This is a genomic window from Brevibacillus parabrevis, assembly GCF_022701015.1.
GTDB lineage: Bacteria > Bacillota > Bacilli > Brevibacillales > Brevibacillaceae > Brevibacillus > Brevibacillus parabrevis.
This window is the reverse complement of the sequence record NZ_CP064090.1, coordinates 732,501-845,708: the sequence shown is the minus strand read 5'-3', so window position 1 is coordinate 845,708 and position 113,208 is coordinate 732,501. Positions and strand designations below refer to the sequence as shown.

Sequence of the window (113,208 nt, the reverse complement as noted above, 5' to 3'; positions counted from 1 at the left end):
TTTGAATTGATGAAAAGCATGATTGAAGCGGGGGCAGCAGGTGTGCATTTTGAAGATCAGCTGGCTTCCGAGAAAAAATGCGGACATATGGGCGGAAAAGTTTTGATCCCGACGCAGGCTGCTGTCCGCAATCTGATTTCGGCCCGTTTGGCAGCAGATGTCATGGGAGTGCCGACTATCATTGTAGCTCGTACAGACGCTAACGGCGCATTCCTGATCACGAGCGACGTTGACCAGCAAGACCAGCCGTTTTTGACAGGCGAACGGACGCCAGAAGGATTTTTCCGTCTGCGTGGCGGGTTGGATGCAGCGATTGCCCGTGGACTCGCCTACGCACCTTATGCCGATCTGATCTGGTGCGAAACGTCCGAACCAAATCTGGACGAAGCACGCCGATTTGCCGAAGCGATTCATGCCCAGTACCCAGGCAAGCTGCTCGCTTACAACTGCTCGCCTTCGTTCAACTGGAAGAAAAAACTCGACGAGGAATCGATTGCACGCTTCCAGGAAGAGCTGGGCGAGATGGGCTACAAGTTCCAATTCGTGACGCTTGCGGGCTTCCATGCGTTGAACTACGGCATGTTCGAGCTGGCACGCGGCTACCGTGATCGTGGAATGGCTGCTTACTCCGAATTGCAGCAAGCTGAATTTGCCACAGAGGTGAACGGTTATACAGCTACTCGTCATCAGCGTGAAGTGGGTACCGGCTATTTCGATGAGATTGCACAAGTGATTGCCGGCGGAACTTCCTCGACCACAGCACTGACTGGTTCGACAGAAGAAGAGCAGTTTGCGCACCAGTAATCAATGAAACAAAAACGGACTAGGGGGCATGCCTCCTAGTCCTTCATTTTTTGCCGATAGGTTTGTGTGCCTCCCCATTTTATTTTAGGGTAAGCTCGATTTGCTGGCTGTCTTGGCCGCTACGCGACGAACTGCTTTGCCGCACGGACATTCCCCCTCCAGAGGATGGATTGGAGACTTCCAGTGCGATCCGGCTAGTTGTTTCGTTGAGGTCGATTTGCAGTGCTTCTACGCTACCTGCTGGAATGAGCACTGTCTGATCGATGGGAGTGCCGTTTGTGTATGCGATGAGTGGTTCTTTTGTATCTGCGTCTTCCACCCTCAGGTTAAGGCTGCGATCGTTAGCGCCCCGGTTGTTAATCATGATGGTCAAAGAGGAATCGGTCCCTCTTCGCGACAGAACGAAGCGCGTTGTCGAGTAGTTGGAGGAATGGTTCGTCGATGCCATGTTTTGTCCCTCTCCTTCCTTAAACGACTTCAATTGTTGGAATGGTTGTTTTGCTGCAAAAGATTGAGGATGGTTTCGCGATTTTGCGTTTCTTTCTCCAGCAATTTCTGAAGCAAAGATTCGAATGAGCTGCCCCCTTCGATACAACCACAAGGAGAAGCGCTGCTTCCGCCTCCCTGGTTGGGTGGGCAAAAGCATTTGACTAACTGTAGCAATAACAGGAGCAGAACGGTGTTGTCGCTGAAGTTAATCAAAGTGCTGTTTCCTACCGTGAAGGAATTTCCGTTCGATATCGTATTGGCGGAGTTGTTGGCAGAGCTGGCGATCCCGTTTGCTGTGCTGGTCAGAGCGCTGTCGTGATTAAAAGTATTATTGGAAGTGCTCAGGTTGGCCGAGTCATTGCGGGCGCAGCTGGTAGAATCAAGGGTACTGTTGGCGTTGCTGTTGTTGTCATTTGTGGAAGAGTTATCTGCCGAACTGGTATTGGTCGTTGTGTTGTCGCCTGTAGTGGCTGTGGCATCGGTATCCGATGTATTGTCCGAGTCGCTGGTGCTTGTAGATGAATTGTCGCCCGTAGTGGAAGTGCTTGGCCCGGCAGAAGAGGTTGCATCGGTATCGGAAGAGTTGGTGGCATCGCTGTTGCTGGTGGACGAATTGTCGCCCGTAGTGGAGGTGCTTGGCCCGGCAGAAGAAGTCGCATCGGTATCGGAAGAGTTGGTAGCGTCGCTGTTGCTGGTGGACGAATTGTCACCCGTAGTGGAGGTGCTTGGCCCGGCAGAAGAAGTCGCATCGGTATCGGAAGAGTTGGTAGCGTCGCTGTTGCTGGTGGACGAATTGTCACCCGTAGTGGAGGTGCTTGGCCCGGAGGATGAGGTCGCATCTGTATCCGAGTTGTTGGCGGAATTGCTGTTGCTGGTCGAAGTCTCGGTAGCAGTAGAGCCGCTGTCGGTGTCGGAATTGTTGGTAGAATTGCTGTTGCTGGTGGAGGTTTCGGTAGCAGTAGAGCCGCTGTCAGTGTCGGAATTGTTGGTAGAGTTGCTGTTGCTGGTGGAGGTTTCGGTAGCAGTAGAGCCGCTGTCAGTGTCGGAGTTGTTGGTGGAGTTGCTGTTGCTGGTTGAAGTTTCGTTGGCAGTAGAGCCGCTGTCGGTATCGGAGTTGTTGGTAGAGTTGCTGTTGCTGGTTGAAGTTTCGTTGGCAGTAGAGCCACTGTCGGTGTCGGAGTTGTTGGTAGAGTTGCTGTTGCTGGTGGAGGTTTCGGTAGCAGTAGAGCCGCTGTCGGTATCGGAGTTGTTGGTAGAGTTGCTGTTGCTGGTTGAAGTCTCATTTGCTGTGGCTTCGCTGTCCGTATCAGAGTTGACAGTGGCATCACTGGAGCTGACCGATTTGTCGATGGATTTGGCAATGATACAGCGGAAACGCCGCCTCCTGGAACGACATTTACGCCGCCGTCGCCTTTTGCAGCGATATCGCGATTTCAAACATTTAACCCTTCTTTTATGACACTTGCACTTCCTGCGACATCGTCTTCTTCGTTTGATTCGGCACCGTTTGGAAAGCTTTCTTTTCGCCAATGGTTGTCTCACCTCACATGGCAAAAGTATGGTTATACGAGTAGTATAGGTTGGCAAGGCAAAATGGGAACGGCGTTTGTCCTACTAGAAACGCACACATTTGATGGACATCAAAAATGTGGGTACGGATTGTAGCGCGTTGCCGAGAACACAAAGCAAAACGCATGGCACTGATCAAGCTGAAAAAAGTCAGCGACTGTTTTGCGAAAGAGTACGACCTAATTACAACTCTTGTTTTTATGCGGTTCTCTAGCAGTCAGAGAGCCGCTTTTTGTGTTCCCTTCGCTTTTTCACACAGTCTTAATAGCTTCTTAACAACCCATTTATATCAGTTTCATTTTGGTTGTTTACGATTAAAAGCGAAAAAACCAAAAGATCAAACACAAATAAAAACGAAAAGGGGCCTTAAAGATGAGAGGGAACCAGTTGAGCTGGAAACGAACCGTTGTTGTCATGACATCCTTTTTTCTGCTTGCCGGATGCGCCACCGAGACGAAATCAGACACTGCTCTGGATGCGTCGCAATTGACCCTGGATCAAATCGTAGAAAAAGCGAAGAAGGAGGGCGAAGTCAACTCTGTAGGGATGCCGGACACGTGGGCGAACTGGGGGGAGACTTGGGGTAATCTCCAGAAGGAATACGGCTTGAAGCATATGGATACCGACATGTCGAGCGCAGAAGAATTGGCCAAGTTTGAAGCAGAAAAAGATAATGCCACAGCAGATATCGGCGATGTGGGCATCGCTTTTGGACCGTTAGCCAAGCAAAAAGGGCTGACGCTGCCTTACAAAACCTCTTACTGGAACGACATTCCCGCCTGGGCAAAAGATGACGAAGGGCATTGGGTGCTAGGCTATACCGGAACGCTGGCTTTTCTCACCGACAAGACAAAAGTGCAAAATCCTCCGAAGTCCTGGGCTGATTTGAAAAGTGGAAACTACAAGATCGCGATCGGCGATGTCATGAAGGCAAATCAAGCGCAGTTTGCCGTGCTGGCTGCTGCTTATGCCAACGGGGGAGACGAGAAAAATATTCAGCCTGGCGTCGACTTTTTCGCTGAACTTGCCAAAAACAAGCGACTCAGCACGAGCGACCCTAGCCTGGCCAACCTGGAGAAGGGCGAAGTCGAAGTCGCTATCTTGTGGGACTTCAACGCACTCGGGTATCGGGACAAAATCGACAAAAACCGTTTTGATGTCCTCATTCCGGAAGAAGCATCGGTCAGCAGCGGGTACGCTACTTTGATCAATAAATACTCCAAGCATCCGCACGCTGCCATGCTTGCTCGTGAATACATCCTCTCCGACGCAGGCCAGTCCAATTTGGCTCGTGGCTACGCTCGACCTATCCGCGCGAACGCCAAGCTCGATGAATCTGCCAAAGCGAAACTGCTCCCGGAAGATATGTACAAAAATGCCCGTCCTGTAGGTGATCTGGCTGCGTGGGAAGCGACGGCCAAAAAACTGCCGCAGCTTTGGCAAGAGCAGGTGTTGATCCATGTCCGCTAACAACAAGCTGGCCATGATTGTGCTGGACGGACTGAGATTCGACACAGCTGTCTCGCACATGGGGTATATGCATCATCTGGTCGAGTACGGCATCGCGGCCCGCTTTCAGGTACGCTCGGAATTGCCGAGTCTCTCTCGTCCTTTGTACGAAGTTCTGTTGACGGGAACTCCTGCGTGGAAAAACGGAATTTCCAGCAATCAGGCGGCGCGGCTTTCGCACCAGGAGAGCCTTTTTCACCTGACGCGAAAAAACGGGATGTCCAACGCTGCTGCCGCTTATGGCTGGGTAAGCGAGCTGTACAACAAAGCGCCGTTCAGTCCGTTTCACGACCGAATCCAGCTGAACACGGAAAGTCCGATCCAAAACGGGATGTTTTACTGGGAAGATCATTACCCGGATACACACTTGTTTGCTGACGCCAACTTTTTGCTGAATGGATACCGTCCGGATTTTCTCTACGTCCACTCCATGAATATCGATGATGACGGTCACAAGTATACGGCTGATTCTGCGCAATATCGTAACCGCGTTCTGGCGGCAGATTCCATCCTGGCAAATGTGCTTCCTGCGTGGATGGATGCGGGTTATCAAATCATCGTGACAGCCGATCACGGGATGACAGCGGATGGGAATCACGGCGGCACCTCCAGCGCTGACCGGGACGTCCCTCTGTTTGTCATCAGCAACCAAGTATCTCCCGGCATTCGCGAGGAGGTTATCCCGCAATTGCAGGTGGCTCCGCTTGCCTGCCAGTTGCTAGGCATCTCCCCTTCGGAAGCGATGCAGCCATTGACCGTATGCGGGCAGAGTAGCAAGACGTCTCCCTGAGGGGGCGTCTTTTCCTCTCAGAAAGGAGCTTTTGCGATGAAACGATTTGCCAGCATGCTTTTGGTCACGACAATTCCGTTCTTTGCGATGATCGCTCTGTTTCTGCTCGTCCCGTTGCTTTCCATGATCGAGGGGAGCTTTCAGGCCGAGGGGGGCGGCGGTTTTACGATCAGTCACTATCAGGAGATTTTTTCCAATCCATATTACTTGCAGGCTTTTGAAAACAGTGTGCTCATCTCGTTCCTGTCGTCTCTTATCGGAATCATCGCTGCTGTTTTCGCTGCCTATGCGATTACCCGTTTCCCGCAGTCTCTGCAACAGCGAGTGCTTGTCATTACCAATCTAACCTCGAACTTTGCGGGGATTCCGCTCGCTTTTGCCTTCATTGTTCTGTTGGGGAATAGTGGTCTGTTTGTATTGCTTGCGAAGCAGCTGGGGATTGATTTTGGCCAGTCCTTTACTCTGTATTCGTGGAGCGGTTTGACGCTTGTTTATGTTTATTTTCAACTGCCTTTGGCAGTGATGCTTTTGTATCCCTTGTATCACGCCATTCAGAAGCAGTGGATGGAAGCGGCCGAGCTGCTCGGGGCAAGTCCTTGGCATTTTTGGCTGCGAATCGGTTTCCCGGTACTGTTTCCGGGCATCGTCGGCACATTCAGCATTTTGTTTGCCAACGCAATGGGTGCCTATGCTTCGGCCTACGCGCTCACGGGCAGCAACTACAACCTTGTGCCGATTCGGATTGGCGCGCTTGTCTCCGGCGACATTTTTGCCAGACCGGAGCTGGGTAGCGCTCTCGCCGTACTGCTCGGCCTAACGCTTGCCGCCGCCCTGGTCGTGAACGAGTGGCTGACGCGGAAGATTCGGAGGGATTTGTCTTGAAGCGAATTGGTTTGCCATCCTTGTCGTTTGCGTTGGTCATGCTGTATTTGTTTTTGCCTGTAGCGGCTACCGTACTTTATTCGCTGGCAACCGAGTGGAACAGCACGGTTTTGCCGGAAGGGCTCACGCTAAAATGGTTCGCGGAGCTGTATGGCGATCCCCGATTTTTGCAGGCATTCGGGCGCTCTTTTGTGCTGAGCTTTTTGACGACAGTTGTTGCTGTCGTGATTATCGTCCCGGCTGTTTTCTCCATTGTCGTTTACGCTCCCCGGATGGAGAAACTGGTTCAGCTTTTTGTGATGCTGACCTACGCTGTACCTGGCGTCATTATGGCGGTCGGCTTGATTCGTACTTATTCAGGCAACGGGATTCCGATGATCGTTATTACAGCCGGGGCGTATCTGGTCGGTCTGCTTCCGTATCTTTATCAAGGAACGCGAAACAGCCTGCTTGCCCTGCACGCCCGTTCATTGATGGAGGCGGCCGAGCTGCTGGGTGCGAGTCGCTGGCAGGCGTTCGTCCGGATTATCGTGCCGAATATCATGTCCGGAATTTTCGTGTCGGCGCTCCTGTCGTTCTCCATCCTGTTCGGTGAATTTGTCCTGATCAACATTCTCGTGGGAGGAAGATACGAGACCCTGCAACTGTATTTGTACAACAAGCTATCGGCAAGCGGGCATGTCGCCAGCGCGATTACTGTCACTTATTTTGTCCTGATGGCGATCATCACCAGCCTGATTGTCAGATTCACACGCCGAAGCTTCGCACGCAAGGAGGTCTCCTGATGAGCTACGTCCAAATCGAACACATGTCCAAAACTTTTCACGGCCAGCACGTGTTGAAGCAACTCGACCTTGCGATTGAAAAAGGCGAGCTGGTTGCGTTGCTTGGCCCTAGCGGGTGCGGCAAAAGTACGCTGTTGCGCATCCTCAGCGGTCTGACTGCCCCTGACACGGGCAAGATTTACATTGACGGCAAAGATGTGACTGACGTGTCGCCAAAAAACAGGGAGATCGGCATGGTGTTCCAATCGTATGCGCTTTTTCCCAATCTTACGGTCAGTCAAAACATTGCCTTTGGCCTGGAAATGAACAAAGTCCCGAAAGCGGATATTCGGCTGCGTGTCCAGGAAATGATCGAGCTGGTCGGGCTTGCGGGAAAAGAGCAAAACTATCCGCGCGAACTGTCTGGCGGCCAGCAGCAGCGTGTAGCCCTCGCCCGTTCGCTGGTTACCCGGCCAAAAGTGCTTTTGCTCGATGAGCCGCTCAGTGCCCTGGATGCCCAGATTCGCAAAAACTTGCAAAAACAGCTGCGCACCATCCAACGCGAGCTGAACATGACGACTGTGCTGGTTACGCACGATCAGGAAGAGGCCATGGCTGTCAGTGACCGCATCTACATCATGAACGGCGGCCGTATCGTGCAGCACGGCAGTCCTCATGAGATTTACACCCAGCCACACTCTGAATTTGTCGCTCGCTTCATTGGAAATTACAACGTGCTGAGCGCCGAGCAGCTGAACCAAATCGCGCCCGATCTGTCCATTCGGGAGGCAGCCGAGCGGTTCGCCATCCGCCCCGAGACATTTCGCGAACAGCCTGTAACTGCGGAAGACATCCGCTTGAGCGGGAAGATTGCTCATGTATCCATGCTCGGCAATGTTACCCGTTACGAACTGAACATTGGCGATGTTTCTGTACTGGTGGACACGCTGCACATGTCCTTCGAGTCCGAGCAGACAGGCACAACCAAAACATTGTATTTATGTCCCAAGGATGTGATTCCGCTCTATGACACTATTGCCTGAAGAACGACAGCAAGTGATTCTGGACGAACTGAACCGACACGGTAAAATTCAGGTGATGAATCTGGCAAAAAGCCTGGCAGTAACACCAGAGACCATTCGACGCGATCTGGACCAGTTGGAACAGCAACGCATGCTAAAACGGGTGTACGGCGGAGCGATCCCTTATCATTTGCCGAAACGGGAGCCGCATTTTGAAAAGAAACAAGCGATCCAACAGGCGGCAAAAACGAAAATCGGCCAAATCGCGGCAGAGCTTTTGTCTGACGGAGACACGATCGCGCTCGATGTCGGGACGACAACACTGGAGCTGGCACGTGCCATCAAGGGCCTCAACCAACTGACGATCGTCACCAATTCGCTCCCTGCTGCCGCTTTGTTGAACGAGTTGTTGGAAGCAAATCAATTCAACGGCCAGGTGATTATGCTGGGGGGTCTGACCCATCCGGCTCAACAATCGGTTGCCGGGGCGTTTACTTGCGAGCTGCTCTCGCGCTTTCATTTTGACAAAGCTTTTATTTCCTGCGGAGGAATCACCGCTGATGGCTTCACCGACTACGACATGGAAGAGACTTTGTGTTCGACCATGATGGTGCAGCGCTCAGAGCAAGTTTATGTTTTGGCAGACACATCGAAAATCGGCCAAACGCAATTTTCCCGTATATGCGGCTGGCCGGATGTCAGCGCGGTCGTTTGTGACCAGCCGATGCCGGATGAATGGCTTTCGTCAGGCATTCAAACTACCTGGATAAGCGAACATCCGCTAAGGAGAGACTTCACATGCTGATTGACTATCATCTTCATCTGGAAGAAGGGCCCTATTCACTGCGCTGGCTCGACCGCACCAATGCGGCCCTCGATCACTTTCATCCATTAACCCAACCTCGACATACCCGCGCCTGGCTGCTGGACAGCATGGCGCGATTAAATAACCGCTTGTCTCGCGGGGCATACGACCCGGCCTGGATCGATCTGTATTTGCGTGAGGCATTGAACAAAGGCTTGAAAGAAGTGGGGATTGTCGATCATTTATACCGTTTCCGCGAAGCGCGTCCTTACTTTGAACGGTACATGGAGCTGGGCGATACCGATTTGGGTCGCTTGCAGCGCACTTGGCTTGATCAGGTATGCACGGAGAGCCTCAGCGACTTTTGCGCGGCGATTGAGGCAGCAAAGCCGCATTGGTCGGCAAGCGGCGTGGAGTTGCGGCTGGGGATCGAAGCGGATTATTTTATCGGCGGGGAAAAAGAGTTGGAAAGCTTGCTGGCAGGCGCCTCGTGGGATTATGTGATCGGCTCTGTCCACTTTTTGCACGGGTGGGGCTTTGACAATCCCGAGACTCGCCAGTTGTTTGAGCAGCATGACTTGAAACAGCTGTACGCGGACTTTTTCCACACGGTTGAATGTATGATCAGGAGTGAGTTGTTTGATTTTGTCGCCCATCTGGACAATTTGAAAGTGTTCTCCTATCGGCCTGTGGAAGCGGAGCTTGTGCCCCATTACAACAGGATCGCGACTGCTTTGAAAGAAACGAATACAGCGACCGAAATCAATGCGGGCTTGTACTACCGCTATCCCGTTCAGGAGATGTGCCCCAGCCCGGCTTTTTTGGACGTTCTGGTGGCGCACGGCGTGCCGCTGACGCTCTCGTCCGATGCGCATTTTCCCGACGATATTGGAAAGTATGTGGCAGCGAATTTGGATACGATTCGTTCGCTGGGGGTGGCGGAGGTTGCTACTTTTTCTGGGCGTCGACGGCTTATGAAGGCGATTAGGTAAGTGGCAGGTATTGCAGGCTGCAGGTGAGAGTTGCTTGTAGGAGTTGGAATGGGACAGATGGGATAGGTTGGTGTTTTGGGTTTGGGGTGGTCGCTGGTCGTATATATTGTCTGGATATGACTGGCGGCATGTTTTGATCAGGATCATTTTCGGGATGCGAAAAAACCTTGGAAAGCCAAGGTTTTTTTGCGTGGAATTTGCCAAAAGATGTGTACCTGCATATAATAAGAGGGTAGGTGAGGTGTCAGAAGAAGGCTCTTTGCCGCTTTTTGAAACAGTCCATACTTGTCCCCGTAGCTCAGCAGGATAGAGCAACGGTTTCCTAAACTGTAGGTCGGAGGTTCGAATCCTCTCGGGGACGCCATGCAGATGAAAAGCCTTGATTTCTCAAGGCTTTTTCTTATTGAACATGCTATGCCGGTTAAATGCTCACCTCAACTCCTGTAAAACCTACCGCCTAACCTGCCTTCCCCGCCCCCAAACAACCAACACAAGAAGCCCAACCGTCACCATCAAAAAAACATAAGGCACCCCCGCCTCAATCGTCCCGTCAACAACGCCCATGAAATCCATCCACTTCTCCTTGTTCAACGTACCAGTAAACATAATCAGCAAATAAAACGCCTCAAATGCCTTATTACTGCGGGTCCAGACACCCATTGCAAGAGCAAGCGAGGGAATAAACAACGCACCAATTCCCCAGGCCAACAACCCGCTCGCATCGCCTTCCACCATATATCGCACGGCAAGACCGCTGCCTGTCAAAACAGCAACGATCAACCCCGCCAGCCACGAAACAGGGATTTGCCTTTGCAGAGGGGCTGGGCTGGAAAAAATGATATCCCTCGTGTTGTAGCGTATCTCTCTAACCCCCATGTTCGACCAAAGCAACACGGGCCAAAGCCAAGCGAGGGGAGCGATGATTCCTTTTGCCAATGGAAGCGGTGCAAACAGCGTAAGAACAATGAACAAAAAGGCAATGGCATACCACCAGAGCGGTTGGCCTTTGAGCATGAGCTTTAATTCTACCTTCAACATATCCCATGCATGAAACCGCATCGTTACCTTGCTTAAAGCAGCCATACGCCGATTTGAAGATTCAATCCATTTATTTTTGTCATTTTCCGTATCGCTGCTGACTTCCTTGCGAGAGAAAAAGCCAAGCTGCCATTTGCCCGATTTTCTTATTGGTTTATCGAAGCCACGAAATGCCACAGAAGCCAGCAGGAGCAACGGAATGGCGATGATGATCCAAAAAATCCGGCTGATAAAAATATCCCAACTCCAGTTCACGCCGCTCCAGAGGAATGTTTGTAGCGGTTCCTCTACTAAAACCACGCCGTCTGACAGAACTCCTGGCGTTTGGGGAAACAAGTGCTTATAAGATTCACTGATGCTGTCTTTAAAAATTTCTCTTCCGGTAAAGCTGCTGACAGGGAGGCCGAAAATATCAAAGGTGGGGATGCTGATCAGCACAGTAGGAGCCCAGATGCAGAAGAAAAACAAGATGTTCCCAAAGCCGGTTCGAAGCACGGGGAGTGTTTCGAAAAGTACGGCAAGTGCGGATAAAGCAAACATGCCAGGCAAAATGATAATGACCATCGGCAAAACAAACGAACCAAGGTCGATAGTCAGGACCTCCTGACGCAGCAGCTGCATGACGATGGCCATCGTAAACGTCAAAATGACAATGATCGTCAGTATCGCAAAGTTGCTTAGAAACTTGCCAGCCATATAGTCAAGCTTGCGGAGCGTTGTCGTTGAAATGATTTGGCCGACTCTAGTTTGCCGATCGCGCTCGATCGTATTTTTTATCAAAAAGAAGCCAAACATCGTCAAAAAGCTCATGACGGAAATGGAAACGGCTGCTCCGATCCAGGCAGAATTAAGGACACCGCGATATTGGTCTATTAACAACACGGCGTATGTCGCCTGACTGTTGGGAACGAACAGAAAGGCGCCGATGATGGAAAGAAACAAGGTAACCAAAAATCCATAGCTGCGGGTGCGCTCCAACAGGTCGGCTCGTGCGATATGATAAACTTTGCGAATCCTGCTCATTGCCGCACCTTCCCGTGGCTGGAAATGCAGTGCAGATAGGCGTCCTCCATACCGGGCGAAACTAACTGGGCGTCATTCGACGGCGATTCGTCCGAGACAATGCGGAGCAAAACACCGCCACCAGAGCGAACCGTACTGCTGATCATCCATTTTTTGCGCAGCTCCTGAACTTCGGACGAGCTAACGTTCCATTCCCATACCTTGCCTTGCACAGTCTCCAGCAGCTCATCCGGCGAGGAATGATGCAGGAGGTGCCCTTTTGACAAAATCGCTATGGATTCGGCAGTAGCCTCCACATCGGACACAATATGCGTGGAGAAAATGACGATGCGATCACCGGAGAGGTCCGACAACAAGTTTCTGAAACGTACCCTTTCTACGGGATCAAGCCCGACAGTCGGCTCGTCTACGATTAAAATTTTCGGATCATTGAGCAGCGCCTGAGCAATTCCGATACGCTGCCGCATTCCTCCCGAATAGCCCCCGATTGCCCGTTTGCGCACATCGTACAAGTTAACGACGTGCAGCAATTCTTCAATCCTAGTCTTGGCTTCTTTCCTGTGGACCCCTTTGATCGCTGCCATGTATTCGAGAAATTCCACGGCATTGAGGTGAGGATACACGCCGAAATCTTGCGGTAAATACCCGAGATTTTCACGAATTGCATCAGGATTTTGAAAAATATCGACGCCGTTCCATAAAATCGTGCCGGTCGTTGCGCTCGTAATCGTCGAGATGATGCGCATCAAAGTGGACTTCCCCGCACCGTTTTCACCAAGCAGCCCGAGCACGCCTGGTTTCAACTGCAAACTGAAATCTTTAAGTGCCCAAAAATCTTGGGAATACTGCTTGCCGACACAATTCAATTCCAGTTTCAAGCTCCGATCCCTTCTCTCTGTATACTCTCCACTCCAAAAGACATTTGATCGATAAAAAACAAAGTATTCAGGGGTGTTTTTAATGATATAGCAAAGCTGTTTTGCAAGCAATTGAAAGCTGAAAGGGCGTTGTTTTTGTTTGTCATGGTAGAGGAAAACACAATTATGCAAGTTTTGTAAAAATATGTAGTATTACGTCGGAGGGGGATGGTAATATCTTCTTGTTCTAATATGAATGACAAGTTTTGGTCTGGAAAGGCAGGCATTACATGCGAAAACAGATGATAGTAATGTTGGCGGGAGCACTTGTGGGTCAATTAGTCATCGCCGACGGGTACGCGGCAGCAGGGGCGTCTTCTTCTAGCAGAGGTTCCAGCTCCGCGGGCAGCAGTTCTTCAAGCAAAAGTTCCAGCTCCTCGGGCAGCAGCAGTTCTTCAAGCAAAAGCTCCAGCTCCGCGAGCAGCAGCACCTCCAGCAAAAGTTCCGGCTCTTCAAGCGTCAAATCATCGAGCAACAGCAAAAGCTCGTCCTCGAAAAGCACAAAAAGCTCAAAAAGCACCTCTAAATCGAGCAAAGTAAAATCCAAAACATCGAAGAGCGCAACTCCTTACTACGTGGATCACGACGACGATAATTACTACGAATACAACGCGGAGGAAGATACAGGGGAAGAAGAATGGAGCAGCGAAGAGGAGAGCGAAGCCGATGCTAATGCCGACGCCAATGCTGCTTCCGAAGAAAGCAGCTCCGCCTCCAATAGCCAACCAGCACCTCCTGAGGAAGCGGTCAGGAAGGATCTGATCCAGTTACTGCCTGCGAATCCCCCTTTTTCTATAGACATGCAGGCAAATATTTTGGCTGACATGAAAAAGCATCAGTTGCTGCCGAACCAGATTTACCGTATCTGGATTGACGGGCAACACCGTTACTTTTTGCTGCAAAAGAACGGGAAGGTCGAAGAAGTGAGTGGAAACCAACTGCAAAAGCGCCAGCTTCCGGTATACGATTTGGCACTTTTGTCTGCGTCATTGCTCGATTATTACAGGGACAAGTTCACCAGCCACAACCTCCCGACCAACCAAATTTACACAGTGGAAGAGGATGGCGGGCTAAAAGCCCATCTGTTCCTGCAATCGAACGGAGCGCTGGCATTCTTTCCTGCGTATGAAGCTGTCAAAAAGAAAGTTCCGATCGTGGAGGCGTCTTCGCTGCTCGTTTCCGATGAAATCCTTTATTCGTACATCAAGGAGATGAGGGAAAATCAATTCCCGCTCAACATGGCTTACCGCAAAAAGATCGGCTCCATCGAAAGATACATCTACCTCGACGAAAATGAAAACGCCAAGCTGATCAGCACCACAGAAGCGAAAAAGCACCAGGTGGCAGACTACGAGCAGATGCTGATTCCCCAGGCAGCCATAGAGAGCAGCAAGCTTGCCATCATGCAGTCAGGAGTCCCGGTGCAAAAAGTTTATGCCATGCAAGTGAACGGCTTGCCCAAGCTGTTTCATTATAAGGACAACCAGACGGTAGAGTTGATCACCAGAAGTAACGCAAGCAAGTATGAAACTATACCATTCGATCAGGCCGTCCAGACGGTTCAGGAAGAAGAAGAGAAACAACTCTTCTTCGAGAGCGTAAAAAAATGGTCGATGTTTGGTCTTTTTGTCCTTCTTCTTGCACTTATCGGGCTTGTGCTTTTCTTGAACAAAAAGGGAATCGTTGCACGCAAGAAATAAACGCGGTGAAGCAGCGCTTCCCAGTAAAAAAATGGGACTCCGTTCATCTCTATGCTGGTAACGGAACAAGCATTTACAGCGTCTTACTTTACATAGGATCATCGCGATTTCTTGGGTCGTAGCCCTCGTCGATCGAGTGATTTTTGTCCTTGTCGATGAGCAAGGTTTGTTTCTTCCTTTTTGCACGCCAGTCAATCAACACTCCAACCAGCAAGATAGCCACACAAATGATTGTGAACAGCAGCCAGAAACGCATTAGTATCACCTCAATTTTTTATGTGAAGGAATACAGGAGGAATGGCAGTTGAAACGATTTATTTATGTGGCGATTGCAGCGAGTATGTTGGTAATCGGCTGTTCGCCCGGGGCAAGCGAGCCTGTCGCATCGAAAGACACACCGCCAGCAGGGAAGCAAGAGCAACAGCCGAATCCGGCCCCTCAAGATGAAGGGACAAAAACGGAGCAGGGATCAGAAGAAGCAAAAGAAGGAAATGAAACAACAACAGATGACGCACCGAATGGCTCCAAAATCATTATCGATGGCAACTTTTTGAAGCAGCTCGCCAGTAACGAAATCAACGGTTTCGACATAGCGATCGGGATGACCAAGCAAGAGGTCATCGAGCTTTACGGGCGTGTAATCAAAGAGGATTATTACGATGGCGGACGTTATCAAGCTTTTGAAAATCTTTCCGGCGGCATTGTTTATTTTGATGGGAAAAACCGCGTCTATGCGATCGATCTGGCCGGGGAACACTTGAATCAGACTAACCTCAATGTGATTCGCCAGCAGCTGGGAACGCCCGTTGCCCAAGGACAAAGCATGGTAGACGAAAAATTTGACCTGTACTATGAAGCGGGGGAAAACTCCGTATTTATCAGTGCGAAGGACGAACACTCGCCTGTAGAGAAAATCAGGATCATCAACAAAAAAATGCTCGATGAGTCTCCACAGGATTAGGATAGCAAAAAAAAGCAAAGCCAGCAGGAAGCAGTTCTTCCGCTGGCTTTTTCATTATTCTACAGATCGTTTTCCAAACAGAATGTGATCGAGCCCAAACTTCGAGCTGCCGCTAATGCTAAGCGCAATCAAAATCGCAAAGAGAGCCAGCTCCAGCTCATAGCCAGCGCCACTTTCTCCGCCCATGAAGCCGGCCGCCAGCTTGGCTTTGGCAATGGCACCGATCATGACAACAGCCAAGGCGGCAGAGAAGATACGTGTGCCAAGTCCCGCGATCAGGGCAATCCCGCCGACAACTTCAAGGAACGCGACCAGGTAAGCGATAAAGGCAGGCAGACCGAGGCTGCCAAAGAATCCGGCGACATTGTCCAAGCCCATTTGGAACTTGGCAATCCCGTGGATAGCAAAAGTAAGACCTACCACAATTCGTAAAATCAAAGCGCTCCACTCAAAACGATTTTCCATGTATAATGACCTCCGATTTAGTTTATATCAGTAACGTAGTTACTTTTCGTTAGTAAGTATACATTAATTATTATTTATGTCAATACGATCTGGAAAATTTACAAACGTTGGAAAGTGCAGATTGTTAGGTACAAAGTAATCATTCATTTTGATGGAATGCAGAAAGAGCGGTATACTGAAAGGAGAATGAGGTGATACCAATGAAACAGTCTTCCCTCTGTCCTAAGTTTGAAAAAGGGATGCAGCTGCTGGGGAAACGGTGGACAGGGCTAATCTTATACCAGCTGCTTTCTGGACCACAGCGCTTCTGTGCGTTGGAAGGGGCCTTGCCCGTAAGCGGAAGGCTACTTTCTGAACGGCTGAAGGACTTGGAGAAGGAAGGTCTTGTACATCGGCAAGTGTTTACGGACTCAGCTCCGGTACGGGTAGAATATTCGTTGACGGAGATGGGGAAGGCTCTGGAGCCAGTGATCAAAGGGATCGAATCGTGGGCCCAGAGCTGGATCGAGCTTGATGCCGCAGATATGGCAGATCACAGCGTAGAGTAGAGCAGAATATACACAGTTGCAAAGCAAGACCTTGTCCAAGCTGTTGACGGGGTTCAGGTTGCACTTACCGAGATACATGCAAAAAACCCCTGAATCCAGGGGTTTTCTTCTTATGTGCGTCTAGTTGTCTTCTTGTGTCTCACTTTGTCTTGACTTCCACTTTATAAATTCGATGTGCCGTTTGATCTCAACAAGCTCCTCTTCCGTTAGCCCGTCAATATCCAGAAAAGGGACGGGCGTCTCCCGAACGGATGCTTGCCGCCAGAATGGCGTCGGGTTATCTGTTCTTCCATGAAGGTAATCGGTCGAGACATCAAACAGGTCAGCGACTTTGGAAATCAAGTGAAAATCTACGCCTTTCTTTTCGCCCGATTCAATTCGCGACAAAACTGTGTTATGGATGCCGAGCTTTTCAGCCAATTGAATTTGTGACCATTGCCTTTGCTCGCGCAGCCACTTTATGCGTTGACCGACTATGGACATCGTGAAACCACCTTTTTGTTTTTGGCAATTTCATTCTAACAATTTTCCATAACGGAAAAAACAATATTGCTAAAATGACAAATAATGTGTTGACTTTGCTGAAATTGAAACGATATCATGTAACTATAAATATTTGCCATTTCTGCAAAGAAGGAGGGAAGCTGGGTATGGAGCGTCTGAACCTCCCCTTTATCGCAAAACGACGAAGTGAGTGTAAGCTTACGCTACAAGAAATGGCGGAATCACTTGGTTTTCGCAATGCTTCCACGTATTTGAAATACGAAAAAGGCGAATACGACTTCAAGGCGAACCATCTGCCTATTTTGGCAAAGAAACTCAAGTGTGGCTTGCACGAGTTGTTCATGATTATCTTTTTGTTGTTTTAGCAAAGATACATTAGATAAGGGGTGGGTAGATTGGAAGCGCGGGAGGCGAACAAGAGGCAGCTGGAAGTATGGAAAAAAACGCTGGAGTACGAAATAGAGATGATGGCACCTTACAGCAAGTCGGCGTGCACGGCGTTTATGGATCGGTTGGTACGATTTGAGTTGGAGCTGGAGCAACAAGCGATGTTCCCCCCAGAGAAAGTGCTCGTTAGCTCCAATGTCCCACATTATTAAAAAAGATGTGCCTCTTGTGTCGGGTTCATAAGGCAGGACTTATCAGACTTCATCATTCATACGAGGAGGCTTCATGCCCATAATAAAAAGCCCGGTACGGCAGATGCCAGCCCCGGGCCTATTTTATTGGTTCGACGTTACAGTTTCTTGATTTCGTCCTTCAACAGCTCGGACTGTGTTCCGAATACGACTTGCACGCTGCCTTGACCCAGCTTCATTACGCCTGCTGCGCCAATATCTCTCAGCCCTTTTTCATTGACGATTTTGTCGTCCTTCAGCACGAGACGCAGGCGGGTAATGCACGCGTCAACACTGATGACGTTTTCTTTTCCGCCGATCAGAGCGAGTACCCTTTGCGCCTTGTCTTGCGTCGAATTGCTGCTGGCAGTTGTAGTTTCAACGGCGTCATCGTCTTCTCGTCCCGGCGTTTTGATGTTGAACTTGACGATCAGGATGCGGAACAGGAAGTAGTAGACGACGGCGAACGCCAAGCCGATCGGGATGATCGACCAAGCATTGGTGGAAAGCGGGAAGTTCAACCCGTAGTCAATCAGACCAGCGGAGAAGCCAAATCCGTGCTTGATTCCCATTGCCGTTACGATATACCCGGAAACCCCGGTCAAAATCGCGTGAAGCACGTACAGCGCTGGAGCAGCGAACATAAATGCAAATTCAAGCGGCTCGGTAATCCCTGTCAGGAACGAAGCGAGCGCGGTACCGATGAAGACAGAAGCGATTGCTTGGCGCTTTTCCGGCTTGGCAGAATGAATGATGGCAAGCGCGGCTGCTGGCAATGCGAACATCATGATCGGGAAGAAGCCTGTCATGAACATGCCGGCAGATTTGTCTCCGGCGAAGAAGCGATGCAAGTCGCCATGTACGACTTTGCCAGTTGCATCGGTAAAATCACCGATTTGGAACCAGGCAATGGCGTTGAGTACGTGGTGCAGACCGAATGGAATAAGCAAACGGTTAAAGAAGCCGAACAGACCTGCTCCAAGAGCGCCAAGGCTCACAATCCAGTTACCCATACTGTTGAGCGCGTCCTGAATCGGCCCCCAGATGATCCCGAAAACAAGACCGATGACGACCATGCTAAGCGAAGTGACAATTGGTACAAAGCGTTTGCCGCCAAAGAATCCGAGCCATTCCGGCAGCTTGATGTTATGGTAGCGGTTGTAACAATAGGAAGCGACTCCGCCCGCCAAAATACCGCCAATGACACCCATGTTCAGCTTGACGTCGTCTGCGATGAACGGCATGGCTGCAGGAACTTTGGAAAGTACGGTGGTCAACACCATGTAGGCGATCACAGCAGCCAGGGCGGCTACGGCATCCCCAGCGAGTCCGATCGCAACACCGACAGCGAAGATCAGCGGCAAGTTGTCAAAAATCGCAGATCCGCCTGCAAACAAAAATGGCGCGATATACTGGTTCAAAAATCCACCAACCGATTCTCCGAGATGAAACTCGGTCACGTAGTTGATGGCGCCGAAGCGGAGCAAAAGCGCCGCAGCAGGCAGTGTGGCGACTGGAAGCATGAGTGCTTTCCCAATCCGTTGCAAAAAGGCGAGCATAGGAAAAACCTCCTTAGAATGAGATGTCTATCAAAAAGCTGCTCTCCGGATGAATGCAAGAGATGAGGGCACGAGAATTGGCCGGAGAGAAGCTGTTCTGATCAAGAAAATGAATTTGAAATCGCTTTCAAATAGGCAGGGACAAAACCGTTTATTCGGTTTTGTCTTGCAAAAGCGCCACAACCTCTTCCACAGTCGCAAGAGCAAGAACTTGCTCCGCCAGCTGCTGCGCTTTTTCCATACTGGTGTTGCGAATGCGCTCTTTGACCTTCGGCATAACCGAAGCGGCACCACTGAACTCGTCGAGGCCCATGCCAAGCAACAGCTCGGTAGCGAGCGGGTCGCCAGCCATCTCTCCACATAGCCCCGTCCAGATTCCTGCCCGGTGGGAAGCGGCGATGACGTTGGAGATAAGCCGCAGTACCGCAGGGTGGTAGTAGCTGTAGAGATCGGCAACGTTCGCGTTCATTCTGTCGACCGCAAGCGTGTATTGCACGAGATCGTTGGTGCCAATGCTGAAGAAATCGACTTCTTTGGCAAAAGCGTCAGCTTGCAGGCAGGCACCGGGAATTTCCATCATCATGCCGACTGAGATTTGCTCGTCAAAGGCGACGCCTTTTTCCCGCAGCTCGGCTTTTGCCTGTTCAAGCAAACGTTTGGCTTCCCGCAGTTGCCCCAGGTGGGAAATCATCGGGAACATGATCAGCAGCCGTCCAAAAGCACTGGCGCGCAATAGCGCTCGTAGTTGAACCAGGAACAGTTCCGGGCGGGCCAAGGAAATGCGCATCGCTCTGAAACCGAGAAACGGATTGTCTTCCTGGGGAAGCTCAAGCGCTGGCAAATGCTTGTCGCCGCCAACATCGAGGGTACGAATAATGACCGGCTTGTCGCCAAAGGCTACAGCAACTTGCTTGTAGGCGGCAAACTGCTCTTCCTCGTCGGGCAAAGTGCTGCGATCCATGAACAAAAACTCGGAGCGGAACAGGCCGATGCCTTCTACGCCAGATGCGGCAAGCGCGTCTGCTTCTTCGGGAACCGCCATGTTGGCCATCAAGTGAACGCGGTGTCCGTCAGTCGTTTCCGCAGGCAAATCCTTCAATGCCGCGTAGGCAGCGCGTTCAGCTGCTTCCTTGGCGGCCTTTTCCTCGTAGCGCGCCAACGTTTCCGTGTCGGGCGAAACAATCAGGTCGCCTGTGGCACCATCGAGGATCAGCAAGCTTCCGGCAGAGACTTTTTCCATCAACTGTTCTCCGGCTCCCATGACCGCCGGAATCCCCAAAGAACGAGCCAGGATAGCCGCGTGCGAGGTCGCGCCCCCTTTTACCGTGACGATGCCTCGTACAGATGCGAGCGGGAGTTGAAGCGTCTCCGAAGGGGTGACATCCCACGCCGCCAAAATAAACGGTTCCTCCGGGAAAACTGCCTCCTCGTCTGTGCCTGAGAGGTTGCGGATCAAGCGGCGGCTTACATCGCGGATATCGTCTGCCCGTTCTTTCATATAGGCGTCATCCATGCTTTCGAACAGGCCGACGAACTGGTCAGATACTTGCTGCACAGCAGCGGTGGCAGCCAACTGTTTGTTTTCGATCAGCGAGGACATTTCCCCGACAAAAGCCGGGTCTTCCAGAAAAGCCATATGCGCGGAAAGAATCGCTGCTTTTTCTGCACCTAGTTGCTCTTCTGTTTGTTCTCTCAGCTTTTCCAGCTGCTCGCGCGCTTGCTCGACGCTTCTGGCGAGCAGCTCCAGCTCTTTGCTCGTGTCTGCTGGCGCAGTTTGCGCGGGAGCGGACGGGGCAGCGTGTGCCAAAATGACGACTGGGGCGATCGAGATGCCGGAAGAAACCGGGATTCCTTTTAACATGTTTGCTTCACCTTCTTTCGCTGCGAATTAGCTCTGAAAAGATTGCTCAAACAATTGCTGAATGGAAGCTGCCACCGTTTCCTCGTCAGCGCCGTCCACGGATACGAGCAGCTTGTCGCCCTGGGTTGCGCCCAAGGTCATGATCCCCAAAATGCTGCGGCCATCCACTTGTTTCTCCCCTTTGTTCAGGGTGATTTTTGACTGGGTTTGCGCCGAGCGATTGACCAAAAGAGCGGCGGGACGAGCGTGAAGCCCGCCCTCTACCGTGACTGTTACTTCAAACTGAATCATGTGTACCTCCCCCAAACAGATGCTTCTTTGTCCAATCCGGTTATTTCAGGACGACTGTCATCAGCGGCTGCTGGCCAGCTGCGACATTTCCTTGCGCCACGACGTTCTTTTCCGCAACGACATCGCCGTTGGTAATGACAATCGGGGTAACGATCGGGCATCCGGACTCTTGCAATACGGCGATATCAAATTGAATCAGCTTGTCGCCCGCTTTTACCTGGTCGCCGACAGAGACGAAGGGGGTAAAGCCTTTGCCCTGCAATTTCACGGTATCGATCCCGATATGCATAAGCAGCTCCAGACCGCTGTCGGTCGACAAGCCAATCGCATGATGGGTAGGGAAGAGATGGGTGACTTTTGCGTCAACCGGAGCGTACAAGACGCCCTCAGTAGGCAAAATCGCTGCGCCATCGCCTACGACTCTCCCGGCAAATACGGGATCGGGTACTTCCGACAAAGGGACAACACTTCCGGTCAAAGGAGCCAGAAAGGTGATTTCTTGTTGTTGTTTTTTACGGGAAAACAGATTGCGTAGCATAAGTTCCTCCTTTTGCGTCTGAACGAAAATAGGCATGAGACGGTCTGAGCATACGACGACATACTTACTATGTCCGTATGATCTCACCGCTCATGCCTAGTCGAGCTAGTAACACGCAGGATTATCATCGATTTTGAGTTGTTGATTCAAGGCTGTTGCTGCAACAACCGATAAACATGCAAGGCCATGTAGCCGACTTCGTCTTCCGGGACTATGACTTCCAGCCGGTTCGAGATATAGGCAGCCAACTCGGACGCCAGTTCGTATGCTTCCGGAATCGTGGTTTGGACCCGGTCCAGCAAGGGGTTGTGAATGGTCTTTTGCTGGCGAATGCGCTCTACAGCAAAACGCAGATGAGTAATGAGACGGACGTAATCGACCGTGCTTCGCTCGATGGTTCTGTCTGTCCGCTGCTCGATCATGCTGACCAGTTCGCTGATCACATTCGTGAACTGAACGGCCTTTTTCACTGGCAGGTAGCTGATCGCCGAATGAATGTGCAAGGCGAGAAAACCGATTTCGCTATCTGGAATATCCAGGTCGAATGCCTTCTTGATCATGTCCGCAGCCCGTTTTGCCAGCGTGTACTCTTTGGTGTAGAGCGTCTGGATTTCAAACAGGAACGGGTTCACGATCTCCATGCCATTCCGCAGGCGGTAAATGGCGAACTGGATGTGGTCGGGCAGGGCGACGTGGACGTGTTCGTTAAGTTGCGGGGTAATTTCACTGGCGATAAGCGCGATAATCTCTTCGGCTATTCCTACCACGGCAGGATCGACCTGACTGAGTATCGTTTGGTACTGTTTCTGATGGTTTTCATTTTCCAGCCTGAAGCGCTTCTCCACACGCGGGTCATGGGCGGGGATGGTGTTCCCAGGCTTTGCGCCAAATCCGATTCCTTTTCCGAACAGCACAATTTCCAGCTTGGTGCCGGGTTCTTCCACAAGTACGACATTATGGTTCAACACACGCGTAATCGCATATGTTTTTTCCTGTTCACGGGACAAGCCATTCCACCACCTTTAAACAAAAAAGAGCCGAAAAAACCTTTTTAACAATTAAAAAGATCTTCTCGGCTCATGCCTGCATTACCAGTAACACGCCTTGTGAAAACGCTTCAATTAATGCTTATAATAGCTCAGCTTCACAAGCGTTGTCAATCACCCTGTTTGCATCGGAAAGTTATGGTTGAGTATAGAAGAGAGTATATGTATTTTCGCTGATTCTGGCAGCAGGATTTCCCCCTGCTTGTCCAGAAGTACGTGAACCGCCTATGGAAAAGAACTCAAACAAAGCGGGCGGATGCGTCAGAAGCAGTCCGCCTGCACGCTTTGTTCAAGGAAGAATCAAGATCTTCACTACTTGGTAAACTTGTCGGCAATCGTGGAAGCACAGAAAGAATTTGGCTTGATTTCCGCCCGGAAGTGATTGGTTTCAGCCAAACTCAGCAACGCCTGGATAAACTTGCGGGTAGGCCCGTTGGCACCGATGTCAAAGTGCAGACGTATCGGAGTATCGAGTTGATGATCGCGCAAATATTGGCGGACTTCAGTTGCCAAGCCTACCGCGTACATGGCTTCCTGGAAAATGCGCTGCTGCAAGGATGAATAACGGCGTTCCTGAAACTTGTGATAAAAGAAGGTCCCACCGTGTCCGGGTCGAATAACCGTGATGACCAGGGCGAAAAAGGTTCCGCGACTTTTCAGCTGGGAATCGGCACCCACAATAATCTCGAATGGACCTGCCATCGACGAGATGGTTTGTTCAATGTGGGAAAATACGTCTTCTTTTGCCAGCTGTCCTCTCGTCGGACTGTGAAAACGATCAAACAACGTGCTTGCAGAGGTTAAGCCCACTCGCATCCCTCCAGATAGAGGCTATCTGTGAATTACAAACATCTTCCGTACATCATTAATGTATGTAATCTGGCAGAGAGTATGTGAACAGGTATGGACAAAAACTTCGCGAATCAACATTTTGATCGGCACGCGTCTGTTTTTATGCGGCGAATGTCTGGCGAATGGAATCGCGCTTGTGGCGCCTTGCCTGCGAGCAAGCTGAGAATTGACCGGGAAAAAGAAAGCGGCTATTATGTGTGACTGCAATCGGAAAACGTCTGTAAAGGAGTTTTTACAATCGTGATGGAATCAGGTAAACACGAAGAATATATGAAAGCGGCGATGGAAGAAGCACAAAAAGCAGCGGCGATCGGAGAAGTGCCAATCGGGGCAGTCATCGTCCGCAACGGGGAAATCGTCGGCCGCGGCTACAATTTGCGGGAAACGCAAAAAGACCCGACTTTGCACGCGGAAATGATCGCGATCCGCGAAGCGAGCGAGCGACTGGGGGGCTGGCGGCTGATCGGCTGCACACTGTACGTCACGCTGGAGCCTTGCCCCATGTGTGCGGGTGCCATCGTGCAGAGCCGCATCGAGCAGGTCGTGTACGGCGCAGGCGATCCCAAGGCAGGATGTGCCGGGACATTGATGAACTTGCTTGCTGAGCCGCGCTTCAATCATCAGGTTCCGGTGGTGGAAGGAGTCCTGGCAGACGAGTGCGCCCAGATGCTCAAAGATTTTTTCCGCGGCTTGCGCAAAAAAAGACAGTCAGATCAAAAGTGATCCAACTGTCTTTCGGGCATCGCCCGGTACTGTTTCTTCCGTAACATGCCGGGCAGACGTATTATTTGTTTACATTTTGCAGCAGGCTCAGTTCTTCTTCGGTCAGCTCGCGGTATTCGCCGGGAGCGAGTGCCGGGTCGAGATGGAGCGGGCCCATGCGAATGCGTTGCAGATAGGCGACATGCAGACCGAAGGCGGCAAACATCCGTTTGACCTGATGAAATTTTCCTTCCATAATGGTGACGCGAATCTCGGAGACTTCCCCGGACGAGAGAATTTCCAGCTTGGCAGGCAAGGTAGTGAAATCCTCCAGCTCAACGCCTTTGGCAAATTCCCGGACGTGTTGCTCGGTAACGATGCCATCAATGCGGGCAAAATACTCCTTGTCCACTTTTTTCTTCGGGGAGAGCAGGCTGTGGGAGAGCTGTCCGTCATTGGTCAAAAGCAAAAGGCCCTCTGTGTCGATGTCCAGTCTGCCTACCGGGTGAACCTTGACCGCCCACTCGTAGGGAAGCAGGTCGACTACAGTTTGATGCACGTTATCTTCAGTAGCGGAAACTACCCCAGGGGGTTTGTTCAGCAGGACGTACACCCAGCGCTTGAAATTGATCGGCTCTCCGTCCACGGTAATTTCCTGTTCTTCGGCTACGACGTGCATGCCAGGATCGGTTGCGACTACGCCGTCCACAACAACCAGCCCTTGCTTCACCAGCGCTTTCACTTCCTTGCGCGTGCCAAACGCCATATTCGCCAGCACCTTGTCCAAACGTTCTCGTTTCATGTATGTTCCTCACTTTTCCTCTGGTCAAAAAAACCTGACTCGTGTTGTTAATAGTTTGGCCTAATGCGGCGAGCAAATCAAGGGGAAGCGTACAAGTTGAGTCTTGCACTTTTCGCGCAGATTTGCTATAGTTAATAATGTTTCTGACAAACCATTCATGGAGAGATACCCAAGTGGTCATAAGGGGACGCACTCGAAATGCGTTAGGCGTCGTGAGGCGTGCGTGGGTTCGAATCCCACTCTCTCCGCTTACAAGTGGCTCAACGGATAATTCCGTTGGGTCATTTTTTGTTGTCAAAAAAGGCAGTGGAGAACAGGGATAATTGCGCAAAGCCTTGACTATATTGAGAAAAGAAGGTTGCAGTTGTGTTGCAGTTTTTCTTGTAGTTTACTTGCAGTTTGATTAGAATAGGGGGTGAGTGAGGTGACGTATATGGCTATAAGTGAAGCAGAAAGAAAAACATTTGAACGTGTTATTGCAGAGGTAGGCAGCGATCCGGAAAAAGCTGAAGCTACTCTCAAAGTGCTGTTTAATGTCATAAAAAAAACGACACCAATATCGGTTGAGCTCCAGAGCGAGGTAAAGAAAATTCTCGACCAATATCCGAATCAGACAATTCATGCTGAAATACAAAAAGATTTGCAAAAGCTTGGGGCAATATTGATGCATGTTGCTCAAGAAGAGGAATTTGGGAGAACGTATTCAACAGGCCAGTTGGCGAAAATTTTCGGAGTCAGCATTACGACAATTAATAACTGGATTTACGCAGGGCGTTTTATCGGCGTAGAACGCTCTCAGAGAAACAAGCAAGCTCGCATATCTGAAAACACATTGTGGGTCTCACCTTCAGAAGAAAGAATACCTGTACGGGAATTTGCAGAGATTTATGAGCAAAAAGAGCAAATAGAAAAGACGTTGACATCCATCCAAGATGGAAATTTGCATCGCATCCGTTTTATCGTAGAGACGATAGATTTTTATGAAAAACGTTACGGAAAGCCGTATCACGAAGTAGTTGTCGAAAAAGGAAATCCAGATGATTCCGAGGATTGGATTTGGGCGAGGGAAGGGAAAGAATGGAAGTCTCTGCTTAAAGAGATTGGGGATTTATGATCGGCAACCCTGCTACAAATTTGGAGGTGCTAAAAAAGACTTTCGGTCATGCGATACAATTCATACGGAATACCGACAGTACAGGCATGCCAAGTTCGATATACGCCCAACGAGCAACCATTGTCTTCTCTGACAGCTCCAAATTATATGTAACGGAAAAGCTGAATAAACAACAGTGCATCGAAGAATATTGGTACGATTGGATTGCCGCGGACGATAAAACAGTATTGGGTAAGTATCATGGCGAGCCACACGAAGATGAGTCGTATCAGACAGCAACGGAACCGTATCATGTCCACCCGCCAGAGTATGCCAAATTGACCAATCAAACACGTTTCCCCAATTATTATTACAACGATTTGTTCTCCATCGTTGAGGGAATTTTTTTATTTTATTTATTGCCCAATCGATCTCAAATCTAATGCTTTTTAAAGGACAGAAAGACAGTGAGTTCAACACTGTCTTTTTTGCATCATCATCTCCTGCAAAAATAAGGCCCGCACCATTCCTTTTCATGAGTCCTCACATACGTCCACGTAAACTGCTTGTCGACGACATACACATCGCACTCCTCTGCCAAATCCTCTACAGATAGACGCGATGGGCTTTCCATGATCCACACCTTGTTGGAAAGCTGATAGAACACATAACAAGACTCGCCGGACACCTGGCGAAAAGCTTGATCCGCTTCTTCCCGCTGAAGACAGTCCCGCATCCGATAGCTGAACAAGTGCCACAGATAGCCTTGGAAGCCGCCACGACGGTTCAGGTTAATCCTTTGCTTTTCTTCCTCAGACAAATGCGAGGCAAACTGATTCTCCCATTCTTTGCGCAAATAAGGCCCCCATATTTCCAATTCCGTTGCTTTTAGCTTCTTTTCCTTAATGCAGTCCGTCAGTTTCATCGTGTGCCTCCGTGGAAGTAACTTAAACATTTTTGCCGCTCTAAAAAGGGGACGACTAGACCACCTGCTTTGTCACACAAAGAGATTCACGTATAGCCAGCCGATAATCCGCCGCATGCCAACCGCCAAACAACCTGGAAAGCAAAGCATCGACGAAGAAGAAGAAGTTCAATTTCCTGTTGACAAAGAGAAGCTCGCTACATACTATAATACCTATAGGGGTATACGTATAAAACAAAACACCGACCATCCCATTGCAATACATCGCAAATCTTTAGGAGGGAACACAACATGTCTGCGACACAACCGAGCTTTTCCGTTGATAAAATGTTGGACTGCAAAGGCTTGGCTTGCCCGATGCCTGTCGTTCGCACCAAAAAGGCGATGGAGCAACTCGCTCCCGGCCAGGTTCTGGAGGTGCAAGCGACTGACAAAGGCTCGCTGGCTGACATGAAAGGCTGGGCAAACAGCACAGGGCATCAGTATTTGGGCACCGTTCAGGAGGGAGAAGTCTTGAAGCATTTCCTTAGAAAAGCAAGCCAGCAGGAGACGAAGGCCGAGACGAAATATCCGCATACGATCACGAACGAAGAACTTCAAGCGAAGCTACAATCCGGCGAGCCGTTTACGCTTATCGATGTGCGGGAGCCTGCCGAATATGCCTTCGAGCGTATTTCTGTGGCCAAATCGATACCTATGGGGGTATTGGAGCAGCGATTGGCTGAGTTGCCGACCGATCGGGACATTTTTGTCATCTGCCGTTCCGGCAATCGCAGCGATCTCGCTTGCCGGCTGCTTGCCGACAAAGGCTTTTCACGAGTAAAAAACGTCGTGCCGGGTATGGCCCGCTGGGTTGGCCCGGTAGAAAAACAGTGAGGAGGAGATAAGCAATGAGCAACCAACAAGGAAAGGCACAAAAAATGTCGGCGCATGATTTGACTGAATTGCTGTTTGCCCAGGAGGAGCTGTTTATTCTTGATGTGCGCAACCAGGAGGATTACCAAGACTGGCGCATCGAAGGCCATCGGGTAGACTCCATCAATGTGCCGTACTTCGAGCTGATCGATGGAGTCGAGGCTGTCGTCGGGAAGCTTCCTGCCAGCCAAAAAATACTGGTCGTTTGCGCCAAGGAAGGCTCCTCGATTTTTGTAGCGGAGCAACTGGCGGATGCCGGACTTCATGACGTGTACTACCTCGAAGGCGGGATGAAGCAGTGGAGCGAGCATCTCGCGCCTGTCAAAGTGGGGGATTTGCGCGACGGCGGGGAAATTTATCAATTCGTCCGGATAGGCAAAGGCTGCTTGTCCTACATGATCGTCTCCGGTCAGGAAGCAGCTGTCGTTGACTCGGTGCGCATGACAGACGTGTACGAAGCTTTTGCCAAAGAGCATGGCTTGTCCATCAAACATACGATCGACACCCATTTGCATGCCGACCATATTTCCGGTGGCAGAAAGCTCGCCGAAAGCACAGGAGCTACTTACTGGCTGCCGGAAAAGGACGCGGAAGAAGTCGTTTTTGCCTACGAAAAGCTGGAGGAAGGAAAAAGCATTCAAGTCGGCAGCACGAGCATCTCCATTTTGCCGATCTATTCCCCGGGACATACGATTGGGAGTACGTCGTTGATTGTAGATGACACCTACTTTTTGACAGGCGACATTTTGTTTGTGGCATCGATCGGGCGGCCGGATTTGGCTGGCAAAGCGCAAGATTGGGTGGGAGACCTGCGTGACACCCTGTATAATCGTTATCAGGAGCTGTCAAAAGATCTCCTGGTACTGCCCGCGCATTTTGGCAGCTATGTGGAGCTGGGAACAAACGGCGTTGTCTCAGCACGTTTGGGCGATCTGTACCGCAACAATCCGGGGTTGAACATCGCCGATGAAGGCGACTTCAGACGCACGGTTACCGAGGAGCTGCCGCCGCAGCCAAACGCCTATCAGGAAATTCGTCAAGTAAACATGGGCAGATTGAAGCCTGATGAAGAAGAACAGCGCGAGATGGAAACGGGACCGAACCGTTGCGCGGTTCACGATAAATAAAATCAACAAGGGGGAAAACGACATGGCAGATGTTGTTGTGGATACAAAAGGTCTTGCTTGCCCGATGCCGATTGTCAAAGCGAAGAAAGCGCTGGATACGTTGCAGCCAGGACAGACCATGGAAGTGCTCTCTACCGATAAAGGGTCGCTCCATGATTTTACGGCATGGGTGAAGCAGTCGAAAAACGAACTGGTGTCTCATGAGTTGGAGAACGGCGTATACAAGTTCCTGGTGAAAAAGCTGTAAGAAAAAGACTAAGCGGGCACGATGCAGAAGTGTTCGCTTAGTCCTTATTTTCATATACAATGCGAACGCCGAGGTCGGGGTAGGTTTCTTCGCGAAAATGGCCGTTCGGGCAAATCTTTTCACAAAGCAAGTGGCTTCGCACAGAACGCAGAGGTTCTTTGCAGACAGGGCAGCGATGTTGAAAAATGGCTTTTAAATAACGAACCATTTAAATCACCTTAATCATAGTTATTTACTTGGTTTTTATTGTACCTGAAAAATGCGCATTTGAAAAGTGGCTACGGCATTCTTGTGCGATTTGGGCGGAGAATGCGGGGAGGGCATATGGACGTCTTGCTGTATTTACTCATGATTTCTCTAGGATTTGTCGGTTCCTTTTTCTCCGGGATGCTGGGGATTGGCGGAGCGATTATCAATTATCCATTGCTGCTGTTTGTTCCGGCAGGCCTTGGATTGGCTCATTTCTCCGCTCAGGAGGTGTCGTCGATCTCGATGTTCCAGGTCTTTTTTGCTTCGCTGTCAGGGGTAATCGCTTTTCGCAAGCGAAATGGCAAAGGGTCGCCCCTGGTGCATAAAGGACTGGTCAGAGATATGGGAATCGGCATCCTGGCAGGAAGTTTGTTGGGTGGCCTGGCTTCCAAATACATGTCTGGTGACAGCATCAACCTCGTTTACGGTATATTGGCTGTCGTAGCGGTCATTTTGATGCTGAAGAAAAACAAAGGGACTCAGGAGCAGGCAGCAGAGATCGTCTACAATCGGTTCGTCGCCATCCCGATCGCTTTTGTGGTAGGCGTTGTCTCCGGAATTGTCGGAGCGGGAGGCGCCTTCATCCTGATCCCGATCATGCTGACGATCCTCAAGATTCCTACGCGCGTCACGATTGCCTCGTCACTCGCTATCGTATTCATTTCCGCCATCGGTGGTGTCGCAGGCAAATTGTACGCGGGACATATTCCGCTGGTTCCGGTCCTGTTTACGGTCATTGGCAGTGTCCTGGGTGCGCCTTTGGGCAGTGTGGTCAGCGCCAAGATCGATGTCAAATATTTGCGGTACGGTCTGATTGTGCTGATCTGCGCTACGGCGATCAAAGTGTGGAGCGATATTTTGTAAGTGAGAAAAGAAGCATGGAGAGTCGAGAGCGGCTTCTTTTCGCTCATTTTTATACCTATAGGAGTAACAGTATTTAACGGGAGGGCTTAACGATGGAAAACCAGAAAGAGAAAACGACGATTGTTCTTTTCAGCGGCGATTTGGATAAAGCGATCGCGGCTTTTATCATAGCGAACGGGGCTGCTGCCTACGATCACGACGTCACGATCTTTTTTACCTTTTGGGGCTTGAACACGATGCGCAAGGACGAGATCGTCAAAGTCAAAAAAGGCTGGCTGGAGAAAATGTTTGGCTGGATGATGCCGAGAGGGGCGCAGAAGCTGGGGTTGTCCAAAATGAATATGCTGGGGATGGGCCCGGAAATGATCAAACATGTCATGAAAAAGCACAATGCCCTGACGCTGCCCCAACTGATCGAGCTGGCGCAGGAGCAAGGAGTCAAGTTGGTTGCCTGCACGATGACGATGGATTTGCTGGGCTTGCAGCAGGAAGAATTGCTGGACGGAATGGAGTACGCGGGCGTGGCAGCCTACTTGGGCGATGCGACACAGGCGAAGGTGAACCTCTTTATTTAAGAGGTGAAAAGCAGACAGGCTTGCTTGACAAAGCCTGTCTTTTGCATAATATACCTGTATACGTATCCGCGATCCTAAAAACGGGAGGACTTCACATGGATTACAACTACGGTGACGATATTAAAAGACGTTTGCGAAAAATTGAAGGACAAATCCGTGGCGTGTTGAGAATGATGGACGAGCAAAAAAGCTGCAAAGAAGTAGTCGCCCAGCTATCTGCTGTCCGCAACGCGTCTGACAAGGCAATCGCGCAGATCGTAGCGGAGAATTTGCAGCGCTGTCTGTTGGAGGAGCAGGCACTCGGAGGCGACACAAGCAAGATGGTAAAAGAAGCGGTAGAGCTGTTGGTGAAAAGTCGCTAATTCACTAGGAAGGATGTTCAAATGGACTTCACGACGATTTTGCTTATTATTGTGTATGCATTGACAACTTGGTATTTGATTTCCCGCTTCATGCCTGTAAAAGGGCTGGAAAACCTGCGAGCCGAGCAATTCAAGGAGCGGGTGAATCAAAAAAGCAGAGTGATGCTGATTGACGTGCGCGAGCCACACGAGTTCAAGAAGGGTCACATTCCTACAGCCGTCAACATCCCTCTGTCCCAGTTGAACAGCCGGGTGAAGGAAGTTTCCCCGAAAAACGATATTTTGTTGTACTGCCGCAGCGGGATGCGCAGCAAGCAAGCGGCGAAAATCCTGAAAAAACACGGCTTTACGCAAATGGCGCACCTTCAGGGTGGACTGGTCACCTGGCAAGGACCGACCAAACAAAAGTAACGAAAAAAGAAACGAGCATCTGCGAAAGCGGGTGCTTTTTCATTTGCACAAAAAATACATGCTTGACAGATGATTTGGTTGTAACTAAAATGATTACAACAAGATAAGCAAGCCCAGGCCATTATTTTTTGCAACTGATGTAACTTGTTTAGTTACAACTAAAATGGCGGCCTATCATTCATAACCCGAGTTTTGGTGACTCAATCTAAACACATGGAGGGAATAGAACAATGAAAATCGCAATCGTAGGCGCAAGCGGCAAAGCAGGAAAATGGATCATGAAGGAAGCGTTGGATCGCGGCCATCAGGTGACAGCGGTTGTTCGTGACGCATCCAAAATCGACGAACCGAAAGCAGCTGTTCTGGAAAAAGACGTGTTCGCTCTGACAGCAGCCGATTTGAAAGACTTTGATGCAGTAGTCAATGCATTTGGCGCTCCTGCCGGAAAAGAACACCTGCACGTCGAGGCTGGCAACGTATTGATCGAAGCGATGAAGGGAGCACCTTCGACTCGTCTGCTTGTGGTAGGGGGAGCAGGGAGCTTGTTCGTAGACGAAGCGAAGACGACTCGTGTCATGGAAACTCCTGATTTTCCGGGAATCTACCTGGCAACAGCGCAAAACCAGGGAGAAAACTTGCGCATTTTGCAAGAAACGACGGGGATTCAATGGACCTTTATCAGTCCATCCGCTTTCTTTGATCCAGAAGGAGCCAGAACAGGCACTTATCAGCTTGGCAAAGATCATTTGCTCGTCAATGCAAGCGGACAAAGCTATGTCAGCTACGCGGACTACGCCATTGCCGTTCTTGATGAAATCGAAAATCCGCAACACCTCAACCAACGATTCACCGTTGGGTCCAACTAACAAAATAGAGTCAGGCATGCAGAAAAGACCAGCCATCCCGGATCGGGCGCGCTGGTCTTTTTTTGTGTGCGAAACGGCTGCCTCGCTGTCCTTATCTGACAATAGAGCCGATAATTGGGTAATGGAACGGTCGTCCTTGCAAGGAGTAGATGATCCCTTTGATCGGGTAGTAAAGCGCCATCAGGCCAAATACGATCAGGAACGGGATTCCGATCAGCACGAAAACGAAAAACCAGGAGATGCTGATGAGAATACTCATAAACAGATGGAACAGCAAGGCTTGGAGAGCCATATTTTTCGCCTCACGATCTTGCATCAGCAGCCAGACTACGATTGGCACTAAAAACGGTGCGAAGAATGCACTGGCGTGGGTAATTGCTTTTACACCTCTATAATCCATAGAATAGTCCTCCTCGTCGTGTATGACGAATGATGTTGTTGAAGCTATTGTAACGCACAAGCAGAGCTGTTCGTAACCATCAAAAGCGTGATCTCTTGCTCCGACTATAGACGGAGGTGTTTTGATTTCCAATCGTTTACTGTTATAGTATTAAGAAAATCTTTCGTTTTTGGAAAGATAATTCTAAATGTTTTTTGGATATGATGAATGATAAGCATACAACGAAGGGAGCGTTTGAAACATGATGATCGATTGTCATCATCCGGTTAGCATCAAGGATCGGTTGATGTTCTTCTACAACTTTTTACAGTCACCTGGGCAAGTAGGCAGCATCACACCTAGCTCCCGAGCGTTGGCAAAGCAAATGATGAATCCGATTGATTGGAGTCAGGCCAATACGATTGTGGAGCTGGGCGCGGGCACAGGTATTTTTACGACCTGGATTGAGCAGATGAAGCGACCGGAGGCCACACTGGTTTCCTTTGAAAAAGAGAGCAAGATGCGCCAAAGGCTGGAGACGCTTTTCCCTAACGCCCTTTTCCATGAGGATGCCGTCGATTTGACGCGTGTACTCGCCGATGCCGGCTTGGGCAAAGCGGACTGTATCGTGTCGGGGTTGCCTTTTGCCAACTTCCCGCAGGAGCTGCGCGATCAAATCATGGCAGAGGTTTACGCTGCGCTGAAGCCGGGCGGGGTATTTGTCGCCTTTCAATACTCTCTCCAAATGAAGAAGCAGCTGTCCACCGTCTTTGAAAACGTGACAGTAAAGCTGGTGCCTCTCAACCTTCCGCCGGCATTTGTGTATGTATGCCGCAAAGAGCGCGGGTAGCCTGCCCGTATAGGAGGATAACGTGATGATCGTGGATATGCTGACTGAATCAGTTGGTCAGTTTGGGTATTTTGCTCTTTTTTTCATGCTCTGGCTAGGAATTGTCGGTATGCCGATTCCTGACGAAGTGATTGTCCTGTCTGCGGGAGTATTGACCTCGCTCGGGATTTTGCATGTTTTTCCGGCTTTTGTCGCGACTTATCTGGGGGTTGTTTCCGGGCTGTCGCTAGGATATGTGCTGGGGAGATGGCTCGGTGCTCCGGCATTGAACTGGATTGGCAAGAAAAAAGGAATGAACAAGTACGTGGACCGGGCGCAGGCGCTGCTCGACCGTTATGGCAGCTACGCCTTGTGCATCAGCTACTTTTTGCCGGTCGTCCGACATGTGGTTCCGTATTTGGTCGGCATTGGCAAGATGACGTTTCGCCGCTACGCGCTGTTTTCCTACACGACCGGGCTTGTCTGGACACTGGTTCTGTTTTTTGCCGGGAATTTGATGGGCAACAATGTGGAGAATCTCAATGCATTTGTCGGGATGTTCAACCAGACGATGGTCGTCACCGCAGTGGGACTGGTCATACTGGCTGCCATCAGCTATTACGGATATACGCTTTGGAAAAGGCAAAAGAGCGAGGCTTCAAGCGCGCGCTCGCTGACGGTCGAACGCGAAGGAAACGAATGAGAAAACCCATCCACTTGCAGAAAAAGGCTGCAAAGGATGGGTTTTTTGGCATGCTCAGCTGAGCGAAGACTTCAGGCGCTTGTGACGTTGGCGCAACCATTCCGGGAGGATCATGCCCAGCAGGATGACGACCACACCTGTCACTTGCAGCGCCGACACGGTTTCACCGAGAATGATGAACGACGAGAATACAGCCATCGGCAACTCGGCAGCTCCCAAAATCGCGGCCATTCCCGGCCCTGTATGCGGAACGCCGAAGTTGAAGAAAACAGTCGGAATGAAGATCCCGAAGAAAGCGAGCAGGAAGACGTAAGGGAACAATCCGTCCAAGAGTGCGCCGTTCCAGAGGAACACGGGCGTGTAAACCAGTCCTGCCAGCAAAAAGGAGCCGGTAGACATGCTCGCGCTGCGCACCCAAGGATTGACGCCGATCGCCGCCTTGCCGCTAAACAGCAAAAACATGGTGTAAGAGACGGCAGACAGCAGGCCAAGCACGACACCCGCGATATGAAACTGGGCGATTCCGTCTGTTTCAAAAATTCCGCCGGCAAGCAATGTGCCGAACAGGAGCAGCACGAGCGAGAGCAGCGTAGGTTTGTCGGGCATCCGTTTCGTCATGACCGCCTCGGCCAAGACCCCCATCCAGGTGAACTGGAACAACAAGACGATGGCGATGGACGCCGGAATGAACCGGAGAGCATTGTAGTACAAAATCCCCGTCGAACCGATAGCCAGACCGACGCTGACTAAAAGCAGCAGTTGTTTTTTCCCCGGTTTTGTCCGCAAGAAAAAGAGAGCAGGTATCCAGGTGAGCACAAGCCCGAAGAACATTTGTCCGCCGATGACCTCTGCTGGCGAGTACCCCTGCCCGTAGGCAAGCTTGACAATCGTCGACAAAATCCCGTAGCTGCACGCTCCTAAAAATACGAGAAGGATATATTTCATTCATGTATCTCCTTACATATAAGTAAATGACCCTTAGCTAGGATAATATGTGCAGGACGACTTTGTCCATTTGTCCAGTGTAAAGAAAAGCGGCAAAAACCCCAAAATAAGGTTTACCATTGGTCCTAGCGCGGTAATAGGGAAAAGGACACGAAATAAGCATACCCAACAGCAGAAGGTATAGCTTTGACGAGCGCGATCAACCAGAGGAAAAGGGGGGAGGCTTGTGTTGTTGAAGTTGAAAGACCGATTGTTTGCGACCTTTTTATTGCTGAGTCTGTTCCCCATCCTGCTCATCTGCTTCCTGTTTTATCAGGAGGCGCAAAAGGCCGTTCTAGAGCAGTATGAGACGAGCATTGGGGGGCATCTTGATTCCGTTGACAGGCGGCTGAATACTTTGTTTCAAACGATCCAACACGATACGAATCAGTTGGCAAACGACCCGGTCTTGCGAATGACAATGCCCAAGTCTCTGGAGAATCGGTTGGACCCTCTCGCCAAAAGCGAGTGGACAGCTCATCAAAGCAAGATACGCGATGCTTTTGATCATTTTACTTACTTCCGCGACCTGATCGGCAACGTTCATTTTTTGCGCGATGATTCGCAAGTGATATCGTTGCGAAAAGAAGCGGGTTGGGACGAAAAGGAACGGCCGATATCGCTGCAAAAAGAGCCGTGGGGAAAAGGCGAGGGCCAAATCTGGCTGCTTAACCGTTCCGATGAAAAAGGCAATCCGAAAGCGTTATATTTTTCGCAGCGAGTTGAGGATGAAACCAAGCAATCGTCAGGTCTTTTGCTGGTGGAGCTAAAGCTGGACGCACTGGCTAACTGGTTGAACAAAAGCTCGCTCCCCAAGTACAACAATCTGATGGTGGTCATGCCTTCCGGAAAAATCCTGATTCACCCGGATGCGGATCGGATCGGGATGAACGTATCCGCTACTCCTGACCAGGAGATTCTGAACAAGCACTTACTCGGTTTCGAGGAGGAAACGGTGTTTGCCGCCACAATCAACAGCGAGAGTGTCTATGCGTACCATCAGACTTCTGCGGCGAGCGGGATCACCTATCTGGAATGGTTGCCGGGCCAGGATATCGCCAATCGGCTGGACCGGATGAAGTTTATTTTATGGTGCACGATTTGTCTCGTCGTCATCTTCTCCGGCTATGTGGCTCACCGCATTTCCCGGTGGATTGCCAAGCCGATCTACACGTTGGTTGATGCCACTGACGCTTTGGTAAAAGGGGATTTTTCCATACGCGTACCGATTGAGGGCATGCAGGAAATCACGTTCCTGGAGAAAAAGTTCAACATGATGGCAGAACAAATGCAGTCTTTGATCGAAAGGGAGCGGGAATATTCCCAAAAGGGACTGGATCAGATTGTGCGCAGCTTTTATCTGGCGGTCGAAATGAAGGACCCGTACACAGCCGGCCACACGGAGCGAGTGACCCATTACGCCCTAATCATGTATGATCACATGACGGAAAAAGAACAACTGGAATTTACCCGTGATGACCTGCGCTATGCGGGCCTGATGCACGACATTGGCAAAGTGGCGATTCCTGATCATGTGTTGCTGAAAAATGGAAAGCTGACTTTCGATGAATACGAGTTTATGAAAAGGCACCCTTCGATCGGGGCCGACATCGTGGAGCAGATTGAAAGCCTGTCCCATGTCAGTCCGGGCGTGCGGCATCATCATGAGCGGTGGGACGGGAAGGGCTATCCGCACCAGCTCCAGGGTGAAGAGATCCCGTTGATCGGACGGATACTGGCCGTTGCAGATACGTTTGATGCCATGACCTCTACGCGCTCTTACCGAAATGCCATGTCCGGCAAAGAGGCGTACGAGGAAATCATACGCTGCAAAGGTACGCAGTTTGACCCGGCAATCGTTGCTATTTTTCAAGAAGCGTATTTGAGTGGAGCGATTCAAGTGACACAATCAAAGGACAGTTGTGTCATTCTTGTCAAAGAAAAGACAGCTACCAGTATTGGATAGGTTTGCAGCTTGCTATCAGCCATTATCTTTGGTATTCTTATCGTACCGTGCTAGACGGGGAGGTTGCGGTGCCCTGTAACCTGCAATCCGCAATAGCAGGGTTGAATTCCTATCCTAGGTTTTCTTATGTGAGGCTGCCTTATGGCGGCGGTGTTGAGGAGCGGGTCCTGTGCAACGCGAACCCATGAACCTGGTCAGGTCCGGAAGGAAGCAGCCATAAGTGGATCATCGCGTGTGCCGCAGGGTAGCCTGCTCTGAGCTGCTACCATAAGTAACGCTTGGATGAGAATTATCGAAGATAGGTGCACGGTATCTATTTGAACGATCAATAGCATGTTTCCTTCGGGAAGCATGCTATTTTTAGTTTGTCCGCGATTTCTAATTTGCCGATCGATATATTTTTTGTTGTAATTTGACGATAACTAGCGAAACATTTCTCTGCTCATAAGTGCCTAAAAGGGCAGGTTTTGAGCACTTTTTCACGAAGTTTCATAATAGTTGAGAAATGCCATGGGTTTCTTTGCTCATGAAGTACGTCATAGGCCAGGAGGGACAAGCTGTGAGTGCACCTTTTTCGTTACATCTCGTTGGCTCGTCCGGACGATTGCAGCGGTTCATGCATCAACTGCCTACTGCCGTTTTATTGGTGAATCAATCGGGTAGTATCGTGGAAGTAAACGAACAACTGCTTCGTGTAACCGGATATTCACGCGATCAACTGATCAAGCAACCCATCTCCACTATTCTCCCTTATCAAGGCTCGATGGAACAACTGTACGAAGAGCTTTTGCAAAGAGAAGAAGAGTCGGGAGCAAATGTCGAAGTAGAGTGGCGTGATCAACAGGGGAAAAGCAGGAAGACGCCTGTGATGATACTGGTACAGCAAGCAGAGAATCCCTTGTATTTGGTTCATTTTTACCAATTGGCTAAAGAAACCGACCAGGTCTTGTCTCAGCGCCTTTTGACCAAGCTGACCTACGATACCAGTTTGGGTCTGTTTATTCTGGATGAACATTCGCGCATTATCGAGGCCAGCCAGACTGCCTGCAAGCTTTTGGGAATGGAGCGGCTCAATGTCATCAACAAACACGTCGATCACGTATTCAGCGGGATTCCCGAGCCGCATCGGCTGATCAAAAAAGAGCTGTTGGAAGGCGTGAAGCTGCAAAATGTCGCGACTTCCTGGACGAATGACAATCAGCGCTTCGAGTTGATCGTCGATGCCAATACGCTGCAGGACGAGTCGGGAAAAACAGTCGGCGCATTCATTTTGTTCAAGGATATTACCAATCTGCGCTCGTTTGAGCAAAAAATCGAACGGAATGAGCGATTGGCGATGATCGGTCAAATTGCGGCGGGCACTGCTCACGAAATCCGCAATCCGTTGACCTCGATCAAAGGATTTTTGCAGATGTTCCTCAAATCATTCACCGACAGCGGGATGGATCGGGAAAAGACGTATACCGAAATCATGCTGACGGAAATCAATCGCATCAATTCCTTGGTCAGCGAGTTTTTGCTCCTGAGCAAGCCGCGCGATATACAGTACGCGATGGTTGACCTCAATACGGTTTTTGAAGAAATCATGCCAATCGTGGAGTCACAGGCGATTTTGTACGGGATTGACGTACGCTTCCCTTCGCGCGGAAAGCTGCCGATGGTTGTAGGCGATACGGAGCTGCTCAAGCAAGTGTTTATCAACATTTGCAAAAATGGCATTGAGGCGATGGGAGAGCAGGGAACGCTGCAAATTTCCCATCATCTTGACCAGGATGGAGACAAGATGAGCATCGATATCCACGACACAGGCCCCGGTGTTCCACTCTACATCATCGACAAAATTTTCGATCCGTTTTTTACGACGAAGGAAGAAGGGACAGGGCTTGGCTTGTCCGTCTGTCAAAAGATCATTCACGACATCGGCGGTCAAATTCGCGTATCGTCGAAAGGGTACGGAACGACCTTTCATATCATGCTGCCGTACCTGTAGCTGTCCCGGTTTGGATGAAGCGTCCCGCGCACTTGTGAACGGGGCGTTTTCTTTGTACGAACGGTGTCAATCGTGTATAATGAATAGGATATGGAAGAGGACTGTGCAGATGGGGAGTGTCACACGAACATGGCTTATACCGCGCTATACCGCGTATACCGGCCGCAGACGTTTCAGGATGTAGTCGGACAAGAACATGTGACGATAACCTTGCGTAATGCGTTACGCGAAAATAGGCTTTCTCATGCTTATTTGTTCAACGGTCCCCGAGGTACGGGAAAGACAAGTGCAGCCAAGATTATGGCCAAGGCAGTGAACTGCGAGCAGCCAATCGACGGCGAACCATGCAATCAATGCGATACATGCAAAGCGATATCCAATGGTTCTGTAACTGATGTACTGGAGATCGACGCCGCTTCCAACCGCGGGGTTGAGGAAATCCGGGACATTCGAGATAAGGTGAAGTTTGCTCCGAGCGATGTCAGGTACAAGGTGTACATCATTGACGAGGTGCATATGCTGACGACAGAGGCATTCAATGCCCTGTTGAAAACGCTTGAGGAGCCGCCTTCCCACGTCATCTTTATTTTGGCGACGACAGAGCCGCACAAGCTGCCCGCGACGATTATATCGCGTTGCCAACGCTTCGATTTTCACCGGATTCCGTTAAAAGTGATGGTCGATCTGCTTCAGCGGATTTGCCAGTCGCAGGGAGTCCAGGTCGAGGAGCAGGCGCTTCAACTGGTTGCCAAAATGGCGGAGGGCGGGGCGCGCGATGCGCTGAGCTTGCTGGATCAGGCAATCAGCTACAGCAAGGATGAGGTTCGTGCCAGCGATATTATGCAGATCACGGGTACGGTCGCCCAATCGTATTTTTCCGTCCTGGCAAGACATATCGCCGAAAACGATGTGGCACAAGTGATGGAGCAATTTGATCGGGTAATGGTTCAGGGAAAAGACCCTGAGCAGTTCCTGCACGATTTTCTCTACTACTACCGCGACATGCTGCTGTTGAAGACAGCCCCTCAACTGGAGGAAATCGTGGAACGCACCATGATTGACGACCAGTTCCAGGAGGTTGCCAAGCTTTACTCCTTGCCGGCTTTGTATGCCGCGATCGAGACGTGCAACCAGTCGCTTTCCCAGTTGAAATGGTCGACGTATGCGAGAGTGCTGGTGGAGCTGACACTGGTGAAAATGTGCCAGTCAAGCGCTGCAAGCTCTCCAAACACCCAGACTACAGCAGGCGGTGGTGGAGCAGCGGCAGCAAGCAGTGAGGAATGGACAGCTATGGCTGCCCGTCTGAACGCTCTGGAGGAGAGGCTGAGCCAGGTACTGCAAGGGCAAATCAGTCTGCCAGGCCAGCAAAAGACCGAAGAGCCGCGCAAAAGCGAGCCGAGACGCGTGGTTGCGGCAGCCGCAGGCGGTGGTTCACGGACGTCGATGAATCGCGTCAGGGAAGTAGCCAAGTCGCTTGATGAAAACTTGACCAGACAGGTTCGGGGACAGTGGAGCCAGATTTTAAATGAATTGAAAAAGGTCAAAATACAGTATCAGGCGTGGCTGGTGAACGGTCAGCCTGTAGCCGCCGGAAACGATGCTGTTATCGTCACTTTTACAAGCGCCATCCATTGTGATAAAACGATGGAGCCGGAGTTGAAAGGTGTAGTGGAGCGGGTCATGTCTACTGTGCTGGGAAGACCTTTGCAACTGTTGTCTGTCATGGAAGAAGAGTGGCAGAGCGTCGATCAGCAGACGGCACAAAAGGACGATCCGGGCGGGGAGCAGGAAGACCCGTTTCTGGCAGAGGCGATCAAGCTTGTAGGTGAAGGACTTATAGAAGTAAAAGACTAGCAGTCAAAACCAAAACAGGGAGGACACCTCAATGAAAAACATGCAGCAAATGCAACAAATGATGAAGCAAGTGAAGAAAATGCAGGAAGAAATGCAAAAAACGCAAGAAGCTTTGAAAGATAGAATCGTGGAAGGCTCTGCTGGCGGCGGCGCGGTTGTCGTCAAGGCTGACGGACACAAGCAAGTACGAGACATCGTAATCAAGCCAGAAGTGGTTGATCCGGAAGACGTGGAAATGCTGCAAGACCTGGTGCTGACAGCGGTAAACGACGCGCTGCGCAAGGCAGACGAAATGATGGGCAAAGAAATGGGCAAATTCACCGGAGGCATGAACATCCCGGGCCTGTTCTAAAATCGGGCAGGAAAAGAGGAATTACGCGATGTTCTATCCAGAACCGGTTTCCAAGCTGATCGAAGGTTTTATGAAACTGCCCGGCATTGGTCCGAAGACCGCTGGGCGGCTTGCCTTTTTTGTACTGAACATGAAAGAGGACGACGTGCTTGATCTGGCAAAAGCGTTGGTCAACGCAAAGCGCCAGCTTCATTACTGCTCCGTCTGCAACAATATTACCGACCTTGATCCGTGCCATATTTGCCGGGACAAGCGTCGGGATGGCTCGATCATTTGCGTGGTGCAGGAACCGCGCGATGTCGTCGCGATGGAAAAGACGAAAGAGTTCGAAGGCTACTATCACGTGTTGCACGGTGCTATCTCGCCAATGGACGGGATCGGGCCGGAAGATATCCGCATTCCTGACCTGCTCAAGCGCCTTGGCGATGAACAGGTGAAGGAAGTCATCCTGGCGACCAACCCGAACATCGAAGGGGAAGCGACCGCCATGTACATATCTCGTTTGATCAAACCGTTTGGCATTCGCGTGACGCGCATTGCTCACGGCTTGCCAGTGGGCGGAGATTTGGAGTATGCGGACGAAGTGACCTTGAGCAAAGCGTTGGAAGGCAGACGCGATCTATAGAGCGAAAAAGAAGACGGGGGAAATGCCTGTCTTTTTTTTCGTTTAAGAGACAAGAGGGGGAGCAAGGATGCCCGTCATTCGCATGGAGTTTACGATTCAGGCACCGCAACAGATTTGTTTTGATGCGGCGAGAAGCATTGATTTACATATGGAGTCCACCGCGCGTACACGCGAAAAGGCGATTGGCGGAGTGACCAGCGGTTTGATCAAGCTGGGAGAGTCGGTTACATGGGAAGCCGTTCATTTTGGCATCAAGCAAAATTTGACCGCCAAGATTACCGAGATGGAAGAACCGCGCTATTTTGTCGATGAGATGGTGCAGGGCGCGTTTAAACGTTTCCGACATACGCATGAGTTTGTCGTGCTCGGGGAACATTCGACAAAAATGCTGGACATTTTCGACTATTCTTCTCCTTTTGGCATCGTGGGAAAGGTGTTTGACTGGTTGGTACTGGAAGCGTACATGACTCGCTTTTTGCGGACACGAAATGAATACATCAAAGAGGTTGCCGAGGCGAAGGCGCAGGAGTTGCAGCACATCGCAAAGAAATCGCAGGAGTGACGGACTTTTTTTCGTGGACGAGACATAGAGTGAAGTAGGAGTGTGAGGAAATGCTGACAGGACCAGGACTGTCGCTTGCGAGTTGGGCTGGGCGACAAAAGTCCACTCCGTGGGCGATCATGCTATTCATCGGGTATTGGCTGATGTTTGCGGCCGAGTTTTCCATGATTCGGTTTCATCTCGGGGAGGACGGAAAGTGGGTTGCTTCTACTACAGATGTGCCCGAGGCGTGGATGGGATTGGTCGTCTTCGCAGTGGCAGCGCTTAGCCTCGTCGGAGCGATCGGTTATATGTACAGTCTCACCCGCGAGAGCAAGCAGACTTTGTGGTTATGGGGAAATCACGAGCTGACAGGCAATGATGTGGTGCACATCGTGGCGTGGATGCACGTATTCCAAACCATTGTGCTGGTTGTGTACGGGCTGGTGCTGGAGGACACGCTGTTTGCGGTAGGGACGGTTGCAGGCACGCTGGAATCGGCTGTCTTTCAATTGTTTCTGCTGATCCTGATCCCGCTCTGGTTTCGCGGCAGGCTAGGGGAAATCGGGGTACGTCGTCCTGTCCGGATCAAGCAGATGCTCGTCTTGCTGCTGTTGCTTTTTTTATTGATTGCACTGCTTTTGGACGTGGTGGTGACCAATCCGATAGCCGATTGGTTTGGGCTTTCCTTGTCATCGGAGCGAGAGCAGCAAATCGAAAAAGAGATTGTGACGGCAAAAGATACGGATATGCTCGCGGCGGTGGCATCGCTTGTGGTCATTGGGATCATGGTTCCGATTGCGGAGGAGATTCTGTTTCGGGGCGTGATTCAGACTTATCTGGTTCGGCGCATAGGTGCCGTGGCCGGGATTATTCTCAGCAGTCTCTGGTTCGCCCTTTTGCATATTGATGTGGCATTGTTTGCGCCTCTGTTCGTCATCGGATTGGGTCTGGGGTTTGTGCGACACCGTTACCAATCCATCTGGGGAGCGGTTGTGCTGCATGCGGTCAATAACATGATGGGGGTTTTGTACTACTTTAACTGAGGAGGATTTGCAGGTGAGCAGGTGGGGAAAAAAAGAACGGGTTGTCATCGACTGGGATGCCGAGAGTCTGGATGTAGCGGTAAATCAGGCTCGTGAGGATTGGCAGCACGCCCGCCATCTTGTCGAAATCAGCGAGCCGGATGGCGGTCTGGAGGATGTCATCTATTATCTGCACGTTACCGAAAAGCGGTACATGTACTTGCTGGCGCAGGCAAAACGAGAGCGCCATCGCAAGCACGCGTAGGAGGGGGCGTTCATGGCTACGGGATGGATCATTGCGCTGATTATTGTCGGGATTTTGCTTTTGACAGCGGCAAGCAAGTCAGTGGCTACTCCCATCAGGTGGATTGGTTTTGGCGTCATGCAAGTCGTCATTGGTGCCATTCTTTTGTTTTTTACCAATCTGGTTGGCGAGCTGGCCAGTTTCCATATTCCGATCAACCCGGTCACAGCTTTGGTCGCCGGATTTCTCCGCCTGCCAGGACTCGCTGCGCTGATTGTCATCAAGCTATGGATCATGTGAACGGATTGATCAACCGTCTGTCTTCAAAAAGGCAACTCCGCGATTCTCGTATTTAACCCGGCTCCAGCCAGGCTGACGCAACGAGGCGATCAAGGCGATCAGGCGCGGCAGTGATACGACGGCCACGCCGCCGAGCAACGTAAGTCCATAGCCCGCCGACAGCCAGACGAATGCTCCCGCAGCCAGGAGTGCGGTGCCGACCAATACGGTACTTTCGCTGGCTCGATAAACAGATAACGGAACGGGAAGCACGTAGCCAGCCCCCCACCATGGTGAGACGAGCATGTCAGCGGTTGTCTGAGGTTTTTGCGAGCGCAGCTGGGCGTAGAGCCGAAAAATGATCAAATGGCAGATCGGTATGACAGGCAGGATCGCCAATGTGACGACAAGCGAGGCCACAGGTACTTGCAACAGCATGGAGCTGCCGATCAGGGACAGGCCAATCAGCAAAAGCTGAAGCAAATAGCCGATAAGTCCCCAGCGAAATCGGTAAAGCAGCTTGTAGCTGTAGATCGTATGTTGGGCTTGTCCCTTCATAGAAGTCACATCCTTCGCAGTTCTTTGTCTATTATCGCACAGTCTCCAATCGGGAGAAAGTTGCACCTTATGCAAAAAAAGCCGTTGGTCCGCGCCAAGACTGACGGCTTTTTCGCATGTCCGGCTGGCGGCGATTGTTGCGAAAATGTGATGGACTTGCGGTTTATGGGCAACGATAAAAAGGAACGAAATGGAATCGGCATAAGACTTTTGCCCAAGAAAGCGGGGGAGGAGATGTGCGAGAGCAGCGAATGACGTTATGGGCCGCGTCCGAACAAATCGTGCGCAGCTTGGGCGGTTCTCTGCGCGAATGCGGGATCGATTTGGCATCTGAGCAAACAGGACTTCCGCCAGAAGGTGTCGCCGGATTTCTTGTAACCGGGCATGACGATTACAACAAGCTGCGGGCAGCGGATAGAACAAGCATGCGTCAGCAAAACGATGCGGACCTGTTGGTGATATACGGGGATGAGGCGCCATATGCCTGGGCGGATGAGCTGGCGTTGTCGAGCGAGGCTGGTGATGATGCGAGGAAATGGGAAGTAATCCGCTTGGCATTGTGGTCGGGCAACGAGCGCGCTTTGATCGGGGGAGATCCGTCCGGCAAGCATATGCGTCTGGTTTGCCGACTGCTTGCCGAATACGGCAAAGTGTCCATGATTTGCGGCTGCCGGGAAGTAGATGAAGCGATTCGTCAGCTGCCGCGTTATTTGGCGTGGAAAGAACGCTTTTATTGGGAGCTGGGCGAGTGGTGCGATACCCGGCAAGTCTCGCTCAGGCAAGTGTCGCGAGCTTTAGGTTTGGATACGCGGATCGGGCAGGGCTGGCTTTTTGCGGAGCGTCGGGATCACTCGCATGTTTGCAAATGGCTTGAGCGGGAATGCCAGCTCGTTCTGGAAAAGGCGAAGGTCAGGCGAGTAGCGCTGATCGGTTCAAACGCTTTGTGGGACAAGATGCCCCAAGGCTGGCTGGCGAAAATGGACGTAGCTGTCTACACCGGAGCGGACGGGCAATATCCGAACGAGGTACACCCCGACTGGCTGCACGGCGATTCGTGGAACGCCGTATTGCAGGATGCCGATTTGCTGGTGATCGGAGACAGGCTCGGTATTGTGGACGAGCTTTCCCTGCAAGAAGTGGCGAAGGTGATGCGCCAGTCGTTGGTCGTGGACGCGGCATCCTGTTTTCCAACCCAGGAAGCCCAGCTTTTTTTCAAAGGTTACCGAGCTATCGGCGAAAAGACGAACGTTTGGGAATGATGCGGATTATAATGGGGTATAATGGTTGGTAGATTGAGGAAAAGGGCAGGCGTTTGCACTATGGAAAAAGTTGCTCAGCGATGTATCGTCTGTGAACAGGAGCAGAACGACGGGATCGCCATTTGTGAGCAGTTTATTTGTCAAAAATGCGAACAGGAAATGGTAAATACCGACGTCCAGGACGAAAAGTATCCGTTCTTTATCCACCAGATGAGACGAATTTGGCTGCGAAAAGATGCGTGACGGAAAAAGGCATCGGCATCCCCGGTGTCTTTTTTCATTTGCCAAAAAGCTTGGCGAATTTCCGTTTTCCTCATGTCAAATCATGCTAAAATAATGGGTAATATTCATGACAAAGGACGTGAGTCGCGCGTGCTTATGAGAGATGCTGAATTTCGGGAGCGACAAAAGCGTGCGCCCCTGTATGAACAGCTGGAACGGCACGCCAAGCATCGCCCGCATCCGTTTCATGTGCCTGGGCACAAAATGGGCCACAGCTTTGACAGCCACGCCAAACATCGTTTTCAATCCGTATTGGAGCTTGATTTGACTGAAATTAGCGGAACCGATGATTTGCACCAGCCTCAAGGCGTGATTGCGGAAGCACAGTCTTTGGCTGCGGAAGCTTTCGGTGCGGAAGAGACGAAGTTTTTGATTGGCGGCAGCACAGTCGGGAATCTTGCCCTGATCATGACGGTATGCCGACAGGGTGACAAAATTCTCGTGCAGCGAAATTGCCATAAATCGGTTTATCACGGGATCATCATGGCCAGAGCGGAGCCGATTTTTCTGGTGCCTGCCGTGGATTTGGCAACAGGTGTTGCCGCCGGGGTCAGGCGCGAGGATGTCGAGCGTGCCCTACAGACACATCCGGATGCCAAGGCAGTCTTTTTGACGAATCCCACCTATTACGGCATGGGCATCGACTTGGCGAAAATGGCGGCTACGGTGCATCGGCACGACATTCCGCTTTTGATTGACGAGGCGCATGGTGCCCACTTTGGCTTTCATCCGGCTTTTCCTCGCTCGGCGATGCAGTCGGGTGCGGACGCTGCCGTACAATCCACACATAAAATGGCTTCGGCCATGACGATGTCCTCCATGCTGCATCTGCAAGGCGGGCGAATAGACAGGGAACGATTGTATCGGCATCTAGCCATGCTCCAGTCGTCCAGCCCTTCGTACATATTGATGGCTTCGCTCGATCTGGCCCGGCGTCATCTGGCGCTTGAGGCCTGTGAAGAATGGGAGCGACTGCTGCCGCTACTGGACAAGCTCCGGGAGAGAACAGGCAAGCTGGAATGGCTGGAATGGCCGCAGCTTTCCGCGAACTGCGTATATACGACGTTTGATCCTTTGAAGCTGTTTTTGCACTTGCGCACGGGACAGACGAGCGGATTTGCGTTGCAGGAATTAATGGAAAGACATGGAATCTTTCCTGAGTTGGCTGATGATTCTCACGTACTGCTGGCAGCATCGGCAGGAACGACTCATAAAGACTTGGAAGCCTTGGCCCGATTGCTGGAATCGCTCTCGCCCCAAGTCGAAGCGGAAGCGGAGCGGATTCTTTTGCACGGCGTTGTCTCCTCGCACTATTTGCGCAAGCAGGCTGTGCCGATGCACGAAGCGGTTGACCGCCCGCGGGAGACGATTCCGCTCGAACAGGCAACGGGACGAATCGTGGCCGAGATGGTCATTCCTTATCCTCCAGGTATTCCGGTACTCGTTCCGGGTGAGCGAATGGATGAGGAAGGATTGGAAATGCTCGCCGAGTTGCGGCGGGGGCGCACTCGCTTTCACGGGGTGCAGGACGATCGTTTGCATACCATCCAGGTGTTGCGTTAGTTACAGATAGGAAGCAAGTGGCCTGCTACAACAGGTGCGGAAGGAGCATGCAAGTGACAACAGGAACAAAAGGCCGTTTTATTACTGTCGAAGGTGGCGAAGGGGCGGGCAAATCGACTGTCATCGCCAAGCTTTACGAGGAATTGCAGGCGCGTGGCGTGGATGTGCTGTTGACACGCGAGCCGGGCGGTATCGATATTGCGGAAAAAATTCGGGAGATCATCCTGAATCCGGCGCATACGCAAATGGACGAGAGAACGGAAGCATTGCTGTACGCCGCAGCGAGACGCCAGCACTTGGCTGAAAAAGTGTTGCCTGCCTTGCAAGCGGGCAAAATCGTGCTTTGCGATCGCTTTATCGACAGCAGTCTTGCTTATCAAGGCCATGCAAGAGGGCTTGGCATAGAGGCAGTCTATGAGATCAACCGCTTCGCCGTCGGTGACTGCATGCCGGAACTGACGCTGTTTTTCGATATACGTCCCGAGGTTGGACTGGCGAGAATCAACAAGGCGCGCGGCAGAGAAGTCAATCGGCTCGATCTGGAAGGAATCCGCTTCCACCAGCTGGTAAGAGAAGGGTATCAGCTTGTCATGGAAAAAGACCCCGATCGCTTCGTCGTTATTGATGCCGAGCAGCCGATGGAGCAGGTGTACGAATCGGCATTGCGCGTATTGCTGGACAGATTGTAAGGTTCGCAGTACCGCATGTACAGGTACATACTGTATAATATGTTTAGGCGAAATAGCGTACCAAGCCTACATGATTTTCATACAATAAAGCACGTGCGGGATAATTCTTGCGGAAAGGGTGATAGCCGATGAAAATGGTAGTTGCGGTCGTCCAGGACAAAGATAGTGGTCGTCTGTCTCAACAACTGGTAAAGAAAGGGTTTCGCGCGACGAAGCTCGCCAGTACCGGCAGTTTTTTGCGAGCTGGCAACACAACGTTTTTGATCGGTACGTCTGACGAAAGCGTGCCGGAAGTAATCGACATCATTGCACACAACTGCAAATCCCGCAAGCAAATGGTCACTCCTGTTTCCCCTCTCAGCAATGCAGTGGATTCGTTCATGCCTTACCCGCTGGAGGTACAGGTAGGCGGAGCCGCCGTGTTTGTACTGGATGTAGGAGAGTTCCACTCTTTTTGACATATGATGCGCAAAAGTGAAGAGCATCCTCATTCTCATCTGCAGGTTAGTTCATGCTCTCTTTTTTCGCCGCTTTCGTTTATACTTGATGTAACGGGGGGTTTATCCCCTACTGATCGGGCCTGTGGGGTGGCGAGATGAAAATCGGCGATGGGCTTAGACCTAAGCTGGACATGATAAAAACGGCAGATTCACGTAGAAATCCTCAGCTCGAAAAGCTGAATTTTGGCACGATGGTGCAAGGAGAAGACGAGCGCATGTCCCAGGAGCTGATCAATCGGCTGCTCGGCGACATCGACAGGATGGGGCAAGTTCTTGCCAGATCGCGCTCTGTTCGCGATTTTTATGCATATAAAAACCTCGTCAAGCAATTCATGGAGGAAGCCGTCAAATACGGGGTTGCCCTGGATGACAGACGAGGAATCAATCGGCGAGGCCGCAGCAGGCTGTACAAAATCGTCAAGCAGGTCGATGAGGAGCTTTTGCGTCTGACAGATGAGCTTTTGAGCGACCAGGCGCCGACGATTGATTTGTTGGCCCGGATTGGCGAAATCCGCGGCATGCTGATCAACTTGTATTTTTAGTGGGTGTGAAACCATTATGACATGGACCCGTTTTTCCCAGCAGCCGAGAGCTTCCGAGCTGCTGTATCATAGCCTGCTCAACAACAGATTGGCACACGCCTATTTATTGGCTGGTCCCAAAGGAGCGGGTAAAAAGCAGATGGCCCTGCATCTGGCGAAGTCCCTTTTTTGTCCGGAAAGGGAAGCGGACGCCTGCGGGGCCTGTCTTACATGCAGGCGGATTGAAGGGGGAAACCACCCCGACGTCCTGTTTATTACACCTGATGGAGCTTCTATTAAAATCGACCAGATTCGCGCGCTGCAAAAAGAAATGGCCATGCGTGCGGTAGAGTCCAAGCACAAGGTGTACATCATCGAACACGTCGACAAAATGACGACGCAAGCTTCCAACAGCCTGCTGAAGTTTTTGGAGGAACCGCCCGCTGGTGTACTGGCCTTGCTTCTGACGGAACATAGCCACTCGATCCTCCCGACGATTTTATCCCGGTGCCAAATCGTGCAATTCTCTCCACTTTCTGCCGAAGCCATTGCGGCACAGCTGCGGTCAGACGGCATTTCTGCCGGGATGGCGCAGATTGCCTCCCACATTACGACAAATGTGGAAGAGGCCAAGGCACTCAGCCAATCAGAATCGTTTGCACAGCTAAGAAATCTAGTGATACAATTGAGCCATGAGTGCAAACAGCGTAATTCGTCTGCGCTCTTCACCATCCATGATATGTTGCAAAAGAGCGACAAAATCAAAGAGGAACTACCCCTCTTTTTAGATTTGCTCATCCTTTGGCTGCGCGATATCCTGTATGTGCAAGTAGGCAGGCATGCCCATCTCATTAACAGCGACCAACAGGATGTGCTGCAAGGACAAGCACTGGTATGGACAAAAGCTGAGCTCTTGCACGGGATAGATTTGGTCATGGATACGAAAAATCGGATAGAGCGAAACGCCAACGCACAGTTGGCTCTTGAGCGGTTGGTTCTTCAATTCCAGGAGGGATAACCCTTGTATGAGGTTGTTGGGGTCCGTTTTAAAAAAGCGGGCAAAATATATTACTTCGACCCTGACCGACTGCCGATAGAGAAAGATTGCACTGTAATCGTCGAAACGGCGAGAGGGGTCGAATATGGCAAGGTCGTCATCGGCAAAAAGGAAGTCGCTGAGTCCGATGTGGTGCTGCCGTTGAAAAAGGTCATTCGCATGGCTGACGATAAAGACGCTAAGCAGGTTGATGAAAACAAGCAAGCTGCGAAAAACGCCTTTTCCGTGTGCCAGACGAAGATCAAGGAGCACAAGCTCGATATGAAGCTGGTCGATGTGGAATACACATTTGACCGCAACAAGATCATTTTTTATTTTACCGCTGACGGCAGGGTTGATTTCCGCGAGCTGGTAAAAGACCTCGCTTCCGTGTTTCGCACCCGCATTGAACTGCGTCAGATTGGCGTGCGCGACGAAGCAAAAATGCTTGGCGGCATTGGTCCCTGTGGCAGGCTGCTGTGCTGTTCGACATTCCTCGGCGATTTCGAGCCAGTTTCGATCAAAATGGCCAAGGATCAAAACCTTTCGTTGAATCCAGCAAAAATCTCCGGTCTGTGCGGCCGTTTGATGTGCTGTTTAAAATACGAGAATGACAACTACGAAAGCACGCGTGATGAAATGCCGGATGTCGGCAAGGTGGTCACTACCCCGATGGGAAATGGACGAGTCGTTTCTGTTAACGTACTGGATCAGTCCGTTCAGGTGGAGCTTTCGATCGACAAACGCATCACGGAATTTGGATTGGATGAGATTGCGATAGGGCTCCCCACCTATGAATAAAGTGTGGGGGTAGGGGAGAGGTGAGCTAGTGGACAAACGGGAAATCTTCGTCAAGATGGCGAGCATTGAAGAACGAATTGGGGACCTGTACAAAGAGATCGGTGAGTTGAAAGACGTCATCGTTGTTTTGATGGAGGAAAATGCCCAATTACTCGTTGAAAACCAGCATCTTCGCAACCGACTGGACAAGAAAAAGACTGGCTCCCAGGCAAAACAAAAAGGAACAAGCATTGTTGCCAAGGAGAAAGCCAAAAAGGCCGTGGTCGGGGAAGGGTATGACAACCTTGCTCGTCTGTATGCGGAAGGGTTTCATATCTGCAATGTGCATTTCGGCAGTTTGCGTAAAGAAGGGGATTGCCTGTTCTGTCTCTCGTTTTTGAGCGGCGGCCCTCAAAAATAAAGGTGACGAGCGATCACCGTATGGAGAAAGCGACCTGTGCCACGTGTCAGGTCGCTTTTTCCAAGACAAGGACAAAAAGGAGTAGGAAATAAAGGATGGAACCTGTCACCAACGTGCCGCTCTACGATGCGGAGCGCATTGACGATTTATTGACACACGAAATGAAAATCATCCAGAGCCACGAGGTGTTCTGTTTTTCCATGGATGCTGTGCTGCTTGCGCGGTTTGCATCGGTGCCAAAGCGCGGCAGGGTGCTTGATATGTGTACGGGCAACGGGGCGATTCCGTTGATCATGACGACAAGGACGCCGGAAGCTCATTTTGATGGAATCGAAATTCAGCCGCGCTTGTACGACATGGCGAGTCGAAACGTACAATTGAACGGGCTTACAGAACGGATCGAGATGCACCATGGAGACGTCAAAGAGGCTGTTGCCCATTACGGTCACGGCAAATTCGATCTGATTACGTGCAATCCGCCATATATGCCTGCGACGAGTGGCGAGAAAAACACCAGCGAGCACTTTGCGATCGCCCGTCATGAGATCTTGCTGTCGTTGGAAGATGTCATCCGGGTCGGCAGCCAGCTGTTGAAAAACGGCGGCAAGCTCGCACTCGTCCATCGTTCGACGCGACTGATTGATATCATTTCCTTGATGCGTCAATACGGAATCGAGCCGAAGCGGATGCGTCTGGTTTATCCGCGCAGGGATGCGGAGCCGAATATGGTACTAATTGAGGGAATGCGGGGCGGAAAGCCGGAGCTGAGGATTCAACCGCCATTGATTGTCTATGAGAATGGTGAGGAATACTGTGAGGAACTTCAGGAAATTTATTTTGGCAGAAGAGATTCCCTCGCATAAGAGCCACTTTGTCTACATGCTTTCCTGCGCAGACGGTTCCTTGTATACCGGCTATACGACGGAGCTGCTGCGCCGACTGGCGAAGCACCAGGAGGGAAAGGGCGCGAAGTATACCAGAGGACGCGGGCCGTTGGCGCTTGTCTTTTGGGAAGAGGGGCCTGACCGTTCATGGGGCTTGAAGCGGGAGGAAGCGATCAAACGGCTGAATCGCAAGCAAAAAGAAGACTTGATTGGAGGGACGCCGCAATGAATATACAGCGCAGCTTTGCGCAGGAGGAAACAGGTGTCCTGTATTTGGTGGCTACGCCAATTGGCAACCTCGATGACATCACGGTCCGGTGCTTGGAAACACTGCGCGCGGTCGATGTGATTGCCTGTGAAGATACGCGGCAAACAAGGAAGCTGCTGAACCATTTTCAGATCGAGAAGCGCACAGTGAGCTATCACGAGCATAATAAGGAAGCAAGCGGTCAAGGGCTGTTGCAATGGTTGGCAGAAGGAAAGCGAATTGCCTTGGTGAGCGACGCCGGACTGCCGGCTATCTCCGATCCGGGGGCAGACCTTGTGCGCGATGCAGTCGCCGCCGGGTATCCTGTCGTTCCGGTGCCAGGTGCCAATGCCGCACTGACAGCTTTGATTGCTTCGGGACTGCCTACAGACCGTTTTGTTTTTTGCGGATTCATCGGGCGGGAAAACAAGGAGCGGCGCGAGGAGCTGGAACGGCTCAAGCGTTATCCGGAGACGTTGATTTTTTACGAAGCTCCGCATCGGATTGCAAAGACGATTGCCGCGATGCGGGAAGCGTGGGGCAACCGCCGGGCTGTTTTGGCTCGGGAGCTGACCAAGCGCTACGAAGAGTTTGTTCGCGGCACTTTTGACGAACTGCTGGAATGGCTGGACAGCGGGGAAGTGCGCGGGGAATTTTGCGTCATTGTCGAAGGCTACACAGGCGCTGTCGAAACAGAGGAAGCTGTTGACTGGTGGCAGCAAATGAGCGTCGTTGGGCATGTCGACCATTACTGCGAGCAGGGCCTGAGCAAAAAAGAAGCAATCAAGCAGGCGGCTGATGACCGCGGCTTGCCCAAACGGGACGTTTACAACGAGTACCATCGCGATCAGGAAGCGGAATAAGGAGCTGGCCTTAGCAGGTCGGCTTTTTTCTTTTGCTCAGAAAACACAAATAGCCTTCGCATAGCTTGTCCCTGTGCGAAGGCTATTTGTATGTAAATCGGTTTTTTATCAAAAATTAGCGTTTTACAACTGGCATCTCAGTCAGGCAATCTTGGCAAACGATTTTACCTTTAAAATGAGATACTTTATCAGCGTTTCCACAGAAGATGCAAGCAGGCTCGTATTTTTTCAGGATGATGCGCTCACCATCTACGTAAATTTCCAAAGCGTCTTTTTCGGCAATACCGAGTGTGCGGCGCAATTCGATTGGAATAACGACCCGACCCAATTCATCTACTTTACGAACAATCCCCGTTGATTTCATCATTGTAAATTCTCCTCCTAAAAATTCATATGTCGATGCTATTGTTAAACGCTCATCATTAATCGTCAATATTCGACATTTTCTGTTGGGATTATCATACCAGCGATTCCCAAAGGTGTCAACATGATTTTGACAAATCTTTGAAAACCAAAGTGTTTTTTGAAAATAAGAAAGTTGATATATCAGCGTTTTGTAGGAAACTGGAAAGTGTATGGAAATTTTTATGGATAAAATTTACTGGGATTAATGCATGTCGAAACAGTCACTTTATGTCGAATGAAACCGCGCCTATTCGACAAAAAAGCCTACTTCTCTCTGCTTTCCCTTTTCCTTACATTTGAAAATAATTCGGGAAAGATGGTGCTGGCTGGATGTTTACAAAACAGGTCGGTCGTGTACAATAGAGGATAAATGAGGGAATGCACAGCAAAAGCAAACGACCATGATGGGAAGAGTAAGCCGATCCTCCTTATTCCAGAGAGCCGGGGCAGCTGAAAACCGGTATAAGCGAGCAAGCCGAACATGGACCCAGAGTCTTGCAGATGAACAGCCGCGACCAAACCGTCGTGCCCAGTAGTCTGTGACGTTGACCCGCGTTAAGGGTAGAGTCTGTTTTGGACTCACCAAGTTCGTTTTCCGCGAGGGAGACGGAGCATTTGGGTGGTACCGCGAGTTAGAGCTCGCCCCAATTTTTTGGGGTGGGCTTTTCTATTTTTCTACATGTTATTAGGAGGGGCTAGGTTGCATGAAACCAACATACTACATCACCACACCGATTTATTATCCAAGCAATAAGCTGCACATCGGAAATGCCTACACGACAATTGCTTGCGATGCACTGGCGCGCTACAAACGTTTGCGTGGCTACGATGTCTACTACCTAACAGGTACGGACGAGCACGGTCAAAAGCTACAGGAGCGCGCGGCCGAAGATGGCAAGCAGCCATTGGAATTTATCGATCCTGTCGTAGACTGGATTCGCGACCTGTGGCAGAAGCTCGACATCTCGTACGATGATTTCATCCGTACGACACAGCCGCGCCACAAAGAAGTCGTGCAAAAAGTGTTCCAGCGTCTGCTTGACCAAGGCGATATTTACCTCGGCGAGTACGAAGGCTACTATTGCGTACCAGACGAGGCGTTCTGGACAGAAACCCAATGTAAAACCGACAAGGGCTACATTTGTCCGGATTGCGGCCGCGAAGTGAAGAAGGTCAAGGAGAAAAACTACTTCTTCCGCATGTCGAAGTATCAGGACAGACTGCTCGCGCACATTGAAGCGAACCCTGACTTCATTCAACCGGAGAGTCGCCGCAACGAGATGATCAACAACTTCCTGAAGCCTGGACTCCAGGACTTGTCCGTATCCCGCAGCACATTTGACTGGGGAATTAAAGTGCCGAGCGATCCTGAACATGTGATTTACGTCTGGATTGACGCGTTGACCAACTACATTTCTGCTCTTGGCTACTTGTCTGACGACGACAGCAAATATCGCCGTTTCTGGCCTGCCAACGTCCATATGGTCGGAAAAGACATTTTGCGCTTCCATACGATCTACTGGCCGATTTTGCTGATGGCGCTCGATGTTCCGCTGCCGAAACAAATTTTCGGTCATGGCTGGCTGTTGATGCCGGATGGAAAAATGTCCAAGTCGAAAGGAAATGTTATCGATCCCAAGCTGCTGATTGACCGTTACGGCTCCGATGGCGTTCGCTACTTCCTGTTGCGTGAAATCAACTTCGGGCAGGACGGCATTTTCACACCGGAATCGTTCGTACAGCGCCTGAACTACGATCTGGCAAACGATATCGGCAACTTGCTCAGCCGCACCGCTACCATGATCGAGAAATACTTCGAAGGCGTAGTTCCAGCTCCGCAAGATGCTGGCGAACCGGATGACAGCCTGATCAGCCTCGCGATGAAAACGAAGGCGCTGGTCGAGGAGCATATGGAAGAAATGCGTTTCTCCAATGCGCTTGCCCACATTTGGGAACTGGTGGGCCGCACGAACAAATACATCGACGAAACCATGCCGTGGAACCTGGCAAAATCGGAAGAAACCAAAGGACGTCTGGCGACAGTCATGTACAACCTCGCGGAAAGCATTCGCATCAGTTCCGTGCTGATTCAACCGTTCATGACCAAGGCGCCTGCGAAAATTTGGGACCAACTCGGCATTTTGGGCAACGAACAGGCGACAAGCTGGGAATCGGCTGGCGTATGGGGCGAATTGCCTGCCGGCAGCATCGTGAGCCGCAAAGAGCTTTTGTTCCCGCGTCTGGACGTGCAGGCTGAGCTGGCTTTCATTGACGATTCGACCGCAGAAGCACGCCGCCAAGCGGAGGAAAACAAGAAAAAACAAGACGCTTTGAAAGGGGAAGCACCTGTGAACGAAACAACGGCAAACCAGGCGGAAGCGACAGAAAAACCAGCGGATGCCAAAGAAGAAATCGGTATCGACGATTTTGGCAAAGTAGAACTGCGTGTTGCGCAAGTAGTGGAATGTGCGAAGCACCCGAACGCCGACAAACTGTTGATTTTGCAACTGGATCTCGGCTATGAAAAGCGCCAGGTCGTTTCCGGTATCGCGAAATACTACACGCCGGAAGACATGGTCGGCAAAAAAGTAATCCTCGTAGCCAATCTGAAGCCTGTGAAACTGCGCGGAGAGCTGTCGCAGGGCATGATTTTGGCAGCGTCCGCAGGCGATCAGCTGACGCTTGCGACAGTAGATCCGAGCATGCCGAACGGAGCGATTGTGAAGTAACGAGGGGCAGGAAAGGAAGAACCTATTTTGCTATTTGAGACACATGCGCACCTGAATGCAAAAGAATTTGATGAGGATCGCGAGGAAGTCATCGCCCGCGCGCGGGAAAACGGCGTCAGCACGATCGTGAACATCGGATTCAACGCAGAAACCATCCCGACTTGCATGGATCTGGCGAAAAACCACGATTTCATATACGCAGTCATCGGCTGGCATCCCCAGGACGCCAAAGACATGACCGACGAGCATTTGGAGTGGATCGAGGAGTTGAGCCGCGATCCGAAGGTAGTGGGGCTGGGCGAAATGGGCCTGGACTATTACTGGGATACGTCGCCAAAAGACGTGCAGGCAGAAGTATTCCGCAAGCAGATTCGTTTGGCGCGGAAGCTCGACATGCCGATCATCATCCACAATCGCGACGCGCATCAGGATGTTTTGACGATCCTGAAAGAAGAAAAGGCAGCAGAGGTCGGAGGGATCATGCACTGCTTCTCCGGCAGCTGGGAGACGGCGAAGCTGGCGCTGGACATGAACTTTTACATTTCATTCGGCGGCCCGCTGACCTTTAAAAATGCGAAGCAGCCAAAAGAAGTAGCAGCCCAAGTACCGCTCGACAAGCTGTTGATAGAAACAGACTGCCCGTACCTGACCCCTCATCCGTTCCGCGGGAAGCGAAATGAGAGTGGATACGTGCGTTACGTCTGCGAGGAAATGGCGAACATTCGCGGCTTGTCTTACGAAGAAATGGCCCAAATCACCACAGAAAATGCAAGACGACTGTTTCGCCTCCAGCCGTAAAAAACAGCAAGCCAAAACGGGAGATCACGCCATATCACGTGATTTCCCGTTTTTTTGTGCTGCGATCTGTTGTTCTACTCGTTTTTTGCGGCGCATACCTTGAACAATGTGTCGAACGATTATTGTCCATCCGACAAAGCTTCTCGACAGAAATCTGCTACCATTCGCCATCTGATTTTTGCTAGTCTGTTAGCATTATCGCTTCGGCCAGGGGAGGGTAAATTTGACAAAGGGAAAAAAGTAACTTACAATCAAAGCCGACCTTGTTAAGTACAGACCACTTCCAGAATATTGGTGCAATTACATCGACCCTTACCTGGCTAGACAGGAGAAGCCTCGTGCTTTTCTAGGAAAAGGAGTGTGGGAAATGGAGTTACGCGCGATATGGGAAAAGTATAAGCATTCGGGGCTTGTCGTTTTCGGCATCCTTGCTCTTGTGCTCGTTCCCATGGTTGGCTATTTCTCTGCCCAGGCTACCCAGCCAAAACAGGTCACTTTTTCGTTGGACGGAGAAAGCCAGACGGTAGCTACCAAAGCTAGTACCGTACAGCAGTTCTTGACCGAGCGAAACATTACGGTAACGGAAAAGGATTCCCTTCAACCAACACCTGAGACGAAGCTATCAGACGGAGCATTGATCACTTTACATACAGCCTGGTCCATTCCGGTCCAGGTTGACGGGCAGACTAAAACGATACAGACACTTAGTCGGGATGTTGCTGGCGTGTTGAAGGACAGCGGCATTGCGCTGGGTGAAAAGGACCGGGTAGAGCCGGCCCTGACCGCCTCGCTGACGAAGGACGCTTCGATTACAATCAAGCGCGTAGTCGAGCAGACAGTCAAAGTCGAGGAACGGGTTGCTTTTCAGGAAATACGCAAGAACGATCCGGCATTAACCAAGGGTAAGTCCCGTGTACTGCAAAACGGGCAAGAGGGTAAGGCAATTGCACACTACAAGCTGGTCATGGAAGACGGAAAGGAGGTCTCCCGTGAACTGGTGACAAGAGATGTGCTTGTGCCAAAGAAGGACCAAGTGGTGGCCGTCGGAACAGCAGCTCCTTCGCTGCAAAACAACGATCCATCGCAAAGGGTCTTGGTCGCTTCAGCGGGAATGATCTCGCGTGGTGGGAAAGTATTCAGGCCGAAAAAAGTGCTGAACGGGGTTACTTTGACTGCCTATTCTCCTTCAGGGGGAGGCAAGCATCCTAGCTCGCCAGGCTATGGACGTACGGCGACAGGCGTCAAAGCAAAGGCAGGCCACACGATCGCAGTAGACCCAAAAGTCATTCCATATGGCTGGTGGGTGTATATTGAGGGCGTAGGGTATCGCCGGGCAGAAGACACAGGCGGCGCCATGCGCGGCGGAAAAATTGACGTGTTTGTGAGCACAGAGCCAGAAGCCGTTCAATTTGGTCGCAAGCGCAACAAAACCGTCTATATAATCGGGCCGCAGAAACCATAGGACAGGAGCAGACCGCTCCTGTCTTTGTCTTTGGCGTTTTGCGAATAGACATGATAAGCTGTTTGATAGTTAGACGGTTTCAGGCGAGGATTCGTTTCGGCATTTCCAGGCTTTTTGCCTGATTTTTTTGGAACACTACTAGCAAAAGCGACATTGTACGAAAGTAGGAGTACGTCATGAAAATAAAAGAGGTCATCGTCGTGGAGGGGAGAGACGACACCGCTGCCATCAAGCGTGCAGTGAACGCTGACACGATTGAAACGGGTGGTTCCGCCATCCATGCCAGAACGATAGAAAAAATCCGGCTGGCGCAGCAGAAGCGCGGCGTCATTATTTTTACAGACCCCGATTACCAGGGGGAGCGCATTCGCAAGATCATCAGTCGTTCCGTACCGGGCTGCAAGCACGCCTTCATTACCCAGGAGGACGGTATGAAAAAAGGCGACATCGGGGTGGAGAACGCCACGCCGGAAGTGATTGTTCGCGCGCTGTCGGAAGTCCGGACAGAGATGGCGGAAACAGCCGGAGAGATTACCTCCGATGATTTGCTGGAAAATGGACTCACGTCGGGAAGCGATGCCAAGGAGCGGAGAATCAAGCTTGGGGAAGCTTTGGGGATCGGTTACGCCAACGCCAAGCAAATGCTGCAACGGCTGAATGCTTTTCAAATCACTCGCGCGGAATTTAAAGCGGCTGTAGAAGCCATCGATAAAGAGAGGGAGTAAGCAATGACGCAAGCAGCAGGCAAGGATATTGCCACACCTACGCGAACAAAAGAAATCCTGGAGAAGTACGGCTTCTCCTTCAAGAAGAGTTTGGGCCAAAATTTCCTCGTAGACACCAACATTTTGCACAATATCGTGGACGAAGCTGATCTGACGAAGGAAAAAGGCGCGATTGAAATCGGCCCGGGGATTGGCGCTTTGACCGAACAATTGGGACGAGCAGCAGGGAAGGTCATGGCGATTGAAATCGACCAGCGGCTTTTGCCCATTTTGCAGGACACGCTGTCGCCCTACGACAATATCGAGGTCGTGCATGGCGACGTGCTGGAGCTTGATTTGCGTTCCCTCATTACAGAGAAGCTGGCTGGGGTCGAGAAGCTGAGCGTCGTAGCCAATCTGCCTTACTATGTGACGACGCCGATTTTGATGAAGCTGCTGGAAGAGAGACTGCCTCTGGAGAACATCGTGGTCATGATTCAAAAAGAAGTGGCTGAGAGAATTGCTGCCAAGCCAGGCACGAAAGACTACGGCTCTCTTTCTGTCGCGGCGCAGTTTTATGCGGAAACAGAAGTCGCGATGATCGTTCCAGCCAGCGTGTTTATTCCTCGTCCTAACGTCGATTCTGCCGTCATCAGGCTCAAAGTCAGGGAGCGTCCGCCAGTTGAAGTGGACGACCAGGATGTGTTTTTCCGGGTGGTGCGCTGCTCGTTCGCCCAACGGCGCAAAACTTTGTTGAACAACCTGATGAACGGTCTGTTTCTAAAAACACAGAAGGATGAAGTAATACAGATGCTTTCTGACATCGGGATTGAACCGACCCGCCGCGGCGAAACCCTCAGTATCGAGGAGTTCGCCCGCCTAGCCAACGAAGGCTTGCGGCGCGGCCTTATTGGGCAATAAGACAAACTTTTACCCTCGTTTTTGGACGGAAAAAGCCAAAGACGGGGGTTTTTTGTCGATGAATGCAAGAAAAATGCGGAAAAAAAGGCCGGGCTATTATCGGCAAGCCTTGCTGCAGCAAGGTTTTTGCGCATTGTGGACATACTGTTGGAGAGCAGGTGACAAATATCTGCTAATTTGCTGAAAAAAACCCCGTTGACAAAATATCTACAGGGTTGCTATAATTTTTTATTTCTTTGACAAAATATAATTGAGCTGTTATAATAGATGTAAGCGAGGTGGATGGAACAATGGCAAGAAACGCGTTACTTGACATTAAACGCAGTTTAGACGGGCACATTGGTGAACGCATCCTTCTGAAGGCCAATGGAGGTCGCCGTAAAACCGTCGAACGAAGTGGCATCCTCGAAGAAACATACCCATCTGTGTTTGTGGTAAAGCTTGACGACGATCAACTCTTTGAGCGGGTCTCCTACAGCTATGCCGACATCTTGACGGAAACAGTAGAGTTGACGGTGTGCCGCGATAACGAGCACATCCGCATCACATTTGTACAACAGTAGAGCCCTTTTGGGTTCTACTGTTTTATTTTTGCTATCAAAAGGTTGTAAATATTTGGGCGCGAAGATGAAAAAGCTGGACTTGGAGCACACTATACCTGTCAACGGGAAGGGAGGATGCTATGGGTCGCAGACGAGGAATGATGTCAGAGCAGTTCAAGATGGAACTCGCCAAGGAGCTTGGCTTTTACGATACGGTAAAGGCGGAGGGCTGGGGAGGCATCACGACGCGTGACGCGGGAAACATGGTGAAGCGAGCTGTACAGCTTGCCGAGGAAGCACTGGCTGCCAGACGGTCATAAGCGCTGGCAGGACGCGAGCGGACACATCCCATCTCAGGAATACAATCATACAAACTCGTTGACAAGGCCGGGACCTCCCGGCTTTTCTCATGCCGAAAAACACTGCTGAATTTTCGAAATAACCGCAATGATCTCGATCCTATTCTTTTTGGGGTATCAACTGGCAGGGGAGAGATTGGCTATGCTACAATAAGAGACTAGGAAATTTAGTATAGTAGGCAGAGGTGAACAACGTGCGTATCTCGGTCAAAGCTCCGGCCAAAATCAATCTGACTCTCGATGTGCTTGCCAAACGGCCGGACGGTTATCACGAAGTGGAAATGGTGATGACTACCGTCGACTTGGCAGATCGTGTAGACTTGACTCTGCGCGAAGATGGTGAGATTACGCTGGACTGCTCTGCCAGCTTCGTACCGGATGATATCCGCAATCATGCTTATAAAGCGGCAGTGCTCTTAAAAGAACGCTATCAGGTGCGCCAGGGCGTACGGTTGTATATAGACAAACAAATCCCGGTTGCGGCCGGACTTGCTGGCGGCAGCAGTGATGCCGCGGCGACGTTGCGCGGTTTGAACCAGCTGTGGAATCTCGGATTGAGCTTGGATGAACTGGCGGAGATTGGCGCAGAAATCGGTTCTGACGTCCCTTTTTGCGTCTATGGCGGAACTGCGCTGGCAAAAGGGCGCGGGGAGCAAATCACGCATTTGGGAACGCCGGCCCCTTGCTGGGTGATTTTGGCCAAGCCGCCGATCGGTGTGTCCACTCCTGATGTGTACGGGAACTTGCGTGTCGACAAAATCGACAATCATCCTGACACCAGGCAGATGCTTCAAGCTATCTCAGAGCAAGACTTTTCATTAATGTGCCAGTCGCTCGGAAATGTGTTGGAAAACGTCACGCTCTCCCTTTATCCGCAAGTGCGGCAAATCAAGGAGCTGATGATCGCGTCCGGAGCGGACGGTGTCTTGATGTCCGGCAGCGGTCCTACGGTGTTTGCCCTCGTGCAAAAGGAAGCGAAAGTACATAGGATTTACAATGCACTCAGAGGTTTTGTCAAAGATGTGTTTGTTGTCCGAATGTTAGGCTCCCAAGATGGGGAAATACTTGCATGAACACGTATAAAAATGATACATTAGCAGCATAATATTCGGTTTTGGAGGAAGAGCCATGAAGAAATTGCGCAGAAGTGCGCGTCTGGTTGACATGACGCAGCACTTGCTTGCCCATCCCCATACGCTGACTCCTCTCACTCTGTTTGCGGAACAATACGGCGCAGCGAAATCATCCATCAGTGAAGACTTGTCGATCATCAAGGAAGCGTTTGAGGTCCAGGGTGTAGGGCAGCTCAAGACGGTGGCGGGTGCGGCAGGCGGAGTGAAGTATATTCCCCAGGTAAAAACGGAAGAGGCCCTTCACTTCATGCGCGAACTGATCGAGCAATTGGCCAATCCGGAAAGACTTTTGCCAGGTGGATACCTGTACATGTCCGACATTCTCGGCAACCCGGCGACTATGGCGAAGATCGGCAAGCTTTTTGCCACTGCTTACGCTGACAAAAACGTCGATGTGGTCATGACAGTGGAGACAAAAGGAATCCCTCTCGCATACGCGACAGCCATGTTTTTGAATGTGCCTGTCGTCATTGTGCGTCGCGACAACAAGGTGACGGAAGGTTCTGTGGTAAGCATCAATTACGTATCCGGTTCCAGTAAGCGGATTCAGACGATGTCTCTCGCTCGCCGCGGCTTGGCCGAGCAGTCCCGCGTCCTGATCGTGGACGACTTCATGAAGGCTGGCGGCACGCTGCGCGGCATGATCGATCTGCTTCAAGAGTTCCGCGCGACTGTTGTTGGTTGCGGCGTGCTGGTCGAAACGACAGCAGATGTGTCCGAGCGATTGGTTGATGAGTATGTGTCTCTTGCCAAACTGCAAGATGTCGACTTCAAGGGCAAGCAGATTGAAATTGAGCTAGGCAGTTTTTTTGAAAATAGAGGGGAGTAGATCAAAATGGCAATCTCTTTTGTTTCAACTGACAAGGCTCCAGCAGCTATCGGCCCGTACAGCCAGGCTGCAAAAGTAGGTCCGTTTCTGTTTGCATCCGGCCAAATCGCGCTGCGTGCGGACGGCACGCTGGTAGAAGGCGACGTTGTGGAGCAAACCCATCAGGTGTTTTCCAACATCAAAGCTGTTCTGGCAGAAGCAGGAGGAAACCTCTCGCATGTAGTGAAGGCGACCGTATTCATCAAGGACATGAATGACTTTGCGCAATTGAACGAAGTGTATGGCCAATATTTTGGCGATCACAAGCCTGCTCGCTCTACCGTTGAAGTGGCACGCCTGCCGCGCGATGTAAAAGTAGAGATCGAGATCGTTGCCTATATCGAAGCGTAAGAATAGAATAATTGGAAATTCGACACAGCCTGATGCTCGTTGCGTTAGGCTGTTTTTGCGTTGTTTATAACATGGATAGTAAAAATGTGCCGTGTAAAGAGTTGATGTTATGAACATATTTATATATTTTTTTAAAAATTGCATAACATCAGCAGGAATATTTACCCAGAGGGTGGAAATACTCCTAAACGCGTTTCATAGATAAAGGGAGTGAACTAGATGGAAGTTACAGACGTAAGACTGCGCCGAGTGAATACGGATGGTAGGATGAAAGCGATTGCATCCATTACAATTGACCATGAATTTGTGGTTCATGATATCCGTGTCATTGACGGAAACAACGGCATGTTCGTTGCAATGCCGAGCAAGCGCACACCAGACGGAGAATTTCGCGATATCGCCCATCCGATTTCTTCGACTACCCGTGAAAAGATCCAAGCTGCTGTTTTGACCGAGTATGAACGCGTAGGTCAAGAAGAAGAAAGCACGATCGAAGCGGGTGCGTAAAATAGCACCCAATACAAAAGCACCCTGTCATTTCTGGCAGGGTGCTTCGGCGTCTGATTACCCGTAACATTTGGATAATTTTCTTGTAATTTCCTGTTGATCCATTCCTTCCCCGATAAAAACAGCGACCAGTTTCGGTCCGAAGTTCTCGAATGGAAAGAACAGCACTTGATTGTCCGTGTGCTGGAACGAAATCAGTTCTTTTTTTCCATGAAAGAGCACATACCCCTTTGCCCGATACACGTTTTTGGGCAGATCATACAAAAAATCCTCGAATTTTTTCTCGTCTACCGGCCCAGTAAAAGTGTAGGAAAACGTATCGATGCTGTTGTAAAGCGAAGGTGTGCTCGTTTTCAGGCCGAGCGATTGTTTCAGCCTGTCCATCGTGGACATGCGGCCGATCGTTGTTTGGACGGGAGCAGGGGAGGCAGAATCGGGTTCTCTCACATGCTCGACTCGTTTCACAGCCTGAAGCCAGGCGAGGTCGATGTTCGCCTGCACCGCTTGGTGAATCGGCGCTTTCGGGTTTAGCTTCGCGAGCTTCTGCTTGACGCGCTCCACCAGTTCGGCGCTCGCCATATCTGTTTTGTTGAGCAGGATGAGGTCGGCGTATTTGACCTGATTGCGGACGGTCTTCACGAGAGCCGCTGTGGAGGCGAAGCGCGAATTGAGATCCAAAAAGCGGGAAGCATCCACGACGCTGATCGTCCCTTTCAGCTCGATGCGATCGTAAAGCTCGGGATGGGTAAGCGTATCGATGACATCGATCGGGTCGGCGACTCCTGTTGTTTCTATCAAAATGCGATCGGGTTGCAGGGAGTTCAAAATATCCCGCAAGCCTTCTGTCAGTTCCCCTTTGATCGAGCAGCAAATGCAACCGTCCAGCAGCTTTTTTACGGGGAAGCCAAAGCCTTGCAGCTGTTCGCCGTCAATATCTTCCTCGCCCATTTCATTCATCAGGACGACTACGTTTTCGTTCTGGACGCGTAGATGAGTCAGCCATTTTTGCAATAAGGTCGTTTTTCCGCTGCCCAAGTATCCGGTCAGCAAGTAGACATTCGCTGGCATTCCTTCCTGCCTCCTTTATATAACCTCTTTCGCCCATCAATATATCACTTTTTGTCAGATTATTAAATGTTGTCTGTTAGATGAACAACTTTCAGGCAATGTCAGGGAAACGGCGATAATCCTGCATCGATTGTCTTGAAATCCACATATGATTAAGATATAGTCATTGTGGAACTTCTACGATGGAGGGTTGACATGTCTAAGATCCATGCCGTGGTTCTGGCCGCTGGTCAGGGTACGCGGATGAAATCGAAGCTGTACAAGGTTCTGCATCCTGTATGTGGGAAACCAATGGTTCAGCATGTTGTGGATACGATGGTTTCTATGCAGGTTGAGGACATCGTTGTCGTCGTAGGTCATGGTGCTGACGTGGTCCGCGCCAAACTAGGCGAGGGCGTTACTTACGCACTGCAAGAAGAACAATTGGGAACGGCGCATGCCGTTTCGCAGGCAGCGCCGTTTTTACAGGATAAAGAAGGCACTACGTTTCTTTTGTACGGAGACGTTCCCCTCTTGTCTGAACAGACGTTGTCCGCCTTGCTGACCTATCACGAAGAGCAGCAAGCGGCTGCAACTGTATTGACCGCCGTGCTCCCCGATCCGACAGGCTACGGGCGCATCGTGCGCAACGAGGCGGGCGAAGTATTGCGAATCGTGGAACATAAGGACGCCACAGAAGCGGAACGGGCGGTCCAGGAAATTAACACGGGCATATACTGTTATGACAATCGCAAATTATGGAAAGCCTTGGCGGAAGTGAAAAATGACAACGCGCAAGGCGAATACTATGTAACAGACGTTGTCGGCATTTTGCGGGAAGCGGGCGAAAAGGTAGTGGCGTACGAAGCGGTTGACCCTGAGGAAACGATGGGCGTCAATGATCGTGTGCAGCTGTCTGAAGCGGAAGCGTATATGCGGAAGCGGATTGCCAACGGCCATATGCGCAATGGTGTTACCATCATTGATCCGGCTTCTACGTATATCGAGGCAGATGTCGTCATCGGGGCCGATACGGTTATCCAACCGGGTACATTTTTGCGCGGACGGACAACCATTGGCACGGATTGCGTCATTGGGCCACAGGCTGACTTGACCGATGTGCAGGTTGGTTCCGGCGTCACCATTTCCTATTCGGTCATGGTAGAGTCAAGTGTGGAAGCAGAGTCGGCAGTCGGGCCATTCGCCTACATTCGTCCAGGCTCGCAAATTGGCCGCAAAGCGAAGATCGGTGATTTCGTCGAATTGAAAAATACAAAGATCGGCGACGGAAGCAAAGTACCTCACCTCAGCTATGTAGGTGACGCGGAAATTGGCGATGGCGTGAACATCGGCTGTGGTACGATAACCGTCAATTACGACGGGGCAGTCAAGCATAAGACAATCGTCCAGGACGGAGCGTTCATCGGTTGCAACAGCAATCTGGTGGCTCCCGTTACCGTTGGACAAAATGCGTATGTTGCAGCAGGATCGACCATCACTCAGGATGTGCCTGACAATGCGCTTGCGATCGCACGTGAGCGTCAAGTGAATAAACCAGATTACGCTAACAAAATGCCTCGCAAGGGCAAAAAGCAATCATAACGGGAGGTTCTAAGAGAAGATCATGGCTAATTACCGCGACCCCAAACTGAAGGTATTTACGTGCAACGCAAACCCTGAATTGGCAAAAGAAATCGCTGAACACATTGGTGTACCGCTCGGAAATGCACAAGCTGTGCGCTTTAGTGACGGCGAATGCCAAATTAAATTGAATGAAAGCGTTCGCGGTTGTGACGTATTTGTTATTCAGCCAACGTCTGCTCCCGTTAATGAGCATTTGATGGAGCTTTTGGTAATGGTCGATGCACTGAAACGCGCATCTGCAAAAAGCATCAACGTTGTTATTCCTTACTACGGATATGCCAGACAAGATCGCAAGGCGCGCGCACGTGATCCGATCACAGCAAAACTGGTTGCCAACCTGATTGAAACCGCAGGAGCGCAACGTGTAATTACCATGGATCTGCACGCAACACAAATCCAGGGATTCTTCGACATTCCTGTGGACCATCTGCTCGGTGTGCCGATTTTGGGCAAACACTTCTCCGAAAAAGGCTTGAAGGACATCGTAGTCGTATCGCCTGACCATGGCGGCGTAACTCGTGCCCGCAAGCTGGCTGAGCGTCTGGAAGCGCCAATCGCCATTATCGACAAGCGCCGCCCAGAGCCAAACGTAGCGGAAGTCATGAACATCGTCGGTAATATCGAAGGCAAGACTGCCATCATTATTGACGATATCATTGATACAGCGGGAACAATCACCCTGGCTGCCAATGCATTGGTAGAAGCTGGTGCCCGCGAAGTTTACGCATGCTGCACACACCCTGTTCTGTCCGGTCCAGCAATCGAGCGTATCGCCAACTCGAAGATCAAAGAGTTGATCGTAACCAATTCGATCCCGCTGACCCAAGAGCAAATTATCGACAAAATCACCGTTCTGTCCGTAGCGCCGATCATTGGCGAAGCGATCATTCGCGTACACGAAGAACTGTCTGTCAGCAAGCTGTTCGATTAAGGCAAGCATCCCCTTTTAGGGGATTGAAATAAACCTCCTTTGGACAAGCTAGTGAGGAAACTTTTACTAGCTAGGGTCCGAGGAGGTTTTTTTGTGGAAGCGATAAAGGCTCAAGTGCGCAACCAAACAACAGGCAATTCCGTAAAGGTGCTGCGGCGTGAAGGCTGGGTGCCTGGTGTCGTGTACGGAAGCGATGTAAGCAGTCAGTCGATTCAAATCAATGGACGGGAGCTGGATGCGGCCTTGCGTCACCAGACGACAAACAAGCCGTTCCGGTTGGATGTGGATGGAACTACCCATGATGTGATGGTAAACGAATTGCAACGCCATCCTTTGCAGGGCAACATTTTGCATGCCGATTTCAAGAAAATCAATATGAACGAAAAAATGCAGACGTCGGTACCTGTCCTCATGACGGGAGATCCTGAATTGGGAGTAGCGACGCTTGTGCGCCATAACGTAGAGGTCAACTGCTTGCCAAGCAATATTCCGGGATCGTTCCTGGTGAACGTGGACGGCTTCCAGATTGGAGACGTTGTTTTGGCAGCCGACCTGGAAGTTCCGGCGGGAGTAGAGCTGCTGGTTGACCCTACAGAAGTGCTGATCAGTGTCCTGCCAGTGAAGGCCAAGTCGGAAGAGTCGATCGAAGCGGAGCAAGAGGCGGAAGCCGTAGCAGAGAAGGCTGCGGCTGAATAAGAAAAAAGTCGAATGATGGAAAGAAGGGGCCGAGTTGATGACTGCGGGCCCTTTTTCTTTTGTTACCGATGTCATTCTAGTACAATGGGGAGAGAGTAGGAGGGAATGAACGTGAAAGTAATCATTGGATTGGGCAATCCAGGTAAAAAATATGAAGACACCAGACATAATGCCGGATTCATGGCCATAGATAAGATTAGCGACAAATGGGGCATTCCCGTTACGCAAAACAAGTTTCGCGCTCTTGTCGGCGAAGGCCGGGTGGAAGGCGAAAAGGTGCTGCTTGTCAAACCGCAGACGTACATGAATCTGTCCGGTGAGTCAGTCGCAGAAATCTTGGAATTTTACAAGCTGATTCCGGATGATCTGGTTGTCATTTTTGACGATCTCGACTTGCCGACCGGACAGCTTCGTCTGCGTGAAAAAGGCAGTGCTGGTGGCCACAACGGCATCAAGTCGATGATTCAACATTTGGGAACCCAGGAATTTAAACGCATCAAGGTCGGGATCAGCCGTCCAGAGCCAGGGCGCAGCGTGAGCGACTACGTGCTGCAATCGTTCCCTGCTGCGGAGAGAACGCTGATTCAGGAAGCTGTGGAGCATGCTGCTGATGCAGCGGCGATGTGGACGAGAGAGCCTTTTATTAAAGTGATGAACCAGTTTAACAGCCTGCAAAAATAAGCGGCAGCACACAGGAGTCAGGCTTGCCGCTAGTATGATTTTCCACCCAACCGACCATACTAAGCGATATGAAAGGTATGGGGGTGGCATATGCATGAGCATTCGCTATACGTGTCGTTGCTGCGGCATGAAAATCGCGGAATTTGACGAATCGCAAGTGACAGAAGCGCAGCTCGGGTTTGATTCCTTGACCCCGGAGGAGCGTGCTCTTATAATATCGAGAGAACAAAGTGGAGATACGGTCGTCAGCATCACGTGCGACTACTGCCGTGAAGCGCTGATTCAGCATCCAGAGCTTTCGCTAGTTGGAAACCCACTTCAATAAATAAGTGGATACTCGTTAGGAAGGCTTGCACTGACAAGGCCTTAGCTTGGGGAGCTAAGGCTTCTTTTCGCATGGTCGACCCGCGGGCAAATCGCTTGACCAGTCATGCTCTGGCTGTAGATGACAGAAGAATTAGAGAGGGGATTAGTGAATGCAAGTCATCATTAACCCGATGAAACAAGACTCGAACGTCGGGACAATTGTGGCTGGTTTGGAGAAAGGTCTGCATGAGCAGCTTGTCTCCGGTCTAGCAGGCTCAGCCCGACAGACACTGATGGCGGCACTGAAACAGATGACCGGGCGTCCGGTTTGTGTCGTCACGCATAACATGTACCAAGCACAAAAAGTATACGAGGATCTTATTGAGCTGGTTCCTTCTGATCAAGTGCTGCTTTATCCGGGAAACGAGCTGATTGGCTCTGAGCTTGCCATCGCCAGTCCCGAGATGCTGGCGCAGCGCATTCATGTATTCAACCGTCTGGCCCAAGGCTTTACGGGTTTTTTGGTTGCGCCATTCGCCGGATTGCGCCGCCTGGTTGTGCCTCCCGAAGTGTGGAAAGAGGCGCAGATTACGCTGTCTGTCGGTGACGAGCTGGATATCGAATCGTTTTTGTCCCGCTGTATCGAGCTTGGTTACGAGCGCGTCGATATGGTCGAGCGAAAAGGCGAACTGAGCGTTCGCGGCGGAATTATCGACCTGTACCCGATTGATTCCGAGTGGCCTGTGCGCATCGAGCTGTTCGATGTGGAGATTGACTCGATCCGTACGTTCGACATGCTTTCCCAGCGCTCGCTTGAATCGGTGCAAACCTACATTTTGGGCCCGGCAAAAGAAATGATCGCCTCTACGCCTTTGCTGATGGAAGCGGCTGTTCGCTTAGAGCAGAAGCTCGGTGAAACCGTTGCCAAGCTGAAAGATGGCGCCGCCAAGGAAAAAGTGGTCGAGCGGATTGGTTCGGATGTCGAGCGTATGAAACAAGGGCAGCGTTTTGCTCAGCTGTACTCGTACGTTTCCGTCATTTATCCGTCACAGGACACGCTGATCTCCTACATGCCGTCTGAAACCCTCTTGATCATGGATGAGCCTTCCCGCGTTTTGGATACGGCAGCACAGCTGCAAAAAGAAGAAGCAGAGTGGCTGACCGGACGAATCATTCAGGGCGAGTACATGGCTAACCTGAGCCTGTCCCGCACTTATGAAGACATCGTTTCCCACAAGAAGCGGCAGATTGTCCACCTGTCTTTGTTCCTCCGACAATCTCCCAAGACCCAGCCGCAAAACATCGTCAACCTGACCTGTCGCACTATGCAGAACTTCCACGGACAGATGAACGTGCTGAAAACAGAGCTGGCCCGCTGGAAAAAGTCTCAGGACCAGATCGTTTTTGTCGCGGCCGACCTGGAGCGTGCCAAACGTCTGGAGCGCGTCCTGCACGATTATGAGATGGAAGCAGATGTGTTGACCGAAGCGGTTGAGGTGGTGCCGCCAGGGCGTCCTACGATCATCTTGGGGAACCTCCAGACAGGCTTCGAGCTGCCTCTGAACAAGCTGGTCGTTATTACGGAGGGCGAAGTATTTACCGCCAAGCAGCGTAAAGCGCGCAAAGTTCAGCAGACGATGAACAATGCGGAGCGGATCAAAAATTACTTGGAGCTAAAGCCCGGCGATTTTGTGGTGCACATCAATCACGGGATTGGGAAGTACCTTGGAATTGAAACCAAGGAAATACTCGGAATTCATAAAGATTACCTTCACATTCAATACGCAGCAGGCGACAGCCTGTTTGTGCCGATCGATCAAATCGACCATGTGCAAAAGTACGTGGCGAGCGAAGAAGCCCAGCCGAAAATCTACAGCTTGGGCGGAAGCGAATGGAAGCGGGTCAAAAACAAAGTTCAGTCTTCCGTCAAAGACATTGCCGAGGATTTGATCAAGCTGTACGCTGCGCGCGAAGCAGCGGTCGGTCACGCCTTTTCCTCAGATACAACCGAGCAGCGCGATTTTGAGTCGATGTTCCCGTATCAGGAGACTCCCGACCAGTTGCGGGCAATCGCTGAGGTCAAAAGCGATATGGAGCGCAGACGCCCGATGGATCGCCTCGTTTGCGGAGACGTGGGTTACGGAAAAACAGAAGTGGCGATTCGCGCAGCGTTCAAGGCGGTCATGGACGGCAAACAGGTGGCTGTTCTCGTTCCGACGACGATTTTGGCGCAGCAGCATTACGAGACGTTCCGTGAGCGTTTTGCCGACTACCCGATCCGGGTTGAGGTGTTGAGCCGTTTTCGCTCGCGCAAGGAACAAAACGCTACGTTAAAAGGACTGAAGGAAGGCACTGTCGATGTCGTCATCGGAACGCATCGTCTGCTGTCCAAAGACTTGACGTTCCGCGAACTCGGACTGCTCATCGTCGACGAGGAGCAGCGTTTCGGTGTGAGTCACAAAGAAAAGCTGAAGCAAATCAAGACAAATGTCGATGTTATCACGTTGACCGCGACGCCAATCCCGCGGACGCTGCACATGTCGATGCTGGGTGTGCGTGACTTGTCTGTCATCGAGACACCGCCAGAAAACCGTTTCCCTGTGCAGACGTACGTAATGGAATACAGTCCTGCGCTGGTGAGAGAAGCGATTGAGCGCGAGATGGCGCGCGACGGCCAAGTATTTTTCCTCTACAATCAGGTACAAGGCATTGAGCAGATGGCTGAACAAATATCCATGCTCGTGCCTGATGCACGGATCGCGGTAGCGCACGGCCAGATGAATGAGAGCGAGCTGGAAGGCGTCATCCTCGACTTTTTGGAAGGGAATTTTGACGTGTTGGTCAGCACGACGATCATTGAGACCGGGGTGGACATCCCGAACGTGAACACGCTGATCATCCACAATGCCGACAAAATGGGCCTGTCCCAGCTGTATCAGCTTCGCGGACGGGTTGGACGTTCGAACCGGATTGCTTATGCTTACTTCACATACCAACGGGACAAGGTGCTGACAGAAGTCGCAGAAAAACGGCTTCAGGCGATCAAGGAATTTACGGAACTCGGCTCCGGCTTCAAGATCGCGATGCGCGACTTGTCGATCCGGGGGGCTGGTAATTTGCTCGGTGCCGAGCAGCACGGGTTTATCAATACAGTCGGTTTCGACCTGTACAGCCAGATGCTCAAGGAAGCGATTGACGAGTTGAAGGGAGAGGTCAAGCAGGAAGCGGTTACGCCTGTGGAAATCAATCTCCAGCTCGATGCTTACATCCCGTCTATGTACATTACCGACAGCCGGCAAAAGATCGAGATGTACAAAAAGTTTGTGGCGGTATCCACGCTGGAGGATGTCGACGATCTGGCAGAGGAATTGTTGGACCGTTTCGGCCCTGTTCCGCAGCCGGTTGACAATCTCCTGACCATTTCCCGTTTGCGTGTCTATGCGCTGCAACACCACATCACCGAGATCAGCCAAAAAAATCCGGATGAAATCAAGCTCGTTCTCCATCCTAGCCAAAACAACAACATTGATGGCGGTGCGCTGTTTGCGCTTGCCAGCAACTGGAGCCGGAGGTTGGGGCTCTCAGGTGGACAACAGATCACGATTACTGTTAAAGTAAAGGGGTTAAGGGAAGACGAAGGTGTACAGCTGATCGAGAAGCTGCTTCGTCAATTTCACCAGGTGCGTAAAGACACCGGTACGGAGAGTCCTGTGTCCTAATGGGCAGAGGACTTGCCAGGAAGGGAGATTTCTATGAAACGTTCTGTAGCGATCTTGTCTTCTGCTGTTTTGGTCGTGGCGCTCATGACGGGCTGCGGCAAGGCAGAAGAAAATGCTCAGCAAAACCAAAATCCATCCAGTCAGACAGACGGTAATAAACAAGGAAACCAAGCGACTGATGCCAACGATCCTTTGACACAATTTCCTAAGCTGACTCTGCCATATACAGCAGATGCGAAGGCTGTGGTTGTTGAGTATCAGGGTGGAACGATTACAGGTCAGGAGTTCGAAGAGTTCCTGCGCGTAATCAACTTCATGAACCCGCAACAAGGCACGATGATCGAGGCTGCCGACAATCAAGCGCTGAAAGCTTTTGCACGCGAGTACACGGCAACGAAAATTTTGGCCAGTCGCTCAGACGATGCCATGAAAAAAGAAGCCAAGGACTTGGCGGATAAAACCTTTGAAAAAATCAAAGGTCAGTACATGGGCTTCCTGGGCAAGGATGAAGCCAAGTTCACAAAGCTGATGGAAGGCCAAGGGGTCACCAAAGAAATGGTAACCAACCAAATGGCGCTCATCAACGAATCGATTACCGTTCTGAAAAAGAACATCAGCGACAATACGCTGAAGCAAGAATTTGACAAAATGGATAAGGCATCGCGCACCGTTGCATCCGTACGCCACATCCTGATTTCGACAGAACAGCGCAAGCCTGAGGAAGCATTGAAAATCGCCAACGACCTCGAAGCGCGTCTGAAAAAAGGTGAGGACTTCGCCAAGCTGGCGAAGGAGTTTACCGATGACCCTGGAAGCAAGGAAAACGGCGGTCTGTACGCAGATGCCGACGTAAGCCAATGGGTGCCTGAGTTCAAGGACGCAGCGATTACACAAAAAGTGGGCGAAGTAGGCCCGCCAGTGAAAACAAGCTTTGGCTACCACATCATTAAAGTGGAAAACCGCAAAGAAAAAACCTTCGACGAAATGAAGGAGCAGCTTCGCGCAGGTGCGCTGGAGTCTGGCTATGACGCTTTTGGCAAAAACGAGCTGGACAAGCTGATCACGAAATACAACGTGCCTGCATCCAAAAACGAGGCCGCTCCAAAATAATAAGTCGTCTGATCAAAAACAGGGAATCCGTTTCCCTGTTTTTTCGTTTTCTCGCATATTCTTGAAGCGTGGGCAAATACTATTATCACTCGCTACCACCCGGGGGAGAGTAACAAAGCAATTGGTAAAAATTGATGCAAGCACCCATAGTTAAAATTAGAATTTGAGGAAAAAATACAAGTAACCAACCACCATTTATTCACTACCCACTTCTCAGGGAAAGCGAGGCAACATGACATGAAAGCAACTGGTATCGTTCGTCGAATTGACGACCTCGGTCGGGTCGTGATTCCTAAGGAGATTCGTCGTACACTGCGCATTCGTGAAGGCGACCCGCTTGAGATTTTTGTGGATCGTGACGGAGAAGTCATTCTCAAAAAGTATTCACCGATTGGAGAACTGGGTGATTTTGCAAAAGAATACGCTGACTCCCTGTACGAAAGCATGAATCATACGGTATTAATCTCAGACCGTGACAGTGTGATCGCTGTCGCTGGCGCATCGAAAAAAGAATATCTGGAAAAAGCGATTGGCAGCATTGTGGAGAAGTGTTTGGAGGAACGCAAGACGCGACTGGAGAAAAACGCCGGTTCTTATGAAATTTGCCGCGACATGAGTGAAACGTACGGTTCCTTTGTCGTCGCTCCGATTGTAGCGGGAGGGGACCCGATCGGTTCTGTCATCCTGCTCAACAAAAATGAATCGACGAAGATGAGTGATTTGGAGATGAAAATGTCGGAAACAGCGGCCGGTTTCCTGGCAAAGCAAATGGAACAATAGCAAGAACAAAAACAGCCTCGGACAAAAGAGGCTGTTTTTTTGTCGTAAAAAAATCAGCTGATCCTGTTGCGTTCAGGGCTTGGCAGATTTTTTCTCGCCGATTTGCTTGTGGTATAATGGACGAAGTTTCTGGTTGGAGAGGAGAAATTTCACGCACATGGCTCAAGAAAAGGCATCTGTTCAATTTGTGAAAGGCGCCGCAATATTAGGGGTTGCCGGTCTTGTCTCCAAGCTGCTTGGCGCAGTATACCGCATTCCATACCAAAACATTGCCGGAGATATCGGCTTGTACGTATATATGCAAGTATACCCGCTGTATACCACGTTGTTGATCCTGGCGACGGCAGGCTTTCCTATCGCCATCTCCAAGATCGTCTCGGAGCGCGTCGCAATCGGCGATACGCTGGGAGCGCGAAGAGCGTTCCGTGTTGCCAGTATTGCGCTGGTCGTGCTCGGCTTGTTTTTCTTTATGCTGTTGTACACAGGAGCACCAGTCATTGCCCGGTTCATGGGGGATGAGCATTTGACGACTCCGCTGCGTGCTGTTGCCTGGTCCCTGCCGCTCGTGCCGATGGCAGCGATCTTGCGCGGGTATTTTCAAGGACATCAAAACATGATGCCAACAGGAGTATCACAAGTTATTGAGCAGTTGATTCGCGTTATTTTCATTTTGGTCGCCGCTTTCTGGGCGATGAACGTTTACCAGGATGCTTATCTTGCTGGTACCGGAGCGGTGTTTGCCGCATTTCCCGGCGGTATTGCCGCCATCCTCGTCTTGCTTTGGTACTGGAGAAGAGACAAGCAGGGCGCCCAACTGATTCCGGAAAGGACTCAGCAAGCGGGAGTGAGCGCCTGGACCAACCGTCAGGTGCTGCGCAGTCTGTTGATGTATGCGGTTCCGATTTGCATGGGGGCGCTTGTTTTGCCGCTCGTCCCGCTTGTCGATTCTGTTACCGTCGTGAACATGCTGCAAATCAGCGGGACCCCGGAAGATTTGGCCAAACTGGCAAAAGGGGCATTTGACCGCGGGCAACCGCTCATTCAGTTCGGTACATTTTTTGCCACCTCGCTGTCTTTGGCGCTTGTGCCTGCGATCAGCGAAGCAGTCGCCCAGCGTCAGCATCAAATGATTGCGAACCGTTCCGAAATCGCCATTCGCCTGACATTCTTGCTGGGACTCCCGGCATCGTTTGGGTTGGCCCTGCTTGCCGAGCCGATCAACGTCATGCTGTACGGCGATAAAAACGGAACCGAAGCGCTTGCGGTTCAATCCTTCACGATTATTTTTGCCACATTGAGCATTGCCAGCGCGGGAATTTTGCAAGGGTTGGGGCGCGTCATGCGGCCTGCGCGCAACTTGTTTATCGGTGTGCTCGTCAAACTCATATTAAACCTTGCGCTCGTCCCTCTTTGGGGGATTTCCGGCGCGGCACTGTCTACGGTCATTGCCTATCTCGTAGCGATGGGGTTGAACGTGCTCGCTGTGAAAAAATATACAGGGGCGCAGATTGGATTGCGCCAAACAGTCAAAAAGCCGTTTTTGTCTGTCATCGTCATGTCAGTGGTTGTCCTGATTGTGGAATGGGGAGCAACGGCCTTGCTCGGGAAGGCAGGCATGTCTGAACGACTGTTCCAGACGCTGGTTGGACTGCTTGCCGTTGGTGCAGGGGCAGTAGTGTATGTGCTGGCGCTTTTGAAAACAGGCGGGCTTACGAGAAACGACATTCATTTCCTGCCAAAAGGAAAACGAATTGCTGCGCTGTTGACACGGTTCCAGCTTCTCCCCAAATAAAAGGCATGAGGTAGTCGAGTGGAGGCGAAACGATTGGATAAGAACAAAAATACGATTACGGTAGTGGGGCTGGGCGCAGGTGACCTCGATCAGCTTCCGTACGGGATTTATCGGACACTCAAACAGGCTGACCAGCTGTACTTAAGAACGAAAGAGCATCCGGTTGTCGCGCAGTTGGCAAGCGAAGGCGTCGCCCTGACCTCTTTTGACGAAGTGTACGAGCAGCACGACGGCTTCGCCGAGGTGTACGCAGACATCGTCGAACGGCTGTTGGGCAAAGTGCAGGAAGCAGGTCATATCGTGTACGCCGTTCCTGGCCATCCTTTGGTGGCGGAACGCACGGTTCAGTTGTTGCTTGAAGAAGGCCCGAATCGCGGCGTGCAGATTGAGATCGGCGGCGGGCAAAGCTTTATCGACCCCCTTTTCGCAAGACTGCACATCGACCCGATCGAGGGCTTTTCCTTGCTCGACGGGACGGCTCTCTCGGCGCATCAAGTGTCGCCAGGGCTGCACACGATTATCGCGCAAGTATACGATGCTTTCGTCGCATCGGATGTGAAGCTGACCTTGATGGAAGTGTTGCCGGATGATTACGTGGTAACGGTGGCTACAGCTGTCGGCGTAGCGGGCCAAGAGCGGATCGAGAGCGTTCCGCTGTACGAGCTGGACCGGGTCGAGCATTTCGGCAATTTGTCTTTGGTGTACGTGCCGCCAACTACAGACGACACCGTATCATACCGTCAGTTTTCTTATTTAAAAGAGATCGTCGCCATTTTGCGCAGTCCGGATGGCTGCCCGTGGGATCGCGAGCAGACGCATCAAAGCATCCGCAAAAATTTGATCGAAGAAACGTACGAGGTACTGGAAACGATTGATGACGAAGACCCGGATGCGATGTGCGAGGAGCTGGGTGATTTGTTGATGCAGATCATGCTGCATTCGCAAATCGCAGCGGAAGATGGATATTTTACCGTCGACGATGTGATTGCGACTTTGAATGAGAAGCTGGTGCGCCGTCATCCGCACGTATTCGGAGAAAAGAGTGCCAATGATTCAGAGGAAGCGCTCGCGAACTGGCAAGAAATCAAGGCACAGGAAAAAGCGGCAAAAGGAATCGACGTGGCCGCCGCGTCCAAACTTTCCGGTATTCCGCGCGATCTGCCAGCACTGATGTACGCTTACAAGCTTCAGAAAAAAGCAGCGGAAGTCGGCTTCGACTGGGACGATATTGCAGATGTGTACAAAAAGGTAGAAGAGGAATACAACGAGCTGCGGGAAGCGTCCGCAGAAGAGCGCGCTGGCGAATTGGGCGATTTGCTCTTTGCCGTGGTCAATCTGGCTCGTTTCCTCAAAATTGATCCGGAAGAAGCGCTGGCACTGACAAACAACAAGTTCAAAAAGCGTTTTTCCTATATCGAAGGGAAGCTGCACGAGGCTGGCCGCACCTTTGAACAAACCGATTTGCAGGAAATGGACAAATGGTGGGAGGAAGCCAAACACCAGACAAAAGGGAGAGAGTAAGGATGAGACTGGATAAGTATTTGAAAGTATCCCGCCTGATCAAGCGCCGTACGCTGGCAAAAGAAGTGTGCGACAAAGCTCGGGTAGAAATCAACGATCGTCCGGCCAAAGCATCCAGCAACGTGAAAATTGGCGACAAGCTGGCGATCCGTTTCGGACAAAAGATCGTTTCCGTAAAAGTAGAAGACATCAAGGAAAATCCGCGAAAAGAAGAAGCAGCTTCGCTCTATACAGTCATTGGTGAAGTTCCCGTGCCACGTGACGAAAAAGAAGAGGACGCTTACTTGAAAGGGTAACGTGCCCAGGATTGCAACTTAGACTGCCATTACGGCAGTCTTTTTATTTTGACAAGGCTACTGGTGGCACAAAACCGCAGGACGTTTTTTCTGCAAAAGAAGGATATAATGGAAATACATGAAAGCAAATCAGAAGGGATGGTGGTGCAGATGGAACAAAGGGGAGTTCAGACGGGGTACTTCTTGGCCATTTCACTTTTGCTTTCAGCCCTGTTTTACTTTTTCGCCTCCAACTGGCCGATGCTGGACAGATGGGAAAAAATAGGTGTCAGTGTCACTGTATTGGTTCTTTTTTATCTCTCATCCTATGTCACGTCCGTGTTGTTGAAACGTCATGCTTTCCTCAGCAATTGGCTGCTGGTTGCCGGAGGTTTGGCATTTGGGCTTTGTGTCGCTCTTTTAGGGCAGATTTACAACTCTCACGCCGATAGCTACATGCTGTTTGTCGTCTGGCTGATTCCTAACCTGCTCTTCGCGATTTTTACGCGCTACCAGCCTTTTTACGTGATCAGCTATGTTTTGGCGCATCTGGCCCTGATCTTTTTCCTCGAACCGACAGTCGTTCACGTATCGCGCGAGAGCGAATGGTGGTACATGATTTTCTGGTTGGTCGCACTTGGCAATATGGTGCTTTTCTGGCTGACGTCGACGCGAAAGCTGCCGTCTCAACCGATCTATTATTTGTCCTTTCTCGTCTTTTCCGTCAGCTTGTTCATCTCATCGTTTGTCGAAGTGTACGATGCATTGCCTGAAATTCTGTATCTTTTGGTCGGAGCCGTCCTGTTCGTAACCTTTTTGAAATGGCTGCCCAACCGCGGACTGCTGATTGCGACAGCTTCCATGCTGTCTTTGTTCCTGCTCGCGAAGTTTTTCTGGTATATGCTTGAGTATTACTCTGAGGGCTTTTTCCTCGTGGCGCTGTTGGCGGCTGCGGGTCTTGTCTGGGGGGCGGTCGTGGGCATCAACTGGCTGCGCAAGGAATCGGCGCACCAAAAAAGCAAGTGGGTGCAATTTTTCCAGGAAGCATTTACGGTGCTGGTAACGACGATTGCTGCATTCATTGGAGCCATTTCGCTGACCGGGCTGCTCGTTCTTGTATTCGATGACGAATCGGTGCTGTATTTTATCTTTTTCCTGTCGCTGCTCGGGTTTCTTGCCCCGGTTTTGTTGCTTCCGAAAATGAATGCAACGGTTCGTTATACATTGCTTACGATAGGCTATTTGCTCGGAATCGGCTCCTCGCTGTTTTTGGAAGGCTATTATTGGGTGGTCTTCCTCGCCGTTCTGCTCTACGTATGGAAGGCGGCAGCTGGCATTCCCGCGCGGCTTTTGACCCAACTCGCCTTTCTGCTCGTGCTTTATTTCAAGCTTACGAACAACATGTTCATGCAGGATACGACGGTGCTTTTGATCCTGTTTGTGTTCCAAATGGGGATGTATTACGTCCGAAGCCTGCCCACCGTCTTGCGAAACAGCTCCCTCGTCTACGGCTTGCTGTCTTTGCTTGCGTTGACCGAGCTTCATTTTGAATCATTTGCCGTGAATTTGCTGATTCAAGCCGGGTTCTTTGTCTTCACGACTTATTTGCTTTATCAGACCTTGCACAGGAAGAGCAAAAGCGCTTTCGGCATCGTTCTCGCCTTCTGGTTTGCCTTTTTGCTGATGAAGTATTACGACCTGTTGTGGAGCTTGCTGCATAAATCGTTGAGTCTGCTGCTTTTGAGCATCGTCTTTTTCCTCGTCAGCTATTGGCTGGAGCGGCGCGTACAGTCAGACACGCCGATAATGTCGCCAGTCTTTGCGAAGCGGCCGCTAATTTTGCTGATGATTATGCTGCTTCAACTTGTTTTGGCAGGCTACCAGGTGTACAGCAGCGAGACGATTTTGTCCCAAGGAACCTCCGTCAAGCTGAAGCTGGCGCCAGTCGACCCACGCTCGCTGTTGCAAGGCGATTATGTGAGATTGAACTACGACATATCGACACTTGCAGACGAGGAGCTTCCTTCCGGGGAAAAAGTCCGTGTCGTATTACGGAAGCAAGAACAGAATGTGTACGGCTACAGTGGCTACTATGAAAAAGCAGGCGTCTGGAACAAGCCTTATACGGCTGATCCGTCCGATGTCGTCATCAATGGGAAAACAGTCGGATGGGGCCAGGTTGAGTACGGAATCGAGAGCTATTTTGTCCCTGAAGGAACAGGATTGGAAGTACAGGAAAATGCAAAGTTTGCGACGATTAGAGTCGGAGCCAAGGGCGATGCCTTGCTGGAGAGCCTGTCGTCGGAATAAAGATGAAGCATCTTGAAAAGAAACAGCAAGAAGCTGTCCGAGCATTATCGGGCAGCTTCTTTTGCATGGGTCATCGGGACATGAGTCTGTTCCAGTTGCGATACGACATGGCGGACGATCAACATGCCCGTAACCCCGAGCAGGAAAAACAGCAGCGCCATCAGATAGGATGGGAAAATGGCCCCCAGCGTAATTCCAGCCGTTCCGATGATTCTGGCGCCCTGAAACACAAGGCCGTTCACTGCCATGTAGGAACTGCGGGCGTCATCGCGGACAATCCGGGCGAGAAAGGTTTGCCTGGTCGGAATGTGAATCAGCTCCCCCCAAGTAGCAATCAGCATAGCCGCCATCAGCAGGAAAAGGGAATTGCTGTACAGGATTACCGTATAGCCGACGATGTACAACAGCCCGCCAACGTACATGGCAGAAGCTTCTCGCGCATGGCGGATCAGCCTCGTGATAAAGAGGGAGAGCAAGACCACCAGGAGCGTATTTTCCAACTGAATGAGACTGAACATTTTCAGACCAGTCAGTTCAACGGCAAACCAATCGAAAAGCGAGATGCTTTGGGACGGGAACTCGTGGGATAGCCTTACAGCGACGTAGTTCGCAGTCTGGAACTCCAGGGAAAAGATAAACAGACCTCCCAGCGAGTACAGCAAAAAGCGACGATCCGTTATTACCTGCCTGTAGCTTTTTATGACATCCACGAGAACGTTTGCGCCTGCAAAAGGAGTTCGTTGCGCCCTGTCCTTTTGCGGAAAATACGATTCCTGCATGCGCGCAGACATCATGTAGAGCGTGAACAAACTGACCAAGGTTAGGGCAATAAACAGCTCGAAACGGTGCGTGGCAAACAGCAGTCCGCCGAGAACGGAGCCGATCGCAATCGACAAGTTGGAAGCCCAGTAATTGATGCTGTACATGAAGGTGCGGTTTTCCGCGGTGCTCACATCAATCAGCATCGCATCGGCTGCTGGACTAATCAGCCCATTGCTCGCGCTTTGCAAGAGCATCATGGCAAAAGTGAGCCAAGCTGAATCGAGCCACGGTGAATTGGCAAGCGTCATGATCAGGAAAGCGGCACATTGGACCGATTGACCGTATACCATTACTTTTTTTCTGCCCCAGCGATCAGCCAGATAGCCCCCGTAAAAACCGAGCAAAATCTGAGTGAGCAACGTCAGACTTAACAAAAACCCTGTCAAAGCCAACCCCATTTTGGCAGAAAAGTAGATGGCCATGAACGGGAAAATCATATTTCCAACCAGTTTCGTCAGAAAGGAAGTCACGATGCGAATGCGGATATTCGGGTGTAGTTCAAACAAACTCATGTGCAGACCACCTCTCCTTTTTCTTGACTAAATTGTAGCTGTTAAAAGGAGAAGAAAAAGAGTAAGATCGCAGTAATGATTTCACCTTTTAGGATGGATGAACATGAAAAGTCATGAACACTTTACGCAAATGTTGCTCGGTTTTTCCGCTTGGGAGCCGGGGGCAGAGCTGACGGTTGGAATTACGGAATTAGCGGAGCTGCTTTGTTGCACACCGCGCAATGTGAAACTGATTTTACGCAAATGGGAGAGGGAAGGGCTGCTGAGATGGCAGCCGGGCGTGGGCAGAGGCAACCATTCTACGCTGACGATTCTTTGCGATGTCAGCCAGTTTTTGACCGATTCTTTTCACGAGCTGCTTTCACAAGGAAACGTTCGGGAGGCGGTGGAGCTTTTACAGCATAAAAGCTTGCCTGTAAACGTCCGGCGCTGCTTGCAGGAAGTGTGGGACGCTCAATTTGGCTTTGTCGCAGAGGAAGGCGAGAGCAGACGCCAGGATGTTCTGCGCATTCCGCGGGAGCGCGTGCTTTCGACTCTTGATCCGGCATTTGTTGCTGTATCGGCGGAGAGTCACTTTATTCAACAAATTTGCCATACACTCATTATTTTCAATCCTGCTTCCCAGTCCTTTCAGCCTCAACTAGCCTACGCCTGGGAAAGCGATCAGGAGAAGCGGACCTGGACGTTTTATTTGCGCAAAGGCGTGCGGTTTCACCATGGGCGCGTGCTTACGGGAAAAGATGTCGCCTATACGATTCAGCGCCTCGTCGACCTCGACTCGCCTTATCGCTGGCAGGTCGAGGACATCGTGAGCATCGAGCACCCTGACGATTGCACGGTCATCTTTCATTTGCGGGAGCCGAACGGGTTTTTCCTGCATTATGCCGCATCTATCGCACTGTCGGTTTTGCCGCATGATGTGCCGTTTTCCGAGCGTGCGATAGTAGGAACGGGGCCGTTTCGCATGCTGGAATTTACCGAGGACAAGCTGGTGCTTGGCGCTTTCGAAGACTATTACCGGGAGAGAGCGATATTGGATCGGGTAGAAATTTGGCGGGTATCGGGCGCGGAACAGGCGAAGATGCGGTACCAGTTGCCGGAGCAGGCAGAGCAGACAGTGTCGTCCTCAACAGTTTTGCAAGGCGATGGCGATGGTGGCAACAACATCGAGTTTCAAGAGATCGGTTGTTATTACTTGAGCTTCAACTTTAACAAACCAGGCATTCAGCATGACTTCTATTTTCGGCAGGCAATCAAGCATCTGCTCGATCCCGTTCAGATGATCGAAAAGCTGAGAACACAAAACCGATCTCCCGCAGGCAGTTTCCTCCCGTCGAGAAGCCAGCAAATGACTTTTCAATCATCAACGATAGAAGAGGCGGCAGCTTGTTTGCAAAAAAGCGCCTACCAGGGAGAGACGGTTGTTCTTTTGTACGGGGAAGGAAAACAATATGGCGAGGAGGCGGAATGGCTGCGGCAAAGATGTGAGCAAATCGGTATCCGGCTTGAAGCGAGGAGCGCGACGAAAGCCGAGACGTTGTCCGACTTTGCTGAAAAACACGCGGATATGTGCATGATGGGAGAAGTGCTGCAACGCGATATTGAGCTGGGCTTGATTGAAATCTACAAAAATAAATGCACGATGGTGTACCGTTTCCTCGATGACAAAAAGCGGGGGATTGTGAACAGGCAATTGGCTGGGGTGTTCGGTTTGGAACAGCAGGAGGAGCGCCTGGAAGCTTTGGCACGCATCGAGGACATGCTGAGAGATGAGTTGTGGATTTTATTTATTCACCATGCAAGGCGCATTGACCGCTATCATCCGGCTCTGCAAGGGATCACGCTGGATTCTTTTGGCTGGATTGATTTTTCAAAACTGTGGGTTAAGTCATTCGTTACCAGTCTGTAACCCTTTCTTGCCTTACTTTTCCTATCATAGAAGGAATTGCAGCGCAGGGTTTGATTTTGTGCTGCAGGCCGCTTGCGGTCACATCCATATTGGAAAAACGGCGAGCGAATCGCCACCCCGTTCGGGGAAGTTTTTCAGAGGAGAAGGAGGCGTTACCGTTGAACAAAAGCGCGAAGAAAGGGATCTCTGTCCTGCTGGCGACTACGGTGCTAACAAGTCCGTTTGTGATGGAGCCAAAAGCTGCTCAAGCTCTTTCCATCGAAGAGGTTTCAGCAGATGATACAGGTGCGGAAGAAGAAACGGAATATACGATTGAGTTTGAAATCGACAAGGAACTGAAATCAGGCGACACGATCTACGTTCGGTTCCCTTCTGACTATTCCGTAGACAAAAAGCTGAAAAAATCCGACGTTTCGGTTAAGGATGACGGCGACAAGGTTACGATTGACAGCGTATCTGTAAGTAAAAACGTGGTGGAAATCGAAATCGGGGATCGCATTAAAAAAGGCTCCGTAGTGACTGTGGAAATCGATAACATCACCAACCCCGATGATAAGGGCAGCTATTCCATAGAGGTCAAAACAAGCAGCGAAAGTACCTATAAAAGCAAAAAAATCTCGATTGGCAAGTCCTCTTCCAGCAGCAGTAGCAGCAAGGGGGATTTCGAAGCTTCTCACAGCAACAAAAATGCAGAAGAAAGCATTTCGCTGACGCTCGGCAAATTCACTCTGGCTTCCAAAAGCAAGCTGAAAGAGGGCAAATACATTTATGTAGACTTCCCAACGAGAGACATGCTGCCGAAAAGCATCAGCAAGTCCGATGTAAAGGTCAACGGTTACAAGGCTGATTACGTGACGATAATCGACAGCGATACCGTGCGAATCGAAGTGCCGAGCGGTGCTGACGGAGACAACTATATCAAACTGGAGTTCAGCTCATCGGCAGGCATTGTGAATCCGTCCGATCCTGGCAAGTCCTACTATTACACATTGGAGTACGACAGTAAAAAGTACAAATCCAAGGACGTGGAAATCTCAGGCGCCAGCAGCACGCCTTTCTCTGTTTCCTTGTCTGATAGCTCCGTGGGAGCGAGAAGCAGCTATACGCTTGATTTCGATTTGTCCAGCAAGCTGTACAGTAATTCGGATATTCAGGTCGAGTTCCCTGAGTGGGGAATGGTGCCGCCTGTTCTCTCCAGCTCCAATGTGACCGTCAACGGCGATCAGGTGACGGGACTTAGCGTGAACGGGAACAAGGTGTCATTTCGCACGCCCAGCGGCTTTTCCAGCTCGAATCGCCTGAGTGTCAAATTCGCGTACGACGGCTATCTGGTCAACCCGAAATCCGCAGGGAGCTACACGATTACGGCAAAAGTCGATAACAAAACATACAAGTCCAAAGATTTTCAAATTAGCGGCGTAGTTGCCCCTGTTCCTGTAGACAACACGCAGGCTACGATCGGGCTTACCAGAGCTACCGCATCGACTCCGGCCGGATTGCAGATTGGCATCAAAGCACTGGGCGCTCCGATTGTCCGCAACCAGGGCTTTATTGAAGTGGTTCTTCCTGTCGGCTTCAAGGTGCCAGCTTATGTGCCAACAAATACAGTAACCGTGAACGGCGTGGCAGCCAATTACGTAGGCGCGCGCGGACAAAATCTGATCATCGTGCCTTCCACAGACATCCCGGCGCGTGCTGCGGTGCAAGTCAACGTGGCTGAAACGGCGGGGATTGTAAATCCGGGTACGCCGGGCGTCTACAGCATCGGCGTCTATACCTCTGAAGAGAAGGGCTTGCTGTTCGCCCGTCCTGCCAATGTAGTGGCTCTGAACGGTGTGAGCTTCAAGGCGAACGTCGCGACCTTCACGAAAGCAGGCAAAACGACAAAACTGGCCGTTGCTCCGTATACAGTAAACGGCAACACGCTCATGCCGACTACATTTTTCCGCGATGCTCTCGGCTTCTCGGTCAGCTACACGAAAACGACAGCAAAAGTCGTCAGCGGCAACACGGTGATGCAGTTCAAGGTCGGTTCCAACATCGTGAACGTCAACGGACAAAACGTTACTTTGCCGGCAGCGGTTCAGTTGAAAAACAACATTCCTACCTTGCCGCTCAAGACGATTGCCGATCGTACCGGCTACAAAATCATTTATGTGAACGGCAACTATACCGTGTACAAATAAGAGTGGCAAAAGCAACCCCGCAGGTCAGCGGGGTTTTTTTGTTCTAAAAGGACATCCCCCTCCATACGATGGTACAAGAAGGGTACGTTAGGGGGGAGTAATCATGAACGACCACACGAAGCGGCCGCGCCACGAAATCGTGATGATCAATCGACGCAGTTTGGCGATTTCGGGAGTAAAAAACGTCGAAAGCTTTGACAGTGAAGAATTCCTCTTGGAAACGGACGGCGGCTTTTTAACCATACGAGGCCAAAACCTGCATATGAAAAATTTGAGTCTGGAAACCGGAGAAGTGGCGATCGAGGGCCTGGTTCACGAAATGGCGTATCTGGAACAAGGTCAGGCCGGAGATCGGTCGAGAGGATTCTTCGGCAAGTTGTTCAAGTGAACATCATCCTTCAGTTGCAGACGGTTTTGGCCATGTCGACGTGCGGGGCTCTTATGGGAATGGGATTTGATACGTATCATGTGTTCAAAGGGAAGAGCAGGATGCCGCTCTGGCTGGTCTTCTTCTTTGATGTCCTGTTTTGGGTTGGCAGTATGGGAGCCGTTTTCTGGATTTTAGTAAAAGTAAACGACGGGATAATTCGTTTTCCCATCTTTTTTGGAATGATTTTCGGTGCGTGGCTGTATTTTTTATTAGGAAGTAAGAAGTATATCCTTTTTTTAAACCGCATGATAAAATTTTGTCAGTGGTTATACCGAACGGTCATACAAATTATTGATACCCTGGTTGTACGTCCCGTGCTCTTTATTTACCGAGTGATCCTGATGGTGCTGGCATTTTTTTATTCCATGTTGCTCATGATCCTCGGCTTTTTGTGGAAAGTGACACGTTTTGTCATCTCTCCTTTTGCCAAATGGGGTCAACATTTGGGGAAAAAAATGTTCGGAAAAACAACAGGAATCTGGACCAATTGGAAGAATTGGTTTCACTCAAAGAGAAAGCGGGAGTAATCCGAGGTGGCGAAATGATGAAACAGGCAACGACCTCTCCAACCAATCGAAAAGGACAAAGACGAAGAATGCGGCTCTTTTTCTTTTTTATCCTGTGCTTTTTCGTCTGGACTGGCTATACACTCTACTTGCAGAGCGGAGTGTTGGCTGAAAAGAGCAGCGAACTGGAAGCACTCAAGCAGGAATCGGTTGTCTTGAAGCAAAAGGAAGAGGAACTGACGTATGAGGCAAGCCGCTTGAACGACCAGGAATATTTGGCCGAGCTGGCGCGCAAACGAATTTACTACACCAAGCAGGGCGAGAGCATTTACGTGATTCCGGAATAAGCTCACAGTGTGATCTTCTAGGAGAGGGAGGCTTTCCACGTACATGGGAGTCGAGATCGGGAGCAAACTGGAAGGAAAAGTCACTGGCATCACGAAATTTGGCGCGTTTGTAGAGTTGCCTGGAAATGTGACCGGACTGGTGCATATCAGTGAAGTTGCCGACGTATATGTGAAAGATATTCACCAATTTTTGAAAATCGGCGATATCGTAACGGTAAAAGTCCTCAGTGTGAAGGAAGGCAAGATCGGGCTGTCTATCAAAAAGGCGCAGGAAAAAGAGCGCCAGCCCCCCCAACAGCGGGAACGCACAGAAGGCTTTGAAGATAAGCTCAATCGCTTCCTCAAAGAAAGCGAAGACCGCCAGTCCTCTCTGAAAAAGAGCGGAGATAAAAAGGGACGTGGCCGGTGAATATTGATCGGAAAATTATGACTTTTCTTTCTTTGTTAAAAGCACAGTTTGACAGAAAAAAGAGGAAGGTCATTTTGAAGTAGTGACGAATAAGGTATCGTAAGCCCGTTTCGCAAAGCGCGAATCACCTGTCAGCCGACGTTATCCGCCATAACGTCGGTTTTTTTTGTCCAAATTCGCAGGTTTATTTGTCGCACGATTCTGTGAATATTCGCTGGTTTTTTGACAAATTTTACAATACCACCTCCGTATAATGGAGAAACACATTGAACAAGAACGGGGTGGAGCTAAAATGATCGCAAACAAAAATGTGACCCAAGCTGGGCAAGCATGGGCGCGCCAAGTGTCAGAACGAATGGATACGACCGCACGAACATGGGGAGACAAAGTCGCTGATGCCGTACGCAGATGGAATGTGCTTCCACTTTTGATGGGGTTTTTGCTCGGGCGGGCCTTGATCTTGGAAGAGCTGACGCCTTTTGCTATACCGTATTTTATCGTCATGTTCTATATTCGCAGAGACTGCCTGCTCGTTACCGGATTGGCGCTGATTCTCGGGGCTTTTACCCAATCGGTGCCGATCGGGCTACAGACGATCCTCAGCATCGTCCTCGCTCTGTTTACATGCAAAATGATGGAGCGGCTGCGGCGCAAAGACTTTTCGCGCACTCCGCTGCTCGTGGTCGTCACGATCTTTGTCAGTCGGCTCTTGTACGCGGTGCTTACCAATCAGGTAAATACGTACGAGCTGATCATGGTGGCTGTAGAAGCTGTACTCGGCTTCGTGCTAACGCTCATCTTCATCCAGTCGCTTTCGATCATTCATTTGGCCAAGCCCTATGAGCCGCTGAAAAACGAGGAAATCGTGTCGCTCGTCATCCTGCTCGCCTCTGTGATGACAGGTACAGTGGACTGGATGGTCGAAGGCATCTCGATGGAACACGTACTCTCTCGCTATTTGCTGCTCGTCTTCGCCTTCGTCGGCGGTGGAACCGTGGGTGCAGCGGTTGGCGTCGTAACTGGTCTTATCCTCAGTTTGGCAAATGTAAGTGCCCTTCTGCAAATCAATTTGCTGGCCTTTTCAGGTCTTTTGGCAGGACTGCTGAAAGAAGGCGGAAAAGTAGGCGTTTCCGCAGGTCTGCTGATCGGAACAGCGATCCTGGCTATTTACGGCGGGGCGGAAGAGACGCTTTACTACTCCTTGATTGAAACTTCTCTGGCGATTGTCTGCTTCATTCTCACCCCTGCTGTACTTTGGAAAAAAGTAGCCAGATTTATTCCGGGTACCCCCGAAAATTTGCAATCTCATCAGGAATATATGCGCAGAGTCCGCGATGTGACGGCGGGCAAAATTCAACAGTTCTCCGATTTGTTTACCCAATTGTCCCGCAGCTTTGCCCAAACCGCAGATCAGGAGGAGATCGAGGAACAAGCCGATGCCTTTCTCAGCCGGGTGTCCGAATTTACGTGCCAAAAGTGCTGGAAAAAAGAACAATGCTGGGAAAAGGACACGCAAGCTACGTATCAAGGCATGCGCTACCTGATGGAAAAAGTGTACGAAAATGGCACGCTCGCGGGTGTCACTCCGCCACGCGACTGGGAGCGAAAGTGCGTCAAGACAGAAAAGGTGATGACGGTCATGGAACAAGAGTACGACCGTCAGCAAGCTTTTGACCAGTTGAAAAAACAGGTGAAGGAGAGCCGCAAGCTGGTAGCTGACCAACTGTCGGGAGTTTCCCGGGTCATGAGCGATTTTGCCCGCGAAATTCAGCGGGAAGGCATGGAGCTGTCTTTTCAGGAAAAGCAAGTTTCCAAAGCGCTGGAAGGATTGGGGCTATCGGTTCGCCGGGTCGAAATTCACAGCCTGGAAGAAGGCAAGGTCGATATCGAAATCAGTCAGCCGACTTGCTTTGGACATGATGAATGCGGGAAAATCGTCGCTCCGATGCTGACGGAAATTTTGGGCGAGAACATCGTGGTTCGCGAGCGTCAATGCGAAGCGCAAAAAGACGGCTCTTGCACGATGTGCCTTGCCTCCGCCAAAACGTTTGAAATCGAAATCGGCGTCGCTGGCGCAGCGAAAGATGGCAAGCTCTTGTCCGGAGACAGCTTCCGCACAATGGATTTGGGCAATGGCAAAATGGCGCTGGCAATCAGCGACGGCATGGGCAATGGGGAACGGGCTTTTCTGGAAAGCCAGTCTGCCCTCGACATGCTCCAGCAGCTGCTTCGCTCCGGCATGGACGAAAAAATTTCGATCAAGACCGTCAATTCTATCCTGGCCTTGCGCTCTACAGATGAAATGTTCGCCACCGTTGATCTGGCGTTGATTGACTTGCAGACGGCGCATACCCGGTTTATCAAAATCGGTTCGACACCGAGCTTCGTCAAACGAAAAAACGACGTCATCACGATTACAGCCAACAACTTGCCCGTGGGCATTTTGGAAGAAATCGAGGTCGATGTCGTGTCGAGAATGCTCAAGCCAGGCGATCTTTTGGTCATGATGTCCGATGGCATCTACGAGGCTCCCCGCCATATCGAAAACAGGCAGGCGTGGATGAAGCGGATCATCAGCGAGCTGGAAACAGATGATCCGCAAGAAGTAGCCGACCTGCTCCTGGAAAAAGTCATTCGTCAGCATTCCGGGAAAATCGTGGATGACATGACGGTACTCGTGGCGCGGATTGATCGGTTCGTTCCGCAATGGTCAGCGATCCAGGTACACGGGATGGAGAAGCTGGAACGGCCACGGATTGTAAGCTAGGGAGTATGTTTTCCCATCAGCGCGGCGATACTGTTGCTAAAACAGGCTGAATGGGGAGATTATTTGTGAAAGAAGCGACACTTCGTCAAATTCTCGTAGTAACAGACGGCTGCTCCAATTCGGGAATAAGCCCGGTTGCCGCAGCAGCACTGGCGCGTGAGCAAGGAATCACGGTCAACGTGATCGGAGTCATTGACAAAAGCGAGCTTGGCGAAAAAGGGGAGCGGGAAATCCGCGATATCGCCGAGGCGGGAGGAGGGCTTTGCGATATCGTCTATCCGCAGCAATTGGCGCAAACAGTCCAAATGTTGACGCGCAAGGCGATGACAAGAACCATCCATCAAGTGGTCAATAAAGAATTGAAAGAGATTTTGGGCGATTCCGGAATAGATGAACTGGCCCCGGACAAACGCGTTCAAGTAGCAGGCATGGTCGACGATCTGGGCGAAAAAAGCAGTCTGAATGTCGTGATGCTTGTCGATACATCCGGCAGTATGAAGCCAAAACTGTCTGCCGTTCAGCAAGCGATCCACGATTTTAGCATTAGCTTGCACTCCCGAAGTGGACAAAGCAGAATGGCTGTCGGCTCATTTCCTGGGAAACAAAAGCATTTGGATATACGCATTCCTTGGACAGAAAAAGTACAGCAGGCTCATCAGTTGACCAGTGATCTGGCAATGAGCGGCATTACGCCGACCGGGCCTGCGATCGTTGAAGCGATTGCTTTGTTTGAGCAGGATAAACTCCCAAGCACGCTGAAAGATCGCTATACAGACGAAGAAGAAAACGACGACATGAACGGAAGTCTGCGCGACCATGTCTTCTAAGGCAGCTACTCCAGATCTGCCCAAGTATTTTCAGGGCAAGTGGAATCGGAAGTCGTACCACGTTCTGCGGGAGTTGGGGCGTGGTGCGAACGGAACCGTTTACCTCGTCTCCCAGGACGGTGTGCGCCGTGCTGTCAAGGTAGGCGTGGAAGGTATGGACATTTTAATGGAAGTGAACGTGTTGAAAAGCGTACAACAGGGGCGGGATTCCAAAGTGGGACCGCTCCTCTGTGATGTGGACGACCTGGTCGTCAACGGAAAAGCGTGTACGTTTTATGCCATGGAGTACCTGGAGGGCGAACAGCTGGATCGCTATATCCAGCAGGCAGGGACGGAATGGGTGCCTGTCCTGATCGTGCAGCTGTTAGCCCGGCTCGATGTGCTGCACAAGCACGGCTACACGTTCGGTGATTTGAAACCGGAGAACATCATGGTGAGCCAGACGGACAAAACCGTCCGGCTGATTGATTTTGGCGGTGTTACCAAGCAAGGAAGTGCCGTTCGCCAATTCACGGAAGAGTACGATCGCGCCTTTTGGCATGCTGGCGATCGAAAGGCCGACACAGGCTACGACTTGTTCTGTGCAGCTGTGATCATGGTGCGTTTGACCGTTGGAAAAGAGTTGTGGAAAAGCAGCCTTAGTGAACCGCGTCATACGGGTTTGCTCTGTGATATAATACGGAAAAGTGACAGCCTGTACCCTTACCGAGTGCCTTTGTTAAAGGCTTTTCACGGGAAGTTTGCCTCGGCGGGCGAGATGAGAGCGGAGCTTTTGACAGTCCTGCGGGAGCGCACTGTCGCGCAGCCGCGAAAAAAGGCGCCGAAGCCAGGCAAAGTCGGGGGAGGCATAAGCGGCTTGTTTGTCGCCTCTTTGCTGCTATTGGCTGGAACTTTGTATTATGCATGGTTCATGTGAAGGATGTGACGGTTTGTGTCCTCGGATTTGGTGATGGATACTTGCTTGTTGGCAGGCTCAATCATATTGAAAAATGGTGGTGAAACATACAGGACGGAAGAGACGATGGCTTTGATTGCCGTGGCTGCGGGGATGGATGACGTCAACAGCTCGGCTACACCTACGAGCATCATTTTGTCTTTTCGGTGTAGCGGGCTGGATCATACCCGCATGGTCCGAACGCCAAAGCGAACCACCAATTTGAATAAAATCACACTTGTAAACGACGTATCCCGGCGCTTTGTCAGCGGGAAGATCACCTTGGAGCAAGCGTATCGAAGGCTGCGTGAAATCGACCAGGAAAAGCCGATTTATCCGAAGTGGATGCAGCATATGGCAGCAGCCATCGCCAGCGGCTCCTTTGCCATGCTTGCCGGAGGTACATGGTTTGATCTCGTCCCGTCGGCGCTGGCTGGACTGATCGTCAATCTGAGCCTCGAATATTTGGAACAGTTTGTTCGAATGAAGTTTTTTACCGAATTTACGGCTGCTTTGCTGGGCGGGCTGTTTGCCTTGCTGGCTGTAGCCCTTTTCCCACAGCTGCACATTAGCATCATCATTATCGGTGCCATGCTTCCATTGTTCCCAGGGATTGCGATCACCAACTCGCTGCGGGATTTGTTGGCAGGTGATCTGGTTGCGGGTGTTTCCCGGGGAGTCGAGGCCATGTTGACGGCCGTCTCCGTAGCGGTAGCCACAGCGATTATTCTCTGGTTGAGGTGAGTAAGTATGTTTGTTCAAGGTTTGGCGCTGAGCTTCTTCTCATCAATGGCGTGGTGCGTGCTGTTTAACGTCCCGGTTCGCACGATTTTGGCCGGTGGCTTGGCCGGGATGGTCGGATTTTGCGTGTTTTCGCTTTTGCCGATCTGGGGGGCGGAAGTGCTGCTGTCGACATTTGTTTCCGCAGCGATCGTCTCGTTGCTCAGCCAGTTTTTATCGATTTTGCTCCGTGTTCCCTCGACCAACTTTAGCGTCGCGGGCATTATTCCGCTCGTTCCCGGTTCGTTGGCCTACAAATCCATGCTGGCTTTCGTGAACAACAACTACGTGGAGGGGATCACGCTGGCTACCAAGACGTTGATGGTGGCTGGGGCGATTGCATCCGGACTTATTTTTGGTATTTCCGTCGTGACGATTTGGAAAGGAGCCCGTTATGCTGGAAAGCGTACGCAACGAGATTGAGGCTCTAAGGCTCCTTCTCCCCGGAGAAACGGTTGTCGTCGGAATTTCCGGCGGCAATGATTCTACAGCTCTTTTGCATATATTGGCTTCTCTAAATCAACACTATCAATACGGCTGGAAGCTGCATGCCGTTCATTTGAATCACGGCTTCCGCGGAGAGGAGGCCAGGCTGGATGCACAGTACGCAGAAGCGTTGTGCAGCGAGCTTGGCGTGTCTTTTCACCTGTTTGAGTACGATGTCCCTTCCTATATGAAAAAGACGGGGAAGGGAGGCCAGGAAGCAAGCCGCGAGCTTCGCTACCGCTTTTATCGCGAAGTAGGCATTGCTCATCAGGCAACCAAGCTGGCGTTGGCGCATCATGCGGATGACCAGGTGGAGACGATTTTGTTCCGTCTCGTGCGCGGCAGCAGGTTGCAAGGACTGGCTGGCATGCCGCAGTGTCGCGTGCTGGAAGATACTGGGATTGAACTGGTGCGTCCGCTGTTGCATAAAACGCGTCAGGAACTGGAAGCCTATTGCCAGGAAAATGGTCTTGCTCCACGAGAGGACAGCAGCAATCGTTCGCGCAAGTACAAGCGCAATTTGCTGCGTCTGGATGTGATGCCGCTCTTGGCTCAGGTAAACGAGAAGTACCGCGAGCATATTCTTGATTTGGCAGGCGCGGTTTCGCAGGATGAGGCGTTTTTGACCAGGCTGGCTCGCGAGCGTCTGGACGAGGCTGTGATCGAAAAGAAACAGGAAGCATTTGTCATTGACAAAGACAAGTTTCAAACTTGTGACGTTGCTTTACAAAGGAGAATGATTACTCTAATATTAAGTTATCTCTCAAAACATACCGAATGGTCTTCGCAGCATGTGGAGACCGTTTTGCACATGCTAGGGGGAAGTCGCCCTTCTGCGGAAGTTCATTTGCCCGACAAACTGGTCGTAAGCCGGATGTACGGACGAATCCTTTTTAGTCGTAGAAAGCGGCAAGACAGCATACATACCTATAGTTACGAACTCGCAGTTCCAGGGGTGACCCGGATCGACGAGAGCAATGCCACGGTACATATTTCATACCTTGAAAGTCCCATGGATTGGGGACGACTCCCTGAGAACGAGGCGGTTTTCGACGCCGATCAGCTCCCGGGAGCGCTTTATTTGCGCAACCGGAGATCAGGAGATCGTCTCACCCTGTTTGGCTCTGCAACTGGAAAGAAGCTGAAGGATCTACTAATTGATGCCAAATTTCCGCGAGCATGGCGGGACAAACTTCCGCTTTTGACGGCGGGCGATGAGGTGATTTTGGTACCAGGTGTGCGCCGTTCCGCCGTAGCGCCTGTAAATGGACAGACCAGGCGTTTTCTACACGTGCGGGTTGAGTTTGGAGAAGATTGGCGGGAGGTTTTTTCATGAATCAAGACATCGAGAAGATTTTGCTATCAGAAGAAGATATTGCAGGAAAGGTAAAGGAGCTGGGCGAAACACTGGCTGCCGAATATCAGGGCAAAAATCCGTTGGTGATTTGCGTACTGAAAGGCGCGGTTGTTTTCATGGCTGACCTGATCCGTCACATGAACATTCCATGCGAAATGGATTTCATGGCGGTTTCCAGCTATGGCAGCGGAACAGAGTCATCCGGCATGGTGAAAATCCTCAAGGACCTCGATACTTCCGTGCAAAACAGACACGTGCTGGTAGTAGAAGACATCATGGATAGCGGACTGACATTGAGCCGGCTGGTAGAGCTGCTTCGCCATCGCGAAGCTGCCTCTGTGAAAGTGGTCACACTTCTCAACAAGCCAGAGCGTCGCAAGGTGGATATTTCACCGGATTACAGCGGTTACGATATTCCTGACGAATTTGTTGTTGGATACGGCTTGGACTATGCCGAGCACTATCGTAATTTGCCGTATATCGGGGTGTTGAAACCTGAAGTCTACACGAAGTAGCTTTGTTGTGGAGACCCTGCAAAATATGATAAAATGTGAAAAGTGTCTGTTCGTGAGAGGAGGTAAGGAATGAATCGCTTTTTTCGTAATACCGGGTTCTACCTACTGATTTTTCTTGTCACGGTCGGGATCGTGAATTTCATCCTCTCCGGTACTGATAAGGTTGGGAAACTTACATATCAGGATTTCCGGGTACAGCTGAAGGCTGACAATGTTACAGAGCTATCCATGCGCCCTGAAAATGGCACATACAGGGTAGAGGGTACACTGGCTAAAGCTATTCCGGGACAGGAAAGCAACAAATTTTTTACCAACGTTCCTTTGTACGACTCCGATGTTGTAAAACTTGTGGAGACGAAAATTGATGATCAAAAACTGAAAAAGGTAGAGTTCAATCCAGCGGAGGGCAACAGCATTTGGCTCACGTTCCTGACCTCGATCATTCCTTTTGTCATCATTTTCATCCTGTTTTTCTTCCTTCTGAACAACGCTCAGGGTGGCGGAAGCCGAGTCATGAACTTCGGAAAAAGCCGCGCGAAGCTGTACAACGAAGAGAAGAAGCGCGTTACGTTTGACGATGTAGCGGGTGCAGATGAAGAAAAAGCGGAGCTGGAGGAAGTTGTTGAGTTCCTGAAAGACCCGCGCAAATTTAACGCTGTTGGCGCTCGTATTCCGAAAGGGGTTCTGCTTGTAGGCCCTCCAGGTACGGGTAAAACATTGCTCGCCCGCGCTGTCGCTGGTGAAGCAGGCGTTCCGTTCTTCAGCATTTCCGGTTCTGACTTCGTGGAAATGTTCGTCGGGGTCGGTGCATCCCGCGTGCGTGACCTGTTTGAAAACGCGAAGAAAAATGCTCCGTGCATTATCTTTATCGATGAGATTGACGCCGTAGGTCGCCAGCGTGGTGCTGGACTCGGCGGTGGTCATGACGAGCGCGAGCAAACTCTCAACCAGTTGCTCGTAGAGATGGACGGGTTCGGCGGCAACGAAGGTATCATCATGGTAGCTGCGACCAACCGACCTGACATTCTCGACCCGGCGCTTTTGCGTCCAGGACGTTTTGACCGTCAAATCACAGTGGATCGTCCTGACATCAAGGGCCGTGAAGCGGTGCTCAAGGTTCATGCCCGCAACAAGCCGCTTGGCGAAGACGTGAAGCTCGATGTGATTGCCCGTGGTACTTCGGGCTTCACTGGTGCAGATTTGGAGAACTTGCTGAACGAAGCAGCTCTTCTCACTGCCCGCAAAAACAAAAAGCAAATCAGCATGAAGGAAGTAGACGAAGCCATCGACCGCGTTATTGCTGGTCCGGCGAAAAAGTCTCGCGTAGTCAGCGAAGACGAAAGACGCCTGGTTGCGTTCCACGAAGCTGGTCACACGATTATCGGCTATCATTTGAGAAATGCAGAAATGGTACATAAGGTAACAATCATTCCGCGCGGCCAAGCTGGCGGATACACAGTGATGCTGCCAAAAGAAGACCGTTTCTTTGCAACCAAAAGCGATTTGCTCGACAAAATCGTCGGTCTGCTGGGTGGACGAGTGGCTGAGGAATTGGTGCTCGGGGATATCAGTACCGGGGCGCACAATGACTTCCAGCGTGCGACAGCAATTGCTCGCAGCATGATTACCGAATACGGAATGAGCAAGCTCGGTCCGATGCAATTCGGTAAAAGCCAAGGACAGGTGTTCCTGGGCCGCGATTATGGCAACGAGCGCAACTACTCGGACAAAATCGCGTACGAGATCGATCTTGAAATGCAAAACATCATCAACGAATGCTACGCCAAGTGTACAGAACTGCTGACCAAGCACCGCGATCAGCTGGATCTGATTGCTAACACATTGCTGCGCGTAGAGACACTTGATGCTGAGCAGATCAAGCAATTGATCGAAACGGGAAAAATGGACAACGATCCGGCTAATCAGGAAAACAATGATGTGGTCGTGAACATTCAACCAAAACAAGAAGAAACAAACGAAGAACCGAAACAATAAGAGGCGCCTCAGGTGCCTCTTTTCTTCATAAAGGGACAAGGGGCATTTGTCTAGCCCAACATATAGCATAGTCAACCGAATCAGTGGAGGAGGAGAAATGATGCTACTTACACCGGGGATGGCAGCATTTGATATGGATGGTACATTGTTGAATGAGGCATCACAAATGAGCGAGGGAAACAGGGAAGCACTGTTCAAGCTGCAGGAAAAAGGCTGCAAGCTGGTGCTGTCGACAGGAAGGATGTTTGGTTCCGCACAAATCCCGATTGATTCGTTTCCGTTCGATGGTTACGTGTGTAGCAACGGGGCGGCCCTTTACGAAAAAGACGGCACACTGGTCCGCCGCTACTCCTTGGCAAAAGAACTGGTGATCGGTGCGATTCATGGGCTGAGACAAGAGCCGGTTTACTACGAAATGCACGATACAAACAGCAATCGCTGGATGGTGCAGGAGGATCGGGATCGTCTGGAGGCGATCATTGAGCAGGATGCATCGCTCGAAGGAGTTTCCATGCGGCAGTTCGCCTTTTACAGGCTTGCGCGCGTGGCGCCGCTTGAGGAAATGTTGGCAAAAATCGAGACTGGCGAAGTGGAGATTGTGAAGTTTTTTGTTTGGGACAACAATCAGGAGCGCCTGCAGTGGAGTGCCGATCAGTTTGCCCCATGGCAAGAGCAGATTTCGATTACTTCATCCGGGCAGCACAACATTGAAATCAATTCGCACGGTGTTTCCAAATGGGCAGGGCTGCTGTATTTTTGCGAAGCATGGGGGATAGCACCGGAGAAAGTGATGGCTTTTGGCGATGCGGAAAATGATCGGGAGGCACTGACCGAGGCTGGCTATTCGGTGGCGATGGATAATGCCTCGTCCAAGATCAAGGAGATCGCCAAATACACCGCACCACATCACAATGAAGATGGTGTCGCCCAATTTATTTGGCAGCACGTCCTCGGTGAGACGCCTTCACGATAATGGACAAATCGAGCCAAAGGCTTTTACACGAAGAAACCGTTCGTTAGTGGACGGTTTTTTTGTTGTTATTGAGAATTGTTATCAATTATAATGAGCGTAGTGATCTGGCAGGGAGAGGTGATTCGCATGAGGCGAAACGAGTTAGTGAATCTATGGAATCATGCTTCCGTAAAAGTCATGGATGTGCGTCATCAAATTGTGCAGCCCACGGATATATTCAGCTATTCCTCTCTTCCTTCCAGTATGTTTGTCTATGCTGTTCGTGGCCAGGCGGAAGTGCTGCTGGATGAACTCGTGTATTCGGTTAACGGATGCCACGTGATTCACGGCGGAAAGGGACAGGCCCTCGAAATCGTTCCCCAGAAAACGGAATTTGAGTTCTACATTCTTTTCTATAAAGCGGTGATTCCTCTGCCGTGCCGTCAGGAAATCAAGAGCCTTTTGGAGACGCGCAACTGGTTTTTGCTGTCGTATGACTTTGTGCCACAGCAGTCGATTGTGTTGCTCGACAAGCTCGAAAAACTCCAGGACATATGGCAACAAGTCACCGATACTGCTGTACAGCCGCTCTACGCCAAAGCTTTGTTCCAGTTGTTTGTAGCCGAATTGCTGGAGCAGATGCATGGGACGGAGGAGGGGGGAGAGAGTGGCGATCTGGTTTGGCAGGCCAAGCAATTCATTCACTCCCATTACAGCGAGCCGATTACGCTGGAAGCCATCGCGCAAAAGCTGCGCTACAGCGTCCCGTATTTGTCCAAGCAATTCAAGCAACAGACAGGCTACAGCCCGATTGATTACTTGATCCGCGTGCGCTTGGACAAGGCAAAAGCTTTGCTGATGCGCACCGAAGCTTCCTTGCAAGCTATTGCCGAAGGAGTCGGGTACAGCGATCTTTCGTACTTTATCAGGGCGTTCAAAAAGCACACGGGAGTAACACCCGGGCAATTCAAGGAGCAAGCGGAAACGGCACTCTGGGAAGCAGGCTCAGAATATCCTGTGAAAAGGCTAAGATCATCTCTTGTTCAAACCTCGCCCCGCTACTACAATCTGTTTAATAATGAAAATCATTATCGAAAAGGTGAGGGAGAGAGAGTGCAGCTATTCAGAAACGGAACAAAAGGCAAAATGCATAAACTTATGCTGGGGCTTGCCCTGCTTTTGAGCGCATGCTCCGGTACCGGCAATGGAGGGACAGTCAACAGCAGTCCTCCACAGTCGACCCAGCAGTCAACAGAAGTAGCTACCTCCGCGTCCACTACAGCTAGTCCGCAATCGGCCAAGCAGCAATGGCCGAGAACATATGTCGATGCGACAGGGAAAGAAGTGGTGATTGCCAAACAGCCGCAGCGCGTTGTCGTTACTCATTTTGGCATGATGGAATATTTCTTTGCCCTGGAGACTCCGCCGATCGCTTCTACTTTGGCTGAGCGCATGCTGGGTTCGTTTGAGACGTTGAAGCCTTATGCCAAAACGGCTTCTGTCAAAGACATCGGGGAAGTGACCACGCCGAATCTGGAATTGATGACGGAGCTTGAGCCAGATTTGATCGTCGCCTTTTCCGGTACGCATAACGACGTTTACGAAGATTTGAGCCATATTTCGACTGTTGCCATGATTAACAATACCGAGGAACGGACTTGGGCACAGACGCTTCGTGAATACGCCAAGCTGATTGGCAAAGAGCAATTGGCCGAGGAATACATTACAAAGCTGGAAGCGCTGATGGCTGAAGCGAGAGGCAAGATGGCTGCGAAAAAAGACAAGACCGTGACGTTCCTGCGCGCTTCGGGAGACGGCAACACTTTTTACGTGCTGGACGACAATGACGTGTCCTACGCTTTTGATGACAAATCAGGACTTGGACTCAAACCTCCCGGCCAGTACAAGCTGGAGGGCGATGTTGTGTCGCTGGAAGGCGTGACTGTGCTCGATCCCGATTACATTTTCCTCGTCGATTACTTGGACAACGTCGATACTACACTCGCCGAGTTGAACAAAAGCAAAGTCTGGAACTCGCTGAAAGCAGTCAAAGCCAAGCACGTATATCCGCTGGATGTCTCAATCAGTACAAAAGGTCCGTTGGCGGTTGAGTATACGACGAAGGAGCTGCTCCGGGTTCTTTCGGAATAGCACCGAGAAATCAATCGCACTGACGGAGAGGAGAGACTCAGATGAGTCAGCCTAGCGTGATCCACGATACGTTTAACGATAGACAGTTGCTGGTTTACTTGCCTGACGGCTATGCGGACAGCGATCAGCACTATCCCGTGATTTATTTGCAAGACAGCGGCGATTTGATTGAGCCAAAAGATAGCGACACGCTGCTGAGAGTGCGAGAGCTGACGGCGCAGGGCGAGCTGCCAGGCTTCATTTTCGTCGGAGTGGCTTCTTTTGATCGCAACGACGAATACACGCCGTTTGTTTCGCCAAACGTGTTTGAGCCAGGCAAAATGTTTGGAGGCAGCGCCTCTGTCTACGCTCAGTTTCTCGCGCACAAGCTGAAGCCGTATATCGACAGCCAATATCGCACTTTGCCGGAAAAAGAACATACGGGAATCATGGGCTTTTCTCTGGGAGGACTGATTTCGGTCTACACCGCCTTATCCTACCCCGATATTTTCGGGCGGATCGGGAGCTTTTCCGGATCGTTCTGGTTCCCGGGCATTATCGAGTGGCTGGAGCAACTGACGATTGAGGGTACTGGCCAGCGCCTGTACATGAACCTGGGCCACGCCGAAGGGGCCACCCGTACGAATGGACAGCAATGGATGGTGCCAAACAGCAAAAAGGTGTACGAACATTTGTTGCAAAACGGTTTTACAGAGAGCACCGTGCGACAGGTGATTTACGAGAGCGAGTTTCACTCGTTTGACCTGGGAGTGCAATATGTTCCAGACGCCCTGCAATGGTTGTTTCGGGCAAAATAAACAAGAGCGACAAGAACGAGGCTCATATCCTTTTCGGGTATGAGCCTTTTGTTTCCGTGTCTTTCGCGAAAAGGCAAGGATCGGCAAATCATGTAACAACGCTTACATTGACAAGACCAAGTAATCAGCTTACAATGACCGTAAATTATGACACCACCGTAGGGGGATTTTTTCCATGGACGCTTTAGCGTTAGAAAAAAAAGCCCAGCGCAACGCTGAGTTACGTGAACGACTGATGCAGTTGAAGAAAGAACGGAACGCCATCATTCTTGCCCACTTTTACCAACGCCCCGAGATTCAGGAAGTAGCGGACTTCATTGGCGACTCTTTTGGTCTGGCGCAAAAAGCGAAAGAAACCGATGCAGATGTGATTTTGTTCTGCGGAGTTCACTTCATGGGAGAAAGTGCAAAAATTCTCAATCCCCAAAAGACGGTAATCATCCCTGATGAACGTGCAGGCTGTCCGATGGCGGACATGGTGAACGTGGAAGGGCTGCGCAAGCTGAAAGCACAGCATCCGAACGCAAAAGTAGTGGCGTATATCAACACATCTGCCGACGTCAAGGCAGAGACTTACATCTGCTGTACGTCGTCCAACGCCAAGCGGGTGATCGAATCGGTGGACAGCGAGGAGATCATTTGGGTGCCGGACAAAAATCTGGGCCACTACGTATCCCAGTTCACAGACAAAAAAATGATCATCTGGGAAGGTTACTGCAACACGCATGACCAGTTGTCTGTAGAAGACATCATGACGTTGAAGCAGCAGCATCCGGAGGCAGTGGTTGTCGTCCATCCAGAATGCCGTCCAGAAGTAGTTTCTTTGGCTGACTACGTAGGTTCGACTACGGGAATCCTCAAATACTGCCGCGAATCGTCCCACAAGGAGTTCATCATCGGGACCGAGGACGGCACGCGCTACATGCTGGAAAAGGACAGCCCGGACAAAACGTTTATTTTCGCCTCCAAATACCTCGTTTGCCCGAATATGAAGGTAAACAACCTGAAAAAATGCGTCGAAGCGCTGGAAACGATGAAACCGGAAATTTATGTGCCAAAAGATGTTGCCGACGCAGCGCGCGCGTCTTTGGAGCGCATGCTGGAAGTAGCTCCGGCGTAATGAAGAACAATAAAAAGGGAACAGAGCTGGTCATGAGCTTTGTTCCCTTTGTTTTTTCCAAGTGTAATTAAGACGGTGCCAGGCTTAGGACTGTACGAGGGGCTGGATGTCTTTTCGACGGTAAACGTTCAGGGCCATCCCCAGCAAAACCATGTTCAAAATGAGGTGAGCATTCCCGTGACTGATCAGCGGCAAACTGATCGGTGCTGGTGGCAGCAGGCCCGTTGTCATAAACATGCTCCAGAAGTAGGGGAGGAAGATGAGTACGGCAATCCCGGTCAACAACAGAGAGCCGTATGTATCTTTTACCCGATTGATGGCACGTATCCAGCGGCTGACCAATAAAAGGCCGATGGCGAACAGCGCTGCACCTGTCATTAGACCAAAGCTGTAGATCATGTAGGCAAAAATAAAATCAGTTTCAGGAAGCGGCACAGTTTCAAGTTGCGAACCAAAGCCTTGTCCCCATAACCCGGCTGAACGAACGGCATCCATGAGCTGAATGGCGAGATAACCGCTTCCGTTCGGGTCGCTATAAGGGTTAAGATACGCACTCCACCGTTCCAGCATATAACGGCTGCCGAACAGGTAGAAGCAGCTGCCGATGCTTGCTCCTGCCAAGCCGATTACGGTCAAGAACGTAGCCCGTCTGACTGGTGAAACCAACAAAAGAAAGAGCAGAGAAACCACAAACAAGATGGCAGCAAAGGTCTGGTGCGAAGATGCCAGAAGCAAGCAGGGGGGAAGGAAATAAGCAAGTACCCGCAAAGTGACGAAGCGTTCCTTCCAGCTCCATTGGGCGAAGATGCCCGCCAGTGCGATCGTGAACAAAAAGACGCTCAGCTCGATGGAATTGACGATAGTTGATCCAATTTCGAGAAAAGGCGTGCCGTTTATCGGTTTGCCCGTACGCAGCGTGAACAGCAAGAGAATGAACGTAGCAAAATAAAGGTAGCGGCTGTACTTTTTCAGCTTGCTGTAATCGGAAAAAAGCACAAGCAAAAAGAGGGCGCTGCCAATCAGCATGCCGATCCATTTTTGCTCGACCAGTTTTTCGTTGCCCATGGCTGTTTGCAGCGAGAACATGGTGAGCAGCCCGACGCCGAGCAGAACGGCAACCATCGCCACAATGCTCCATTCTATACGCGGTTTGTGGGTTTCGTGTAGCTGGCGTCCGATTGAGACGGGATCACCCATCTCGGCGATGGCTTGGGCGGTGGCAGCTTCTTTGGTGTGTCCAGCGTCGCGGTAATCCGCTATCTTTTCGGCAAAATGACCCTCCAGCTCCAAACGGATTGCGGGATGAACCTCTTTGCTGGCTATTTGCTTGCAGACTTCATCTATGTAGCGGGCGGTTTTGTCTGGTTGACTCACGTCGGCTCACCGCCCAACACTCCGTCTACTGCGGTGCGAAAAGAGATCCACTCCTGTTTCTTGTCTTTGAGATGCCGCTTGCCTTCGGGCGTGATTTGATAATATTTGCGTTTCCGCTCGCCCTCACCTTCGCTCCAAAACGCCTCGACCTTCCCCTCCGACTCCAGGGTGTGCAGGATCGGATAAAGCGTGCCTTCCTTCAGCGTCAGCACCCCATTCGAGCTTTTTTCCATCGCCTTGATCATTTCGTAGCCATACATCGGCTTTTGTTCGAGCAAGGTGAGAACCAGGATGACCGTGCTGCCTTTCATCAGTTCCTTGTTGATCGCCATAGGAATCTCCTTTTGTATCGAATATAGATGCATCGAATATCTAGGTATAATTGTAATCACATTTCCTGTCTTTTACAACAAAAAAAGCTTCCAGTTTTAAGGAAGCTTTGTCAGGAATAGAAAAAGGCTGGATTTCAGGAGGGCATAGGGGTGGGCGTCGGTTTTCCGTAGCCTTCTTTGTAGTTGTTGTCGATGTATTCGCGGATTTCTTTTGTCGATTTGCCAGCCTGTTTCAGCTTGGACGAAATCACGGCAATCTCCATGCAGACACCGCAGCGCGTACCATGGTCATCCCAGACGATCGAGCCGTCCGACTTTTCCTCTTTGATAAAGCAGTTGCCGTTGTGCATGTGTCCAGCGCTTTCGCCGCAACCGCAATAACAAGGGATCGATTTGAGCAGTTCGCGGTTTGCCCCTGCGATTTTGTACGATTCGATGATGACGGGGTCCTGATTATCGAGAAACTTCGGCAGCTGATCAACAGAAGCTGTCAGTTCTTGCAGGTCGCCGTTAGGAGCGTGATTTGCGTGATTCGCGTGATCCTGACCAGCTTGATCAGTCGCGCCACAACCAGTGAGCAGGGCTGCGGCAAAAATGCTTATGGCCAACCATGATTGACGTTTCATTTTGGACATACCTCCCGCCTTATATCTTATCATAACGACATGGAGAAATTGTGTAGCTGCGATCGGCGATGCAAACATATGACAATTAAATCGTAATAAATCCTATTTACTTTTTGGGTCACTGTCCGTATAATGAAAAACGATCAAGCAACTAAATCGGAATCATTTTGAATTGGGTAGGAGGAACATAGAGATGAAAAAGAGCCTGTTGGCGATCCTGAGCCTCGTTACGGCTGTCAGTATTGCCGGATGCGGTGCAGCTGAGCAGACGACAAGCACCCCTCAATCCGGGGGCGATGCCAAGCCTAAAGTATATACAACCATATATCCATTGGAATACGTAGCCAAACGCATCGGGGGAGAGCATGTAGAAGTGACCAACATGATCCCCTTGGGCGTAGAACCACACGACTACGAGCCGACTGCCAAAGACATGGTAGCATTGGCGAACGCAGACGTTTTCGCCTACAACGGCAGCGGTTTGGAGCTGTGGGTGGATAAAGCCGTCAGCAACCTCGACAAAAACAAGACAGTGATCGTCAACGCCTCGGAGGGACTCGATTTGCTGAAAGCCTCCGAGGATGAACACGAGCATGAGGGAGAAGCTGCGACCGAAGAGCATGCAAAAGAGGAGCACGACCATGACCACGGGGAATTTGACCCGCACGTATGGCTGGACCCGATGAAGCTGAAGGCGCAGGCGGAAAAAGTGAAAAATACGCTGGCGCAAAAAGATCAGGCGCATGCTGCCGATTTTGAAAAGAACTTTGCGCAGCTGGCTGCTGATTTGGATAAGCTGGATCAAGATTTTAACACAATGGTTTCAGCGGCTCCCAAAAAGGAATTTATGACTTCGCATAGCGCCTTTTCCTATTTGGCGAAACGATATGGTCTGGAACAGGTGGCGATTTCCGGATTGAACCCGGCCGACGAACCATCTCCGGGCGAGCTGAAAAGCTTGGTCGAGCATGTGAAGGAGCACAACATTTCCTACGTCATGTTTGAAACGCTTGTCTCTCCAAAAGTGGCGGAAGTGATTGCGAAGGAAGCGGGCGTGAAGACAGCTACGCTCAATCCGCTTGAAGGTCTGACAGAGGACGATGTGAAGGCAGGCCGTGATTATTTGTCCATCATGCGTGACAATATGGAAACATTGAAAGTAGCATTGAACTAACGATCAAGAAAATGTCGCTGAATCTGGCGGCATTTTTCTTTGTATCGGGCCAACCCAAGATTTCTGCTCCATAGGAGGCTTGTAGTTCGGGCAAAATCGTAGTAGGATGAAAGGTAACAAATCAGAACAAATCCGATTTAAAGGATGATCATATCATGGAACCAACAACACAAGGAGTGCCTGTGGTAAAGCTGTCAGGTGTCTCCTTTCAATATGACGACAAAGTGGTTCTGGATGGAGTGGAGTTTTCGCTTGAGCGCGGCGAATTTGTCGGGATTGTCGGGCCGAATGGATCGGGGAAATCAACGCTGATGAAGCTGATCCTCGGTCTTTTGCCCCCGAGCAAAGGGAAGGTCGAGCTGTTCGGACAGCCTTTGTCCAAGTTCCGCGAATGGAACCGGATCGGCTACGTGGCGCAGCAAGTGGCTCACGGTGCGGGCGGGTTTCCCGCGACAGTCCAGGAAGTCGTTGCTTCTGGTCTCGTAGGAAAAGTTGGCCTTTTCCGCAGACTGAATGCCAAGCATCATGAAAGCGTACGGGCTGCTGTTGAGCGAGTAGGTTTGACGGATAAGCTGAACCAGCGGATCGGAAGTTTGTCTGGCGGCCAATTGCAGCGTGTGTTTATTGCGCGGGCGCTTGTCGCAGAGCCGGAGCTGTTGATTCTCGACGAGCCGACTGTCGGCGTCGATCAGGAATCGATCGAGCAGTTTTACAGCTTGTTGCGTTCTCTAAAGGAAGAGAATGGCCTGACGATGATGATCGTGAGCCACGACGTCGGAGTGATGTCGCAATGGGTAACGAAAGTAGCTTGCGTGCAAAAGAAAATCCATTTTCACGGAACCGCTCACGAGTTTGAGCACAATCAGGAAAAAATTATGCAAAGCATGTATGGTGATTCAGTCCGGCTCTTGTCCCATCACCATTAAGCCGTTGCAAACGAGATAATGACGAAGGAGTATGAACATGCTGGCTGATTGGTGGCAGTATGATTTTTTGCGGTATACCCTGTTTTCGGGGATTTTGATTGGCCTGATTTGTCCCTTGCTCGGGACGTTTCTCATCGTTCGCCGCTTGTCGATGATGGCCGATGGTCTGTCTCACGTCACACTGTCCGGTGTGGCTGCCGGGATGCTGGTGTCCAAAAAGATTGCGTTTTTCTCGGCTGTGAACCCGTTGTTTTTCGGGATGCTTTTCGCGGTGATCGGTTCTTTGTTCATTGAGCGCTTGCGCAAGGTGTACAAAGCGTATCAAGATTTGGCGATTCCGATCATTTTGTCGACAGGACTTGGGCTGTTTACCGTTTTGATCAGTGTCGCTGACGGATTTAACGCCGACCTGTACTCGTATTTGTTCGGGAAAATCGTCACGGTATCGATTGAAGATTTGTACGCGCTCGTTGGCGTGGCGGTAGTCGTGCTTGGCACGGTTTTTCTGATCTACAAGGAACTGTTCGCCGTGTCTTTCGATGAAGAATTTGCCCGGGTGTCCGGTGTCGCGCGCAGATCGATCAACCTGTGGTTCATGGTTCTCGTCGCGCTTACGATTGCCGCTTCCATGCGCATTGTCGGCGTGCTCCTGATTTCCGCGCTGATTACGCTGCCTGTTGCGGCGAGCTTGCAAATTGCCCGGAGCTTTCGCCAGACGATCTTTTTCTCGATTCTGTTCGCGGAAATATCCGTGCTGAGCGGATTGTATTTTGCCTATCTCTTTGACTGGGCATCTGGTGGTACAATTGTGTTGATGGCTGTTTTGATTATGCTCATTGTTTTGGGTGTGAAAAAGCTGCGTGCGATCATGCGATAAAGTCATCTGGTTAAGACAAAAGGAAGGAGTGTTTGTCGATGAAGGTGGAAGAAGCCCTGCAAATTTTAAAGGAGCACGGGTACAAATATACCGGCAAGCGGGAGGAGATGATCCGCATCTGCGCTGCCGAGAAGCGCTACTTGTCTGCCAAAGATATTATGGAGCGAATTAAGGAGCAGTATCCGACTCTCAGCTTCGATACTGTTTATCGCAATATCTCCACTTTTGTTGAACTGGGGATTTTGGAAGAGACGGAGCTGGAGGGAGAAGGGCGTTTTCGCCTGGCTTGCTCGGCAGACGGTCACCACCATCACCATGTAATCTGTACGGAGTGTGGGAAAACTTCTTCCTTGCCAGGCTGTCCGATGAACGTCATGGCTTCTGTGCCAGAGGATTTTCAGGTAACCGGACACAAGTTTGAGGTGTACGGAACCTGCAAGGAATGCGTCGCCCAATCGAACTAAACGAGTGACTTGCCAAGAGTGTTCGCAAAAAGCGGATGCTCTTTTTTATCGCAATTGGAACTTTTCCAATGTGGTTTTCTTCTGGTAGGTATTTGCTATAATGGGTGGGAAATCATCAGTTACGGAGAGAAGGGACACAGCCATGATTCCCCGTTATATCGCGGATTTTGATTTGCAGGCATTGCCTCGAATGAAAACAGATGTAGCTGTTGTTGGAGCAGGGATAGCCGGGTTGTACACGGCGTTGCAAACGAGTGAGTATGCGGATGTAGTTCTGATCAGCAAAAAAGGGCTGGATGACAGCAATACCCGCTGGGCGCAAGGAGGGATTGCCGCCGTTACGGCCAAATCGGATTCTCCTGCCTTGCATCGTCAAGACACGTTGATCGCCGGAGCGGGACTTTGCTCGTACGATGCGGTGGAAGTGCTTGTGCATGAAGGCCCTGATCGCTTGAAGGAACTGATTGCTTACGGAACGGAATTTGACCGCGATGCAGAAGGGCAGTATGAGCTGACGCAGGAAGGCGCGCATAGCAAGCGACGCATTTTGCATGCGAATGGCGATGCAACAGGGGCCGAGATTGTGCGTGCCTTGTCCAAACGGGTCATGGAGCAAGAGAACATTCATGTGTTGGAGCAGCATTTTGCGATTGATGCGCTTACGCAGGATGGCGAGTGCGTCGGGATGATCGTGCAAAAGCCGGACGGGGAGTTGTTTTTCCTCGAGGCAAAAGCGACCGTGCTGGCGACTGGCGGAGCGGGACAACTATATCGCTACACCACCAATCCGGAGATTGCCACTGCGGATGGGATCGGCATCGCGTATCGGGCTGGCGCGCGGATCAAAGACGTGGAGTTTATCCAGTTCCACCCGACCGCGTTGTACTATCCAGGAGCACCCCGTTTCCTCATATCGGAGGCGGTAAGGGGAGAAGGGGCCATTTTGCGCAACACCAATGGCGACCGCTTCATGGACAAGTACCACCCGCAAAAAGAACTCGCGCCGCGTGACATTGTAGCGCGGGCGATTGTGGCCGAGATGGAGCAGACCAAGTCTTCGTTTGTCTATCTCGATATCACCCACGAGTCTGAGGAACTGATCAAGCATCGCTTCCCGACCATCTACAACTTTTGCCTGCAATACGGCTTGAACATGGTAACGGACTGGATTCCGGTCGCCCCTGCGTGCCACTACATCATGGGCGGAGTCCAGACGGATTTGAACGGCGAGACGACCACCAGCCGCCTGTTTGCCTGCGGCGAAGCTTCTTGCACAGGCGTACATGGGGCGAACAGACTGGCGAGCAATTCCTTGTCGGAAGCGGTCGTCTTCGGACATCGGATCGCGCAGCGAATCAAGGAGTTGACTGAGCTGCCAGCGATTCAGCCGATTCGCGTCGTCTCCAAATATCGGCAAACGCGCACGTTCAATACACGTGAACAAAGACTGAAGCTGCAAAAGCTGATGCTGAGACACGTCAGCGTCAAGCGCGACGAGAAAGGTTTGAAAAAGGCGCTGGCCGAACTGGAACGGATGGAACAGTTTTACCAGTATATCGCGCAAGACCGGGAAGCCTTTGAATTTTTAAACTTGCTGAATGCAGCGGTATTGACGACAAGAGCTTCGCTGCTTAGGGAAGAGAGCCGTGGCGGGCACTATCGCACAGATTTTCCGAATAAAGATGACTTGCTGTGGCGCAAGCATCTCATCCAGACGTTCGAGAACGCCATTCAAGAGGAGTGTGGACAAAACGATGTGGAATAAACGGGAGCTTCAACGCAAAATCGAAGAATGGCTGCACGAAGATGTGGGCTTTGGCGACGTGACAACCATGAGCACGATTCCGGATTCCGAGCAAGGGATCGGGATTTTGTACGCGAAGGAAGCGGGAGTGGTAGCAGGCTTGCCGATTGCCGAGCAAGTTTTCGCGACGGTCGATCCTGAGCTTGTTTTCACGGCAAAAGTAGCGGAAGGGCAGCGGGTCGAAGTCGGTCAGGAGCTGGCAGAAGTCAGTGGTTCTGTGCGTTCGATTTTGAGCGGTGAACGGCTTGCGCTCAACTTGATGCAGCGTCTGTCCGGCATCGCGACCAAGACAAGCGAGTATGTAGCGGCAGTAGCGGGCACAAAAGCACGGGTAGTAGATACGCGCAAGACGACTCCGGGGCTGCGTTTCCTGGAAAAGTACGCCGTTCGTGTCGGGGGCGGCCATAACCATCGCTTTGCCCTGTACGATGCCGTGATGATCAAAGACAATCACATCAAAGGAGCGGGCGGAATTGCCCAGGCAGTTGCCTCGGCTCGCGCCGCTATTCCTCATACCATGACCGTAGAGGTGGAGGCCGAGTCGCTTGAGCAGGTGCGCGAGGCGCTCGACGCAGGCGCAGATATTATCATGCTGGACAATATGTCTCTGGAAGCAATGGCTGAAGCGGTAGCTCTGATTGATGGACGAGCGGTGGTAGAGGCTTCTGGCGGGGTAAACCTGGACACGATCGGAAATATTGCCAAAACGGGCGTGGATGTCATTTCTGTTGGAGCGTTGACCCACTCCGTTGCGGCGTTTGATATCAGCCTGGATTTGAATACGCGCAAACGGTAAGGAGCGACCTGTATGCTACTGGTGATCGACATAGGCAACTCCAATATCGTCCTTGGTCTGTATGAGGGCGAGGTGCTGCGCCATCATTGGCGGATCGCGACCGACCGCAACAAGACGGAAGACGAATACGGAATGCTTGTGAAAAGTTTGTTTGGCAGCGCAGGGCTTGTGCTTGAGCAGGTCAGCGGAGTGATTCTCTCCTCGGTTGTCCCGCCTTTGAATACGGCGATTGAACGCATGTGCGGCAAATACTTGCGTCAAAAAGCGCTCATCGTCGGCCCGGGAGTCAAAACCGGGCTGAATATCAAGTACGAGTATCCGCGAGAAGTAGGCTCGGACCGGATTGTCAATGCAGTGGCGGCGATTCATGAATACGGGGCGCCTTTGATCATTGTTGATTTTGGAACGGCTACGACTTTTTGTTACGTGGATGAGCGGGGCCAATATTGGGGCGGAGCGATTGCGCCGGGCATCGGAATTTCCACGGAGGCGTTGTTTAGTCGGGCTGCAAAATTGCCGCGCATAGAGATCGCCAAACCGGGGAGCGTAGTCGGCAGAAATACGATCGCAGCCATGCAAGCAGGCATTTATTACGGCTTTGTGGGGCAGGTCGAGGGAATCGTTCGTCGAATCAAAGCCGAGTACCAGACCGAGCCGACTGTCGTCGCAACAGGTGGGATGGCTTCTTTGGTAGCAGATGAGACATCGTGCATTCAGGTCGTCGATCCTTATTTGACGTTAAAAGGGTTGCGATTGGTTTACGAGCGGAATCAGTAAAAAAACAGCCGTGGCAGTTGATGCTGCGGCTGTTTTTGCTATATTTTTTTGCAGTAAAACACTTCCGGATCAGCAGGATCAAGGTGCTGGATAGTTCCGCTGTAGGCATAGCCAAGCTTTTGGCAAAGGCGCTGCATTTTCTTATTGGAAAGATTAGTGGAAGTGAACAGCTTATCGGTGGGACATAGCTTTTCCAGGTACAGCATTAGCTCTTTTCCGATTCCTTGATGCTGATGCCGAGGATGTACGATGACAAGGTGAATAAAGCTTTGCTGAAAAAAAGATTGATTCATGACGGCAAAGCCTGCGATGTCCATGTCGAGGGAAGCAACATGGCAATGACCGGCTGCAATAGCCGTTTGCAACTCATGTGCTCGGCTGGTTGAGCCTAGAACGAGGGCGTCTATTCTACATACAGCAGGAAGATCGTGCAGCGTGGCTTGTCGAAGCAATACCACAGGGGTTCACTCCTTTTCTCATTTGGTTATCGTTTGCCTGGCTTGTTCTTCGCGCCTTTTCGCGCTTTCAAAGTCAAGCGAGATCATCAGTGGCTTTCTATTTGTAGGTATGTAGCGCCGAGGTAATTCCTCGCCAATTTTGATTTAGG

At 50.9% G+C, this 113,208-nt stretch carries 123 protein-coding genes, 2 tRNA genes and 1 other RNA gene (1 of these 126 cut by a window edge); 101 read left to right on the top strand and 25 right to left on the bottom strand.

Translation table 11 applies throughout. The annotated features are described in order from the left end of the window. Positions 1-804: the 3' portion of an isocitrate lyase gene (gene aceA / locus IRJ17_RS04225; protein WP_173599959.1), read on the top strand. 486 nt of this gene lie to the left of the window's left edge; only the last 804 of its 1,290 coding nucleotides appear in the window; its start codon lies off the left edge, out of view; the stop codon is at positions 802-804. A 79-nt stretch (positions 805-883) separates the two neighbouring features. On the opposite strand, the gene IRJ17_RS04220 is transcribed toward aceA, so the two are convergent. Continuing rightward, positions 884-1,252 carry a hypothetical protein gene (locus IRJ17_RS04220; RefSeq protein ID WP_242773372.1) on the bottom strand — a complete coding sequence of 123 codons (369 nt, stop codon included), beginning with the start codon at positions 1,250-1,252 and terminating at the stop codon, positions 884-886. A 234-nt stretch (positions 1,253-1,486) separates the two neighbouring features. On the opposite strand from IRJ17_RS04220, the gene IRJ17_RS28105 reads away from it, so the two are divergent. The 10 genes from IRJ17_RS28105 (at position 1,487) to IRJ17_RS04175 (ending at position 9,990) form a co-directional block, all read left to right on the top strand. Beyond that, on the top strand, positions 1,487-1,612 hold the full coding sequence (locus IRJ17_RS28105) for a hypothetical protein (protein ID WP_255679195.1): 126 nt from the start codon (positions 1,487-1,489) through the stop codon (positions 1,610-1,612). Between the two features lie 27 nt (positions 1,613-1,639). Further along, positions 1,640-2,752 carry a hypothetical protein gene (locus IRJ17_RS04215; protein WP_242773369.1) on the top strand — a complete coding sequence of 371 codons (1,113 nt, stop codon included), beginning with the start codon at positions 1,640-1,642 and terminating at the stop codon, positions 2,750-2,752. 482 nt (positions 2,753-3,234) lie between these two features. Further along, positions 3,235-4,332: an ABC transporter substrate-binding protein gene (locus tag IRJ17_RS04210; protein WP_173598246.1), complete on the top strand. Its 1,098-nt coding sequence runs from the start codon at positions 3,235-3,237 to the stop codon at positions 4,330-4,332. Next, positions 4,322-5,161: an alkaline phosphatase family protein gene (locus tag IRJ17_RS04205; protein ID WP_173598247.1), complete on the top strand. Its 840-nt coding sequence runs from the start codon at positions 4,322-4,324 to the stop codon at positions 5,159-5,161. The genes IRJ17_RS04210 and IRJ17_RS04205 overlap by 11 nt, the downstream gene beginning before the upstream one ends. Before the next feature lie 36 nt (positions 5,162-5,197). Further along, a complete protein-coding gene (locus IRJ17_RS04200; RefSeq protein ID WP_173598248.1) occupies positions 5,198-6,043 on the top strand; it encodes an ABC transporter permease in 846 nt (281 codons plus the stop codon). Continuing rightward, positions 6,040-6,828 carry an ABC transporter permease gene (locus IRJ17_RS04195; RefSeq protein ID WP_063230261.1) on the top strand — a complete coding sequence of 263 codons (789 nt, stop codon included), beginning with the start codon at positions 6,040-6,042 and terminating at the stop codon, positions 6,826-6,828. The genes IRJ17_RS04200 and IRJ17_RS04195 overlap by 4 nt, the downstream gene beginning before the upstream one ends. Further along, entirely contained in the window at positions 6,828-7,850 is a 1,023-nt protein-coding gene (locus tag IRJ17_RS04190; protein ID WP_242773366.1) for an ABC transporter ATP-binding protein, read from the top strand. The genes IRJ17_RS04195 and IRJ17_RS04190 overlap by 1 nt, the downstream gene beginning before the upstream one ends. Further along, positions 7,834-8,634 (top strand): DeoR/GlpR family DNA-binding transcription regulator, encoded by an 801-nt coding sequence (locus tag IRJ17_RS04185; RefSeq protein ID WP_173598250.1) that lies wholly within the window; start codon positions 7,834-7,836, stop codon positions 8,632-8,634. Before IRJ17_RS04190 ends, IRJ17_RS04185 begins: the two co-directional genes overlap by 17 nt. Further along, the gene (locus IRJ17_RS04180) at positions 8,628-9,626 is read left to right on the top strand and encodes a histidinol phosphate phosphatase domain-containing protein (RefSeq protein WP_242773363.1); all 999 of its coding nucleotides are present in this window, start codon (positions 8,628-8,630) and stop codon (positions 9,624-9,626) included. Before IRJ17_RS04185 ends, IRJ17_RS04180 begins: the two co-directional genes overlap by 7 nt. 287 nt (positions 9,627-9,913) lie before the next feature. Further along, a tRNA-Arg gene (locus IRJ17_RS04175) sits at positions 9,914-9,990 on the top strand. Between the two features lie 86 nt (positions 9,991-10,076). Here IRJ17_RS04175 and IRJ17_RS04170 read toward each other — a convergent pair. The 3 genes from IRJ17_RS04170 to IRJ17_RS04160 form a co-directional block, all read right to left on the bottom strand. After that, positions 10,077-11,687: an ABC transporter permease gene (locus IRJ17_RS04170; RefSeq protein ID WP_242773361.1), complete on the bottom strand. Its 1,611-nt coding sequence runs from the start codon at positions 11,685-11,687 to the stop codon at positions 10,077-10,079. After that, on the bottom strand, positions 11,684-12,565 hold the full coding sequence (locus IRJ17_RS04165; RefSeq protein WP_242773358.1) for an ABC transporter ATP-binding protein: 882 nt from the start codon (positions 12,563-12,565) through the stop codon (positions 11,684-11,686). The genes IRJ17_RS04170 and IRJ17_RS04165 overlap by 4 nt, the downstream gene beginning before the upstream one ends. Positions 12,566-12,878: 313 nt before the next feature. Continuing rightward, a complete protein-coding gene (locus tag IRJ17_RS04160; protein ID WP_242773351.1) occupies positions 12,879-13,139 on the bottom strand; it encodes a hypothetical protein in 261 nt (86 codons plus the stop codon). A 40-nt stretch (positions 13,140-13,179) separates the two neighbouring features. On the opposite strand from IRJ17_RS04160, the gene IRJ17_RS04155 reads away from it, so the two are divergent. Next, the gene (locus IRJ17_RS04155) at positions 13,180-14,304 is read left to right on the top strand and encodes a hypothetical protein (protein WP_242773348.1); all 1,125 of its coding nucleotides are present in this window, start codon (positions 13,180-13,182) and stop codon (positions 14,302-14,304) included. A gap of 88 nt (positions 14,305-14,392) precedes the next feature. Here the strand turns inward: IRJ17_RS04155 and IRJ17_RS04150 are convergent, their stop codons facing one another. Then, positions 14,393-14,560 carry a hypothetical protein gene (locus IRJ17_RS04150; protein WP_167470366.1) on the bottom strand — a complete coding sequence of 56 codons (168 nt, stop codon included), beginning with the start codon at positions 14,558-14,560 and terminating at the stop codon, positions 14,393-14,395. Positions 14,561-14,608: 48 nt separating this feature from the next. On the opposite strand from IRJ17_RS04150, the gene IRJ17_RS04145 reads away from it, so the two are divergent. Then, complete coding sequence (locus IRJ17_RS04145) at positions 14,609-15,265, top strand: hypothetical protein (protein ID WP_242773346.1); 657 nt, start codon at positions 14,609-14,611, stop codon at positions 15,263-15,265. A gap of 54 nt (positions 15,266-15,319) precedes the next feature. Here the strand turns inward: IRJ17_RS04145 and IRJ17_RS04140 are convergent, their stop codons facing one another. Further along, positions 15,320-15,730 (bottom strand): DoxX family protein, encoded by a 411-nt coding sequence (locus tag IRJ17_RS04140; protein ID WP_122966069.1) that lies wholly within the window; start codon positions 15,728-15,730, stop codon positions 15,320-15,322. A gap of 200 nt (positions 15,731-15,930) precedes the next feature. Between IRJ17_RS04140 and IRJ17_RS04135 the strand changes: the two genes are divergently transcribed. Then, positions 15,931-16,278 (top strand): winged helix-turn-helix transcriptional regulator, encoded by a 348-nt coding sequence (locus IRJ17_RS04135; RefSeq protein ID WP_122966068.1) that lies wholly within the window; start codon positions 15,931-15,933, stop codon positions 16,276-16,278. A 120-nt stretch (positions 16,279-16,398) separates the two neighbouring features. Here the strand turns inward: IRJ17_RS04135 and IRJ17_RS04130 are convergent, their stop codons facing one another. Continuing rightward, entirely contained in the window at positions 16,399-16,761 is a 363-nt protein-coding gene (locus IRJ17_RS04130; protein WP_122966067.1) for a helix-turn-helix domain-containing protein, read from the bottom strand. A gap of 167 nt (positions 16,762-16,928) precedes the next feature. On the opposite strand from IRJ17_RS04130, the gene IRJ17_RS04125 reads away from it, so the two are divergent. After that, positions 16,929-17,147: a helix-turn-helix domain-containing protein gene (locus IRJ17_RS04125; RefSeq protein ID WP_122966066.1), complete on the top strand. Its 219-nt coding sequence runs from the start codon at positions 16,929-16,931 to the stop codon at positions 17,145-17,147. A gap of 371 nt (positions 17,148-17,518) precedes the next feature. Here the strand turns inward: IRJ17_RS04125 and nagE are convergent, their stop codons facing one another. The 6 genes from nagE to IRJ17_RS04095 all read right to left on the bottom strand — a co-directional run bounded on the left by nagE (position 17,519) and on the right by IRJ17_RS04095 (position 23,510). Further along, complete coding sequence (gene nagE / locus IRJ17_RS04120) at positions 17,519-18,958, bottom strand: N-acetylglucosamine-specific PTS transporter subunit IIBC (protein WP_173598000.1); 1,440 nt, start codon at positions 18,956-18,958, stop codon at positions 17,519-17,521. A gap of 151 nt (positions 18,959-19,109) precedes the next feature. Next, positions 19,110-20,819 (bottom strand): phosphoenolpyruvate--protein phosphotransferase, encoded by a 1,710-nt coding sequence (gene ptsP, locus IRJ17_RS04115; protein ID WP_122966063.1) that lies wholly within the window; start codon positions 20,817-20,819, stop codon positions 19,110-19,112. 27 nt (positions 20,820-20,846) lie between these two features. After that, positions 20,847-21,110, bottom strand: a complete 264-nt coding sequence (locus IRJ17_RS04110; RefSeq protein WP_063230279.1) for an HPr family phosphocarrier protein — start codon at positions 21,108-21,110, stop codon at positions 20,847-20,849. 40 nt (positions 21,111-21,150) lie between these two features. Next, positions 21,151-21,648 carry a PTS sugar transporter subunit IIA gene (locus tag IRJ17_RS04105; protein WP_242773344.1) on the bottom strand — a complete coding sequence of 166 codons (498 nt, stop codon included), beginning with the start codon at positions 21,646-21,648 and terminating at the stop codon, positions 21,151-21,153. A 146-nt stretch (positions 21,649-21,794) separates the two neighbouring features. Further along, on the bottom strand, positions 21,795-22,655 hold the full coding sequence (glcT, locus tag IRJ17_RS04100; protein WP_122966062.1) for a glucose PTS transporter transcription antiterminator GlcT: 861 nt from the start codon (positions 22,653-22,655) through the stop codon (positions 21,795-21,797). 351 nt (positions 22,656-23,006) lie between these two features. After that, complete coding sequence (locus IRJ17_RS04095) at positions 23,007-23,510, bottom strand: ribonuclease H-like YkuK family protein (RefSeq protein WP_217365347.1); 504 nt, start codon at positions 23,508-23,510, stop codon at positions 23,007-23,009. A gap of 87 nt (positions 23,511-23,597) precedes the next feature. Here IRJ17_RS04095 and IRJ17_RS04090 point away from each other — a divergent pair, with 87 nt between their 5' ends. Then, positions 23,598-23,747: a hypothetical protein gene (locus IRJ17_RS04090; protein ID WP_242773341.1), complete on the top strand. Its 150-nt coding sequence runs from the start codon at positions 23,598-23,600 to the stop codon at positions 23,745-23,747. Positions 23,748-23,789: 42 nt separating this feature from the next. After that, entirely contained in the window at positions 23,790-24,269 is a 480-nt protein-coding gene (gene tadA, locus IRJ17_RS04085) for a tRNA adenosine(34) deaminase TadA (protein WP_217365353.1), read from the top strand. 61 nt (positions 24,270-24,330) lie between these two features. Here the strand turns inward: tadA and IRJ17_RS04080 are convergent, their stop codons facing one another. Then, positions 24,331-25,050, bottom strand: coding sequence for a pseudouridine synthase (locus tag IRJ17_RS04080; RefSeq protein ID WP_242773340.1), 720 nt, complete (start codon positions 25,048-25,050; stop codon positions 24,331-24,333). Between the two features lie 159 nt (positions 25,051-25,209). On the opposite strand from IRJ17_RS04080, the gene IRJ17_RS04075 reads away from it, so the two are divergent. From IRJ17_RS04075 to IRJ17_RS04065, 3 genes are all read left to right on the top strand, one after another. Next, positions 25,210-25,298 (top strand) — tRNA-Ser (locus IRJ17_RS04075). Positions 25,299-25,474: 176 nt separating this feature from the next. Continuing rightward, positions 25,475-26,164, top strand: coding sequence for a MerR family transcriptional regulator (locus IRJ17_RS04070; RefSeq protein WP_173599948.1), 690 nt, complete (start codon positions 25,475-25,477; stop codon positions 26,162-26,164). Next, positions 26,161-26,586: a toxin-antitoxin system TumE family protein gene (locus IRJ17_RS04065; protein ID WP_173597994.1), complete on the top strand. Its 426-nt coding sequence runs from the start codon at positions 26,161-26,163 to the stop codon at positions 26,584-26,586. Before IRJ17_RS04070 ends, IRJ17_RS04065 begins: the two co-directional genes overlap by 4 nt. A 53-nt stretch (positions 26,587-26,639) precedes the next feature. Here IRJ17_RS04065 and IRJ17_RS04060 read toward each other — a convergent pair whose 3' ends face one another. Continuing rightward, positions 26,640-27,068 (bottom strand): DUF4275 family protein, encoded by a 429-nt coding sequence (locus tag IRJ17_RS04060; RefSeq protein WP_242773338.1) that lies wholly within the window; start codon positions 27,066-27,068, stop codon positions 26,640-26,642. 291 nt (positions 27,069-27,359) lie between these two features. On the opposite strand from IRJ17_RS04060, the gene IRJ17_RS04055 reads away from it, so the two are divergent. The 8 genes from IRJ17_RS04055 to IRJ17_RS04020 all read left to right on the top strand — a co-directional run bounded on the left by IRJ17_RS04055 (position 27,360) and on the right by IRJ17_RS04020 (position 32,684). Beyond that, positions 27,360-27,944: a sulfurtransferase TusA family protein gene (locus IRJ17_RS04055; RefSeq protein WP_173598005.1), complete on the top strand. Its 585-nt coding sequence runs from the start codon at positions 27,360-27,362 to the stop codon at positions 27,942-27,944. 14 nt (positions 27,945-27,958) lie between these two features. Then, a complete protein-coding gene (locus IRJ17_RS04050) occupies positions 27,959-29,110 on the top strand; it encodes an MBL fold metallo-hydrolase (protein ID WP_242773335.1) in 1,152 nt (383 codons plus the stop codon). A 22-nt stretch (positions 29,111-29,132) separates the two neighbouring features. Further along, positions 29,133-29,357: a sulfurtransferase TusA family protein gene (locus IRJ17_RS04045; RefSeq protein ID WP_122966055.1), complete on the top strand. Its 225-nt coding sequence runs from the start codon at positions 29,133-29,135 to the stop codon at positions 29,355-29,357. Positions 29,358-29,681: 324 nt separating this feature from the next. Next, entirely contained in the window at positions 29,682-30,470 is a 789-nt protein-coding gene (locus tag IRJ17_RS04040) for a sulfite exporter TauE/SafE family protein (protein WP_122966054.1), read from the top strand. Positions 30,471-30,562: 92 nt separating this feature from the next. Further along, on the top strand, positions 30,563-31,045 hold the full coding sequence (locus tag IRJ17_RS04035; protein WP_122966053.1) for a DsrE/DsrF/DrsH-like family protein: 483 nt from the start codon (positions 30,563-30,565) through the stop codon (positions 31,043-31,045). 95 nt (positions 31,046-31,140) lie between these two features. Next, a complete protein-coding gene (locus IRJ17_RS04030; protein WP_063230289.1) occupies positions 31,141-31,407 on the top strand; it encodes a metal-sensitive transcriptional regulator in 267 nt (88 codons plus the stop codon). A gap of 21 nt (positions 31,408-31,428) precedes the next feature. After that, the gene (locus IRJ17_RS04025; protein WP_063230290.1) at positions 31,429-31,818 is read left to right on the top strand and encodes a rhodanese-like domain-containing protein; all 390 of its coding nucleotides are present in this window, start codon (positions 31,429-31,431) and stop codon (positions 31,816-31,818) included. A 230-nt stretch (positions 31,819-32,048) separates the two neighbouring features. After that, positions 32,049-32,684: an NAD(P)-dependent oxidoreductase gene (locus IRJ17_RS04020; RefSeq protein WP_122966052.1), complete on the top strand. Its 636-nt coding sequence runs from the start codon at positions 32,049-32,051 to the stop codon at positions 32,682-32,684. Between the two features lie 91 nt (positions 32,685-32,775). Here the strand turns inward: IRJ17_RS04020 and IRJ17_RS04015 are convergent, their stop codons facing one another. Further along, positions 32,776-33,084, bottom strand: coding sequence for a DUF4870 domain-containing protein (locus IRJ17_RS04015; protein WP_122966051.1), 309 nt, complete (start codon positions 33,082-33,084; stop codon positions 32,776-32,778). Between the two features lie 241 nt (positions 33,085-33,325). Here IRJ17_RS04015 and IRJ17_RS04010 point away from each other — a divergent pair, with 241 nt between their 5' ends. Both IRJ17_RS04010 and IRJ17_RS04005 read left to right on the top strand, forming a co-directional pair. Then, positions 33,326-33,913, top strand: a complete 588-nt coding sequence (locus IRJ17_RS04010; protein ID WP_122966050.1) for a class I SAM-dependent methyltransferase — start codon at positions 33,326-33,328, stop codon at positions 33,911-33,913. 25 nt (positions 33,914-33,938) lie between these two features. Continuing rightward, positions 33,939-34,595: a DedA family protein gene (locus tag IRJ17_RS04005; RefSeq protein ID WP_122966049.1), complete on the top strand. Its 657-nt coding sequence runs from the start codon at positions 33,939-33,941 to the stop codon at positions 34,593-34,595. Positions 34,596-34,649: 54 nt separating this feature from the next. Here IRJ17_RS04005 and IRJ17_RS04000 read toward each other — a convergent pair whose 3' ends face one another. Next, complete coding sequence (locus tag IRJ17_RS04000; RefSeq protein ID WP_242773333.1) at positions 34,650-35,540, bottom strand: EamA family transporter; 891 nt, start codon at positions 35,538-35,540, stop codon at positions 34,650-34,652. 226 nt (positions 35,541-35,766) lie between these two features. On the opposite strand from IRJ17_RS04000, the gene IRJ17_RS03995 reads away from it, so the two are divergent. From IRJ17_RS03995 to IRJ17_RS03950, 10 genes are all read left to right on the top strand, one after another. Beyond that, complete coding sequence (locus IRJ17_RS03995; RefSeq protein WP_173599722.1) at positions 35,767-37,545, top strand: HD domain-containing phosphohydrolase; 1,779 nt, start codon at positions 35,767-35,769, stop codon at positions 37,543-37,545. Between the two features lie 45 nt (positions 37,546-37,590). Continuing rightward, positions 37,591-37,855, top strand: an RNA gene (ffs, locus tag IRJ17_RS03990) — signal recognition particle sRNA large type. A gap of 249 nt (positions 37,856-38,104) precedes the next feature. Next, positions 38,105-39,535, top strand: a complete 1,431-nt coding sequence (locus tag IRJ17_RS03985; protein WP_122966046.1) for a PAS domain-containing sensor histidine kinase — start codon at positions 38,105-38,107, stop codon at positions 39,533-39,535. 129 nt (positions 39,536-39,664) lie between these two features. Then, positions 39,665-41,389 (top strand): DNA polymerase III subunit gamma/tau, encoded by a 1,725-nt coding sequence (gene dnaX / locus IRJ17_RS03980; protein ID WP_173599723.1) that lies wholly within the window; start codon positions 39,665-39,667, stop codon positions 41,387-41,389. Between the two features lie 40 nt (positions 41,390-41,429). Continuing rightward, positions 41,430-41,741, top strand: a complete 312-nt coding sequence (locus IRJ17_RS03975) for a YbaB/EbfC family nucleoid-associated protein (RefSeq protein WP_063230366.1) — start codon at positions 41,430-41,432, stop codon at positions 41,739-41,741. 28 nt (positions 41,742-41,769) lie between these two features. Next, entirely contained in the window at positions 41,770-42,366 is a 597-nt protein-coding gene (gene recR, locus IRJ17_RS03970) for a recombination mediator RecR (protein ID WP_005830525.1), read from the top strand. A gap of 67 nt (positions 42,367-42,433) precedes the next feature. Next, positions 42,434-42,928 (top strand): SRPBCC family protein, encoded by a 495-nt coding sequence (locus tag IRJ17_RS03965; RefSeq protein WP_173598007.1) that lies wholly within the window; start codon positions 42,434-42,436, stop codon positions 42,926-42,928. A gap of 50 nt (positions 42,929-42,978) precedes the next feature. Next, complete coding sequence (locus tag IRJ17_RS03960; RefSeq protein WP_122966043.1) at positions 42,979-43,953, top strand: CPBP family intramembrane glutamic endopeptidase; 975 nt, start codon at positions 42,979-42,981, stop codon at positions 43,951-43,953. A 13-nt stretch (positions 43,954-43,966) separates the two neighbouring features. Then, positions 43,967-44,197 carry a DUF2508 family protein gene (locus tag IRJ17_RS03955; RefSeq protein WP_063230301.1) on the top strand — a complete coding sequence of 77 codons (231 nt, stop codon included), beginning with the start codon at positions 43,967-43,969 and terminating at the stop codon, positions 44,195-44,197. Between the two features lie 12 nt (positions 44,198-44,209). Then, the gene (locus IRJ17_RS03950; protein ID WP_063230302.1) at positions 44,210-44,476 is read left to right on the top strand and encodes a pro-sigmaK processing inhibitor BofA family protein; all 267 of its coding nucleotides are present in this window, start codon (positions 44,210-44,212) and stop codon (positions 44,474-44,476) included. A gap of 9 nt (positions 44,477-44,485) precedes the next feature. Here IRJ17_RS03950 and IRJ17_RS03945 read toward each other — a convergent pair whose 3' ends face one another. Continuing rightward, positions 44,486-45,013 carry a hypothetical protein gene (locus tag IRJ17_RS03945; protein WP_122966042.1) on the bottom strand — a complete coding sequence of 176 codons (528 nt, stop codon included), beginning with the start codon at positions 45,011-45,013 and terminating at the stop codon, positions 44,486-44,488. Between the two features lie 69 nt (positions 45,014-45,082). Here IRJ17_RS03945 and IRJ17_RS03940 point away from each other — a divergent pair, with 69 nt between their 5' ends. The 13 genes from IRJ17_RS03940 to rsmI all read left to right on the top strand — a co-directional run bounded on the left by IRJ17_RS03940 (position 45,083) and on the right by rsmI (position 54,058). Beyond that, a complete protein-coding gene (locus tag IRJ17_RS03940) occupies positions 45,083-45,268 on the top strand; it encodes a hypothetical protein (protein ID WP_173599725.1) in 186 nt (61 codons plus the stop codon). Further along, on the top strand, positions 45,265-46,272 hold the full coding sequence (locus tag IRJ17_RS03935; protein WP_242773330.1) for a hypothetical protein: 1,008 nt from the start codon (positions 45,265-45,267) through the stop codon (positions 46,270-46,272). Before IRJ17_RS03940 ends, IRJ17_RS03935 begins: the two co-directional genes overlap by 4 nt. A gap of 60 nt (positions 46,273-46,332) precedes the next feature. After that, positions 46,333-46,515, top strand: coding sequence for a sigma factor G inhibitor Gin (locus IRJ17_RS03930; protein ID WP_005830511.1), 183 nt, complete (start codon positions 46,333-46,335; stop codon positions 46,513-46,515). A 129-nt stretch (positions 46,516-46,644) separates the two neighbouring features. Next, positions 46,645-48,117, top strand: coding sequence for an aminotransferase class I/II-fold pyridoxal phosphate-dependent enzyme (locus IRJ17_RS03925; RefSeq protein ID WP_242773328.1), 1,473 nt, complete (start codon positions 46,645-46,647; stop codon positions 48,115-48,117). Positions 48,118-48,164: 47 nt separating this feature from the next. Next, a complete protein-coding gene (gene tmk, locus IRJ17_RS03920) occupies positions 48,165-48,806 on the top strand; it encodes a dTMP kinase (RefSeq protein WP_173599728.1) in 642 nt (213 codons plus the stop codon). A gap of 128 nt (positions 48,807-48,934) precedes the next feature. Next, positions 48,935-49,264, top strand: coding sequence for a cyclic-di-AMP receptor (locus tag IRJ17_RS03915; protein ID WP_007719896.1), 330 nt, complete (start codon positions 48,935-48,937; stop codon positions 49,262-49,264). A gap of 137 nt (positions 49,265-49,401) precedes the next feature. Further along, entirely contained in the window at positions 49,402-49,848 is a 447-nt protein-coding gene (locus IRJ17_RS03910) for a YaaR family protein (protein ID WP_122966038.1), read from the top strand. A gap of 16 nt (positions 49,849-49,864) precedes the next feature. Continuing rightward, positions 49,865-50,845, top strand: a complete 981-nt coding sequence (holB, locus tag IRJ17_RS03905; RefSeq protein WP_063230308.1) for a DNA polymerase III subunit delta' — start codon at positions 49,865-49,867, stop codon at positions 50,843-50,845. A 3-nt stretch (positions 50,846-50,848) separates the two neighbouring features. Next, entirely contained in the window at positions 50,849-51,664 is an 816-nt protein-coding gene (locus IRJ17_RS03900; protein ID WP_063230309.1) for a PSP1 domain-containing protein, read from the top strand. Between the two features lie 28 nt (positions 51,665-51,692). Beyond that, the gene (gene yabA, locus IRJ17_RS03895; protein WP_122966037.1) at positions 51,693-52,064 is read left to right on the top strand and encodes a DNA replication initiation control protein YabA; all 372 of its coding nucleotides are present in this window, start codon (positions 51,693-51,695) and stop codon (positions 52,062-52,064) included. Positions 52,065-52,159: 95 nt separating this feature from the next. After that, complete coding sequence (locus IRJ17_RS03890) at positions 52,160-52,927, top strand: tRNA1(Val) (adenine(37)-N6)-methyltransferase (protein ID WP_122966036.1); 768 nt, start codon at positions 52,160-52,162, stop codon at positions 52,925-52,927. Then, the gene (locus IRJ17_RS03885; protein ID WP_233454143.1) at positions 52,902-53,177 is read left to right on the top strand and encodes a GIY-YIG nuclease family protein; all 276 of its coding nucleotides are present in this window, start codon (positions 52,902-52,904) and stop codon (positions 53,175-53,177) included. Before IRJ17_RS03890 ends, IRJ17_RS03885 begins: the two co-directional genes overlap by 26 nt. Then, positions 53,174-54,058: a 16S rRNA (cytidine(1402)-2'-O)-methyltransferase gene (gene rsmI / locus IRJ17_RS03880; protein ID WP_122966034.1), complete on the top strand. Its 885-nt coding sequence runs from the start codon at positions 53,174-53,176 to the stop codon at positions 54,056-54,058. The genes IRJ17_RS03885 and rsmI overlap by 4 nt, the downstream gene beginning before the upstream one ends. 115 nt (positions 54,059-54,173) lie before the next feature. On the opposite strand, the gene IRJ17_RS03875 is transcribed toward rsmI, so the two are convergent. Beyond that, positions 54,174-54,425: an AbrB/MazE/SpoVT family DNA-binding domain-containing protein gene (locus IRJ17_RS03875; protein WP_007776347.1), complete on the bottom strand. Its 252-nt coding sequence runs from the start codon at positions 54,423-54,425 to the stop codon at positions 54,174-54,176. Positions 54,426-55,167: 742 nt separating this feature from the next. Between IRJ17_RS03875 and metG the strand changes: the two genes are divergently transcribed. From metG to spoVG, 11 genes are all read left to right on the top strand, one after another. Beyond that, positions 55,168-57,192, top strand: a complete 2,025-nt coding sequence (gene metG, locus IRJ17_RS03870; protein WP_242773326.1) for a methionine--tRNA ligase — start codon at positions 55,168-55,170, stop codon at positions 57,190-57,192. A 27-nt stretch (positions 57,193-57,219) separates the two neighbouring features. Continuing rightward, positions 57,220-57,990 (top strand): TatD family hydrolase, encoded by a 771-nt coding sequence (locus tag IRJ17_RS03865; protein ID WP_063230315.1) that lies wholly within the window; start codon positions 57,220-57,222, stop codon positions 57,988-57,990. 367 nt (positions 57,991-58,357) lie between these two features. After that, entirely contained in the window at positions 58,358-59,452 is a 1,095-nt protein-coding gene (locus IRJ17_RS03860) for a resuscitation-promoting factor (protein ID WP_173599732.1), read from the top strand. A gap of 176 nt (positions 59,453-59,628) precedes the next feature. Beyond that, positions 59,629-60,177: a ribonuclease M5 gene (rnmV, locus tag IRJ17_RS03855; RefSeq protein WP_063230317.1), complete on the top strand. Its 549-nt coding sequence runs from the start codon at positions 59,629-59,631 to the stop codon at positions 60,175-60,177. 3 nt (positions 60,178-60,180) lie between these two features. Beyond that, a complete protein-coding gene (gene rsmA / locus IRJ17_RS03850; RefSeq protein WP_242773324.1) occupies positions 60,181-61,077 on the top strand; it encodes a 16S rRNA (adenine(1518)-N(6)/adenine(1519)-N(6))-dimethyltransferase RsmA in 897 nt (298 codons plus the stop codon). A 290-nt stretch (positions 61,078-61,367) separates the two neighbouring features. After that, positions 61,368-61,640: a biofilm formation stimulator Veg gene (veg, locus tag IRJ17_RS03845; RefSeq protein ID WP_122966031.1), complete on the top strand. Its 273-nt coding sequence runs from the start codon at positions 61,368-61,370 to the stop codon at positions 61,638-61,640. A 119-nt stretch (positions 61,641-61,759) separates the two neighbouring features. Continuing rightward, positions 61,760-61,939: a small, acid-soluble spore protein, alpha/beta type gene (locus IRJ17_RS03840; RefSeq protein WP_063230319.1), complete on the top strand. Its 180-nt coding sequence runs from the start codon at positions 61,760-61,762 to the stop codon at positions 61,937-61,939. A gap of 233 nt (positions 61,940-62,172) precedes the next feature. Beyond that, complete coding sequence (ispE, locus tag IRJ17_RS03835) at positions 62,173-63,051, top strand: 4-(cytidine 5'-diphospho)-2-C-methyl-D-erythritol kinase (RefSeq protein ID WP_063230320.1); 879 nt, start codon at positions 62,173-62,175, stop codon at positions 63,049-63,051. Positions 63,052-63,106: 55 nt separating this feature from the next. Continuing rightward, entirely contained in the window at positions 63,107-63,940 is an 834-nt protein-coding gene (purR, locus tag IRJ17_RS03830) for a pur operon repressor (RefSeq protein WP_063230321.1), read from the top strand. Positions 63,941-63,946: 6 nt separating this feature from the next. Continuing rightward, entirely contained in the window at positions 63,947-64,330 is a 384-nt protein-coding gene (locus tag IRJ17_RS03825; protein WP_122966030.1) for a RidA family protein, read from the top strand. Between the two features lie 219 nt (positions 64,331-64,549). Further along, positions 64,550-64,837, top strand: a complete 288-nt coding sequence (spoVG, locus tag IRJ17_RS03820; RefSeq protein WP_005828662.1) for a septation regulator SpoVG — start codon at positions 64,550-64,552, stop codon at positions 64,835-64,837. Positions 64,838-64,894: 57 nt separating this feature from the next. Here the strand turns inward: spoVG and IRJ17_RS03815 are convergent, their stop codons facing one another. After that, complete coding sequence (locus IRJ17_RS03815) at positions 64,895-65,905, bottom strand: CobW family GTP-binding protein (RefSeq protein ID WP_242773322.1); 1,011 nt, start codon at positions 65,903-65,905, stop codon at positions 64,895-64,897. A 195-nt stretch (positions 65,906-66,100) separates the two neighbouring features. On the opposite strand from IRJ17_RS03815, the gene glmU reads away from it, so the two are divergent. From glmU to IRJ17_RS03755, 12 genes are all read left to right on the top strand, one after another. Continuing rightward, entirely contained in the window at positions 66,101-67,486 is a 1,386-nt protein-coding gene (gene glmU, locus IRJ17_RS03810) for a bifunctional UDP-N-acetylglucosamine diphosphorylase/glucosamine-1-phosphate N-acetyltransferase GlmU (protein WP_122966028.1), read from the top strand. 22 nt (positions 67,487-67,508) lie between these two features. Next, on the top strand, positions 67,509-68,459 hold the full coding sequence (locus tag IRJ17_RS03805) for a ribose-phosphate diphosphokinase (RefSeq protein WP_063230325.1): 951 nt from the start codon (positions 67,509-67,511) through the stop codon (positions 68,457-68,459). Between the two features lie 93 nt (positions 68,460-68,552). Then, a complete protein-coding gene (locus tag IRJ17_RS03800; protein WP_063230326.1) occupies positions 68,553-69,155 on the top strand; it encodes a 50S ribosomal protein L25 in 603 nt (200 codons plus the stop codon). A gap of 111 nt (positions 69,156-69,266) precedes the next feature. Next, a complete protein-coding gene (gene pth, locus IRJ17_RS03795; RefSeq protein WP_242773320.1) occupies positions 69,267-69,836 on the top strand; it encodes an aminoacyl-tRNA hydrolase in 570 nt (189 codons plus the stop codon). A gap of 94 nt (positions 69,837-69,930) precedes the next feature. After that, complete coding sequence (locus IRJ17_RS03790; RefSeq protein WP_007726431.1) at positions 69,931-70,161, top strand: anti-sigma-F factor Fin; 231 nt, start codon at positions 69,931-69,933, stop codon at positions 70,159-70,161. Positions 70,162-70,312: 151 nt separating this feature from the next. After that, the gene (gene mfd, locus IRJ17_RS03785; RefSeq protein ID WP_122966027.1) at positions 70,313-73,861 is read left to right on the top strand and encodes a transcription-repair coupling factor; all 3,549 of its coding nucleotides are present in this window, start codon (positions 70,313-70,315) and stop codon (positions 73,859-73,861) included. 33 nt (positions 73,862-73,894) lie between these two features. Then, the gene (locus tag IRJ17_RS03780; protein WP_122966026.1) at positions 73,895-74,971 is read left to right on the top strand and encodes a peptidylprolyl isomerase; all 1,077 of its coding nucleotides are present in this window, start codon (positions 73,895-73,897) and stop codon (positions 74,969-74,971) included. Between the two features lie 237 nt (positions 74,972-75,208). Continuing rightward, on the top strand, positions 75,209-75,751 hold the full coding sequence (gene spoVT / locus IRJ17_RS03775) for a stage V sporulation protein T (RefSeq protein WP_092274966.1): 543 nt from the start codon (positions 75,209-75,211) through the stop codon (positions 75,749-75,751). A 157-nt stretch (positions 75,752-75,908) separates the two neighbouring features. Then, positions 75,909-77,543: a putative polysaccharide biosynthesis protein gene (locus tag IRJ17_RS03770; protein WP_122966025.1), complete on the top strand. Its 1,635-nt coding sequence runs from the start codon at positions 75,909-75,911 to the stop codon at positions 77,541-77,543. 33 nt (positions 77,544-77,576) lie between these two features. Next, complete coding sequence (yabN, locus tag IRJ17_RS03765) at positions 77,577-79,064, top strand: bifunctional methyltransferase/pyrophosphohydrolase YabN (protein ID WP_242773300.1); 1,488 nt, start codon at positions 77,577-77,579, stop codon at positions 79,062-79,064. Positions 79,065-79,066: 2 nt separating this feature from the next. Further along, the gene (locus IRJ17_RS03760; protein ID WP_063230333.1) at positions 79,067-79,360 is read left to right on the top strand and encodes an RNA-binding S4 domain-containing protein; all 294 of its coding nucleotides are present in this window, start codon (positions 79,067-79,069) and stop codon (positions 79,358-79,360) included. 108 nt (positions 79,361-79,468) lie between these two features. Then, positions 79,469-81,649, top strand: a complete 2,181-nt coding sequence (locus IRJ17_RS03755) for a GDYXXLXY domain-containing protein (protein ID WP_242773297.1) — start codon at positions 79,469-79,471, stop codon at positions 81,647-81,649. Between the two features lie 44 nt (positions 81,650-81,693). On the opposite strand, the gene IRJ17_RS03750 is transcribed toward IRJ17_RS03755, so the two are convergent. After that, positions 81,694-82,983, bottom strand: coding sequence for an MDR family MFS transporter (locus IRJ17_RS03750; RefSeq protein WP_173599735.1), 1,290 nt, complete (start codon positions 82,981-82,983; stop codon positions 81,694-81,696). A gap of 103 nt (positions 82,984-83,086) precedes the next feature. On the opposite strand from IRJ17_RS03750, the gene IRJ17_RS03745 reads away from it, so the two are divergent. From IRJ17_RS03745 to nadA, 18 genes are all read left to right on the top strand, one after another. Next, entirely contained in the window at positions 83,087-84,892 is a 1,806-nt protein-coding gene (locus IRJ17_RS03745; RefSeq protein WP_122966022.1) for an SgrR family transcriptional regulator, read from the top strand. Positions 84,893-85,050: 158 nt separating this feature from the next. Beyond that, positions 85,051-87,078 carry a copper amine oxidase N-terminal domain-containing protein gene (locus tag IRJ17_RS03740; RefSeq protein ID WP_173598015.1) on the top strand — a complete coding sequence of 676 codons (2,028 nt, stop codon included), beginning with the start codon at positions 85,051-85,053 and terminating at the stop codon, positions 87,076-87,078. A 103-nt stretch (positions 87,079-87,181) separates the two neighbouring features. Then, on the top strand, positions 87,182-87,466 hold the full coding sequence (gene yabP / locus IRJ17_RS03735) for a sporulation protein YabP (protein ID WP_063230335.1): 285 nt from the start codon (positions 87,182-87,184) through the stop codon (positions 87,464-87,466). Next, positions 87,463-88,035, top strand: coding sequence for a spore cortex biosynthesis protein YabQ (yabQ, locus tag IRJ17_RS03730; RefSeq protein WP_173598016.1), 573 nt, complete (start codon positions 87,463-87,465; stop codon positions 88,033-88,035). The genes yabP and yabQ overlap by 4 nt, the downstream gene beginning before the upstream one ends. 17 nt (positions 88,036-88,052) lie before the next feature. Further along, a complete protein-coding gene (locus IRJ17_RS03725) occupies positions 88,053-88,361 on the top strand; it encodes an FtsB family cell division protein (RefSeq protein ID WP_122966020.1) in 309 nt (102 codons plus the stop codon). A 43-nt stretch (positions 88,362-88,404) separates the two neighbouring features. Then, positions 88,405-88,770, top strand: coding sequence for a S1 RNA-binding domain-containing protein (locus tag IRJ17_RS03720; RefSeq protein WP_242773294.1), 366 nt, complete (start codon positions 88,405-88,407; stop codon positions 88,768-88,770). Positions 88,771-89,062: 292 nt separating this feature from the next. Then, positions 89,063-91,537, top strand: a complete 2,475-nt coding sequence (gene spoIIE, locus IRJ17_RS03715) for a stage II sporulation protein E (RefSeq protein ID WP_122966019.1) — start codon at positions 89,063-89,065, stop codon at positions 91,535-91,537. Positions 91,538-91,602: 65 nt separating this feature from the next. Continuing rightward, complete coding sequence (locus IRJ17_RS03710; protein ID WP_122966018.1) at positions 91,603-92,364, top strand: vWA domain-containing protein; 762 nt, start codon at positions 91,603-91,605, stop codon at positions 92,362-92,364. Continuing rightward, the gene (locus tag IRJ17_RS03705; RefSeq protein ID WP_122966017.1) at positions 92,354-93,280 is read left to right on the top strand and encodes a serine/threonine protein kinase; all 927 of its coding nucleotides are present in this window, start codon (positions 92,354-92,356) and stop codon (positions 93,278-93,280) included. The genes IRJ17_RS03710 and IRJ17_RS03705 overlap by 11 nt, the downstream gene beginning before the upstream one ends. A 15-nt stretch (positions 93,281-93,295) precedes the next feature. Further along, entirely contained in the window at positions 93,296-94,042 is a 747-nt protein-coding gene (locus tag IRJ17_RS03700) for a threonine/serine exporter family protein (protein ID WP_122966016.1), read from the top strand. A 6-nt stretch (positions 94,043-94,048) separates the two neighbouring features. Beyond that, positions 94,049-94,501, top strand: a complete 453-nt coding sequence (locus tag IRJ17_RS03695) for a threonine/serine exporter family protein (RefSeq protein ID WP_063230343.1) — start codon at positions 94,049-94,051, stop codon at positions 94,499-94,501. Then, a complete protein-coding gene (tilS, locus tag IRJ17_RS03690) occupies positions 94,473-95,900 on the top strand; it encodes a tRNA lysidine(34) synthetase TilS (protein ID WP_242773291.1) in 1,428 nt (475 codons plus the stop codon). The genes IRJ17_RS03695 and tilS overlap by 29 nt, the downstream gene beginning before the upstream one ends. Next, positions 95,897-96,436 carry a hypoxanthine phosphoribosyltransferase gene (hpt, locus tag IRJ17_RS03685; protein ID WP_063230345.1) on the top strand — a complete coding sequence of 180 codons (540 nt, stop codon included), beginning with the start codon at positions 95,897-95,899 and terminating at the stop codon, positions 96,434-96,436. The genes tilS and hpt overlap by 4 nt, the downstream gene beginning before the upstream one ends. A gap of 69 nt (positions 96,437-96,505) precedes the next feature. Further along, positions 96,506-98,431, top strand: a complete 1,926-nt coding sequence (ftsH, locus tag IRJ17_RS03680; protein ID WP_122966014.1) for an ATP-dependent zinc metalloprotease FtsH — start codon at positions 96,506-96,508, stop codon at positions 98,429-98,431. A 100-nt stretch (positions 98,432-98,531) separates the two neighbouring features. Further along, positions 98,532-99,404 carry an HAD family hydrolase gene (locus tag IRJ17_RS03675; RefSeq protein WP_242775207.1) on the top strand — a complete coding sequence of 291 codons (873 nt, stop codon included), beginning with the start codon at positions 98,532-98,534 and terminating at the stop codon, positions 99,402-99,404. 144 nt (positions 99,405-99,548) lie between these two features. After that, the gene (locus IRJ17_RS03670; protein ID WP_242773288.1) at positions 99,549-101,534 is read left to right on the top strand and encodes an AraC family transcriptional regulator; all 1,986 of its coding nucleotides are present in this window, start codon (positions 99,549-99,551) and stop codon (positions 101,532-101,534) included. 41 nt (positions 101,535-101,575) lie between these two features. After that, entirely contained in the window at positions 101,576-102,331 is a 756-nt protein-coding gene (locus IRJ17_RS03665; protein ID WP_242773285.1) for an alpha/beta hydrolase, read from the top strand. Between the two features lie 175 nt (positions 102,332-102,506). Further along, the gene (gene nadA, locus IRJ17_RS03660; RefSeq protein WP_063230349.1) at positions 102,507-103,451 is read left to right on the top strand and encodes a quinolinate synthase NadA; all 945 of its coding nucleotides are present in this window, start codon (positions 102,507-102,509) and stop codon (positions 103,449-103,451) included. Positions 103,452-103,535: 84 nt separating this feature from the next. Here nadA and IRJ17_RS03655 read toward each other — a convergent pair whose 3' ends face one another. The 3 genes from IRJ17_RS03655 to IRJ17_RS03645 all read right to left on the bottom strand — a co-directional run bounded on the left by IRJ17_RS03655 (position 103,536) and on the right by IRJ17_RS03645 (position 105,783). Beyond that, positions 103,536-104,825 carry an FtsW/RodA/SpoVE family cell cycle protein gene (locus IRJ17_RS03655; protein WP_242773282.1) on the bottom strand — a complete coding sequence of 430 codons (1,290 nt, stop codon included), beginning with the start codon at positions 104,823-104,825 and terminating at the stop codon, positions 103,536-103,538. Then, positions 104,822-105,157 (bottom strand): PadR family transcriptional regulator, encoded by a 336-nt coding sequence (locus IRJ17_RS03650; protein ID WP_122966009.1) that lies wholly within the window; start codon positions 105,155-105,157, stop codon positions 104,822-104,824. Before IRJ17_RS03650 ends, IRJ17_RS03655 begins: the two co-directional genes overlap by 4 nt. Before the next feature lie 134 nt (positions 105,158-105,291). Further along, positions 105,292-105,783 (bottom strand): PCYCGC domain-containing protein, encoded by a 492-nt coding sequence (locus IRJ17_RS03645; protein WP_063230353.1) that lies wholly within the window; start codon positions 105,781-105,783, stop codon positions 105,292-105,294. Between the two features lie 193 nt (positions 105,784-105,976). On the opposite strand from IRJ17_RS03645, the gene IRJ17_RS03640 reads away from it, so the two are divergent. From IRJ17_RS03640 to IRJ17_RS03610, 7 genes are all read left to right on the top strand, one after another. Next, the gene (locus IRJ17_RS03640; protein ID WP_122966007.1) at positions 105,977-106,957 is read left to right on the top strand and encodes a metal ABC transporter substrate-binding protein; all 981 of its coding nucleotides are present in this window, start codon (positions 105,977-105,979) and stop codon (positions 106,955-106,957) included. 155 nt (positions 106,958-107,112) lie between these two features. Next, positions 107,113-107,883, top strand: a complete 771-nt coding sequence (locus IRJ17_RS03635; RefSeq protein ID WP_122966006.1) for a metal ABC transporter ATP-binding protein — start codon at positions 107,113-107,115, stop codon at positions 107,881-107,883. Positions 107,884-107,920: 37 nt separating this feature from the next. Beyond that, positions 107,921-108,760, top strand: coding sequence for a metal ABC transporter permease (locus IRJ17_RS03630; RefSeq protein WP_122966005.1), 840 nt, complete (start codon positions 107,921-107,923; stop codon positions 108,758-108,760). Between the two features lie 38 nt (positions 108,761-108,798). Further along, positions 108,799-109,224, top strand: coding sequence for a Fur family transcriptional regulator (locus IRJ17_RS03625; protein WP_063230357.1), 426 nt, complete (start codon positions 108,799-108,801; stop codon positions 109,222-109,224). Between the two features lie 142 nt (positions 109,225-109,366). Then, positions 109,367-110,989 (top strand): L-aspartate oxidase, encoded by a 1,623-nt coding sequence (gene nadB, locus IRJ17_RS03620; protein ID WP_173599743.1) that lies wholly within the window; start codon positions 109,367-109,369, stop codon positions 110,987-110,989. After that, positions 110,979-111,824 (top strand): carboxylating nicotinate-nucleotide diphosphorylase, encoded by an 846-nt coding sequence (gene nadC, locus IRJ17_RS03615; protein WP_173598024.1) that lies wholly within the window; start codon positions 110,979-110,981, stop codon positions 111,822-111,824. Before nadB ends, nadC begins: the two co-directional genes overlap by 11 nt. Before the next feature lie 12 nt (positions 111,825-111,836). After that, positions 111,837-112,601 carry a type III pantothenate kinase gene (locus tag IRJ17_RS03610; protein ID WP_122966002.1) on the top strand — a complete coding sequence of 255 codons (765 nt, stop codon included), beginning with the start codon at positions 111,837-111,839 and terminating at the stop codon, positions 112,599-112,601. A 38-nt stretch (positions 112,602-112,639) separates the two neighbouring features. Here the strand turns inward: IRJ17_RS03610 and IRJ17_RS03605 are convergent, their stop codons facing one another. Then, positions 112,640-113,059: a GNAT family N-acetyltransferase gene (locus IRJ17_RS03605; protein WP_122966001.1), complete on the bottom strand. Its 420-nt coding sequence runs from the start codon at positions 113,057-113,059 to the stop codon at positions 112,640-112,642. Positions 113,060-113,208 lie beyond the last annotated feature (149 nt).

Bases quoted from the DNA above. Each gene is read 5' to 3' on its own strand.
- IRJ17_RS03960 (WP_122966043.1), top strand. From the start codon at position 42,979: ATGCTGACAGGACCAGGACTGTCGCTTGCGAGTTGGGCTGGGCGACAA.
- IRJ17_RS03890 (WP_122966036.1), top strand. From the start codon at position 52,160: ATGGAACCTGTCACCAACGTGCCGCTCTACGATGCGGAGCGCATTGAC.
- IRJ17_RS03780 (WP_122966026.1), top strand. From the start codon at position 73,895: ATGAAACGTTCTGTAGCGATCTTGTCTTCTGCTGTTTTGGTCGTGGCG.
- IRJ17_RS03910 (WP_122966038.1), top strand. From the start codon at position 49,402: ATGAAAATCGGCGATGGGCTTAGACCTAAGCTGGACATGATAAAAACG.
- IRJ17_RS04060 (WP_242773338.1), bottom strand. From the start codon at position 27,068: ATGAAACTGACGGACTGCATTAAGGAAAAGAAGCTAAAAGCAACGGAA.
- IRJ17_RS04180 (WP_242773363.1), top strand. From the start codon at position 8,628: ATGCTGATTGACTATCATCTTCATCTGGAAGAAGGGCCCTATTCACTG.
- veg (WP_122966031.1), top strand. From the start codon at position 61,368: ATGGCAAGAAACGCGTTACTTGACATTAAACGCAGTTTAGACGGGCAC.
- tadA (WP_217365353.1), top strand. From the start codon at position 23,790: ATGGAATCAGGTAAACACGAAGAATATATGAAAGCGGCGATGGAAGAA.
- IRJ17_RS03665 (WP_242773285.1), top strand. From the start codon at position 101,576: ATGAGTCAGCCTAGCGTGATCCACGATACGTTTAACGATAGACAGTTG.
- IRJ17_RS03790 (WP_007726431.1), top strand. From the start codon at position 69,931: ATGAGCATTCGCTATACGTGTCGTTGCTGCGGCATGAAAATCGCGGAA.
- IRJ17_RS04055 (WP_173598005.1), top strand. From the start codon at position 27,360: ATGTCTGCGACACAACCGAGCTTTTCCGTTGATAAAATGTTGGACTGC.
- spoVG (WP_005828662.1), top strand. From the start codon at position 64,550: ATGGAAGTTACAGACGTAAGACTGCGCCGAGTGAATACGGATGGTAGG.
- IRJ17_RS03930 (WP_005830511.1), top strand. From the start codon at position 46,333: ATGGAAAAAGTTGCTCAGCGATGTATCGTCTGTGAACAGGAGCAGAAC.
- IRJ17_RS04220 (WP_242773372.1), bottom strand. From the start codon at position 1,252: ATGGCATCGACGAACCATTCCTCCAACTACTCGACAACGCGCTTCGTT.
- IRJ17_RS04010 (WP_122966050.1), top strand. From the start codon at position 33,326: ATGATGATCGATTGTCATCATCCGGTTAGCATCAAGGATCGGTTGATG.
- recR (WP_005830525.1), top strand. From the start codon at position 41,770: ATGTTCTATCCAGAACCGGTTTCCAAGCTGATCGAAGGTTTTATGAAA.
- IRJ17_RS03825 (WP_122966030.1), top strand. From the start codon at position 63,947: ATGGCAATCTCTTTTGTTTCAACTGACAAGGCTCCAGCAGCTATCGGC.
- IRJ17_RS04200 (WP_173598248.1), top strand. From the start codon at position 5,198: ATGAAACGATTTGCCAGCATGCTTTTGGTCACGACAATTCCGTTCTTT.
- IRJ17_RS03770 (WP_122966025.1), top strand. From the start codon at position 75,909: ATGGCTCAAGAAAAGGCATCTGTTCAATTTGTGAAAGGCGCCGCAATA.
- IRJ17_RS04030 (WP_063230289.1), top strand. From the start codon at position 31,141: ATGGATTACAACTACGGTGACGATATTAAAAGACGTTTGCGAAAAATT.
- IRJ17_RS04025 (WP_063230290.1), top strand. From the start codon at position 31,429: ATGGACTTCACGACGATTTTGCTTATTATTGTGTATGCATTGACAACT.
- IRJ17_RS03940 (WP_173599725.1), top strand. From the start codon at position 45,083: ATGCAAAAAAAGCCGTTGGTCCGCGCCAAGACTGACGGCTTTTTCGCA.
- IRJ17_RS03745 (WP_122966022.1), top strand. From the start codon at position 83,087: ATGAAAAGTCATGAACACTTTACGCAAATGTTGCTCGGTTTTTCCGCT.
- IRJ17_RS03635 (WP_122966006.1), top strand. From the start codon at position 107,113: ATGGAACCAACAACACAAGGAGTGCCTGTGGTAAAGCTGTCAGGTGTC.
- IRJ17_RS04015 (WP_122966051.1), bottom strand. From the start codon at position 33,084: ATGGATTATAGAGGTGTAAAAGCAATTACCCACGCCAGTGCATTCTTC.
- IRJ17_RS03755 (WP_242773297.1), top strand. From the start codon at position 79,469: ATGGAAATACATGAAAGCAAATCAGAAGGGATGGTGGTGCAGATGGAA.
- nadA (WP_063230349.1), top strand. From the start codon at position 102,507: ATGGACGCTTTAGCGTTAGAAAAAAAAGCCCAGCGCAACGCTGAGTTA.
- IRJ17_RS03625 (WP_063230357.1), top strand. From the start codon at position 108,799: ATGAAGGTGGAAGAAGCCCTGCAAATTTTAAAGGAGCACGGGTACAAA.
- ptsP (WP_122966063.1), bottom strand. From the start codon at position 20,819: ATGTTAAAAGGAATCCCGGTTTCTTCCGGCATCTCGATCGCCCCAGTC.
- metG (WP_242773326.1), top strand. From the start codon at position 55,168: ATGAAACCAACATACTACATCACCACACCGATTTATTATCCAAGCAAT.
- IRJ17_RS04125 (WP_122966066.1), top strand. From the start codon at position 16,929: ATGGAGCGTCTGAACCTCCCCTTTATCGCAAAACGACGAAGTGAGTGT.
- IRJ17_RS03645 (WP_063230353.1), bottom strand. From the start codon at position 105,783: ATGAAACGTCAATCATGGTTGGCCATAAGCATTTTTGCCGCAGCCCTG.
- IRJ17_RS03965 (WP_173598007.1), top strand. From the start codon at position 42,434: ATGCCCGTCATTCGCATGGAGTTTACGATTCAGGCACCGCAACAGATT.
- IRJ17_RS04065 (WP_173597994.1), top strand. From the start codon at position 26,161: ATGATCGGCAACCCTGCTACAAATTTGGAGGTGCTAAAAAAGACTTTC.
- tmk (WP_173599728.1), top strand. From the start codon at position 48,165: ATGCAAGTGACAACAGGAACAAAAGGCCGTTTTATTACTGTCGAAGGT.
- IRJ17_RS04045 (WP_122966055.1), top strand. From the start codon at position 29,133: ATGGCAGATGTTGTTGTGGATACAAAAGGTCTTGCTTGCCCGATGCCG.
- IRJ17_RS04020 (WP_122966052.1), top strand. From the start codon at position 32,049: ATGAAAATCGCAATCGTAGGCGCAAGCGGCAAAGCAGGAAAATGGATC.
- IRJ17_RS04105 (WP_242773344.1), bottom strand. From the start codon at position 21,648: ATGCTACGCAATCTGTTTTCCCGTAAAAAACAACAACAAGAAATCACC.
- glmU (WP_122966028.1), top strand. From the start codon at position 66,101: ATGTCTAAGATCCATGCCGTGGTTCTGGCCGCTGGTCAGGGTACGCGG.
- IRJ17_RS03650 (WP_122966009.1), bottom strand. From the start codon at position 105,157: ATGGCGATCAACAAGGAACTGATGAAAGGCAGCACGGTCATCCTGGTT.
- IRJ17_RS04210 (WP_173598246.1), top strand. From the start codon at position 3,235: ATGAGAGGGAACCAGTTGAGCTGGAAACGAACCGTTGTTGTCATGACA.
- rsmI (WP_122966034.1), top strand. From the start codon at position 53,174: ATGAATATACAGCGCAGCTTTGCGCAGGAGGAAACAGGTGTCCTGTAT.
- nadC (WP_173598024.1), top strand. From the start codon at position 110,979: ATGTGGAATAAACGGGAGCTTCAACGCAAAATCGAAGAATGGCTGCAC.
- IRJ17_RS03640 (WP_122966007.1), top strand. From the start codon at position 105,977: ATGAAAAAGAGCCTGTTGGCGATCCTGAGCCTCGTTACGGCTGTCAGT.
- IRJ17_RS03720 (WP_242773294.1), top strand. From the start codon at position 88,405: ATGGGAGTCGAGATCGGGAGCAAACTGGAAGGAAAAGTCACTGGCATC.
- IRJ17_RS03675 (WP_242775207.1), top strand. From the start codon at position 98,532: ATGCTACTTACACCGGGGATGGCAGCATTTGATATGGATGGTACATTG.
- IRJ17_RS03630 (WP_122966005.1), top strand. From the start codon at position 107,921: ATGCTGGCTGATTGGTGGCAGTATGATTTTTTGCGGTATACCCTGTTT.
- nadB (WP_173599743.1), top strand. From the start codon at position 109,367: ATGATTCCCCGTTATATCGCGGATTTTGATTTGCAGGCATTGCCTCGA.
- IRJ17_RS04040 (WP_122966054.1), top strand. From the start codon at position 29,682: ATGGACGTCTTGCTGTATTTACTCATGATTTCTCTAGGATTTGTCGGT.
- nagE (WP_173598000.1), bottom strand. From the start codon at position 18,958: ATGCTCGCCTTTTTGCAACGGATTGGGAAAGCACTCATGCTTCCAGTC.
- IRJ17_RS04080 (WP_242773340.1), bottom strand. From the start codon at position 25,050: ATGAAACGAGAACGTTTGGACAAGGTGCTGGCGAATATGGCGTTTGGC.
- IRJ17_RS03840 (WP_063230319.1), top strand. From the start codon at position 61,760: ATGGGTCGCAGACGAGGAATGATGTCAGAGCAGTTCAAGATGGAACTC.
- IRJ17_RS04035 (WP_122966053.1), top strand. From the start codon at position 30,563: ATGGAAAACCAGAAAGAGAAAACGACGATTGTTCTTTTCAGCGGCGAT.
- IRJ17_RS03695 (WP_063230343.1), top strand. From the start codon at position 94,049: ATGTTTGTTCAAGGTTTGGCGCTGAGCTTCTTCTCATCAATGGCGTGG.
- IRJ17_RS03750 (WP_173599735.1), bottom strand. From the start codon at position 82,983: ATGAGTTTGTTTGAACTACACCCGAATATCCGCATTCGCATCGTGACT.
- ftsH (WP_122966014.1), top strand. From the start codon at position 96,506: ATGAATCGCTTTTTTCGTAATACCGGGTTCTACCTACTGATTTTTCTT.
- IRJ17_RS03935 (WP_242773330.1), top strand. From the start codon at position 45,265: ATGACGTTATGGGCCGCGTCCGAACAAATCGTGCGCAGCTTGGGCGGT.
- IRJ17_RS04095 (WP_217365347.1), bottom strand. From the start codon at position 23,510: ATGCGAGTGGGCTTAACCTCTGCAAGCACGTTGTTTGATCGTTTTCAC.
- rsmA (WP_242773324.1), top strand. From the start codon at position 60,181: ATGACGCAAGCAGCAGGCAAGGATATTGCCACACCTACGCGAACAAAA.
- IRJ17_RS03610 (WP_122966002.1), top strand. From the start codon at position 111,837: ATGCTACTGGTGATCGACATAGGCAACTCCAATATCGTCCTTGGTCTG.
- IRJ17_RS03760 (WP_063230333.1), top strand. From the start codon at position 79,067: ATGAGACTGGATAAGTATTTGAAAGTATCCCGCCTGATCAAGCGCCGT.
- IRJ17_RS03945 (WP_122966042.1), bottom strand. From the start codon at position 45,013: ATGAAGGGACAAGCCCAACATACGATCTACAGCTACAAGCTGCTTTAC.
- IRJ17_RS04150 (WP_167470366.1), bottom strand. From the start codon at position 14,560: ATGCGTTTCTGGCTGCTGTTCACAATCATTTGTGTGGCTATCTTGCTG.
- rnmV (WP_063230317.1), top strand. From the start codon at position 59,629: ATGAAAATAAAAGAGGTCATCGTCGTGGAGGGGAGAGACGACACCGCT.
- IRJ17_RS03705 (WP_122966017.1), top strand. From the start codon at position 92,354: ATGTCTTCTAAGGCAGCTACTCCAGATCTGCCCAAGTATTTTCAGGGC.
- IRJ17_RS04170 (WP_242773361.1), bottom strand. From the start codon at position 11,687: ATGAGCAGGATTCGCAAAGTTTATCATATCGCACGAGCCGACCTGTTG.
- spoIIE (WP_122966019.1), top strand. From the start codon at position 89,063: ATGATCGCAAACAAAAATGTGACCCAAGCTGGGCAAGCATGGGCGCGC.
- IRJ17_RS03860 (WP_173599732.1), top strand. From the start codon at position 58,358: ATGGAGTTACGCGCGATATGGGAAAAGTATAAGCATTCGGGGCTTGTC.
- IRJ17_RS04140 (WP_122966069.1), bottom strand. From the start codon at position 15,730: ATGGAAAATCGTTTTGAGTGGAGCGCTTTGATTTTACGAATTGTGGTA.
- hpt (WP_063230345.1), top strand. From the start codon at position 95,897: ATGAATCAAGACATCGAGAAGATTTTGCTATCAGAAGAAGATATTGCA.
- spoVT (WP_092274966.1), top strand. From the start codon at position 75,209: ATGAAAGCAACTGGTATCGTTCGTCGAATTGACGACCTCGGTCGGGTC.
- dnaX (WP_173599723.1), top strand. From the start codon at position 39,665: ATGGCTTATACCGCGCTATACCGCGTATACCGGCCGCAGACGTTTCAG.
- IRJ17_RS04110 (WP_063230279.1), bottom strand. From the start codon at position 21,110: ATGATTCAGTTTGAAGTAACAGTCACGGTAGAGGGCGGGCTTCACGCT.
- IRJ17_RS03915 (WP_007719896.1), top strand. From the start codon at position 48,935: ATGAAAATGGTAGTTGCGGTCGTCCAGGACAAAGATAGTGGTCGTCTG.
- IRJ17_RS04000 (WP_242773333.1), bottom strand. From the start codon at position 35,540: ATGAAATATATCCTTCTCGTATTTTTAGGAGCGTGCAGCTACGGGATT.
- IRJ17_RS04205 (WP_173598247.1), top strand. From the start codon at position 4,322: ATGTCCGCTAACAACAAGCTGGCCATGATTGTGCTGGACGGACTGAGA.
- IRJ17_RS04090 (WP_242773341.1), top strand. From the start codon at position 23,598: ATGGACAAAAACTTCGCGAATCAACATTTTGATCGGCACGCGTCTGTT.
- IRJ17_RS03950 (WP_063230302.1), top strand. From the start codon at position 44,210: ATGGCTACGGGATGGATCATTGCGCTGATTATTGTCGGGATTTTGCTT.
- holB (WP_063230308.1), top strand. From the start codon at position 49,865: ATGACATGGACCCGTTTTTCCCAGCAGCCGAGAGCTTCCGAGCTGCTG.
- IRJ17_RS03815 (WP_242773322.1), bottom strand. From the start codon at position 65,905: ATGCCAGCGAATGTCTACTTGCTGACCGGATACTTGGGCAGCGGAAAA.
- IRJ17_RS04185 (WP_173598250.1), top strand. From the start codon at position 7,834: ATGACACTATTGCCTGAAGAACGACAGCAAGTGATTCTGGACGAACTG.
- IRJ17_RS04190 (WP_242773366.1), top strand. From the start codon at position 6,828: ATGAGCTACGTCCAAATCGAACACATGTCCAAAACTTTTCACGGCCAG.
- IRJ17_RS04130 (WP_122966067.1), bottom strand. From the start codon at position 16,761: ATGTCCATAGTCGGTCAACGCATAAAGTGGCTGCGCGAGCAAAGGCAA.
- IRJ17_RS03805 (WP_063230325.1), top strand. From the start codon at position 67,509: ATGGCTAATTACCGCGACCCCAAACTGAAGGTATTTACGTGCAACGCA.
- IRJ17_RS03875 (WP_007776347.1), bottom strand. From the start codon at position 54,425: ATGATGAAATCAACGGGGATTGTTCGTAAAGTAGATGAATTGGGTCGG.
- tilS (WP_242773291.1), top strand. From the start codon at position 94,473: ATGCTGGAAAGCGTACGCAACGAGATTGAGGCTCTAAGGCTCCTTCTC.
- yabP (WP_063230335.1), top strand. From the start codon at position 87,182: ATGAACGACCACACGAAGCGGCCGCGCCACGAAATCGTGATGATCAAT.
- IRJ17_RS04005 (WP_122966049.1), top strand. From the start codon at position 33,939: ATGATCGTGGATATGCTGACTGAATCAGTTGGTCAGTTTGGGTATTTT.
- IRJ17_RS04135 (WP_122966068.1), top strand. From the start codon at position 15,931: ATGAAACAGTCTTCCCTCTGTCCTAAGTTTGAAAAAGGGATGCAGCTG.
- IRJ17_RS03725 (WP_122966020.1), top strand. From the start codon at position 88,053: ATGAAACAGGCAACGACCTCTCCAACCAATCGAAAAGGACAAAGACGA.
- purR (WP_063230321.1), top strand. From the start codon at position 63,107: ATGAAGAAATTGCGCAGAAGTGCGCGTCTGGTTGACATGACGCAGCAC.
- IRJ17_RS03975 (WP_063230366.1), top strand. From the start codon at position 41,430: ATGCAGCAAATGCAACAAATGATGAAGCAAGTGAAGAAAATGCAGGAA.
- IRJ17_RS04050 (WP_242773335.1), top strand. From the start codon at position 27,959: ATGAGCAACCAACAAGGAAAGGCACAAAAAATGTCGGCGCATGATTTG.
- mfd (WP_122966027.1), top strand. From the start codon at position 70,313: ATGCAAGTCATCATTAACCCGATGAAACAAGACTCGAACGTCGGGACA.